106 protein-coding genes (2 of these 106 cut by a window edge) are annotated in these 115,343 nt (G+C 38.7%); 45 read left to right on the top strand and 61 right to left on the bottom strand.

What is annotated here, in order from left to right; all coding sequences use genetic code 11:
* The 28 genes from FN809_RS06900 to FN809_RS07035 form a co-directional block, all read right to left on the bottom strand.
* Window positions 1–843 carry the 5' portion of a glycosyltransferase family 8 protein gene (locus FN809_RS06900; RefSeq protein WP_142532774.1) on the bottom strand. It extends 111 nt beyond the left edge of the window, so only the first 843 of its 954 coding nucleotides appear in the window; the start codon lies at window positions 841–843; the stop codon falls past the left edge of the window.
* Between the two features lie 9 nt (window positions 844–852).
* Window positions 853–1,938, bottom strand: coding sequence for a glycosyltransferase (locus FN809_RS06905; RefSeq protein ID WP_142532775.1), 1,086 nt, complete (start codon window positions 1,936–1,938; stop codon window positions 853–855).
* A 9-nt stretch (window positions 1,939–1,947) separates the two neighbouring features.
* Entirely contained in the window at window positions 1,948–3,249 is a 1,302-nt protein-coding gene (locus FN809_RS06910; RefSeq protein WP_142532776.1) for an O-antigen translocase, read from the bottom strand.
* A gap of 8 nt (window positions 3,250–3,257) precedes the next feature.
* Entirely contained in the window at window positions 3,258–4,355 is a 1,098-nt protein-coding gene (locus FN809_RS06915) for a glycosyltransferase family protein (protein ID WP_142532777.1), read from the bottom strand.
* Between the two features lie 74 nt (window positions 4,356–4,429).
* Entirely contained in the window at window positions 4,430–5,950 is a 1,521-nt protein-coding gene (locus tag FN809_RS06920; RefSeq protein WP_246095507.1) for a sulfatase, read from the bottom strand.
* Between the two features lie 276 nt (window positions 5,951–6,226).
* Window positions 6,227–6,682 carry a hypothetical protein gene (locus FN809_RS06925; protein WP_142532779.1) on the bottom strand — a complete coding sequence of 152 codons (456 nt, stop codon included), beginning with the start codon at window positions 6,680–6,682 and terminating at the stop codon, window positions 6,227–6,229.
* 48 nt (window positions 6,683–6,730) lie between these two features.
* Window positions 6,731–7,654: a hypothetical protein gene (locus FN809_RS06930; RefSeq protein WP_142532780.1), complete on the bottom strand. Its 924-nt coding sequence runs from the start codon at window positions 7,652–7,654 to the stop codon at window positions 6,731–6,733.
* Window positions 7,655–7,711: 57 nt separating this feature from the next.
* Complete coding sequence (locus FN809_RS06935; RefSeq protein ID WP_185957487.1) at window positions 7,712–10,783, bottom strand: ATP-binding cassette domain-containing protein; 3,072 nt, start codon at window positions 10,781–10,783, stop codon at window positions 7,712–7,714.
* Between the two features lie 120 nt (window positions 10,784–10,903).
* Window positions 10,904–11,284 (bottom strand): DUF1987 domain-containing protein, encoded by a 381-nt coding sequence (locus tag FN809_RS06940; protein WP_142532781.1) that lies wholly within the window; start codon window positions 11,282–11,284, stop codon window positions 10,904–10,906.
* 26 nt (window positions 11,285–11,310) lie between these two features.
* Window positions 11,311–11,883, bottom strand: coding sequence for a SiaB family protein kinase (locus tag FN809_RS06945; protein WP_142532782.1), 573 nt, complete (start codon window positions 11,881–11,883; stop codon window positions 11,311–11,313).
* A gap of 27 nt (window positions 11,884–11,910) precedes the next feature.
* On the bottom strand, window positions 11,911–14,517 hold the full coding sequence (locus tag FN809_RS06950) for a PAS domain S-box protein (protein WP_142532783.1): 2,607 nt from the start codon (window positions 14,515–14,517) through the stop codon (window positions 11,911–11,913).
* A gap of 35 nt (window positions 14,518–14,552) precedes the next feature.
* On the bottom strand, window positions 14,553–15,323 hold the full coding sequence (locus FN809_RS06955) for a GAF domain-containing protein (protein WP_142532784.1): 771 nt from the start codon (window positions 15,321–15,323) through the stop codon (window positions 14,553–14,555).
* A gap of 10 nt (window positions 15,324–15,333) precedes the next feature.
* The gene (locus tag FN809_RS06960; RefSeq protein WP_142532785.1) at window positions 15,334–15,909 is read right to left on the bottom strand and encodes a chemotaxis protein CheB; all 576 of its coding nucleotides are present in this window, start codon (window positions 15,907–15,909) and stop codon (window positions 15,334–15,336) included.
* Window positions 15,910–15,921: 12 nt separating this feature from the next.
* Entirely contained in the window at window positions 15,922–16,728 is an 807-nt protein-coding gene (locus FN809_RS06965; protein WP_142532786.1) for a CheR family methyltransferase, read from the bottom strand.
* Between the two features lie 2 nt (window positions 16,729–16,730).
* Window positions 16,731–17,573, bottom strand: a complete 843-nt coding sequence (locus FN809_RS06970) for a CheR family methyltransferase (RefSeq protein ID WP_246095509.1) — start codon at window positions 17,571–17,573, stop codon at window positions 16,731–16,733.
* A gap of 135 nt (window positions 17,574–17,708) precedes the next feature.
* Entirely contained in the window at window positions 17,709–19,583 is a 1,875-nt protein-coding gene (locus FN809_RS06975) for a PAS domain S-box protein (RefSeq protein WP_246095511.1), read from the bottom strand.
* Between the two features lie 397 nt (window positions 19,584–19,980).
* Window positions 19,981–21,096, bottom strand: coding sequence for a protein-glutamate methylesterase/protein-glutamine glutaminase (locus FN809_RS06980; RefSeq protein WP_142533147.1), 1,116 nt, complete (start codon window positions 21,094–21,096; stop codon window positions 19,981–19,983).
* A 33-nt stretch (window positions 21,097–21,129) separates the two neighbouring features.
* Complete coding sequence (locus tag FN809_RS06985; protein WP_142532787.1) at window positions 21,130–21,597, bottom strand: chemotaxis protein CheD; 468 nt, start codon at window positions 21,595–21,597, stop codon at window positions 21,130–21,132.
* Between the two features lie 10 nt (window positions 21,598–21,607).
* Window positions 21,608–22,510, bottom strand: a complete 903-nt coding sequence (locus FN809_RS06990) for a sensor histidine kinase (protein WP_142532788.1) — start codon at window positions 22,508–22,510, stop codon at window positions 21,608–21,610.
* Window positions 22,511–22,528: 18 nt separating this feature from the next.
* Window positions 22,529–23,401, bottom strand: coding sequence for a CheR family methyltransferase (locus tag FN809_RS06995; RefSeq protein ID WP_246095515.1), 873 nt, complete (start codon window positions 23,399–23,401; stop codon window positions 22,529–22,531).
* A gap of 2 nt (window positions 23,402–23,403) precedes the next feature.
* Window positions 23,404–23,886 (bottom strand): chemotaxis protein CheW, encoded by a 483-nt coding sequence (locus tag FN809_RS07000; RefSeq protein ID WP_142532789.1) that lies wholly within the window; start codon window positions 23,884–23,886, stop codon window positions 23,404–23,406.
* A 4-nt stretch (window positions 23,887–23,890) separates the two neighbouring features.
* Window positions 23,891–24,346: a chemotaxis protein CheW gene (locus FN809_RS07005; protein WP_142532790.1), complete on the bottom strand. Its 456-nt coding sequence runs from the start codon at window positions 24,344–24,346 to the stop codon at window positions 23,891–23,893.
* A gap of 2 nt (window positions 24,347–24,348) precedes the next feature.
* On the bottom strand, window positions 24,349–26,391 hold the full coding sequence (locus FN809_RS07010) for a chemotaxis protein CheA (RefSeq protein ID WP_142532791.1): 2,043 nt from the start codon (window positions 26,389–26,391) through the stop codon (window positions 24,349–24,351).
* A gap of 11 nt (window positions 26,392–26,402) precedes the next feature.
* A complete protein-coding gene (locus FN809_RS07015; protein WP_142532792.1) occupies window positions 26,403–26,777 on the bottom strand; it encodes an Hpt domain-containing protein in 375 nt (124 codons plus the stop codon).
* The gene (locus tag FN809_RS07020) at window positions 26,774–27,139 is read right to left on the bottom strand and encodes a response regulator (protein WP_142532793.1); all 366 of its coding nucleotides are present in this window, start codon (window positions 27,137–27,139) and stop codon (window positions 26,774–26,776) included. The genes FN809_RS07015 and FN809_RS07020 overlap by 4 nt, the downstream gene beginning before the upstream one ends.
* Window positions 27,140–27,157: 18 nt before the next feature.
* Window positions 27,158–27,469 carry a hypothetical protein gene (locus FN809_RS07025; RefSeq protein WP_142532794.1) on the bottom strand — a complete coding sequence of 104 codons (312 nt, stop codon included), beginning with the start codon at window positions 27,467–27,469 and terminating at the stop codon, window positions 27,158–27,160.
* A 54-nt stretch (window positions 27,470–27,523) separates the two neighbouring features.
* On the bottom strand, window positions 27,524–29,227 hold the full coding sequence (locus FN809_RS07030; protein WP_142532795.1) for a methyl-accepting chemotaxis protein: 1,704 nt from the start codon (window positions 29,225–29,227) through the stop codon (window positions 27,524–27,526).
* Between the two features lie 223 nt (window positions 29,228–29,450).
* Window positions 29,451–29,966: a YfiR family protein gene (locus FN809_RS07035; protein WP_142532796.1), complete on the bottom strand. Its 516-nt coding sequence runs from the start codon at window positions 29,964–29,966 to the stop codon at window positions 29,451–29,453.
* A gap of 178 nt (window positions 29,967–30,144) precedes the next feature.
* Here FN809_RS07035 and FN809_RS07040 point away from each other — a divergent pair, with 178 nt between their 5' ends.
* The 7 genes from FN809_RS07040 (at window position 30,145) to FN809_RS07070 (ending at window position 39,956) form a co-directional block, all read left to right on the top strand.
* On the top strand, window positions 30,145–31,227 hold the full coding sequence (locus FN809_RS07040; RefSeq protein WP_142532797.1) for a RidA family protein: 1,083 nt from the start codon (window positions 30,145–30,147) through the stop codon (window positions 31,225–31,227).
* A gap of 58 nt (window positions 31,228–31,285) precedes the next feature.
* Window positions 31,286–33,709 (top strand): efflux RND transporter permease subunit, encoded by a 2,424-nt coding sequence (locus FN809_RS07045; protein WP_142532798.1) that lies wholly within the window; start codon window positions 31,286–31,288, stop codon window positions 33,707–33,709.
* A 5-nt stretch (window positions 33,710–33,714) separates the two neighbouring features.
* Window positions 33,715–34,689, top strand: a complete 975-nt coding sequence (locus FN809_RS07050; protein WP_142532799.1) for a polyprenyl synthetase family protein — start codon at window positions 33,715–33,717, stop codon at window positions 34,687–34,689.
* 23 nt (window positions 34,690–34,712) lie between these two features.
* A complete protein-coding gene (atpD, locus tag FN809_RS07055) occupies window positions 34,713–36,224 on the top strand; it encodes a F0F1 ATP synthase subunit beta (RefSeq protein WP_142532800.1) in 1,512 nt (503 codons plus the stop codon).
* A gap of 110 nt (window positions 36,225–36,334) precedes the next feature.
* A complete protein-coding gene (locus FN809_RS07060) occupies window positions 36,335–36,583 on the top strand; it encodes a FoF1 ATP synthase subunit delta/epsilon (protein ID WP_142532801.1) in 249 nt (82 codons plus the stop codon).
* A gap of 174 nt (window positions 36,584–36,757) precedes the next feature.
* A complete protein-coding gene (locus tag FN809_RS07065) occupies window positions 36,758–37,765 on the top strand; it encodes a glycosyltransferase family 9 protein (RefSeq protein WP_142532802.1) in 1,008 nt (335 codons plus the stop codon).
* A 76-nt stretch (window positions 37,766–37,841) separates the two neighbouring features.
* Window positions 37,842–39,956: a glycosyl transferase family 90 gene (locus tag FN809_RS07070; RefSeq protein ID WP_142532803.1), complete on the top strand. Its 2,115-nt coding sequence runs from the start codon at window positions 37,842–37,844 to the stop codon at window positions 39,954–39,956.
* Here the strand turns inward: FN809_RS07070 and FN809_RS07075 are convergent.
* The 9 genes from FN809_RS07075 to FN809_RS07115 all read right to left on the bottom strand — a co-directional run bounded on the left by FN809_RS07075 (window position 39,935) and on the right by FN809_RS07115 (window position 51,135).
* A complete protein-coding gene (locus tag FN809_RS07075) occupies window positions 39,935–41,113 on the bottom strand; it encodes a hypothetical protein (RefSeq protein WP_142532804.1) in 1,179 nt (392 codons plus the stop codon). The two genes, FN809_RS07070 and FN809_RS07075, sit on opposite strands and share 22 nt — an antisense overlap.
* Before the next feature lie 6 nt (window positions 41,114–41,119).
* A complete protein-coding gene (locus FN809_RS07080) occupies window positions 41,120–42,310 on the bottom strand; it encodes a hypothetical protein (RefSeq protein ID WP_142532805.1) in 1,191 nt (396 codons plus the stop codon).
* 110 nt (window positions 42,311–42,420) lie between these two features.
* Window positions 42,421–43,284, bottom strand: a complete 864-nt coding sequence (locus FN809_RS07085; protein WP_142532806.1) for an N-acetylneuraminate synthase family protein — start codon at window positions 43,282–43,284, stop codon at window positions 42,421–42,423.
* Window positions 43,285–43,345: 61 nt separating this feature from the next.
* Window positions 43,346–44,506, bottom strand: coding sequence for an acylneuraminate cytidylyltransferase (locus FN809_RS07090; RefSeq protein WP_142532807.1), 1,161 nt, complete (start codon window positions 44,504–44,506; stop codon window positions 43,346–43,348).
* A gap of 143 nt (window positions 44,507–44,649) precedes the next feature.
* A complete protein-coding gene (locus FN809_RS07095) occupies window positions 44,650–45,708 on the bottom strand; it encodes a hypothetical protein (RefSeq protein WP_142532808.1) in 1,059 nt (352 codons plus the stop codon).
* Between the two features lie 136 nt (window positions 45,709–45,844).
* Window positions 45,845–46,288, bottom strand: coding sequence for a hypothetical protein (locus tag FN809_RS07100; protein WP_142532809.1), 444 nt, complete (start codon window positions 46,286–46,288; stop codon window positions 45,845–45,847).
* A 276-nt stretch (window positions 46,289–46,564) separates the two neighbouring features.
* Entirely contained in the window at window positions 46,565–46,960 is a 396-nt protein-coding gene (locus tag FN809_RS07105) for a response regulator (RefSeq protein ID WP_142532810.1), read from the bottom strand.
* A 259-nt stretch (window positions 46,961–47,219) separates the two neighbouring features.
* A complete protein-coding gene (locus FN809_RS07110; protein ID WP_142532811.1) occupies window positions 47,220–48,578 on the bottom strand; it encodes a sigma-54-dependent transcriptional regulator in 1,359 nt (452 codons plus the stop codon).
* A gap of 118 nt (window positions 48,579–48,696) precedes the next feature.
* Entirely contained in the window at window positions 48,697–51,135 is a 2,439-nt protein-coding gene (locus tag FN809_RS07115) for an ATP-binding protein (protein WP_142532812.1), read from the bottom strand.
* A gap of 367 nt (window positions 51,136–51,502) precedes the next feature.
* Between FN809_RS07115 and FN809_RS07120 the strand changes: the two genes are divergently transcribed.
* From FN809_RS07120 to FN809_RS07135, 4 genes are all read left to right on the top strand, one after another.
* Window positions 51,503–51,706: a transglycosylase gene (locus tag FN809_RS07120; protein WP_142532813.1), complete on the top strand. Its 204-nt coding sequence runs from the start codon at window positions 51,503–51,505 to the stop codon at window positions 51,704–51,706.
* Window positions 51,707–51,940: 234 nt separating this feature from the next.
* On the top strand, window positions 51,941–53,491 hold the full coding sequence (locus FN809_RS07125; protein WP_142532814.1) for an AsmA family protein: 1,551 nt from the start codon (window positions 51,941–51,943) through the stop codon (window positions 53,489–53,491).
* A gap of 210 nt (window positions 53,492–53,701) precedes the next feature.
* On the top strand, window positions 53,702–53,887 hold the full coding sequence (locus FN809_RS07130; protein WP_142532815.1) for a CsbD family protein: 186 nt from the start codon (window positions 53,702–53,704) through the stop codon (window positions 53,885–53,887).
* Window positions 53,888–53,891: 4 nt separating this feature from the next.
* On the top strand, window positions 53,892–54,044 hold the full coding sequence (locus FN809_RS07135) for a lmo0937 family membrane protein (RefSeq protein WP_142532816.1): 153 nt from the start codon (window positions 53,892–53,894) through the stop codon (window positions 54,042–54,044).
* A gap of 252 nt (window positions 54,045–54,296) precedes the next feature.
* Here FN809_RS07135 and FN809_RS07140 read toward each other — a convergent pair whose 3' ends face one another.
* The 4 genes from FN809_RS07140 to FN809_RS07155 all read right to left on the bottom strand — a co-directional run bounded on the left by FN809_RS07140 (window position 54,297) and on the right by FN809_RS07155 (window position 58,570).
* Complete coding sequence (locus tag FN809_RS07140; protein ID WP_142532817.1) at window positions 54,297–55,223, bottom strand: YihY/virulence factor BrkB family protein; 927 nt, start codon at window positions 55,221–55,223, stop codon at window positions 54,297–54,299.
* Window positions 55,210–56,325 carry an AI-2E family transporter gene (locus FN809_RS07145; RefSeq protein ID WP_142532818.1) on the bottom strand — a complete coding sequence of 372 codons (1,116 nt, stop codon included), beginning with the start codon at window positions 56,323–56,325 and terminating at the stop codon, window positions 55,210–55,212. The genes FN809_RS07140 and FN809_RS07145 overlap by 14 nt, the downstream gene beginning before the upstream one ends.
* Window positions 56,326–56,378: 53 nt before the next feature.
* Window positions 56,379–57,452, bottom strand: a complete 1,074-nt coding sequence (locus tag FN809_RS07150) for a DUF748 domain-containing protein (protein WP_142532819.1) — start codon at window positions 57,450–57,452, stop codon at window positions 56,379–56,381.
* A gap of 209 nt (window positions 57,453–57,661) precedes the next feature.
* On the bottom strand, window positions 57,662–58,570 hold the full coding sequence (locus tag FN809_RS07155; protein ID WP_185957488.1) for a diacylglycerol/lipid kinase family protein: 909 nt from the start codon (window positions 58,568–58,570) through the stop codon (window positions 57,662–57,664).
* 71 nt (window positions 58,571–58,641) lie between these two features.
* Between FN809_RS07155 and FN809_RS07160 the strand changes: the two genes are divergently transcribed.
* The 3 genes from FN809_RS07160 (at window position 58,642) to FN809_RS07170 (ending at window position 65,585) form a co-directional block, all read left to right on the top strand.
* Window positions 58,642–59,760: an App1 family protein gene (locus FN809_RS07160; RefSeq protein WP_142532821.1), complete on the top strand. Its 1,119-nt coding sequence runs from the start codon at window positions 58,642–58,644 to the stop codon at window positions 59,758–59,760.
* Between the two features lie 110 nt (window positions 59,761–59,870).
* Window positions 59,871–61,700, top strand: a complete 1,830-nt coding sequence (locus tag FN809_RS07165) for a BamA/OMP85 family outer membrane protein (RefSeq protein WP_142532822.1) — start codon at window positions 59,871–59,873, stop codon at window positions 61,698–61,700.
* Window positions 61,701–61,703: 3 nt separating this feature from the next.
* Entirely contained in the window at window positions 61,704–65,585 is a 3,882-nt protein-coding gene (locus FN809_RS07170) for a translocation/assembly module TamB domain-containing protein (RefSeq protein ID WP_142532823.1), read from the top strand.
* Between the two features lie 446 nt (window positions 65,586–66,031).
* On the opposite strand, the gene FN809_RS07175 is transcribed toward FN809_RS07170, so the two are convergent.
* From FN809_RS07175 to FN809_RS07205, 7 genes are all read right to left on the bottom strand, one after another.
* Window positions 66,032–67,141 carry a Fic family protein gene (locus FN809_RS07175; RefSeq protein ID WP_142532824.1) on the bottom strand — a complete coding sequence of 370 codons (1,110 nt, stop codon included), beginning with the start codon at window positions 67,139–67,141 and terminating at the stop codon, window positions 66,032–66,034.
* Between the two features lie 207 nt (window positions 67,142–67,348).
* The gene (locus tag FN809_RS07180) at window positions 67,349–68,008 is read right to left on the bottom strand and encodes a hypothetical protein (RefSeq protein ID WP_142532825.1); all 660 of its coding nucleotides are present in this window, start codon (window positions 68,006–68,008) and stop codon (window positions 67,349–67,351) included.
* Between the two features lie 182 nt (window positions 68,009–68,190).
* The gene (locus FN809_RS07185; protein WP_142532826.1) at window positions 68,191–68,607 is read right to left on the bottom strand and encodes a type II toxin-antitoxin system VapC family toxin; all 417 of its coding nucleotides are present in this window, start codon (window positions 68,605–68,607) and stop codon (window positions 68,191–68,193) included.
* A complete protein-coding gene (locus FN809_RS07190; RefSeq protein WP_142532827.1) occupies window positions 68,604–68,855 on the bottom strand; it encodes a DUF6364 family protein in 252 nt (83 codons plus the stop codon). Before FN809_RS07190 ends, FN809_RS07185 begins: the two co-directional genes overlap by 4 nt.
* Before the next feature lie 329 nt (window positions 68,856–69,184).
* On the bottom strand, window positions 69,185–70,501 hold the full coding sequence (mgtE, locus tag FN809_RS07195; protein ID WP_142532828.1) for a magnesium transporter: 1,317 nt from the start codon (window positions 70,499–70,501) through the stop codon (window positions 69,185–69,187).
* 56 nt (window positions 70,502–70,557) lie between these two features.
* Window positions 70,558–71,364 (bottom strand): CBS domain-containing protein, encoded by an 807-nt coding sequence (locus tag FN809_RS07200; RefSeq protein ID WP_142532829.1) that lies wholly within the window; start codon window positions 71,362–71,364, stop codon window positions 70,558–70,560.
* Between the two features lie 3 nt (window positions 71,365–71,367).
* A complete protein-coding gene (locus FN809_RS07205; RefSeq protein ID WP_142532830.1) occupies window positions 71,368–72,159 on the bottom strand; it encodes a mechanosensitive ion channel family protein in 792 nt (263 codons plus the stop codon).
* A 340-nt stretch (window positions 72,160–72,499) separates the two neighbouring features.
* Between FN809_RS07205 and FN809_RS07210 the strand changes: the two genes are divergently transcribed.
* The 5 genes from FN809_RS07210 (at window position 72,500) to FN809_RS07230 (ending at window position 76,517) form a co-directional block, all read left to right on the top strand.
* Window positions 72,500–73,192, top strand: coding sequence for an OmpA family protein (locus FN809_RS07210; RefSeq protein ID WP_142532831.1), 693 nt, complete (start codon window positions 72,500–72,502; stop codon window positions 73,190–73,192).
* Between the two features lie 33 nt (window positions 73,193–73,225).
* Entirely contained in the window at window positions 73,226–73,852 is a 627-nt protein-coding gene (locus FN809_RS07215) for a porin family protein (protein WP_185957489.1), read from the top strand.
* A 21-nt stretch (window positions 73,853–73,873) separates the two neighbouring features.
* Window positions 73,874–74,041 (top strand): DUF1328 family protein, encoded by a 168-nt coding sequence (locus FN809_RS07220; protein WP_142532833.1) that lies wholly within the window; start codon window positions 73,874–73,876, stop codon window positions 74,039–74,041.
* Between the two features lie 189 nt (window positions 74,042–74,230).
* On the top strand, window positions 74,231–75,487 hold the full coding sequence (locus FN809_RS07225) for a peptidase U32 family protein (protein WP_142532834.1): 1,257 nt from the start codon (window positions 74,231–74,233) through the stop codon (window positions 75,485–75,487).
* Between the two features lie 256 nt (window positions 75,488–75,743).
* A complete protein-coding gene (locus FN809_RS07230) occupies window positions 75,744–76,517 on the top strand; it encodes a DUF2797 domain-containing protein (protein ID WP_246095517.1) in 774 nt (257 codons plus the stop codon).
* A gap of 10 nt (window positions 76,518–76,527) precedes the next feature.
* Here the strand turns inward: FN809_RS07230 and FN809_RS07235 are convergent, their stop codons facing one another.
* The 4 genes from FN809_RS07235 to hemW form a co-directional block, all read right to left on the bottom strand.
* Complete coding sequence (locus tag FN809_RS07235) at window positions 76,528–77,166, bottom strand: exonuclease/endonuclease/phosphatase family protein (protein ID WP_142532836.1); 639 nt, start codon at window positions 77,164–77,166, stop codon at window positions 76,528–76,530.
* Window positions 77,167–77,587: 421 nt separating this feature from the next.
* Window positions 77,588–78,454 (bottom strand): cation diffusion facilitator family transporter, encoded by an 867-nt coding sequence (locus FN809_RS07240; RefSeq protein WP_142532837.1) that lies wholly within the window; start codon window positions 78,452–78,454, stop codon window positions 77,588–77,590.
* A 4-nt stretch (window positions 78,455–78,458) separates the two neighbouring features.
* On the bottom strand, window positions 78,459–78,842 hold the full coding sequence (locus tag FN809_RS07245) for a rhodanese-like domain-containing protein (protein WP_142532838.1): 384 nt from the start codon (window positions 78,840–78,842) through the stop codon (window positions 78,459–78,461).
* A 12-nt stretch (window positions 78,843–78,854) separates the two neighbouring features.
* Window positions 78,855–79,979, bottom strand: a complete 1,125-nt coding sequence (gene hemW, locus FN809_RS07250) for a radical SAM family heme chaperone HemW (protein ID WP_142532839.1) — start codon at window positions 79,977–79,979, stop codon at window positions 78,855–78,857.
* Window positions 79,980–80,114: 135 nt separating this feature from the next.
* On the opposite strand from hemW, the gene FN809_RS07255 reads away from it, so the two are divergent.
* Window positions 80,115–80,564, top strand: a complete 450-nt coding sequence (locus FN809_RS07255; protein WP_394348163.1) for a VanZ family protein — start codon at window positions 80,115–80,117, stop codon at window positions 80,562–80,564.
* Here FN809_RS07255 and FN809_RS07260 read toward each other — a convergent pair.
* The gene (locus FN809_RS07260) at window positions 80,552–80,995 is read right to left on the bottom strand and encodes an RrF2 family transcriptional regulator (RefSeq protein WP_142532841.1); all 444 of its coding nucleotides are present in this window, start codon (window positions 80,993–80,995) and stop codon (window positions 80,552–80,554) included. The genes FN809_RS07255 and FN809_RS07260 overlap by 13 nt on opposite strands.
* A 115-nt stretch (window positions 80,996–81,110) precedes the next feature.
* Window positions 81,111–81,548: a ribose 5-phosphate isomerase B gene (gene rpiB / locus FN809_RS07265; protein ID WP_142532842.1), complete on the bottom strand. Its 438-nt coding sequence runs from the start codon at window positions 81,546–81,548 to the stop codon at window positions 81,111–81,113.
* A gap of 543 nt (window positions 81,549–82,091) precedes the next feature.
* Between rpiB and nadA the strand changes: the two genes are divergently transcribed.
* The 13 genes from nadA (at window position 82,092) to uvrC (ending at window position 96,581) form a co-directional block, all read left to right on the top strand.
* Window positions 82,092–83,087, top strand: coding sequence for a quinolinate synthase NadA (gene nadA, locus FN809_RS07270; protein ID WP_142532843.1), 996 nt, complete (start codon window positions 82,092–82,094; stop codon window positions 83,085–83,087).
* 52 nt (window positions 83,088–83,139) lie between these two features.
* A complete protein-coding gene (locus FN809_RS07275) occupies window positions 83,140–83,529 on the top strand; it encodes a response regulator (RefSeq protein WP_142532844.1) in 390 nt (129 codons plus the stop codon).
* 4 nt (window positions 83,530–83,533) lie between these two features.
* Window positions 83,534–84,559: a Holliday junction branch migration DNA helicase RuvB gene (ruvB, locus tag FN809_RS07280; protein WP_142532845.1), complete on the top strand. Its 1,026-nt coding sequence runs from the start codon at window positions 83,534–83,536 to the stop codon at window positions 84,557–84,559.
* Between the two features lie 10 nt (window positions 84,560–84,569).
* Entirely contained in the window at window positions 84,570–86,060 is a 1,491-nt protein-coding gene (locus FN809_RS07285) for an oligosaccharide flippase family protein (RefSeq protein WP_142532846.1), read from the top strand.
* 4 nt (window positions 86,061–86,064) lie between these two features.
* On the top strand, window positions 86,065–86,505 hold the full coding sequence (gene dut / locus FN809_RS07290; RefSeq protein ID WP_142532847.1) for a dUTP diphosphatase: 441 nt from the start codon (window positions 86,065–86,067) through the stop codon (window positions 86,503–86,505).
* A gap of 33 nt (window positions 86,506–86,538) precedes the next feature.
* On the top strand, window positions 86,539–88,284 hold the full coding sequence (locus FN809_RS07295) for a tetratricopeptide repeat protein (RefSeq protein ID WP_142532848.1): 1,746 nt from the start codon (window positions 86,539–86,541) through the stop codon (window positions 88,282–88,284).
* Window positions 88,271–89,104 carry a DUF4292 domain-containing protein gene (locus FN809_RS07300; RefSeq protein ID WP_142532849.1) on the top strand — a complete coding sequence of 278 codons (834 nt, stop codon included), beginning with the start codon at window positions 88,271–88,273 and terminating at the stop codon, window positions 89,102–89,104. Before FN809_RS07295 ends, FN809_RS07300 begins: the two co-directional genes overlap by 14 nt.
* Window positions 89,049–90,245, top strand: coding sequence for a murein hydrolase activator EnvC family protein (locus FN809_RS07305; RefSeq protein WP_142532850.1), 1,197 nt, complete (start codon window positions 89,049–89,051; stop codon window positions 90,243–90,245). The genes FN809_RS07300 and FN809_RS07305 overlap by 56 nt, the downstream gene beginning before the upstream one ends.
* Before the next feature lie 88 nt (window positions 90,246–90,333).
* Entirely contained in the window at window positions 90,334–90,738 is a 405-nt protein-coding gene (locus FN809_RS07310; protein ID WP_246095518.1) for an ATP-binding protein, read from the top strand.
* Complete coding sequence (ybeY, locus tag FN809_RS07315) at window positions 90,739–91,158, top strand: rRNA maturation RNase YbeY (protein ID WP_142532851.1); 420 nt, start codon at window positions 90,739–90,741, stop codon at window positions 91,156–91,158. It abuts the gene before it with no gap.
* Window positions 91,159–91,227: 69 nt separating this feature from the next.
* Window positions 91,228–93,105, top strand: coding sequence for a tRNA uridine-5-carboxymethylaminomethyl(34) synthesis enzyme MnmG (mnmG, locus tag FN809_RS07320; RefSeq protein ID WP_142532852.1), 1,878 nt, complete (start codon window positions 91,228–91,230; stop codon window positions 93,103–93,105).
* 36 nt (window positions 93,106–93,141) lie between these two features.
* Window positions 93,142–94,770 (top strand): adenine deaminase, encoded by a 1,629-nt coding sequence (ade, locus tag FN809_RS07325; protein ID WP_142532853.1) that lies wholly within the window; start codon window positions 93,142–93,144, stop codon window positions 94,768–94,770.
* On the top strand, window positions 94,767–96,581 hold the full coding sequence (gene uvrC, locus FN809_RS07330) for an excinuclease ABC subunit UvrC (RefSeq protein ID WP_142532854.1): 1,815 nt from the start codon (window positions 94,767–94,769) through the stop codon (window positions 96,579–96,581). The genes ade and uvrC overlap by 4 nt, the downstream gene beginning before the upstream one ends.
* 5 nt (window positions 96,582–96,586) lie before the next feature.
* Here uvrC and FN809_RS07335 read toward each other — a convergent pair whose 3' ends face one another.
* On the bottom strand, window positions 96,587–97,561 hold the full coding sequence (locus tag FN809_RS07335; protein WP_142532855.1) for a lipoate--protein ligase: 975 nt from the start codon (window positions 97,559–97,561) through the stop codon (window positions 96,587–96,589).
* Between the two features lie 289 nt (window positions 97,562–97,850).
* On the opposite strand from FN809_RS07335, the gene dtd reads away from it, so the two are divergent.
* From dtd to FN809_RS07350, 3 genes are all read left to right on the top strand, one after another.
* Window positions 97,851–98,300, top strand: coding sequence for a D-aminoacyl-tRNA deacylase (dtd, locus tag FN809_RS07340; RefSeq protein ID WP_142532856.1), 450 nt, complete (start codon window positions 97,851–97,853; stop codon window positions 98,298–98,300).
* A gap of 64 nt (window positions 98,301–98,364) precedes the next feature.
* Complete coding sequence (locus tag FN809_RS07345) at window positions 98,365–99,474, top strand: M4 family metallopeptidase (RefSeq protein ID WP_221929382.1); 1,110 nt, start codon at window positions 98,365–98,367, stop codon at window positions 99,472–99,474.
* Window positions 99,475–99,554: 80 nt separating this feature from the next.
* Entirely contained in the window at window positions 99,555–99,875 is a 321-nt protein-coding gene (locus FN809_RS07350; protein WP_142532857.1) for a protealysin inhibitor emfourin, read from the top strand.
* Here the strand turns inward: FN809_RS07350 and FN809_RS07355 are convergent.
* On the bottom strand, window positions 99,872–100,753 hold the full coding sequence (locus FN809_RS07355; RefSeq protein WP_142532858.1) for an NAD kinase: 882 nt from the start codon (window positions 100,751–100,753) through the stop codon (window positions 99,872–99,874). The genes FN809_RS07350 and FN809_RS07355 overlap by 4 nt on opposite strands.
* A 104-nt stretch (window positions 100,754–100,857) precedes the next feature.
* Here FN809_RS07355 and FN809_RS07360 point away from each other — a divergent pair, with 104 nt between their 5' ends.
* The 3 genes from FN809_RS07360 (at window position 100,858) to lysA (ending at window position 104,494) form a co-directional block, all read left to right on the top strand.
* Window positions 100,858–101,844, top strand: a complete 987-nt coding sequence (locus FN809_RS07360) for a type I phosphomannose isomerase catalytic subunit (RefSeq protein WP_142532859.1) — start codon at window positions 100,858–100,860, stop codon at window positions 101,842–101,844.
* Between the two features lie 168 nt (window positions 101,845–102,012).
* Complete coding sequence (locus tag FN809_RS07365) at window positions 102,013–103,323, top strand: aspartate kinase (protein WP_142532860.1); 1,311 nt, start codon at window positions 102,013–102,015, stop codon at window positions 103,321–103,323.
* Window positions 103,324–103,336: 13 nt separating this feature from the next.
* On the top strand, window positions 103,337–104,494 hold the full coding sequence (gene lysA / locus FN809_RS07370; protein WP_142532861.1) for a diaminopimelate decarboxylase: 1,158 nt from the start codon (window positions 103,337–103,339) through the stop codon (window positions 104,492–104,494).
* An 8-nt stretch (window positions 104,495–104,502) separates the two neighbouring features.
* Here the strand turns inward: lysA and FN809_RS07375 are convergent, their stop codons facing one another.
* Window positions 104,503–105,216, bottom strand: coding sequence for a tRNA threonylcarbamoyladenosine dehydratase (locus FN809_RS07375; RefSeq protein WP_142532862.1), 714 nt, complete (start codon window positions 105,214–105,216; stop codon window positions 104,503–104,505).
* Complete coding sequence (locus FN809_RS07380; RefSeq protein WP_142532863.1) at window positions 105,217–105,864, bottom strand: TatD family hydrolase; 648 nt, start codon at window positions 105,862–105,864, stop codon at window positions 105,217–105,219.
* A gap of 191 nt (window positions 105,865–106,055) precedes the next feature.
* Here FN809_RS07380 and FN809_RS07385 point away from each other — a divergent pair, with 191 nt between their 5' ends.
* The 4 genes from FN809_RS07385 (at window position 106,056) to FN809_RS07395 (ending at window position 110,166) form a co-directional block, all read left to right on the top strand.
* Window positions 106,056–107,267 (top strand): IS256 family transposase, encoded by a 1,212-nt coding sequence (locus tag FN809_RS07385; protein WP_142532864.1) that lies wholly within the window; start codon window positions 106,056–106,058, stop codon window positions 107,265–107,267.
* Between the two features lie 363 nt (window positions 107,268–107,630).
* Window positions 107,631–107,942 (top strand): hypothetical protein, encoded by a 312-nt coding sequence (locus tag FN809_RS07390; RefSeq protein ID WP_142532865.1) that lies wholly within the window; start codon window positions 107,631–107,633, stop codon window positions 107,940–107,942.
* 469 nt (window positions 107,943–108,411) lie between these two features.
* A complete protein-coding gene (locus tag FN809_RS17725; protein WP_185957490.1) occupies window positions 108,412–108,567 on the top strand; it encodes a hypothetical protein in 156 nt (51 codons plus the stop codon).
* Window positions 108,568–108,834: 267 nt separating this feature from the next.
* Window positions 108,835–110,166, top strand: a complete 1,332-nt coding sequence (locus FN809_RS07395) for a sigma-54-dependent transcriptional regulator (protein ID WP_142532866.1) — start codon at window positions 108,835–108,837, stop codon at window positions 110,164–110,166.
* A gap of 182 nt (window positions 110,167–110,348) precedes the next feature.
* Here FN809_RS07395 and FN809_RS07400 read toward each other — a convergent pair whose 3' ends face one another.
* Window positions 110,349–112,898, bottom strand: coding sequence for an ATP-binding protein (locus tag FN809_RS07400; RefSeq protein ID WP_142532867.1), 2,550 nt, complete (start codon window positions 112,896–112,898; stop codon window positions 110,349–110,351).
* A gap of 85 nt (window positions 112,899–112,983) precedes the next feature.
* The gene (locus FN809_RS07405; protein WP_142532868.1) at window positions 112,984–113,283 is read right to left on the bottom strand and encodes a Dabb family protein; all 300 of its coding nucleotides are present in this window, start codon (window positions 113,281–113,283) and stop codon (window positions 112,984–112,986) included.
* 57 nt (window positions 113,284–113,340) lie between these two features.
* Between FN809_RS07405 and udk the strand changes: the two genes are divergently transcribed.
* Complete coding sequence (gene udk / locus FN809_RS07410) at window positions 113,341–113,952, top strand: uridine kinase (RefSeq protein WP_142532869.1); 612 nt, start codon at window positions 113,341–113,343, stop codon at window positions 113,950–113,952.
* 11 nt (window positions 113,953–113,963) lie between these two features.
* Complete coding sequence (locus FN809_RS07415; RefSeq protein WP_142532870.1) at window positions 113,964–114,686, top strand: 3'-5' exonuclease; 723 nt, start codon at window positions 113,964–113,966, stop codon at window positions 114,684–114,686.
* Window positions 114,687–114,928: 242 nt separating this feature from the next.
* On the opposite strand, the gene FN809_RS07420 is transcribed toward FN809_RS07415, so the two are convergent.
* Window positions 114,929–115,343 carry the final stretch of an ATP-dependent 6-phosphofructokinase gene (locus tag FN809_RS07420; RefSeq protein WP_142532871.1) on the bottom strand. 608 nt of this gene lie beyond the right edge of the window, so 415 of the gene's 1,023 nt are visible here — the last part of the coding sequence; its start codon lies off the right edge, out of view; its stop codon occupies window positions 114,929–114,931.

Consider the following 115,343-nt stretch of genomic DNA (forward strand, 5'->3'; position numbering starts at 1 on the left):
ACCTATGTTAACCAAAAGTTCAAAATTCTCATAGTTTTGTTTATAAAAAGAGAAGTATTCGGCCTCGTCGTAAAAAATAGATTCTTTATAGCAATCCCACCAAGCATCACCAAATAATTTTGGCTTGCTCCATGGTTTGTTTAATGTATAATGAAAAACATGCGGTTTGGCAATATGAATATCCTGCATAATGCTGTTCAGGTTGTAATTATAACTTGCAGATAAAAATTTTATTTGTCCTTTAAATAGGATATTTAAGATATCCTGATCTTGATACAGAAGCTTCTTGCCGAGCAGTTGAGGTAGTTTTTTACGAAAAACACCATCGATGTTAATTTTATCGTTATTGAACAAAAGGATACCAGCATTCACATATTCGCCGGGCTCCAAGTTTAAACTTTTAATATACGCGCTCGCCATTTTCGTACATTTGTTAGGATACTCCTGCACCCCCGCAATAGACACCTTATTCATATTTATTTCTAACAAGCCGGATATATCGCTATTATAAATAATATCTACATCTGAGTATAAAACTATGGAGTAGTGTTTTAGCAGGTCCGGTATCAATAGGCGATAATAACTTTCAATGGACACGTTACGAACCTCGTACTCATTTTTAAAAGCATCGTAAACATTAATATAATGGATGGTACAATTATCAAAATGCTTTTCTAATTGGCTAATTTTGTTTTTTGAGTGACTGCTCAGACGATTACCTGCATGCAATATATGTATATCGAAAACTACTCCATCTCTGGCATTTTTTAACAACGAAGTAATACACACGCCTGCAGGAACCGTGTATTTGTCGTTAAAGCTGAATACGATAGGAATCCTCATGGCCACCTGTTATTTTTGTTTAATAGATTGAAGCAAGGCCGTCCACTGATGCACAATTTTATCGCCATGCAAATGGCTAACACTTTGTTTGGAATTTTTTTGGCAACGCGCGTACAACTCTTCATCGTAATACATCCGCTCCATGGCTCGTGCCAGTGCTACATGGTTATAGTTTTCAACCAGTAATCCGTTTACCTCGTTTTCGACAATTTCTTCCGTTCCCCTGCAATTTACTGACACTACCGGCACCCCAAGTGCCAGTGATTCAATAAGCGCCCTGGGGAAACCCTCAAAGTGACTGCATAAAACTAAAAATCGCGCATTAACTATTTGTGTGGCAATATCGTTAGTGAAAGGATATATTTTAACAAAATCAGCAATGCCATTTTCTTCAATTTTATACTGGAGCATAGCTTTGTCCTTACCTTCTCCAAAAATTTTTACTCTTACTTCGTTTCTTATACAACTTGCATTGTACGCACTCAGCAATAAACTTATATTTTTTACATCATCTTCCAGACGCCCTAAAAATAAAATGTATCCGTTATTCTCAGTTGCTGGAATTTGTTCGGGCACTGTTTCTTCTATGGGATTGTAAATGGTTTGTACATTGTTGGTTTTAAATTTAGTTCGTATTTGCATCTCAATACCCTTCGACACACTTATAATCCTGGCTGCTTTATTTATCATCAGCCTGGAAACCATTTTGATAGGCGGGAAATATATGCTCAAATCATTACTTCGTATAACATAAAAAAAGTCAATACCCCGATATAAATAGTACATATAAAAGAGCTCTCTGAACGAAAGCTGATGTGCCCTATTGTCAATAATATAATCAAAATTGTTCTCCTTAAGGTATTTTCGCAATTTGATAAAAGCACGTGCCTTGCTCCTTAAAGTATTACCTTTTATCAAACCAAAATTCAGGAGCTTTCCTGAATATGTATATTTTATATCGTCAGTCAAAGATACAATATGCACTATGTAACCTTTCTGTACAAGGATTTTTGAAAGTACCGCAGTAGATTTTTCTGCCCCCCCATTGGCCAGCGAAACAGTAAAAAGACACACTTTTTTTGTTTGGTACATCATTCAGTTTATTTATTTCAGGCTGTCTTTATTTAGCATCCTCCTATAAATTATTACTACAAATATAAAATATATAAACATGTTTATGGCGTAGGCCAAAGTGCTTCCTACGATGCCTATGCGGGGAATTATTAAATACGCATTTACAATGGCAATAACGGCTATTAAAACTTCGGCAAATATATATTGCTTAACCTGCTCTTTCATCATAATAGTTATGGCAAAAAACCAAGCCGTAACACGCAAAACATCGCCTATAGCTTGATACAAAAACAAATCCCGCATCCCTATAAATTCATATGTAAAAAGAATGGAGATTATGGAATCGCGCAGTAAATAGATAAGCAAACTGCCCAATGCAACAAGCGGAAGAATTTGCTTAAGGGAAAGTTGAATTACGGAATGCAAAGCCTTTACGCCCAAGGTTTTTGATATCTTGGGCAAAACGTATAAGCTCAGGGTTGTAATAATTATCGAGATATACGTATTGGATATCTTACCTATACCATCCCACCAACCTGCCTGGCTTAATGAACAATACTCAACCACCACATTTCGGGTGATAATTTGCTCCAATGGCGTTAAGCTTGAAGCCACAAGCAACATTAAACCAAAATTGATTAAGCGTTTGCTAATAACTTTTGAGTAAACCAAGCGCCTAAACGAAGGCAAATATTTATGTATGAAACAAAAAGTTATAGCACTTGTTGCCAGGCTCGCTATGTATAGCGACCACAAAGCGCCTTGCATTCTGTAAAAATATATGGCTGGCACTGCTATTAAAAAAGAGGTTATGCCATTTATAATATTCAGATAAATATATTTATTATATACCTGCAGACCGCTGCAAAAGGCGAGTAATAGGTTATTTATAGCCGTTGTAAATATTAGAACACCAGAAGCTCTTACAACAGCAGCATATTTAATATCGTAAAATAAGGTAAACGCGATTTTATTGCCGAATAAAAATAAAAACAGCGTGGGAATAGTTGTAAGTACAATCGTAATTATTAAAGCGTTATGCACAATGAGTTTTTGTTTTGCCTTTGAATAATCAAAATGGGCGGTAAGCTTGGTTACCCCGTGCATAATTCCACCGTTAGCCATGTTGGTGCCAAACTGGATAACATTATAAAACTGACTTAACAGCGCCATTCCGGATGCACCAAGAAAAACTGATATTATTTTTATACTTAAAAGTCCGGTGATTAATTTTACAAGTACCTGAAGCGAATTTTTGGCAGATACCTTTATTAATTCACTATTTATGTAGGAGTGAATTACCTTTTTAATAAGTAGTATTATCCGCCTCATTGTTATTCTTATATTTGCTGTGCCCAAAAGTCCAGATACCTTTTTGCTACTACCCGCGAATCGTGATGCTTAACAACATAAGCTCTGTTTTTAAGCGAAAGCTCTTTCAATTTGGCCTTGTTATCCAATAAACGTTCAAATACTTCCATCATAAACCTCTCGTCCACATTTAAATCGATGATGGGTTTGTTTTCTGTTTCGCCTATCAATCGATATATCTCTTCGTCGACCCCACTCGCCACAATTAAACCTTTTGATTGTGCAATAAGGCCGTTGAGTCCGGGTTCATAGGAATAAAGCTGATCGCATAGCACATGGGAGCTATTGAGCAATTTTTGGTATTCGCTGAATGGAACCGATTCTACTACCGTAAGTTCAACATCATTAGGATATTTTTGCTGCAAATCCTTAAGTACGCGATATATCACATCCGTACCTTTTTGCACTACCCGCCCTTTCATCATTCCCAAAAAGAACTTTATTTTTTTAGTGTCCTTTTGCAGGGTACTTACATAAGGATGCTGCTCAGTATCAATGGCCAGGGGGATAAAAGTTATTTTGTTTGGGTATTTATCTTTATAGGATAAGTAATATCCCACGCCCGAAGCTATGATTCCTTTGGCATGAGTTGCAACACGCTTATTCAATGCGATTTCCGAATTATCGTTGACTATGTTTTTCAATGTTCTGATATTCGGGTCGTCTTGCATGGCGGGTGTATGAAAAACCGAATACTTTAACTTGCCGCTAAGGTCATAATTAATATAATTAGCATCCATGCCATGCGCGCCTAAAAATATATTAGAATTAACGCGCTTAAGATAACTGAAAATTGTACTGTTAAAATTAGGTGTAGCACACAAAAACTTTGGGCAATTAAGTTGTACCACATCATAACCCGATAATTTAGGTAGTGCTTTTAACACCTTAGCCAAAAAATAATTGCGATGTTTGTCTGTGTTTCGCGACAAATCGATATCGCGTGGATAGTTTTTCCATAAATCACCGTCCGAAGCTACCGTAACATCCACTCCATGCTCGCGCAGGCCCCTTGCCAGGTTTTGATGCATGCCGCTAAATTCGCCTAATAAAAGTACTTTCATCATTTAATTAACTATTTATCTCATCTATTTAAAATCAGATTATTAACCTTGAAACTCTTTGATAATTGCTTGCTATATTACTTCCAGTTTGTTTCTTTAATGATTTCTGTGCTTTCATCGGGATATGGAACCATCTTATTTGTTGCTTTAAATAGGGGCAATTGGGCACCCACCTTTCTTAAATAGGCACTTAGTTCCTTGGCAAGCGCTTGGGTTATCAATGGGTTTTTAGCCGCTAAATTGATGTGCTCTCCAATGTCGTTATTGATATTGAATAGTTCGAAACTAGTATCGGTATAATAATAAATCAGCTTCCAATCGCCTTTGCGGATGGCACTGTAGGTACCTATTCCCGGGCCCGAAGGGCCCCAGTTGTTGGGATAGTGCCAAAACAAAGGCCTGCCCCCATCGTCCGCGCCATTATCTTTGAGCTTATCAACAAAGCTTAGTCCGTCGATGGGCTGACATTCGCCATCTAATTGTTGTACCCCGGCTATTTGCAGTATGGTGGGATAAAAATCTTCAATTATCAGGTATTCGTTGCACTGCGATTGAGGCTTCACCTTACCCGGCCATTTTACTATCATCGGCTCGCGTATGCCCCCTTCGTGTATTGACCCTTTTCCGCTCGATAGGGGGTAGTTATGCGTGTGTTTTTCGCCCCCACGCCCAAGTGCGCTCAATCCACCATTGTCCGACATAAACAGAATTACGGTATTATCTGATATACCTTTCGCTTCTATATAGTTCATAATATCACCCAGGCTTTTATCCATCCCTTCAATTAACGAGGCATATTTGGCTTCGATAGGGTGCAACCCGGCATCCAAATATTTTTGTTCAAATCGTTTATCGCCCATAATAGGGGTGTGCACTGCATAATGCGCCATGTATAAAAAGAAAGGTTTATCCTCCTCAACAGCTTGTTCAAGCGCCCTTATGGCCTTTTGAGTGAGTGCTTCTGTTAAAAAAACCTCCCTTCCGTGAAACTCCTCCAAACCAGGCACATCCCATACTGAAGATTTATTTTTTGCATAGTTATGAATGCCCAAATAACTGGCCGGAGCACCTGCGGCATGGCCGGCAATATTAACGGTAAAACCAATATTGGTAGGGTCAGAAGCCTTTGTGCCTGTGGCGCCAAAGTGTGCCTTGCCACAATGAATGGTAGTGTAGCCGTTCAACTGCAACACTTTTGGTAGTGGTTGTGAAGTGTAAACCGCATTTTCAAGATCCTTGTCGACACCGATGCCGTTTACGTTCCATTGTGGAATACGCAGGCCTTGGGGTGGATTTACCTGCATAGTATTTTTGTGTAAAGTCCAGTTGGTTACGCGGTGGCGCGCAGCATTCATGCCCGTCATTAAGCTAACACGGGTAGGCGAGCAAACAGCGCATGCATACGCTTGGGTAAATTTCATGCCCTGCTCTGCCAAACGTTCCATGTTAGGAGTATGGTAGCGCTTGTTAAAATGGGTTTTCTCGGTCCAAAAAGGTACCGATGTGTCCTGCCATCCCATGTCGTCCACCATAAACAATATAATATTCGGTTTATTCTGCTTTCCGTTGGTACATGCTGTTCCAATTAAAAAGCCCATGACGAGGCTTATAAATATTGTTTTTCTATACCACATATTGTTTTGTCTTTTTTTACAAACCCTAAACGTAAGTTCAAATGTATAACGTTACCGTGTGTATTATATTTTGTGGGCTAAGTGCTAATCCAGGGTAAACATATTACAAAAACATTTTAATATACGCCAGGCTGCCCAAGTGCCCCCACCAAAGGTAGCACCCTTCTTTTGTTAACGATAAGCGACAAACAAAAAAAGCGCTGCCGGGGCAACGCTTTTTTTGTTTTGTTGATATTATTTTTAAAACTTCATTTCGCCTTCGGTATATTGCTTTACCAACGACATAACGGCCTTAGAGCAGCCCTCTGCCCCACCCTGATATGAGAAAACCAGACTATACACTTTTGATTTTTGGCAAATAAATTCAAAGGCTTCATACATTTTTCCACCTTCGTAGTTGCTTACTAACATTTTATCACCATCATACAGCTGCATGATCACTTTTTCGGAGTTACCGGCTCCATCAGTAGTGTTAAACTTGTAATGGCTTCTGCTGTTTAGTATAACACTAAACTTAACATAGCCGGTTTTGGTGTCTTTTTTAACGTTCGTAAGGTCTATGTTAAAGTCTTTAATATATTGAGCATCGCCCATTTCTTTCAGGGCTTTTTTCAGTAAATCATCGCCACACTGAGCATCGGTTGTTGTGTAAACAACAGAAAGCATGAGCAGGGCTAATATTAATATTTTTTTCATGTGTGTAAATTTTAAATTCAATTTTTCCGTTCAGGCTATATACACTATTTACAAAACAATAAAATCGCGTAAACTGGTAATCTCGGCAATAATATTATCGATCTGCTCCGGAGTAATTTCAACGTGGCTTATTTCGTCTTGCACGATTATAAGCGTACCGTTACGTTCTATCCTTTTAGGCTCGCCAAACTCGGTGGTAATTTTAACATCCGCATAAGCCTGTTTAAGCTGTTCCATGCGTGTAACCATTTCGGCAAAGTTTTTATCGTGGCTATAGTTTTCCAGAATAATCAGCAATATGTCAATAATATCCTTTTGCTCGCCTAAGCGGTTAATTAAATCCGGATTTTTGGTTTCTTTAATTACGTTACTTGCGATATAAAGACCCTCTACCCATGCGCCCGTAACAATAAGGGTACTCACATGGCTTCGGTTTTGGCTGCGTAAGTAGGCATCCATTTTGTTAAAACTGTTTACCGATACTTCCATCAACGAGTCGAGGTTACTGCTGTTACTGGCCATTTTTTTAAGGGCTGCAAAGTCAAAAAACTGACCTACCTTGATTCCCTCGGCCAATTCTTTTACCGACAACAGGTAGGATACTACGATAGTACTTTTATCGAAGGTATTGATGTATCCCAAATCGGCACTGAACACACCTAGGTTGAGTGCTCTTTTAAAGCTGGTGTTATAATCACCTACTTTATCGGGTTTATTGAGCATTTTTTGCGAAAAGTCGGCACCTGATTTTTTAATAAGCGATGCCATCTCTACCGGAGAGGAGATATTTTGTATCACATCGCCGATAATATCTTCGGATAGTTGTAAAGGGGTGTTTTCATTAAGTGCAGAATCCGACAACGAAAAATCGCTATTGTTACCTGTTTTATCTTTACCCCCATTTCCCGAGCACGCCGAAAAAAATAAGATTACACCAAATATAGCTGTTGTATTAACTAGTTTTTTTAACATATTGTTGGTCATTTAAAAATTTAGACTGTTGATTTATACTTGAATCCCATTAAAAGGTTACTTTTTACGCTGTTTTAATTCGCCAAAATACTTAAATGACTTTCGTAGCAAGTCAAAATATAGCACAGCATAAAGCAACAAGGTAAATATCCACACCACCGTAATATTAAAGCCTAAAGTTTCGAAATATTTTCCGGCAAAAAACTTTTTAGGTGCAAAAAAATGGGTGCGAAATTGAAGTGCATGCTCGGGTTCGGGCATTTGGTATATGGGATCCACGTTTTGAATGAGCTTATCTCCCTCGCGCAGTATTTTGTTTTTCTCGAACACTTTACGCACTATATCCGAGATGCTTTCGTTAAAATATTTATTTTTTACATCGGTAAATCGTTCTTTGCCATATTTATCCATTGCCAGATTTATCATCCGCTCTTTTTTAGTGGTAGCCTCAACAAAGTTACGGCTATAGTGCTCTTTAAGCTTACTGATGTGTTGCGCAACGGAGGCTGCCACTTCATTGTTAAATCCGTTTACACTTAAATTATCCGTTGCACTAAACGATATATCCTTAACTCTTTTATTTTCTTTTAAAAGTTCATTTTTTAGCAAGGCCAAATCTTGCTCAAATTCCTTACTCTCTTGCGGAGAAGCATTGCCATTAATATAGTTCATGCAGTTATCCAGTACATCCTGCAGCTCCTGGAAGTAATAAACACCTTTAAAATCACTGGCACTTTCCTGCTGTTCCACATCAAAAAACAACTTTTTAAATTTGTTATTTTTATACTGCTCAACAATTAGTCCTTCGTAAATCCATCGCGAAGGCATTAGCTCCGCTATCCAGGGCACCTTATCGGCACTTGCAATATCGCGGTTTAATTTATCAAAGGTAAACATGGCACCCCCCAATACCATTTGCGGTATCATTACCAAGGGTATAAGGATGTAGATAGTTACGATGGAATTAAACGAAGCCGACAAAATGAGCCCCAGAATATTGGCAAAAGCTGCAACAGAAAATAAGGCCAACCAAAAGTCGAAATACATACCCTTAATTCCCAGTACGGTATTGGCCACACCCACAAAAAGCGCCATTTGAACAGCCGATATGGTAAAGAGGATTAGTATTTTAGACACCAAATAACTGGAACGTGATAAGTTAAGGAACGATTCGCGCTTAAGTATTTTGGCGTCTTTGAAAATTTCTTCGGCACTTACAATAAGGCCAAAAAAAAGCGCCACCACGATACCCATAAAAACATAGGGTGGTATGTTTTCGTTGTCTCGGAAGATATAGGTATTCGAATCCGGATCAACAATATATCTTATTAAAAACGCCAGAATAAAACCCAGCACAGGTGCTTCCAATAAATTAAGCAATATATACTGCTTGTTAGCTACTTTGGCATAAAAATCACGCAATGTATAAATCTGAAACTGCTTTATCCATTTGGGTATGTTCAACGATTTTGGAGGTTCTGTATCGACCTCTGTTACACGGGGTATTTCGATGTTTTGCTTATAATATTCGTTCCAAACCTCGGGCTTGGTTTTTCGGCTATTGGTATAGTTACCATATTCGTCCAATACATTGGCATCTATAATATTAAATACCATTTCGGGATTCAGGTTGCCACATTGCGGACATTCGCCCTGGTCACTGTTTATCTGTTCGTCTAACTGTTTAAAATAGATAAGCGACTCACCAGGATTACCATAATAAACAGGATAACCACCGGTATCCAGGATAAACATTTTATCGAACATCTTATAGATGTCGGACGAGGGCTGATGAATAACCACAAATATTAACTTGCCCTTTAGTGTGAGCTCACGGAGTAGGTTCATCACGTTTTCCGAATCGCGCGAGGACAGGCCGGATGTAGGCTCATCAACAAACAATATAGCGGGTTCACGTATGAGTTCTAAGGCAATATTTAATCGCTTGCGCTGGCCACCGCTTATCATTTTATTTAAAGGGGAGCCTACCTTTAGGTTACGACGTTCAAAAAGACCAAGGCTTTGCAGGGTGTCATTAACCATGCCGTTAATCTCATCTTCGCCTTTATCTTTAAAGCAAAGTCTGGCGTTGTAATAAAGGTTTTCGAATACGGTTAGTTCTTCTATCAGAAGGTCGTCCTGCGGTATTAGCCCTATAACGCCTTCGAGCTGATCTTTTTCTGTATGCAGATTGGTACCATTGATGCGCACCTCACCTGTGCTTGGTTTTTCGATACCTGAAAGCACATTAAGCAGCGTAGTTTTACCGGCACCGCTGGCACCCATTATACCAACCAGTCGGCCATGCTCCTCAGCCAAGTTGACATCGCGCAAACCAATGCCCCCATTTTTAAAAGTGAATCCGAGTTCATCAACAATATAGGATATTTTTGCCATTGAAGCATCGCTCATAAAGCGGCTTACCACATCTGTATAGTAGATAGGTGCTCCCACCGGAAACTTAAGAAAGCTACCCTTGGGGAAAAGGTATATTCTTCGTTGATTTAGTGTAAGTCCGTTTAAAAATATTTCTTGGGCACCGGTATATCGTAAAAAATAGAGATCGGCACTTTTTACCCGTAAAATAAGGACACTACCGTCGAGTCTGCCGGTTCGAATATGCTGCCTCTGTTGGCCCTTTTCCTCATTGGAGTCGATAACCATGAGGTTTTCGAAGTCGAGCTGATCGAGATTATTGTTTACTACAAAAGCTTCAATGTTCTTTTTTTCGTCCTGTGGTAAACGGAATACATCCGCGGCCGTGTTAATAATGGCCATTCGCTGATCGGTAAATCGTCTGTCGGCATTTATCAGCTCGTACATCCTCACCAACACAACAACTTTTTGTTCTTTGTTGAGCTGCTTATTAATTTTTTTACAAATACCCAATATTCTTACCGAATCCTTCATGGAAGTAAGTTTTACCTTACCCTCATCTTTATCGGCTTTTCCCTTTTTATCTTCGGCATGTTTCTGGAACAGGACAAAATATTCTTCTGCAGCCTCTGCACTTAGCTGAGCCTTCAAAAAGCTTTTTACATATTCTATCTCCGTGTCCCTTGCACCACCATCCTGCTTGGCTATAAGGCCAAACAGCTGCATAAGGGCTTTTAATATTTCTTCACTCATTTGTAAGTAGTATCAAAATATAAGTAATGAGTATTTAGATATGAGCAGTTTTTTGACTTTGAACACAGGCTTGTTTACTGCTTACTTCATTCGCATGATCCCATTTGATTCTAACCAATCTTAATCGGTATACGCTTCGTACTCAAAAGGTATTTCTACAATATCAGCATACTCTTCGCCTGCTTCCAGCATATCCTCTTCTTCTTCGTGGTAGTGCCAAATAATTTTCACTTGCTTTCCGCTTTCCACTATTTCTTCGAACTTTAAAAGAATGTCCAGAATAATTTTTGAAGAGGCTGTATTAAAATACTCCAGTTTAAAATCGAAATTTGTTTCTTCATTAGGATCTTCGGCATACCCATCTATCCAATCCATAATAGGCTGATAAAAAAGGTTTACATCTTCGGGAAGCGAGCGTCCGGAGAGCTCAAATTTACCGTTGTTTTTGTCGAGAATCACGTTAGGAGTATCGTCTGTTCCTTGAATGTTGATAACTTCCATAGTTACTTATTTTGTATATTTGGTATTTATTTTCGTTTAATAGTAGAGGTTAATATAAAGAACGAGACCTGGTCGTTCAGTGTTTTAAACTGGTATCCCAGTGTACTGCCTGTTTTTTTGGCAATATCGATAAGCCCCAGCCCGGCACCTCCTTTATCGGAGAATTTACCTTCGCGCATTTGGTTTTTATATAGTTCAGACAGGCCCTTTTTATCCAATGAGTTAACCTGTTCAAGATTCTTTGTAAGGCCTTCCACTTTGTCGTTTTTAATTACATTACCTGTAATTATATTATAACTGTCGTCGCCTTTACTAACCATCACTATTCCTCGTCGTTCCTCCCCTTCTTCGTCGCCCAAAGAGTCGGCATGTTTGCTGATATTTTGCAAACACTCTACCATTACATTAAAAACTTTTCGCTGCACTGCATTTGACTCTTCGCTTTTAGCGAGGTTTTTTTCAGTAAGCGAAGTAAACGTTTTGGTAATTTCCTGGGTCACCTCTCCCTCATAAACCAAACTAATTTCATTGGTTTTCATTGTTTGATACAGCTGGTAGGCAAAATCCAGGAAGCTATGGCTATCAATAGTATTTCCCATCTTTTAAAAAATTATTTTTAAATACATTTACAATTCTATTCCTATTAATAATACGTCATCCACTTGCTTTTCGTTACCCATCCATCGGTAAAAATCTTCCGAAAAATGTTTTTCGAAATGGGCTATGGTAAGTCCTTCTCTTTCTGTCAGGGCTTCTCTGATACGTTTAGATTGATATTTACGTCGTTTTTCTCCACCTATCTGATCCGGTAATCCATCGGAAAAGATAAATATTTTATCCCCACTCTGATAGGGTATTACGTGATTCTCAAAATCTTTTTCGACCTTTTTCAATAGCGGTTTACCACCAATGCCCTTGCGGGTTCCTTTATATTCAATTAATTCTCCGTTACGAAGTAAATATAATGGGTTGTGGGCACCCGCAAACTGAATAATCTTTTTTTCTTTATCTATTTTACACAGAGCCAAGTCCATACCATCGCGGCCATTGTTACCTTCCTCGTATTGCTTTAGTGTGTTACGAACGCCTTCGTGCAACATATCCAGAATTTTAGCGGCCCCAAAGTTATTATCGAGGTTTACAATGTTGTTTAGCAAAAAATAGCCAATAAACGACAACAAAGCACCCGGAACACCATGTCCTGTGCAGTCTACGGCTGCCACATAAAAAGTTTCATCTTTTTTAACAAACCACGGAAAATCTCCACTAACCACATCTTTAGGACGGTAAAATATAAAGGAACGCGAAAAATGACGCTGAAGAAAAGAAGTGTCTGGCAATATGGATGTTTGTATCCTTTGTGCGTAGTTTATACTGTCGGATATTTTTTTATTCTTCTCCTTAATTTCCTGTTCAATCTTTTTTATCTCCGTCATATCGTGGGCTACAAACAGCACGGACTCCAGCTGCTTGTCGTCGTCAAATTCGGGAATAGCCTTGATTTGCATTATCCTTTCGCCTTCGGGACTTGTCATTTCCACCTCATCAATAATCTGCTCTTGACTACTTTTAATTTCTACAAGGACCTCATTCACAAATTCCAGAAAACGCTGGTCTATTTCTAAGTCGTCAATTCTTTTTTTGGTAAGTTCTCCCTTGTCAATCCCTATAAAATTAGACACCACAGGATTGGCATATAACAATTTACCCGTGGTGTTGATGCGTAAAATCATATCCGGCGAATTTTCCGAAAGCGATTGCATCTTACTTTTCATGCGTTGTTCTTTCTCTACTCGGAATCGTTCGGTTATATCCTGGGTATTAAATATGATACCGCGGATAGCCGGGTCGTGCAACAGGTTTTTCCCTTTGGTTTCAAGGTAAAGCCTCTCACCCGATTTTTTCAGATAGGCATACTGTGCTTCACTTTCGCCACCCGGGGTTTGCAATAGGTAATTAAATAAGTTGTTGATGGCCTTATATCCTTTGGGCGTCATCAGCTCAGGATCCATACCCTGGATGTCCTCATCATCTTTGTAGCCCAGGATACGCTTTGCCGATGGACTTTCAAACACCAGGTTTTGATTAGCATCGTAAATCGAAATAAATTCCGAAGCATTGGTAAGTAATGCAACCAATCGCTTATGTCCATTTTCTACCTCCTGCACCTTTGTTTCCAGCAATTCGTTAGACTGCTCCAGTTCTTCCTGGGCAATCATCATTTCCTGTGCATTCTGCTTAAGCTTCTCCTGATTTTGCTGTAAAGTAAGCGTCATCTTTTGCGACTCTTGCAGCAGTACTTCGGTTTTTGCATTTATTTTTTGGGCATAAATTGTACGACCTATCATACTACCCAGCTCTTCTATAAAGCTAGTTTTATATTCCGGTAATCTGTTATGCAAAAAAGCTACCTCTATAATTCCCTGCAATTCTTCCTCTTGCAGCAGTGGTAATATAACCAGGCTTTTGGGTTTGGCATCATTTATTAATCCGGAGGTTACCGTAAAGTAATCGTCAGGAATTTCGGTACGGTATATCATGGCTTTTTCAAAAGCCACCTGCCCTACCAAACCACAACCTATGTTGTATTCCTGGTTTACATAGCGCCTTCGGTTAAAAGCGTACGTGGCTTTATTTATCAATTTATCGTTATCCAAAAGATAAAAAGCACCTTGAACACCATCGGTATAGTTTATTATGGCTTTTACGATTTGTATTGAGAGTTCATCTATATTACGATAGGTGCGCAACACCTCATTTATTAACTCTTTACCTTTGGTTATCCACTTTAATTCTTCTTCTCTTTTATTAGTACCTTTTAAATCACGTGCCAGTTGTAAGAGAGATGAATCGCTGTATTCGAGCTTCTCTATTTTATCGTACTCACGGTTTCTAATTAATTCTGCCACCTTAACATTACTCTGCAGCTGTAACTTTAATTCATCACTCCTTTGTTTTTCTCTTTTCTTAATTTTACGAATATAATTAAGGGTTACTGTTGCACCCATCCATACACAGGCTATAAGTCCATCTACAAACCAAACCAGCGCGTTGCTATGGATTTGCAAGATTGTTGCCATAGAAAACGGTAGTTTATTCAAATCTGCAAAACCTGCCCACGACAGCAAGTAAACCAGCATCAGGAGTAGGACCAGAAAAAAACGTTCCTGCTCTTCTATCCATGATAAGTTGAGATATTCCTTTGTATATTTTTTTATTATTTTGGCAGGCATTATTTCATTTTTATTATTGAAACTACCATTCTACATTAAAGTTCCACTATACTTGCAATGCTTTTATTCAGTTGAGGCCAATGCTTGTTCAGATGCATATTGGCAAAACCGGCTACTTCTATTAAGCCTATACAGTTATTGTTTTTTACAATAGGTAACAAATAAATATTACAGGGCTTGGATAATCCCGATCCCGATTCTATAGAGAAATAATCCTGGGGTACATCATCTATGCGCCTGGCTGTTTTATCTGCCACTGCTTGCCCATTTAGTCCCTCTCCACAACTAAAATCGCCGGGATGAAAATCACTACTGAGCCCGTAGCTGCCTTTTACGGTAAATTTATCAGAAGGTTTGTCATAAAAGTAACAAATACCCAAACCAAGCTCATAAACGGTGGATATTTCAATTAATAGCCCATTAGCTAAATCGTTTAAATCAGTACAATTGCTTAGTTTATTGATGATTTGGGTGGCTATGCTGTTTATATCTTCGTTATCGCTCATTTTGTTTTTGTGTTGGTTGCTTAACTCTGCAATTGTGCTCTGCAAACGTTCAATTTCCTGTTTATGCTGGCTGCCGGCTTTTTTTGTTTGTATTTCTGTTTCTTCTTTTTGTGCCATCGTTTCTTTTAACAGCCTGTCGGCCACATAAACCAGTGATAAAAACAATGCAAAAGAAATAAATTCGAACACAAAATATTTGGGCATCAACTGCGCATGGCCAATGAAAAAATACTTTGCTAGCGCAAATAAAAAAGCTCCACCGGCCAAATAATATATTTTGCCAATTGTATTTTTGCTCATAGATGAAAAACTAAAGATTATTTAAAAAATCAATTATCCCCTGGGGCGATAAAATCTGATCAGGAGTAAACAATTGCAATACCGCTTTGGGCATTGTTTCCATATCGCAGGTTGCAGGATCCTGCACAATAGTATAGCCATTTTTGTCATATACCTGTTTCATCCCTGCGGCACCATCTTTATTGGCACCGGTGAGCATTATACCCACCATTTTATCGCGAAACACGGTAGCAGCCGACGAAAATGTATAATCAATAGAAGGCCGCGAATGGTTCAAAACATCTTCTGTTGACAAGCTTATAGAAGCATCAATTTCGATAAACATATGATAGTTGGAAGGAGCCAGATATACATTGCCCGGCTCGATACGATCCTTATCAAACGGTTCAATAACGGGCAGCTTAGATTTTATTTGCAATCCCTCTAGTAAGCCTGTGCGTAAATGCTTTAGTCTATGCATACTAATGATAATGGGATATTTAAAATCCGCTTGAATATGAGACAGTATTTTTGACACAACTGAAAAGCTTCCGGCGGATCCGCCAATTACAACCGCTTTGCATGATGATATTTTTTTTTGGTGCATGCTTACCTAGTTTTACATTACGCGATATATTTGTTCTTCCTTATCGTATAAACTAAAACACCGCTCATTTACCTTGCTTATTTTTTCCTTTATACCCAAAACCAAATATGCTCCTTTTCCTAAACATTGATGCAGATATTTTTCGGCTGCACATTGCCTCGTACCATTATAATAAATCATCCGATTTCGAAAAAAAGCTATACTAATATTAGCTGCCGGAATCTGGTTAAAATAATTACCGTGCAAAAATTCTACGTTTTTTAATAAACGCATATCTATTCCTAAAAAACCATCTTTGTCGGTAAAGTAATCTTCGAAATTACTATCCAACTCCAGGCGCCTAAAGTTCTTTTTGTCAATCTCTATCTTTTTACTTTTTATTTTTCCACTCTTTATTTCGTTTATTCGTTGAATACTGCTAACGTTGCAAAATATCTTAGCTTTAGGTATCAGTTTTTCCTCTTCTAAAATAACAAGCAGCGAAAACAGTTCATGCGCCGATACTAAATCCGGAAACCAGAAGGATAAATTATCGCTCATGGCAGGCAGTAGTTTTACGCGTAGTGTACGCCAAAAAGACGGACCTCGAAACATTTCGCTGTCATTTACCGGAAATGTATAGCAAAAATCATCAATTACTTCACCCGATTTTATTTGCTGAATAAAAACATCTGTTTTTTTAATATTTAACGTACTGTAAACAAAGGCAAACCTACGCCTTAGAAATGAAAAAGCATAATTACTATAATCCACGTTAAGCCGGTTCGATAGTGCTGCAGTAATTTCCCTTATATCTTTAATGCTGGGACTAATAGACATGATTACTTCTCTGATAAGTGAAAAATATTGCTTTTGGTATATACCATACCATGTTTTACAAAACGCGTTTTAATAAAACCATGTAAGGCTTCGTGCGAACCTAAAATGAGTACACCTCCATCGTGCAGTTTATCAAAAAACTTTCGTAAAATTTTAAGTTGCAGGTCGGGGTTGAAATAAATTAATACGTTACGGCAAAAAATAATATCGAACTTGTGATAAAAAGGAATCTCCTGTGCGACCAAATCGTGTTTTTCAAATTTTGGAATACGGGAAATAAAATCCCTTACTCTAATGGTATCCAATTCTTTATCTACATCAAAATAATGTTCAAAAGGTTTGGCTTTAGGCTTTATTTTGCGCATTAACTGATCGTACACCTCTATATATTTGGCATTAAACTGAAAGGTATACGCTGCATCTTTGGCCATTTTAAGCACACGGTTATTAATATCGGTAGCCACTACATTTGCTTTGCTTAGCAATTGCATTTCATTTAACAAAATAAGGTTTGAATACACCTCTTGCCCTGTAGAACAACCGGCATGCCAAATATTTATCTTTTGCTTTGATTTTAACCTTGGCATCACCTCGGTATACAGATATTCCCATATCTCCTGATTACGGAACAGCTCGGTAGTGTTTACTGTAATATCGTTTACCAATTGTTCTACAAAAGCCACATCTTGTTTCGCTTTTGTAAGCAGACCTTTGAGGCTCAAACCATTTTCTGTTTGAATTTTATCAATTCGTCTTTGTATAGAGTTGTCGGAATAATCGCAAAAATCATAGGGTGTATTCCTGCTTAACTCCTGTAAAAAATCTTTATGTGAAATATCAGTCACTCAGTTAATTTTAAAATATTGTAGTGCACTTTATTTTTTTTGTTCACCTAAAGCGGCGTGCACAATGTTAATACTTATCCTAAATATTGTTTTTATCGGGTTCGGACAAGCTAATCACAAGTCCTGTTATTGTAGTTAAAACAACTCTACCTCAACATTTTGAATAAAAGCGGTAAACGACCAATCCTCTCCTACTTGTGCCTCGGAAAGAAGGAAGAGTACCGGAATATCATCTCCAAATTTATTTTTGATAGGCACCTCTTTTCGTTCGCCGACTATTTTAGCTTCGCCACTTGTAATGTACGCTTTAACAAAAGGATCCTTTTCCATCGTTTCGGGCGAGAACAGCATAGATATATGATTCCCGAGCACTTCGTTTCGGGTATAGCCCCAAAGCTTTTCGGCTGCTTCGTTAAAGAACTCCAGTATACCTTCTTTGTTAATAGTTATTATGGCATCGAGTGCACCTTCAAGTGTTTTCTCATTTCGTATTTTTACGGCTTCTATTTCTTTAAACTGTTCTTTCATTTCGTCACGCGCCTGTTCCAACAGTTTACCCAACTCCTCCTTGGAGCTCTTCATCTGCTCTTCCATGTACACTTGCTCGGTAATATCGTTTTCCAAACTTAGTATTTTAACTATATCGCCCTGGTTATCCATCACCGGGGTGTAGGTTGTCAGTAAAAATATTTCATCACCAAGTTTAGTTCTGCGTCTCACTCTACCTTTAAAATTTTGCCCTTTCTTTAGATCCTGCAATATTTTAGTCAGCTCATCGCTCTCATCGTTAAAGAAGAATATCTTCAGATTTTGGCCTTCTATCTCCGAAGCCTGATATTTAAATGTTTCCAGAAAAAGTTGATTGACTGAGATGAGTGTACCGTCGGTTTCGAACTCACAACTGATGGCGGAATTATCGATGGCTTCTAAAATACCTTTGCGTTCTACCTCGCGTCGATCTGATTCCTCCTGTGTGGCCTGCATTTCTTCGAGGTTTTGCCTTAGCTCTTCCTCCTGCTGCGACATTTTTTCGGCTTGTATTTGTGTTTCGTGCAGCAGCTTGGTAGTTTGTATGTTTATCTGTACGGTTGAAATAGTAGTGGCAATACTTTCGGCCGTTTTTTCCACAAATTCAATTTCGTAGGGTTCAAACTCATTAAAGGAGGCCAGCTCAATAACACCATATATTTCGTTATTTACCTTTAATGGCACAATTAGGATGGCCTTGGGGTTGGCCTGCCCCAATCCCGAGGTAATAGTAATGTATTCATTGGGTACATCCGTAATATAAATGGTTTGCTTTTCGATGGCACAACGACCAATGAGGCCTTCATCGAACTGTATTTGCTTGTTGGCAAACTTTTTTCTATCGAAAGCGATACAGGCTGTCAAATCAAAGTACTTATCACCGTGCGTATTGTTGAGCAAGAAAAAGCCACCCTGATTGATTTTTAAATAATTAACCATGTAGCTTATTATATTATAGGACAGTTCTTCCAGGTTATCGTTATTTTTACGCAGTATTTCAGCAAACTGAGCCAAACCCTGCGTTACCCAGTTTCTTTGCTCCTCTTGAATTTTTCCCTGCTCTTGCTTATTTCTGTTTTTAATCAGATAGTCGCGCAATTTTAAAAGCGACTTGCTAAGAAGGTCCTTTTTTAACGAATCCAAATTAACATTATCAAGGTTACCCTGTCTGAGGTTATTGATAAACTTTAAAACCATATCGCCTCTGCGGGCTTGCGCTTTAATATATTTATTTTGTTTTCGGACAGTATGAACGAAGCGCTGGGCTAAAAAATAACCTGCAACACCAGTCATAGCGGGCAACATTATTAACACCCACATGCCGGGAAACAAATAAAACATATCGGCAATAGTTCTATTGGATTGCATAAACACGTGCGAATTTAAGTTAGTTAAAACCACAACAAGTAAAACCACTAATCCGAACAGGGTACCTCCAAAAGTATATTTTCCTGTAATACGCGACAATTGTATCTTTTTCACAACGTTTATATTAAAATAATTGTATTGAAACAGTTTTTCTCAACAAGTCTGATATGAATAATTATTGCTTAGCTGTTCTCATCTTAATAAAATTGAAAAACCCTATTATTTGGCACAGCTGCGCTCGCATGCTATTACTGATTATTACCAGTTTTTTAATGCACCGTATACTCCAATACGATAGAACCCTGAAAAGGGTTCATCTTTTTAAGGGTTAATTATTCAAAAGGTAAGATTTAATGGTTATGTTAGGACGGGAGTATAGATTTGGCCATTGTACAGTTTCATTTAACCCGCTATCCCTATGGCCCTTGCAGTGTCCAATCAGATAGTAGGCGCTCGTACATTTAAGCTTTATAGAGCAGTATCTCCAAACAGGCTTAATACCTGCTGCCTGTTACTTTTTTTTCAACATGTAAGGAGCTATTTCGCTTAGCGCCATAATCTTATCCACGGCACCTAACTTAGCCGCTTCTTTTGGCATTCCGTACACCACCGAGCTGGCTTCGTCCTGTGCAATAGTATGAGCACCCACTTCCTTTAACTCCAACAAACCTTTTGCCCCGTCGTTTCCCATTCCTGTAAGGAGTATGCCTGTTGCATTAGAACCGGCATAGCGCGACGCGCTACGAAAAAGCACATCTACCGAGGGGCGGTGTCTATTTACCAATGGCCCTTCTTTAACTTCTACAAAATATTCACGGCCCACTCTTTTAAGGAGCATATGATAATTACCCGGAGCTATTAACACCCTGCCCTGATACAGCTTGTCGCCATTTTCAGCTTCCTTTACTTCGAGTTCGCATATATTGTTGAGGCTGTTGGCAAACGATTTTGTAAATCCTTCGGGCATATGTTGTACAATGGCAATACCTGGCATTTTATCCGGCAGGTTCTGTAAAAATTGACGTATAGCTTCGGTGCCTCCGGTTGAAGCTCCCAGCACTATAATTTTTTCTGTTTGACCTATGCGGTCAGAAGCCGATGCTTTATCTAAAATAACGTCGGCGGAGTATTTTGGCCTAACGCCCATAAACTTGCGCTGCCGATCGTTTGTTACCCCCTGCTCCGTACCAGGAGAAGTAGGGCCATAGCTTTTCTTGCGCAAAAGCTTAACCTGGGAAGCTGCCTTAACGGCATCACAAATCAATATTTTTGATTCGTTGATAAATTTGGCCGCATTCATGGCTGGCTTGCCAATTATTTCTGATGCACCGTACTCTAGGGCCTTCATAGCCACTTCGGTACCTTCAGTAGTTAAAGAGGATATGATGACTACCGGAATGGGGTGCTGCGACATGATTTTTCGTAGAAAGGTCAAACCGTCCATGCGCGGCATTTCGATATCCAGGGTGATAACATCCGGAACCTCTTTCATAATTTTTTTTACCGCTATAATAGGATCTGCTGCGGTATCCATCACCTCTATTTCCGGATCTGATTCTAAAATGGACGATAGACTCTGCCTTACCACTGCCGAATCATCGACAACTAATACCCGTATTTTTTTCATCCTCATAGAACAAGAATATAAAGTAGCTTTTACTTAGTGCTTTTTATCTAATAATTTATGCCTCACCTCACCTGTATCCGTAAAAAATATTATTTTTCGACCTCTGCTACCACCAGTACTAGAGGCTACCACGGGAATTTTTCTTTCGTCCAGCATCAGGTGGGCGATTCGGATATTTCTTTCGCCAATCATTGTTTTAGCATTACCCGTATGCATAATCTCGCCCCCACCAAATATTTTTGCCTGTAGGTTTTCGCTCTTCGACCCCAAAAAAAGCAATCTATCGATTAATTTATCAATGGCTATGTTGCCATATTTAGGGGATGCCAGATCATTTCCGTTCCAGGTGGGCAACATAAAATGATTTATCCCCCCGATTTTTAATTTGGAGTCCCACAGACATACCGCCACGCAAGAACCCAGGATGGTTTTAACAAGGTGAGGCTCCTTGCTTACAAAAAGTGAAGAAGGATATAGAAAATGTTGTAAATAATGGTTCATTTATTTATCCTTAAAAAATATCATCCTCCTCGTCAAAGAAAATATCGTTTCCTTCGCCACTAAAACCGTCTACAATGTTTTTTGATTCGGGCACGCTAACGGTAAATGTAGAGCCCTCCCCTTTTACACTTTCAATTTCAATTTTACCACTTAGCACGTCCAACAATGCTTTTGTTATAGACAGTCCCAGTCCGTGGCCTCTGTTTATTGAATTGATGCCTGTATCTAACCTTTTAAAACGCTGAAAAATGGTTTGCTGATTTTTTTCGGAGATACCGGTACCAAAATCCTGAACCGACAACTTTAACACATCGTCATCGTCTAACCACACCGACAAAATAATTTTGCTATCCTTATAACTATATTTTAAGGCATTGTTGATTAAGTTGCTAAGAATTAATTTTAGTTTCTCGGAATCGGTTTTAAAGTAAAAGTTTTTACCAAAGCCATGTTCAATATTAAACTGAATATCGAAAGAGATACCCATTTTACGTGAAATAATGTTGAAAGAATCCATCACGTTTTGCAGCAAAGTTCTGATGTTAACCTTGGCTACATTGGGCGCTATTTCACCTGCCTCTATTTTTGCTGCCACAAAAATATTTTTTAGCTGAAAATCGAGGTTAAAAGCCTCAGAGTGAATCAGGGCTACCATTGAAACCACTTTTTTCCAATCCTGTTTCTCAACAGACAAAATGGCTTTTGACAAACCTAAAATTGAAGTAAAGGGGTTTACTATTTCGTTTGAAATATTGGATATGAAATGACTTTTAAGTGCTTCCGAATCCTTCAATTTTTTTGAAACATTTTGCAACTCCGATGTCAGATTGCGTATTTCTTTTTCGCTCGTTTTACCGAACTCAAGCCGCTGCCTTAGTTCTTTGAGTAGTTGTCTGTCTGATAAATTAGTCATTATTGTAGTTTTGTGCGATTATACTTTTCTAAAAATAGTTGGTTTAACATGTTGTAAGGGAACCTGCATGCCCGTAAGGGACTCCGAATGGCCAATAAAAAAAACACCACCTGGTTTTAAATAAGCACTTAATTTATTTATCACATTCTCCTGTGTTGACCGATCAAAATAAATTAATACGTTACGGCAAAATATCACATCATACCTTTCGTTTATCATTGAATAACTCGGATCCATAAGGTTTAAATATTTTAAACTCAAGTTATGCTTTAATGCGGGCATTACCTTAGCCGTTTGGTTTTCCTTATCCTTACTTTTGAGTAAATACTTTTTTTTAAGCTCCAAAGGTACTACATCTACTTTATCAATAGCATAAACCCCTTTTGCGGCTTTCCTAAGTACGTTATGCGATATATCGGTACCCAGTATTTTGTACGTAAACGAGGGTTCCCCCAATTTGTATTCGTTTAATATCATGGCTATGGTATAAAGCTCCTCGCCACTGGAACAGCCCGCACTCCAAATTTTAAAAGGTTCTTTTTGCCCACTTTTTGTATAATCAGGCAATACCTTTGTTTTTAAAAAATCAAAATGTATGGGCTCTCTGAAGAAATCGGTTTTATTGGTTGTAACTACATTTAAAAAATTAAATATTTCCTCCCGATGCCCTTCTTTACTGAACAGGTAATCCTTATACTCACCGTACGATTTCATACCTAAGTGCTTAATCCTTTTAAGCAAACGTCCCTGCAACATAATGCGTTTAACGGGTGGCATTTTAATACCAAACTCGCCATATATAAATTGGCTAAAAGCGGCAAAGTCCTGCTCCGAGAGCTGTGCTTTAAAGCATTCCAACTCTTGCGGATTTGCATTTATGTTAGTATACACCGTCACTGGGTTTTAATTTTTTTTAAAATGTTGCTTAAGGTGATTACTTCATTTTTACTAAACACGCTATCTGAGTTTAAAATCAGATAAAAATCTTCTTCGCGTTTGAATGTAGCTCTAATATAATCAGGGCTGTAATCCGTATCTATAGGTTTAAAATCCTCCTCTTCGGCTTCAAAAACATCCGTTACTGCATCCGTTAAAACTCCTACTCTAAAAGCCTTGTCGCCATTACGCTGCACATCGATAACAATGATACACGTTTGGGCACTTATTTTAATGGGATCCATCCCGAATTTTATGCCGGTATCGATAACCGGTATCACTTCATTGCGATGATCGATTACCCCACTCATAAATGAAATATCGCCCGGCACATTGCGGGGCGCCCTGTATTCGCATATTTCGTGTACCTTGCTTGCGTGCAAGGCAAAGATTTCGTTGCCTACTTTAAACGACAAATAAGAGATGTTGTTATCTTCCATGTCCTTAGTTTTTACTATCTATTTGTGAAACAACATGTAAAAGATCGATTAAGTGCACCAGCTCTCCTTTTTCCTCCACTGCACCTACGAAGGACTCTATCAGCCCCATTTTATTTTGATATACCGATGGCATAATATTTTCGGTTTTCACTTCAAACACTTCTTTTACTATATCTACCACAATACCAAACTGTGATTCTATTTTATCTTCGGGCGAAACAATGATAATGGCAGTATCCTGTGTTGTTTCCTGTTCATCCAAATTCATCATTCTGCGCATATCTGTTACCGGGATAATGATACCATGTAAGTTGATAACACCCAAAATAAAATCTCTGCTATTAGGCACTTTAGTTATATTATCCTCAAAGGCCAATATATTACGAACCATCAGACTGTCGAAAGCAAAAGTTTGCTTTTGCAGACCAAACGAAACCAGTGTTTTAAATTCACCTTTCATAATTATTTGTGTAATTTTTGATTACCATGTGAATGGATGAGTCTGTTGGTATCAATAACCATAGAAATGGTGCCATCGCCCATGATAGAAGCTCCCGAAATCACCTCCTGATCCTTGAGCATTCTTCCCAAAGGTTTCACCACGGTTTGATACTCACCAATGACCTTATCCACAATTAAACCAAAACTTTTATCTTCGAATTTAACCTGAATAATATGTTCTTTTTGATCACTTGTGCCCTCGTTAAAAATATCGCGCAACGCAATGATTGGCAAATGTTCTTGTCCGAGCTTAATCACCCCATTAAATACAGTATTCTTATAATCTGTGGGTAAAGGAACTATTTTTTCTATTGCCGAAATAGGGATCACATACTGCGAACCGGCCACCGTTACCAACAGACCATCTATTATAGATAATGTTAAGGGTAGGGTAAGTGTTATGGTTGTGCCTGTGTCAATTTCCGAGTCGATGGATACCTCGCCTCTTATTTCGCCAATTTTTCGGTTCACCACGTCCATTCCAACACCCCTACCCGATAAATCTGATACCTCTTCCTTGGTTGAGAAGCCACTTTGAAACACGAGGTCTAGTATTTCTTTTTTACTTAACTCGGCTCCCTCGTCCACCAAGCCTCTGTTAATGGCTTTTTCAAGTATTAAATTCGTATCGATTCCTTTGCCATCGTCTATAATTTTAATAATTACATTGGCTCCTTCGTAATACGCCTTAAAGATAATGTTGCCTTTGGGATTTTTACCTTTTTTTATGCGCTCCTCGGGCATTTCGATAGCATGATCCACACAGTTACGTATCATGTGTAACAAGGGATCGGTAAGGTGTTCAATAATATTTTTATCCAGTTCTATATCTCCACCTTCAATTATAAAGTCTATTTCTTTATTTAATTCCTTTGAAAGATCTCTTACCAGACGCTGGAAACGCATTAAATCGCTTTGTAATGGTATCAGACTTATTTCAAAGGCGTTATCGCGCAATTGACGGGTTAACTTTTCAATGCTTTCTGACAAACCCATTATCCCGGGCTCCCCTTTGGTTTCGGCGTAAAGATTAAGCTGAGCCTGAATGGTTACCAGCTCACTAACCAGATTTACCAACTCATCTATTTTAGTGGAAGCCACTCTAATGCTGGATATTTTGTGCTCTTTTAATTGCGCCGTCTTTTTTTCGGTTTTTGGTTTTTGTTGAACACCTGTCCAGGATATGCTTTTTAACAATTCGGCATCGAGTAGTTTTTCTCCTTGTTTGCATTGTTCGATAACGGATAAAAAGCTGGGGTGGTTTAAAATATTTCCCTTAAATATTTCGGTAATTGTTAAATCACACTCATCCTCTACAAAAATAAAAACGTCTTGTATCTCATTAAGATCCTCCGCAGTATTTAATACGATATTCCAATTAAGGTAACACTCCTGAACATTTAAATCAGATATTTCGGGCACATTACGCTGATCGTATAAAACCACGGCGTTTCCCAAGGCATGCAAATCGTCGAGTAAAAAAAGAGGATTGGTACCGTTTTGAAGAATATTTAAGTGTGGCTTAAAATGAATCAGATAAGTTCGGGAATCATCTGTGGGCTGCGCTGAAACATCCTCATCAGCAAAGCTTTCGGTCGTTTGTTTAGTGGGATTGGCACTATTTTTATCCGTAACAAAACCTTGAATTTTTCGGGTTAGTGCAGCCAATTCCTGTTTTTCAGTTTCATCGCTGATATCGCCTACATTTAAAAAATGCTTTATCTGATCAACTGCGTTAAAGGTTTCAGAAATAATATCGTCTGTAAGTACTAACCTACCGTTTCTTATTTCATCATAAACTGTTTCCAGGTGGTGGGTAAACTCACTTAAATCGTTATAACCAAACATAGCACCACCACCTTTGAGCGTGTGCATGGCTCTGAATATGCGTTCAATTATTTCTTTGTCGGACGTATCCTTTTCTAAAAGCAACAGAGCCTCTTCCAGATCCTGCACATTATCGAGAGACTCTTCAACAAATTTAACCCTAAACTTATCAATCATGTGCCTACATTTTAATTAACCAATGACTCAAAAAAGTTGAATGAACATGGTGTACTTTTTGAGTCAAGGTTATCTTCTTGGTTAACAGCCAGTATAGCCTTAATGGCTGTAATAAGCTGAATGGTATTCAATTTTATTTCGTGAGAAAAAGAGAGTTCTCTTTGGCGTAAGGCTATATAAACCCGTTCCGCAGGATACACGATCTCACTAAGCCCCTTAATGCCGAGCATGGGTGCCGTACCCTTTATCTGATGCAAAACCATAAAAACATCTTCTACTAGATCCTCGGTTTTACAGCCCTCACTATAGTTACTTAAACATTTTTCAATTTCGCAAAGACTTTGAAGCGTATCGGCAATAAATTTTTCTTTTATTACCTGTATCATCGTAATACACGGGATATTGCGCTCAATAGTTTAGCCGGCACAAATGGTTTGATTATCCATCCTGTAGCACCTGCTTGTTTAGCTTCCATTTTTTTTGCTGCCTGCGATTCTGTGGTCAAAAATAAAATAGGAATATGCTTGTAAGCTTCTATTTCGCGCACTTTACGGATTAAACCCAAACCGTCCAGGTTGGGCATGTGCAAATCCGTAATAATAATATCCAGATGGCGACCATCTAAAAATCGAAGCGCATCTTCACCGTCAATCCCCACTAATACTTCGTACCCTTCGTTTTCCAAAGTAAAATTAACTACTTCCCTAATGCTTTCTGAGTCGTCAACAATAAGTACTGTTTTAGCCATAATTTAGTTGTATTTGTTCTATAGTTTTAAGAGGTTATTAAAACCCGCGTTTGCAATTAAACTTAATGCCTCGTCGTGTAATTTACCTTCTACGTTAATGTGTATTCCATTTTTATTATAGGCTTTTTTTATGGCTACAATAAGCTGGATAAAGGTAATATCTATACCATCGGGGTAATTTACACTAATACTCAGAGGTTTTGTGAGATTGATCGATTCAATAAATTCTTCTTTGATCGCGTCAATATGGTTTATAATTAGCTGGCCCGAAAAAGTTATTTTTTGCAGATCATTATCCTGTTTTATATCGATTGAAAACGGTTTACTCATGTTTACTGTAATTTAATGGTATAAATAACTAAGCCGAATTATTAATTTTATGTCTTAATATTTTTCGTAATTATCCATATCCATTTCCATTTCCAAATCTATCAAATTACCTTTAGGCTGGTTATCTTTGGCTTTTTGAGGAGTTGATTCTTTGGCGCGTTCCGTTTGTTTTATCCTATTATCATTTGCCGTATTTTCCTTAGCAACGGAATGTATCTCCTCCATTTCGCCTATCATAAAAAAGCTCACCGCCTTTTTTAGTTTATCGGCCAGCACCGCCAACTGTTCAGCACTTTGAGTAAGCTCATCGGAGGAGGAAGCATTTTCCTGAGTAATGAGGTTAAGTTGCTGCATAGCCATATTAATTTGTTCAGCTCCGGTTTTTTGCTCCAGACTGGCCGCAGAAATCTCTTTTATCAGCTGTGTTGTTGTTTCAATGTCGGGTACCAACAAACGTGCTTTTTCCCCTGATTCCTGCGACACTTTTAAGCCACCATTAACCAGGTTATGTATTTCGTCGGCGGCCAGTTTGCTTCTTTCGGCCAGTTTACGCACCTCGGCCGCAACTACCGAAAAGCCGCGTCCGTGCTCTCCTGCTCTGGCCGCCTCAACGGCTGCGTTCAGTGCCAATATATTCGTTTGGAAGGCAATGTCGCCAATGATGGTAATTTTACCGGCCACACTCTTCATGGCTTCGGCCGCTTCCGTAGACAACTTATCCGCTACTTTTACATCCTTAGCCGTTTCTACCGTAATTTTTTCGGTCTGCACAGCGTTATCTGTATTCTGATCGATATTCGCCACCATCTCTTCTATGGATGTAGAAACCTCTTCGGCCGAGGCCGCCTGGTCGGCAGATCCTTTGCTAAGCTGAACGGAACTGTTTTTTACATTTTGTCCACTCGAAACCAAGTCATTCGCATTTTCCTTGATAGAAATAACAATGTTTTTTATGTTAGAAGCCATAGCTTTCAAGGCCTCGGCCATCTTACCTATTTCATCGTCCTGATCCACATCCAATTGAGCCATCAAATTACCCTTACCAATTGCTTGGGTAAACACCACAGCTTTGTTTAAAGGTTTAATAATACTATTGTAAAGCCAATAAGCAATAGCAGAGGCTATTGAAACCAGTAATACTATCATAAAGATGACAAAACCGCCAAACCACCTGAACGATTCATCCATTTCTTTTAACGCCGCTGTATTCAAATTACCGAACTTATGCTCCAATATCTCTAACTCTTTGATAATAGCATTACTCTTTTCCATTATCTCACCATCTTCTCCCACCATAGGTTCCACGTCAAAAATAATCATCACATCGTCGTAGGCCTCAAAAGTGTTCAAGCTACTCATTACATACTGGTGCCGCTGGAAAAGTGAGTCCGTTTTAAGTTTAATGGCATCAAAAGTTGCCTGATCCGCTTTGTCCCAGTTTGTTTTGTTAGCATCTAGTTCCTTGATAACGCTGGGGTAATCATTAGCATGTAAGTTTTCAAGGGTTAACTTATCGGCTGTACCGGGCTGCCTGTCAATAAACACCCAGCTCTTAATAAGTGCTCTCGAATTAATTATCATATCCTTGAACAACTGAATATTCTGTTGTGAAGGGCTGTAAACCTGGGTTATTTCATCACTTAAGCTACGGCTATTGTTTAAAGTAATATAAGTGGCAACACCATTAATCATAATTGCCACAAGAATAATACCGATACCGGCCATCAGCTTTTGCGCTATATTCAATTTTAATTTCATCTCATTGTTGTTATTTGTTCCTTAGTAATCCTGCTGTATAGTTAAAACTCTCCTATATTTATTCTCTGGATGTGTAAAATAAATTTGCATAATTTGAAATTTGACAGCTACTTCTACCAACTGCATATTATGCTAATAAAGGAAAGCAATTCACATCGTTTATTTTAAAATGTTATTTTTCTGATGCTAAACTTCAGATAGCCTCGTTGAAACTTATTGTGATTTACTTTTGGATAGCGGCAGTCATTTCTGATAGTTTTGAACTGATGCTGAGGCCATATTTTTGAGCGTTGGCATTATCAATTTCAAATTTTAAGGTCTGGTCGCGCACTACAAAATTAATTACAGCTCCGTGTTTGGTAGCTCCTTCACTTTCCGTTACTACTAAAGCGGTTTTTCCAATTTTGGAAAGCAGGGTTTCGGCGTGTCGCGAAAAATTAATACTTGACGATACATACAAAACCTGACAGTTACTCACGTCGTCAACCGATTTAAAACTTTTAATAACCACATTCTGGTGTCCAAATTTTTTCCCACTCGATTGCGATGCCAACAACTCGGCTATTTTGTCATGCCTTAATACGCCAATTACAAAATCGCCTGTTTTTGCATCTTCGGGCCATCCTATATATCTAATAAAGTTTAAGGTAAATACCGATTTGTATTTTTCTACCTGGCCAAAGCCAACCTTTGGCACAATCAGGATAAAAATTAATAATAACAGTACGTGCTTTTTCATCGTTTTATATCTTAAAAATAATTTGTGTTTACCCCCTTGTTACGCGCACTTATACCAATAGGTTACTAAAATTGTTTATAAATTTGTTGAAAACCACCGGATGCCAAAAAATTCAGCCCTCAAATGTGGCCTTAATCAATAATAAAGATAAATTTGTGCTAAATTTTTTTTTAAAAGAATGAGAGTTGTAAAAATAAAGGAAGCAGGCAAGGGTAATACTTTTGAAATCAGGGTTCAAACGACGCTTGAAGCCATAATAAATGAAAACAAGAACAAGCAAATTGTTAAGCTGGATGTAACTGTAAATAGTGTGCACAGCAAAAATTTTACGGATGAGTACGACTATGTGCAAGAGACCATTAAAAAAGTTTTTAAAAACAAGGTTCCGGCTTATTCGATACTATTTAGTCCAATTTGCGATGACAGCGAATTTACCATGCAATATCAAATTTATGATATGGATGTTAAGATACAGTATAAAACCTTGCTCAAACATCCGTATGTAACTGCTGAAAGCGAAAATGGTATCGAAATATTCTCTGGGGGAATATCATTTCAAGAAGATTCGCTGCTTTTTTCGGCACAACGCTGTTTCGATCTTTCGGAGCAAATATTAATGGCCGAAGACATGAACTTCGGTCATATCCATCAACAGTGGAATTATATCCCCACTCCCCACCCAAACACAGATACTCCGGTTGAGGCCCAAGATGGATTACAATTATTTAACGAAGTACAGAATTTTTATTACGAACCACCATTGTTTGTAAATGGAAAACCTCTTGCCAGAAACAGATATAATTACAACGCTACCCTACTAATTGATTTTATAGCTTTTGCTGTAAATAACGATGTAGTTACAACTAAAGAAATACCGAAAGCAGCTATGGATTGGGTCAACGACCATCCCGGTTTAAACAGCAAGCAGGTTGTAGATGGTAAAAACGAACTATGGTTTACCAGCAGCCCCGGCAATAAGCTGGCGGCAGATAATGAAGCAATAGGTAAATCGAATAAAGATATTGAACAGCAAACCCTTCAAAGTCTAAAAAGTATTGTATCACTCAAAGATAGCAGCCACACTCACCTGCACACCAAAGGTGAGTTCAGTTATTTAAAAGTAACCGTAGATCAGAGAGAAGATTATACAAAGGTTGAAGAGTTGATTAAGAGTTCACTCCCCGGTATAAATGTTTTTTTTGTAAATGGTATTTCTCATCAAAGCGATGTGCTGGTTGAACTTGAAGGCCTTATAATTTGATAACAAAAAAACCTTTAAAGCGTTATCTTCTTACTTATTTTAAACATTGTAACACAATATGTGGATTTTTATTGCACGCACTATATTAAAAAACAGAATACTGTTTTTAAGTATCTTATTTATTATTACTGCCTTTTTTGCTTACAAAGGCACAGGTGTTGAAATGTCGTACCAGTATGCTCCATTGCTACCCGAAGACGACCCTACTTATTTAGAATATGAAGCCTTTGAAAAGGTTTTTAGCAACGAGGGCAACTTAATGGTGATAGGGGTAAAAGACAAAAACTTCTTTCAACTGGAACACTTTAAATACTGGAATCAACTAAGGGCTGATGTAAATTCAATAGAAGGGGTGAGCTCGGTTTTTTCGGTATCAGAATCTTTTGATCTTGTAAAAAATACGGAACTTAAACAGTTTGATCTCAAACCCTTGTTCAATGAGGAGATCAACGCTCAACACGAACTGGACTCCATCAAAAACAGATTTTACGAACTACCTTTTTACAAAGGAAACATTTACAATAAAAATAAGGATGCCTACTTGATGGCCATTACGCTGGAACCTGAAATACTGCAAAGTCCGGAAAGAGTGGCGCTGATAAATGAAATAGTAAAAGCCGGCGAAAATTACACCCGCAACACGAAAATAGACCTGCATTATTCGGGCTTGCCCTATATTAGGGTAACCACTGCCGAGATGATAAAAAAAGAACTGAACATGTTTATTTTTTTAGCATTAGGCATAACCGCTGTTATTATGTTTCTGTTTTTCCGATCCTTTAAAGTGGTCATGTTTTCGATGCTGGTAGTGGGCATGGCAGTTATTTGGGTAGTGGGTACGCAAGCGCTTTTGGGTTTTAAAATTACCATATTAACTGGCATGATACCGCCTCTTATTATTGTAATAGGTATTCCCAACTCCGTTTTTCTGCTCAATAAATACCATCAGGAATTTAAACAACACGGTAACAAAATAAAAGCCCTGCAACGCGTAATATGTAAAATTGGTAATGCCACCTTTTTAACTAACCTTACAACAGCCAGTGGATTTGCCACTTTTATATTTACCAGCAGCCGTATTTTGGTAGAGTTTGGCATTATAGCCGCTATCAACATTATCGGTGTTTTTATTTTATCCATATTGCTTATCCCCATTATTTTCAGTTTTTTATCCGTACCTCAGGATCGGCATCTAAACCACTTGAATAACAAAACGGTAAACAAGATGGTAGATAAGCTGGTACACATAACCCTTAATCACAGACGTTCGGTTTACATAACCACAGGACTGGTACTGATACTGGGCGCCATTGGCATAGCGAATATAAAAACAACGGGTTACATGCTCGACGATATTCCGCATCACGATCCGCTGTACTTAGATTTAGTGTTTTTTGAAGATAACTTTGACGGCCTGATGCCGTTGGAGATAATGATAGATAGCAAAAAAGCCAATACGGCATTAAGAACTTCCAATTTAAAAAAGTTGGATCAATTGCATCAAAAGCTGTCCGCGCATCCTGATATCTCCGGTGCTATCGCCTTATCCGAAGTGGTTAAGTTTGCACGCCAGGCGTTTTATAATGGCAACCCAAAGTATTATAGTATCCCCAGCAAGCAGGAACGTAATTTTTTGCTTTCGTATGTATCAAAGGGGAGCGGACAACAGTCGAGTGTCATCAACTCATTTTTGGATTCGCTCAAGCAAAAAACCAGAATGAGTTTTAGGATAAAAGATATAGGTACCACTAAAATGACCGACCTCAATACAACGGTACAAGAAAATATAAACGAAATATTTCCTGAGGACAAATATCAAACTACCGTTACAGGTGCCAGCGTATTGTTTTTTAAAGGCACAAAATACCTTATACGTAATCTCTTCACCAGCCTGTTTTTAGCCATTCTACTGATTGCCTCTTTTATGGCCTGGATGTTTTCGTCGAAACGGATGGTGCTGGTTTCGCTGATACCTAACGTAATACCGCTTATCTCTACTGCCGCCCTTATGGGATATTTTGGTATTCCCATTAAACCATCCACCATACTGGTATTTAGTATTGCCTTCGGAATTTCCGTTGATGATACAATACATTACCTGGCCAAATACCGCCAGGAGCTAAGCGAAACCAACTGGAGTATAAAAGCTGCCACAGTACTGGCGCTCAAAGAAACCGGTGTGAGCATGATATACACGTCCATTATCTTGTTTTTTGGTTTTGGTATTTTTGGTTTTTCAAGCTTTGGCGGTACGGTAGCTTTGGGCATTCTGGTGGCGGTAACTTTACTCATCGCGCTACTATCCAATTTAATACTGTTGCCCTCCTTGTTGTTATCCTTAGAAAAAATTATTACCAACAAATCGTTTAAAGAACCGTTATTACAAATATACAACGAAGACGAGGACATAGAGATTGCGGACTTAAGAATAAAAAACAGCGAAACAAAACGAATAAGCCCTAACTCACAAACCGAAGAATAATATTTATGCACAACATTAAACACATTCAAGAGCTGGTAAACAGCGAGTTAAACAGCATCAATTTTAATGGTGAACCAAAACAGCTCTATGCCCCCATTGCCTATACTTTGGCCCAGGGCGGTAAACGGATTAGACCTGTGCTGTGTTTGATGGCCGCACAATTGTTTGGTAAAGATATTACAACGGTGTTATACCCGGCTTTGGGATTAGAGATATTTCATAACTTTACCCTTTTGCACGATGACATTATGGACAATGCTCAAGTGCGCAGGAATAAGCCCACGGTGCATGAAAAATGGAATGCCAATGCCGCCATCCTATCGGGCGACGCTATGATGATAAAAGCCCATCAGTTTATTTGCCGCTGTGATGAAAAAAAACTGCCTCAGGCCATTGCACTTTTTAACAGCGTGGCGCTGGGGGTTTGCGAAGGGCAACAATACGATATGGAATTCGAAACACGTAGCGATGTAAGCGTTGATGAATACCTGGAAATGATACGCCTTAAAACCGCCCTTTTGTTAGCCGGCAGTTTAAAGTTAGGTGCCATTTTGGCCAATGCACCCCACCAAGATGCCGAACTTATTTATCAATTCGGTATAAACATTGGCATGGCTTTTCAATTGCAGGATGATTATTTGGACAGTTTTGGTAATCAACAGACTTTCGGAAAAAAAATAGGGGGTGACATCATAGCCAACAAAAAAACTTTTTTACTACTCACTGCTTTACGAAAAGCCGAAAACCAAGAAAAAAGTAACCTAAACAAATGGGTTACCGTAAAACATTTCGATTGTGAGCAGAAAATAACAGCGGTGAAAAAAATTTACCAAAAACTATCTGTCGATACCGAATCAAAAATTAAAATGCAAGCCTATTACGATACTGCCATAAGTTGTTTGACCAAAGTTGATGGTCAGCAGGTGGTTAAAAACGAATTAATGGATTATGCAAGTCAATTAATGCAACGAATTAAGTAGCAATCATAAAATAAAAATACCATATGGCACAAATAGAAGGTAAAATAATTCAAGTAGTGGGTCCTGTTATAGATGTTAGCTTTGAACTGAACCAACAGGAACTTCCCAATATTTTAGACGCATTAGAGATCACCCGGGACAATGGGGAAAAAATTACCATAGAGTGTCAGCAACATATCGGTGAGCACACCATTCGTTGTATTTCGATGGACGCTACAGACGGTTTAATGCGTGGCATGACCGTTGTGCCTACCGGGCAACCCATTATAATGCCACCGGCCAACCTGGTTAAAGGAAGGCTGCTTAATGTTACCGGAAAAGCCATTGACGGTATAGGCGAAATTGTAAAAGATAAAGGCACCCCCATTCATCGCGATCCGCCCAAATTCGAAGATCTTTCTACCGATACTGAAATCCTTTTTACCGGTATAAAGGTAATCGACTTGATTGAGCCGTATGCCAAAGGCGGTAAAATTGGTTTGTTTGGTGGTGCCGGCGTGGGTAAAACAGTGCTCATACAGGAACTAATAAACAACATTGCCATGGGATACGACGGCTTATCCGTATTTGCCGGCGTAGGTGAGCGAACCCGTGAAGGAAACGATTTGTTGCGCGAAATGATTGAAGCGGGTATCGTGGATTATGGCGAGGAGTTTAAAAAGAGCATGGAAGAAGGCAGCTGGGATCTTTCAAAGGTTGATAAAAAAGCCCTGGACAAGTCGCAATTGACCATGGTTTTTGGCCAAATGAACGAGCCTCCCGGGGCACGTGCGCGTGTGGCCCTCTCAGGATTAAGTATTGCCGAAAGCTTTAGGGACGGTGATGGAACCGGAACCGGTCGCGACATTCTTTTGTTTGTAGATAATATATTCCGGTTTACACAGGCCGGTTCCGAGGTGTCGGCACTTTTGGGACGGATGCCCTCTGCGGTAGGCTACCAGCCAACACTTTCTTCCGAAATGGGTGAATTGCAAGAGCGAATCACCTCAACAAAAAATGGTTCCATTACATCAGTACAGGCCGTTTATGTACCAGCTGATGACCTTACAGACCCTGCACCGGCCACCACATTTTCGCACTTAGATGCCACTACTGTACTTAGCCGTAAAATTGCCGAGCAAGGTATCTATCCGGCTGTGGATCCGCTGGATTCAACATCCAGAATATTATCCCCCGATATAGTTGGAGATGAGCATTACCAAACAGCACAACGTGTAAAGGAAATTCTACAGCGATATACCGAACTTCAAGATATTATTGCTATTCTGGGCATGGAAGAACTGTCGGAGGAAGATAAGCTGGTGGTGCACCGGGCACGTCGTGTGCAGCGCTTCCTGTCGCAACCTTTCCACGTAGCCGAGCAGTTTACCGGATTAAAAGGGGTAATTGTTAGCATAGAGGATACCATCAAAGGCTTTAACATGATTATTGATGGCGAGGTAGATCAATATCCCGAAGCAGCTTTTAACCTGGTAGGTACCATTGAACAGGCTATTGAAAAAGGGGAGAAATTACTGGCCAGTGTCAAGAAGTAGGCCTATAGTAGAAGGGGTACAGCAGAGAACGAAGACAACAGAGTACGGAGAGTGGAAAGGAAGAGCAGAGAGCGAAAAGAAAAGGAAATAAATAGAAATAAACTATTTTTATGGACTTACACTTAAAAATAATAACACCCGAAAAAACATTATACTCGGCCGATGTGGGTTTTATACAGTTGCCGGGAGTAGATGGAAGCTTTACGGTATTAAAAGGTCATGCCCCCATTGTATCTATCTTAACAAAAGGAAAAGTTAGGGTGATAGGTAAAGATGGTAAAGAAAGTTTTTTTGAATGTAGCGAGGGTGTTTTTGAGTGTAATAACAACAGTGCTACCGTTTTAATGGGCAGGGAGTAAGCGTGGAGCGTGGAGCTGGGTGCGTGGTGCTGAGTGCTTGCTGATAGGGTCAAGGAGCATAAAAAAGCGGAGAGCGTAAAGTTTGGAAAAATTCATAGCGGTGAACGGGGAGCATAAACAAAAAATGACTTCGACGTACAATTATTTTGATCGGAATACTAAACAAGCGAATTTTTGGAAAAAATATTAATCATCAGGCTAAGCTCCATCGGCGATATTATTCAGTGTATGTCGGTAACTGCCGGTTTTAAAAACCATTATGCGGATTGCGAAGTGCACTGGATAGTGCGTAAAGATTTGGCTTCACTACTAAGAATAGATCCCCGGATTGACCGCCTTATCGAGTTCGACCGCGAAGACGGCATGGGCGGGCTCATAAAACTGGCCCTGGCCTTAAAAAAAGAAGGTTATACCCGCGTTTACGATGCACACAGCAACATACGATCCAACGTACTTAAAACCATTATTTGCCCCTTTGGCATAGGCAGCCAACTCATCACACGCCGTAAAGAGAGACTAAAGCGTATGCTGCTTTTCAACTTTCAGATAAATCTGCTACCCAATCCTTTCCGGGCATTCGAATCGTTCCGAAAACCCCTCAACAAATGGGACATTACCAATTTTTATACGCCACACAACAACTGGGTGTTTCCTGAAAAAACAGAGGAGAAGTGCCAGGATCTGCTTAAAGGGCAATCAAGCAAGTCCATTACCCTGGTGCCATCGGCTGCCTGGGAACTCAAAAGGTGGCCTGTTGCGTATTGGAAAAAACTGATCGCCCTTCTGCCCGATTTCCATTTTACCATACTGGCGGGACCCGATGATCACTTTTGCCAGGACATTGCCGACAGCGCACCCGACAGGGTACTTAACCTGGCGGGCAAAACTTCGCTGTTAGAGAGCTTTTGTGTTACTTCGCTATCAAAATACGTGATAAGCGGCGATACGGGTTTTTTACATGCCGCCGACCTCTTCGACCTGCCGGGATGTGCTATCATGGGACCTACGGCATTTGGTTTTCCTACGGGCGAAAAAATGAAGGTTTTTAATTTAGGATTGCCCTGCCAGCCATGCAGCAAACATGGCAACACCAAATGCAAATTAAAAGAAATTAAAAAATGCCTGGTAGATATTACTCCGGAACAGATTGCAGCAGAAGTAAAAAGGAGCTTTCCGAAATAAACAATTTAGTAAACATACTTCACTAAATTACCGCAATAATGCTATTTTTGCATTTCAGCAAAACAAGGCAAATTATATGACCATATTATTTATTAACTCCATTGGCAAAAACAAATGGGGCGGTGGCGAAAAATGGATTGTTAATACCGCACATGGTTTACAGCAACTTGGTCATAAGGTAATTGTGGGAGGCAGACGAAACGCTGTGTTAATAAAAGCTGCACAGGAAAAAGGTATCGACACAACCAGAATAAACTATTGCAACGACTTTAGCCTGTTTAGTTCCTTGCAGCTCACCCAATACATCAATAAACACCGCGTATCGGTAATCGTGGCCAGCCTGAACCGCGATGTACGTGTGGCGGGTTTTGCCGCCATGTTATCCAAACACAAGCCCAGGGTAATTGGCCGTCAGGGCGTACAGCTCATCACCAAAAAATGGAAATATAAATTTACTTTTAAAAATTTTTCACATGGTATTTTAACCAACTCCCTTTCGCTTAAAAAAATATACGACAGCTATAATTGGTGGGACGATACCTTTGTTAAGGTGATATACAACGGCATAGCGGAAACGCAACCTTGCCTAAAACCGTTCAACTACGCCAGCATATGCGAGTTAACTCCTCAAACTAAAGTGATATTAAGTGCTGGTCGCTTGGATAAACAAAAGGGCTTTGGATACCTGGTAAAGGCTGCAAAAATTGCCAAAGAAAAAAACGAGGACTTCAAATTCTTTATCGCCGGAACCGGTAAGCAATTTAAATACCTGAGCAAACTAATAGCCGACAACGAACTAAAAAACCATGTATTCCTGCTCGGTTTTGTCGAAGATATCCATAGCTTGTTTAAAGGTGCTGATGTTTTTGTATTACCCTCCTTATACGAGGGAATGCCCAATGTACTTTTAGAGTCGATGCTGGAAATGGTACCGGTAGTTACAACCCCGGTAAATGGTGCGGCAGAGCTTGTTGAAGAATCGAAAACCGGATTCTTTATCCCTACCAAAGATGCCAACGCCATATACGAAAAAATAAAATTTGTACTCAACAACCCACAAATTACCCAACAAATAGCCGCTCAGGCCAAGGAAACTGTATTAGAAAAATTTAGTCTGGATAAATCTGTACAGCTTGTTGACGCATATCTGCTGGAAATACTGAAGGAACGGGATACCGCCTCCATATCCATGCAACTCCGGTGGTTTGAGAAAGTGATATCGAAACTACGTACCTTTGGGCACAAAAATTTTAAACCTGCCTATTATTTAAAAAATTATTTAAAGTTAAAGCTTTTACCTCCGTTCAATAAAAACGGTATTCATCGCATTATAAAAAGTAAAAACTTATATAGCCCCGAATATTTAAGCTCCCGCGTTAACTATTACAACAAATTAAACAGCACAATTATCTTTGATGATTCGATAAAATCTTTAAAAGAGTTTGTTTTTACGGGTGAGGAAAAAACCTACTATTTCGACACTTGGCGATATACACGTTTATTTGACCCCAATCATAAATTGGCATACAAATTTGGAGATGTAACCACCGTTCCGGCCAATCCTTCAATAGTAAAAAGCCGACCCATATTGGGTAATAATAAGAACTCGATATTACTGAACCTTAATTATATACGCCATTTTATATTTGTAAAAGACCGGTACGCATATCTCGCTAAAAAAAACCTACTGGTATGGCGTGGTAACGTTTGGACCTACCAACCACACCGTATAGATTTTTTCCAGAAGCACTTTGAAAACCCGTTGTGCAACATAGGACATGTTAACAAAGCCGATTTTGATAGCACTTGGCTCACTGATAAACTGACCATCGACGAACAATTAAAGTATAAGTTTATCTTATCCATCGAAGGTAACGACGTAGCCACCAATTTAAAGTGGATTATGTCATCAAACTCCATAGCCGTAATGCCAACACCTAAATACGAAACCTGGTTTATGGAGGGCACCCTAAAGCCCGACTACCATTATATACATATCAAAGACGATTATTCCGATTTAAACGAAAAACTGAACTTTTATATCCGTTATCCCGAAAAAGCGGAAGAGATACGCATAAATGCAAATAAATATGTAAGTCAGTTCAAAAACAAAAAGCGGGAAAAATTAATTTCTGTTTTGGTGCTGGAAAAGTATTTTGAGAAAACAGGTCATCTACCCAGTGTACGATAAATATATAATATTTGATCCCTAAATGTTTCATCATTTGCTTTAGGGTGCTTAATAAATTTCTCTAAAAATTCGTTATACTTCTCTTCATCAACAAAGTTTAATTGATTGCTAATTAACTCCCCATCCACATTACTCATATTAATCGTTTCTTTATCGAAAAAAGTAGAAAACATCGTAATACCGGTTGACACATTGCTTTGATTAAACAAATCGGAATGAAGCAAAAGAAAAGGTTTTTTAAAAATAACCGCAAAATTTATTGCAGTGGAGAAATGTAACAAAACAACTTTTGACTTTTGAATTAATTCTGCCGTTTTATTAAAATATAAATCAAATTCCGATTTAAAATCTTCGGTGTGCACATCTTGTCTTCTGGGGTGCGAAGCAATTATAACTTTTAAACCAGTTCGCTTTTTAAAGTCTGATAAAAATTGATTTATCTCGGTATAATATTGCTCTGCCGTGAAATTATACACGATACGATGGGTTTTGAAATCGGGATGATGAACAAAATACTGATCGATAAACACTGCGTAATCCTCATCAATTTTTACCGTATTTTCAACCTCCATGGCCACTTTATAATCCGGAGATAACGCATGTTTTACAGAAGTACTTTTTCCTATTAGCTTTTCAAAGATAGACTTCCCTTTTATTCTCGAAGAGATAATCATTTGAGCTGATTTTAGGTAAAACAGCGATGCATAGAAATAATAAATCTCTTTGGGCTTGCCTATTATTTTTTTTGTATTGAGTTTCTTAAAAAACTTGATATAGCTATGCCTTAGATCTTTTAATTTGTTTGTGGAATAGATGGACGGGAAAGAAATTTGTTCAATTATTACATAGGGCATTTTACTTTTAAAAATTATGTAATACATCCAGGCACTACTGGTAATGTACGGCACCCGCGAAATAATGACCGAACCGTTCAGGTTATGGTGAATAAAATCCCGAAACTCTTTTCTAGATGAGAATTTAACAACGTACTGCTCTAGCTCGGGAGGTAATTTTGATTCAATTTCTTGTCTTTTTAAGAATCTGGTCAAATCCAAAAACCTTACATTAAACCCTTTCTCAACCAGAAACTCAAACTCGTTCCTGATGAAAAATTCCTTGTTAAACGGAAAACGATCGATAAAAAAAATATTTTTCATAACTCCTCAATCCAACTTCGTATCTATCCTTGCTAAAGCAAATTCAATTTGATGTTTAAAGGTTTCATTTTCGGCATTTGGGTGCTTGATGTACAAATCCAGAAACGCTTTGTACTTTGATTCATCAATATCATAAATCTTTTCGTCCAAGCTGTTCAGCACGTTTTCATAATCAGACATATTAACAGCTTCCTTATTAAAATACTTTGAAAACCTCATCACTTCCTCACTGACATTGCTATTTTTAAAAAGTGAAGAATTCAACAACATAAAAGGCTTTTTAAATATAACTGCATAATTTATGGCCGTGGAAAAATGAATTAGCGCTATTGTACTATTCTTTACAAGTTCTGCAGTTTTGTTGTAATAAATCTCAAATTCCGGATCAAAATCCTTTGCTTGTTCCTCGCTACGTCGTGGATGGGAAGCTATTACCATTTTAAGTCCGGTGTGCGCCGAAAAATCATTTAAGAATTTATTAAGCTCGCCATAATACTCCTCGGCCGAGAAAAAATGTACGATATGGTTTGTTTTAAAATCGGGATGATGCACAAAATACTGATCTACAAAAACTGCATAGGGTTCATTAACTGTTATTTCATCGCCAACAGCCATGGCGGCATTGTAATCGAGTGATGCAGTATATTTTATAATTGTTTTAGGACCCCTCAAGGTTCGTTTTTCAGAACTTAACTTAGGCTTTGACGTAATGATTACCTCCGCTGGGTAAAGTTTTGTTTTAGCCAGCCAATACATCAATAATTCCGCAGGTTTCTTATAAATTTTCTCGTACCTAAAACGTTTGCCAATTTTAAGCAGGCTAACCTTGCTTACTTGTTTGCCTGTTGTCCTTATCCGTGGCAACACAGAATGCTCAAACAGAATATAGGGTAGCTTAGCTTTAAAAACAGCTACATACATCCAGGCACTATTCGACAGCAAACCCACATCCGTAACAATAACAGAACCTTCTTTATTATCCATTAAAAAATTCCCAAACTCTTTTTTACTTTCAAATGGGATAATATGCTCCTGCAAAGTCTCGGGATATTTTACGCCTATATTCTTCTTTTTTAAAAGATTGGAAATATCCAAATACTTTACATTATAGCCTTTGTCTATAAAGTATTCAAACTCATCCCTGATAAAAGCCTCCTTGCTAAACGGAAAACGATGAATAAAAAATATGTTACGCATTTAAAGTATATATGATGAATGGGGCAGCGTTTACCTGGGCAATCCAAAACAAGGTATGCCTCCAATATTTACAAACTCATCCTGTTTGGTTTAGGTTTGTCCAAGTTAGGTTATTTGCGGTACTTCAACTTATCGCGCTGAGCCATTTCTATATCCAAAATATCTTTTTCCTTATAGGTCAAAGCCTTGCTTACCGCTTTTAAATCTCTGCATAACCTGCGCAATCCATCGGGCTCGAGCGATGCGGAATGATCGGTTCCTTTCCATGTTCTGTCCAAGGTATAATGACGTTCAATATAAGTGGCACCCAAAGTATAAGCGGCAATGTCAACCGCTATTCCCAAGTGGTGGCCAGAGAAACCGATTTCTTTTACAAGATGGCCGTATTTTTCTTTCAGGTTATTGATTTCTAATAAAGCAATATCTTCAAACGGTACCGGATAACCAGAAGTACAACTATAAATTACTAAGTCCTTATTTCTATCGAATTTTTGGAAAAAAGTAACGATTTCATCGATTTCCTGCTTTGTGGTCATACCTGTAGAAACATGGATTTCGCCCTTGTAATTCAGTGCCAACCACTCGAGCATAGCAAAGTTATTATTACAGGCAGAGGGAATCTTGAGTAGCTTTGGTTCAATAGATGCCATCTCTTTGGCGGATGTCAAGTCCCAAACCGAGGTGGAATACTCAATACCAATTTGGTCGCAATATGCTTTCAACTCCCTGTGTTGCTCAATATCAAATTCAAGATACTCCCTATGCTCGCCATAAGTTTGTCCGTATGAGTGCATGGGGTTTGGGTGAGGTGCATTGTATTGTTCTTCTGTCAGCAACTCCTTGTTGCTCCGCTTCTGAAATTTGACAATATCGGCCTTACAAAACACTTTTGCCATTTGAACTAACTCCTTGGCAATGTCCATGTCGCCCTTGTGGTTACATCCAATTTCTGCAATTACTTTTGGTTCCTTCATCCTGTTATTTTTATTTTTTGTATATCAATATACCTTAAAAAAATAGTACATTAACAATCATTTATACTCTGTTGTTAAAGCGAATCAAAAAATCCACCAATTCCCTTATGGCCCCCTTACCGCCACTGTGCTCTAGTTTAATGTCGGCAATGTTTGCAACTTCCCTGGTTGCATCATTTGGGCAAGAGCCCCAACCCACTGACAAAATATTGGCCATATCGTTGATGTCGTCGCCCAAATAAGCCAATTGATTACGCCGTACGCCCAGCTGGGGTAGCATATTATTTATAAGGGCATACTTGTCTTTAACGCCCAAATAGCATCTGTCAATATTCAGCTTTTCCATCCGCTTTTTTACCAGCATACTGTTCTCCGAAGTCATAATGATGGGCTCAATTCCATTTTCGCGCAGAATTTGCAATCCCATCCCATCTACAAAGCTAAATGTTTTTGAAAACTCCCCATCTTTGGTGTAATCCACGGTTGCATCCGTAAACACCCCATCGACATCCATTACCAGGTACTTGATGGCGGCAACAGGCGTTTTATTTTTTAAAAGTCTCTTTTTTAATAATTGCTCTACCATAATCAAATCTTCCGGACTATCTATCTCTATCAACGTATCTTCCTCCATTTCAATTAGCTGAACCTGACCTCCGAGCCTATTCTTTGTTTTCTGGAAGCTTTTTTTTGTGCAGCCATAAACCGCACCATTTTCTATTATCAAACCTTCAAAATCTTGTCGGCGCGGTCGATTCATGTAATCATAATTTAAGCTTCTCCCTCTGCTGTTCCAAATAAAGCGATGGGTCTTTACTGCCGACAAAACGGAATCGACGCCCTCTGTTTTTAATGTGCTGATGGCCCTATTGATATCAACGTATGTGGTTAGCGGCGATGTGGCTTGCAATAAAAAATAATGATCAAAACCGTAGGACAATTTTTCGGCCAATTCTATCATCCCCAACTCGGTGGAAGCGGTGTCTGAAGCACTCTCGGCACTGCGTTCCACCACCGTTATTTTATTGGTCCAGGTATATTCGGCTTCTATAAACGATTGTATTATTTTATCATCCGTAAAAACATATACGTGATCCAAATTACTTTGAATGGCCTCTGTCAATACCCAACAAAATAAGGGACGCCCTAATATTTTTGTTCTGTTTTTATTTACAATTCCCTTTGAACCAGCTCGCAATGGGATTATAGCAATGTTGTTCATCTTTTTATTTGTTAACGGTTTGTACTACCAAATTATTTGCCGGCAAAGGAAAGAATTTAGCTATAAATAAGAAAATATTAGGGCAATACGAATATGGAGAAGTATGCCATTTGGTTTTTATCGCAGCATTCCACCTCAATTTATCATTTTTCTATTTTACCCAAAACAAAATCCAAATATTTTTTACTCAACTTTTCAAAGCTCCACTTTGACCCCTCCCCTTTTTTTGCCGCATCAGGCGTTTTAAGCGAATTAAGTTCCGTTACCAAATCATCTTTTATTGTATAAAAAACAGCATTCGATTTAAAATCGTTGAACCGGGCGAAAAACGCATCCATTATCATGGGTTTATCGTATCCCAGGGCCAGGTTAAAGGTTCCGGATATTTTATTTTGATATTCTATCTGTGTTTGATGATTGGTATGAATGAGCGGTAGTAGATAATCGGCCATCGAAAGGTAGGTGTGAAACGTATCCTTATCGATAAAGGCGTCCCAAAAGATACAATTATTGTTTTTGTCGTGCTGTTCAAAATCTTTGCGGATATCTTGGCCGTGATCGCGCATAAATATACTTTGTCCTAAAAATATTAATTTAATATTGGGGTTTAAATCTCCCTTAACAAAGGAGTTTAACAAAGTAGCGTAGTCTCTTCGGAAGTTTTGCATTTTACCGGGAATAAGCACCCATATTTCGTTTTCCCCTTTTTCCATATCCAGCATTTTATATTGCTGATAATAAATGGTGTATAAGGAACTGACCGGAACGGGACTTTGATGGTATGTTTCTATTCCTGGGAGCAAATAATCATTGAGCACAAAGTAAGCGCTCATATATTTATTTAAGCGCCTGGTAAGTTTCGAGGCAAAGTTGCTTCTATCGTGCATCAAACCAAAGTATTTTCGCTTGCGGCTGGCCACCCGCAACAGATTTAAAACAGATGGATGATGCACACTATTAAAAACGCATCTTTCAACGGCATTCTTGCGTAGAAAATTCAGAATTTTTACATATCCAACTCCCCATTGCTTGCTTCTAACAAAAAGCACATCGTCAATTAAATCCCAATAATCAATTCTATCTTTTAGCCTATAGTTGCATACTAAAAACACCTTGTTGTTGGTATTCGATTTTATATACGCTACTTGCGAATAGATACACTCGTCGTGAAAATTATTGAACTCGATTAAGGCTACGTTCATACATAAAATTTGTGCTAAAATACAATAATTAACCGTTATTGGCTGTTTCGCCTTCCAAAATTAAAAAAGGCAGATGAATTATCACCTGCCTCGCTCGTAAATATTTACTACACAACTAACACAAATCTTTACTTTTTTATTTCATTTCGAGGTTCTCTTTCATTTTCTTTATTTCACCTTTTATTTTGTTGTACCCCTCTTTAATATCATCACCGGCCTCTTCCATGCTGTCGCCGGATTTATCGACCCAATTTTCAAATTTATCGCGTAGCTTTCGGCTTTGATCCTCGATATTATCCACCGCATCTTTCATTTTTTTATCTGCCTTGTCACCCGTTTTTTTTATTTCGTCGTTGATATCTTCCATCGAGTCTTCAAATTGATCCCATGCATCTTCTACCTTGTCCTTGAAGTTGGGATCGTCTTCTGAAATATCATCCAGTTTATCACCTAATTTATCCAATTCGGTTTTGGCTTTCTCCAAAGGGGTTTTCTTTTCCTTGTTTTCGCAGCCATAAAAAGCAGCCATCATTAATAGGGCAGCCAATGATATTGTTATGATGCTTAGTTTTGATTTCATATTTACTTTTGTTTATAAGTTTAACAATTGTGTTGTTGTTTTAATCAAGTCTAAAAAAATGCCAAAAACCCTCCATCTTGCCTATAAAACACATAATGTACTGTTAGAGTAGCAAATACCGTTACTTTATAATTATAGTTCGAAAACACTGAAGATAATCGACAGGTAAAATTTTGTGCATGGATTTACTCATCCTGTGTATTTTTGCAGACTTGTATAGGGCTTGTGCCAAAATAGCTTCGTTATAAACTGACAACTTAGTTTATTACAAGCCACTTAGTGTTTGATTAACAGTTCTAAAAAGTCGATGGATAGGGGTTTTTGGATGAAGGCACTAACACAGGGATATTGCATTACCTTATCGCGGTCGGTCTTTTTTTTGGACGATGTGCACACAAAAATCTCTACTTCACTTTGCTTTTCGTTGAGTTGCTGAAAACGCTTTAAAAACTCGAATCCATTCATTTGAGGCATATAAAGGTCAAGCACTATGTATTGGGGTAGGTCGGCCTTTGGCTTCGATTGAATATAACTTAATCCATCGCTGGCATCGCTAAAAGGTATAAGGTAATCCGCCAAATTTTTACGTTCTAACATGGCACTATACGTATTCACCAAATTTTCATCATCGTCTATAAGCAGTATTTTTTTATATTGGTCTTTCGCTTCCATCCTCCGTTCATTTATAATTCCGCTATTATAAATACCAACATCCGTTCCAAAACATTTCAGATACAGCTGTAAGTTCCAAGTCCGGATAATAATAATTTATTGCTTATCTTCTCTCTTTCCCTGCCTAACTTGTTCTGAATTGGATTAAATACTAGCTGCCAGGATCACAAAAGCTGCACCGTGTTCACCAGAATTCTATGCGTTCTTTGTGCCTTTGTGGCTATTTTTTAATGTGGAGTAATTACTGCGGAGTAATTGCTTACATATCGATATCGTACAATTTAATTTTGTTATACAGTGTTTTACGGTTAATATTTAACATTTCGGCGGCTTTGGATTTATTGTAACCTGCCTCCTGTATAGTTTTTATAATTAGTTGTTTTTCTATTTCGTACGATGCATTTTTTAAAATGGAACTGGATTCAACCTCAGCTGTTCCGCTGGAATTAGTGGCGGAAGGTTCGGGATATACAATTTCGTGCGGCAGTACTTCTTTTTCTATGGTGTGGCCGTTGCTCATTAGTACCGCACGTTTGACAACGTTTTTCAGTTCGCGCAGGTTTCCGCACCAGGGATATTTAACTATTATCTCTTCCACATCGGGCGAAAATCCGGATACCCGGGTATTTAAATCAATATTGGCCTTTTTTAAAAAATGTGATGCGAAAAGAAGTATATCCTGTTTTCTGTTACGCAGCGCCGGCAGCTTAATATTGAATTCATTTAAACGATGGAACAGATCCTCTCTGAACTTGTTTTCCTGCAGCTCCGATTTTAAATTTTCATTGGTGGCCGTTATAATGCGTATATCGATGTTTTGTGCCTTTTTATCCCCCACTTTTGATACTACCCGTTCTTGAATTACACGCAGCAATTTTAATTGTATATCGTAGCTTAAGTTCCCTATTTCGTCTAAAAACAAGGTGCCACCATGTGCTCTTTGAAAAACGCCCTCCTTATCGTTTATGGCACCGGTAAACGACCCTTTGATGTGACCAAAAAGCTCACTGTTGGCCAATTCTTTGGGTATTGCACCACAATCAATGGCCACAAAGGGTTTGTTACTTCGCTCACTATTTTGATGAATATAACGCGCAATATACTCCTTACCTGTACCGGTTTCGCCTTCAATAATAACCGACATATTGGTGGGCGCCACCCTGTTGGCCTGTGTTATCACCTGCTTTATTTGAGGACTTTCGCCTACTATAAAATCATTGTCGGATGCGTTGTTGCTGTTTCCGGTTTGTACAGGAGTTGGTTGCGAAAAAAGCTTTTCAATTAAATTGAGCAATTCCTCCTGCTGTATAGGTTTGGTAATGTAATCCGTTGCGCCCATTTTCATTAATTGCACGGCAACCTTTACATCGGCATATGCCGTAATAATAATTACAGGGGTACTTGATTTTTGTGCTTTTATCTTTTTTAGGAGTTCCAATCCACTGGTATCGGGTAAGCGGAAATCACAAAGTACCAGGTCGAAATGATGTTTTTTTAGTAAATCGCTTGCACTTTTACCCGAAAAGGCTGTGTGCACGATGTAATTGTTTTTTACGAGATACTTTTTCAGTATTTCACAAATAAAGGTATCGTCATCAATCAGTAATATCTGTTTCATATTCTGTTCAACTTTTTTACAAGAGGGTAAACTCTCAAAAAGGTTTATTTTATCTTAAGCGGCTTTTTGCATAGGTAACCAAAAGTAAAAATACATGGGTGTTTCGGGTTATAAACTTTTATTTTATTGCCGCTTTGGCTTGTTCTATCGTTTTATAAATATCGCCCAGAGCCTGTTGTACGATGTCTGATAAATTTTCGTGTTCCTTGTTACTGAGGGTTATATCCTCTATTAGCTCAAAATTAGATGCTATTTTGTTCATTCCAAAATATTTAAACGACGGAATAGCTTTGTGCACACTTTCTCCAATTGTTTCCCATTCGCCGGTATCCAAGTTATCATGAATACATTGAGCCAGAGAATCAGCATTTTTAATAAAATTAGCTATCATCTTATTAAAAAACGTCCTGTCTCCTTCGGCGGTTTTAAGCAATTCTGAGGTATCAAAAAAATCGTAATTACAGTTTTCGGCCACTTCATCCGTTTGAATAGCTATTGTTTTTGGCATCGGTAAATCAATAGACAGCGCATTGCACAATTTATTGTAAAGCTCCGTTTCGCCAAAAGGTTTTATTAAATAATCGTCAAAGCCTACTTTCAGGTTTTTTTTAATATCGCTTGTTATGGCATTAGCCGTAATGCAAAGTGTGGGTGTTTTGTGATTAAGCTCTTCTGCATTGCTCCGCATTTTTTTAATTACCTGCACACCCGTTTTTTTGGGCATGTTGATATCAAGCAAAACAACATCGAATCTTTTCTTTTGCAAGGCTGTAAGGGCTTCCTGACCATCTTTTACCTGAACACAATAGGCCCCCCAACTTTTTAAAATTGTACTACCCAGCAATAGGCTGTGTTCATCGTCATCGGCCAATAATATTGTTTTATTTTTAAGGTGTTTATCCTGTAGCTCAAATTTTTTTCCCTTATCAGCCTTTGGTTTAGTCGATGCTTTTTTAAAAGGAATGACTAATTTAAAGTCGGAGCCCACGTTTAATTTACTTTGTACCGAAATAGTGGCATCAAGCAATTCGCAGAGCTTTTTACTTATGCCTAAACCTAAGCCTGCCCCCCCCCTTAAGTTTTGCGTTCGCTTGGTGCCTTGTTCAAACACGTCGAAAATATGCGGCAAATCCTTTTTGGCAATACCTCTGCCTGTATCGGATACAGTAAAAGATAGTGCAAGCGATTTTTTTGAATCGCTCACCAAGTTGCAAAATAATTTAACGCTTCCTTTATCCGTATATTTAATAGCATTTATCAGCAGGTTCATTAAAATCTGCCGCAACCTGTGGGGATCACCGATCAATGTATCGGGTAAGCCTTGTTCTTTGTCAACGATAAAATCCAGGCTTTTTCCTTTTGCCTCAATGCTGCATATCTCATAAATATCCTGGATCAACTCAGATAGCGAAAATGGTATTTTTTCGATATATACGCGCCCCATCCCCAGCTTAAATAAAAAAACAATTTCGGTAACCAAATAAAGCAATTGGTCCGATGCTTTTTCTATTAAGCTTAAATGGTGTTGTTGCTCCGTATTTAGTTTTGTTTTTTTTAGTTGCTCAGTAAAACCCACAATGGCGTTAAGCGGGGTGCGAATTTCGTGGCTCATATTGGCAATAAAAATAGATTTTGCCTTGTTGGCGTTTTGTGCATCTATTTTGGCTTGCTTTAAACGTTCTTCTAATTCCTTATCCTGCGTCACGTTTTGCACTATCAGTATACCAGCAACAGTATTATTATTTCGGTCTTTTATGGGTTTGGCAACCAAAAAATACAACTCATTTTTAAATCGTACTTCACCCTCGCTAGCTTCTCCATTAATGGCTTTATGATAAAAAGGAAAAAGACTGCGTTGCGATTTTTTATCTACTACTTCAAACAGGGTTTTGCCTATCATTTCATTGTTCGATAAATTAAATCGTTCCTTTTCTTTGCCACCTACCATAATGTAACAGAAGTTTTTATCAAAAAGGTATACGTCCATTCCAGGCAGATTGTCGAGCATAATACGCTGATAGTTGGCCAATTCCTGTTCTCTGTTATTTTTAAAGGTTAAAAAAATAACCACACGGTTAGCCCCAAAATTACTGGCCTTGGCATCTATCTCAAATTGGCAACTGCTTTGCACGCAATCCGGTGTTGTAAAATATAAATCTACTACTTGGTTTGTCAGTATACGCTTTGCCTTATTAACAGCCGATTGCAATATCTGTCTATCTGCTATACTCATCAGGTCATCCATACCAAACTTGAAGTTGTTGCTGTTGGGTGCACCCGGGAAATAATACGAAGGACCCGAAAAACGATGAATAACAAGTTGTGCATCGCAGATAATAATAGCGTCGTAACTTACTTTTTGATTTTCGACATGCGTATTTGTTTCGCAACCCGCATTGTTAAGCTTAGAGAGCCGGACCTTTTCGGACTGATTAAAAAGCCAACTTTCCAGGTATTCCAATTCTTCAACGCTCCTGTTATCTGCACTTAGGTACGCATCAATTTTGGCCGATACTGCATTAAGCTGTTGTGTAAATTCATTGTATGTATGGCTCATCAAGTAATAATATAAACCTGTATGTAAAACGTATTATGGCAAAAAGTGAGCAAAGCAAACCCCACGCTGTATAAATAGTAGGCACAAATACAAGATTGTAATTTTTAATAAAAACGTTTTTTCTTTTGCTTAGTTGTAAAGATATAAAAAATTACTTTGAAAAAGGCGCTCGTGCACAGGCAGTCCGGGGAAGTGTACTTAAACATTGAACCCCATTCGGGATTATATGGCACGTATCCTACCCTACCGAAGCATATTTATTTTCTAAGAATTGGCACGATTTTATCACTTTCAGCTTACTTATATTCACATTATATCTGTTAATCATTGAACCGTGAGCATGTGGTTCAACTAATTTTTTTAACTTATGAAAGCAATTGGAATAATAGTAATGATTTTAGGAATTGTAGGAATTGTATTTTTTGGCCTTCAGGCTATCAACGATTCCGAATCGTTTAAGCTGTTTGGATTAGACGTTGCGGTGAGCAAAGCCAATTGGACACCCTTGATTGTAAGTGCAGTGGTAACGGTTATTGGTGTATTTATGAGCACCCGAAGAATTAAGAGTTAAGCATTTGCACAATACCATAATTATCACAAAAAGCTAATAAGCTTTAGGAGAAATAGTGAAATTTAAGTAATTGGTATCTAAGCTACCCGGGAGGTATAGCTGTTTATTAAAAAATAAGCGAGACCTCTGTTAAGCCAATTATAGCGTGTGAAAAATACGTGTATTTTTCTGGTATGAAGAGGTCGCTTTGTTAAGCGACAATCCCTTAAAATGCACCCCCATAATTTTAAAATTATGAAAAACATAAAATTTAATTTGAAAACAGTTATGGGTATTCTCGTAGCTGTTTTTTTTATTCTTGTTTGCGCATCGTTCATTTTATCCACCTATTTAGAACGTAAGGTAAAACAATTGGATGTACCGGGTTTTACCTTAAACGTGAAAACAGTGAAGATAAAACTGCTTAAACAGCAAGTCAGCTTAAATGAAATTGAACTAAGGGATTCGTTAAGGCTGTTAAACCTTAACATTAAACGGATTGAAATAAGGGACATTCATTTTTTCGCCTTACTTTTTAAGGGAAATATTGGTATTGATAACTTAATTTTACAAAAACCACATATCCGGATTGATACGGCATTGTTTAAAAGCAATTTAAAAGGCTCATCATACACTGATAACAGAACCATAGATATTGCCTCATTAAAAATACGCAATGCCACTCTGCTTCTGGTATCGTCCGACACATTAATGGCCGATACGCTTTACTACACCGGTTTTAATATCAATATTAATAAGCTCAAACAAAACGGACAGCCCAACACGTTCAGCTACCAATCTACTTCGTTCAACCGTTTGCAGTTTTCGTTGCAGAATGGGGTTTTTAATTTTGGCAAGGGCCTGTACGCCATCAAATACAATAACCTGGCTTACGATTCGGATAAAATGAAATTGAACGTGGACGAACTGAACCTGCTATCGTTGTACTCCAAATATGAGATGGGTCGTACTACAGGTTTCGAAACCGATTGGTTTGATTTTACTTTTAAAGACCTGGAACTAAACACAATTCGTTTAAAAAGCTTACTGAGTAATACAGCACTTGTTTTTTCTGAAGGCCGAATAGGTAATTTTCAGGGAGAAGCATTTAAAGACAAGCGCCTGCCTCTTCCACAAAAACCGGACAACAAATTGCCTATGACCATGCTCAATGCCCTGCCCATAGGACTGCACTGCGATTCTTTTTTTATTGACCAAGCCCATATCATTTATTCCGAGCGTGTAGATGCGTCGGATAAGGCGGGAACCATTTATTTTAAAGATCTTAGTGCACGGATAAACCATGCCAGCACTATCGACAGCCTAATAACAAAGCCTACCACTATGCAGGCACAAGCCAGGGTAATGGGTGAAGCTTTATTGCAAGCAGACTTTAACTTCCCAAACAAAGAATACCCCAAACCATATCGTGCAAAGGGACAAATGGGTTCAATGCCCGTTAGGTCTTTTAATCCCATCATAAAACAAAATGCCTTTGTAGAGGCCAATCAAGGAAACATTAAAAATATGGCTTTCGACTTTACCTACAACAACGATAGTTCCGGAGGAAGCTTGGTGTTTGAATACGACGATTTAAAAATTTCAATACTGGATAAAGATGATTTCAGCAAAAAGGGCGTGACCTCGTTCATTGTAAATTCCTTTGCGGTACACAACGAAAATTTAAAAAACAGTAAGGAATTTCGCGAAGGCACTATTGCTTTTGAAAGGAATAAAAAAAGATCCATTTTTAATTATTGGTGGAAGTCCGTTTTATCGGGGCTTAAAACCATTGCTATTTTTTAACACCCCCTTTATGTGAGTAAAAGAATACACACAATAGCTTAAGCAATATACAAACACAAGCACCTATCATCACGTATCACATTCAAAAACAGATACATACATTAGCCGTCCTTTTTGGCACAGTTTTGATACGATAATTAGAAAGCACATTTAGCCGTGTTATGAATTGTACCGCAAGAATATTAATTATTCACTTAAAATATAACAATTATGGACAAGTTACAGATTAAAGGAAATTGGAATGAAATGAAAGGTAAAATCAAACAGAAGTATGGAGACTTAACCGATGATGATTTAACTTATGTAGAAGGAAAAGAAGATGAACTCCTCGGCCGCTTACAGAAAAAAACCGGTAAGGCTCGTCAGGAATTAGTGGATGAAATAAATAAACTATAGGAGGATGAGATCCTTACTTTATTTAATCGCCGTAATTCTTATCCTAGGCTGGCTTCTTGGATTTTTTGTATTTTCCGTGGGCTATCTTATCCATGTTTTACTAGTGTTTGCAGTAATTTCAATACTGATATCCATTATACGTGGAAGAAGACTATGACAAGATAATTATAAACGGATTCTTGCGAATCCGTTTTTTTATTGCTTGTAATTTTTTACCACATAAGTAACCCGATCTGCACCATTTTACTTAGTACCCGTTGAACATACGTTGTGCCCTTTGTGCTTAGGTTTTAAAGCACTTAATTCACAACAAAAACATCACTACCTATCTATTTGACAAATAACGAGTGCTGCCTACCGATTATACTACTCTGTATAAATAAGTGAACGCGCAGATGCGTAAAACGACTTATGATTTTTTAAGGGTGTTAATTTCAAACGGAACAGCAAAGTTTAATGGCTTAATATTATGCTTGTAAAACCGGCTATACTGATTAGATAATTCAACACCAAAATAAAAAATAAGTGAGGCGTAAAATATCCAAATCAAAATGGCGATAAAAGCACCGGCGGTTCCGTAAACCGCCCCCATGTTGCTGCTACCAATAAACAATCCTATTAAAAATTTACCCAGTGTAAACAATATGGCCGTTAAAAATGCCCCAAACCAAGCGGCACTCCACTTTACCTTTACATCGGGCAAAAATCGATAAATAAATGCAAATACACAGGTGATAATAGCCAGGGTTAAAACTACGTTAGTCAATTGAGCCAGCACAATAAATTTTGGACTAAAATAGGTGGCCAAAAAATCTTTTAAAAAGGCAATGGAAGCATCCAGAATTAAGGATACCAATAGTATAAATCCAAGACTTAGAATCATGCCAAAGGACAAAACTCTATCTTTTAGCAACTTAAAAATATTTGTTTTAAGATCCGATTTTACCTGAACACGCCATATGTAGTTTATGGAATTTTGGAGCGAACTAAAAAGTGTGGTGGCCGAAACCAGAAAAAAACTAACGCCCAATATAGTTCCAAAAGTACTGTTTTCGGTTATCTGATAGTTCTCAATGGCATCTTTTAGCAAAGCCGTACTATTGGAACCTATCAATACATTGAGCTCCTCAAAAAGCTTCTGGCGTATGGATGCCTCACCTGTTAGGTAGCCAAAAACCGAAATAATAATAATGATGATGGGCACAATGGAAAAAATAGCAAAATAAGCTGTGGTTCCGGCCAAATCCATGGGCCGGTTGGAGCCAAAGTTTAATGCCGATTTTTTAATTATACTAAACGCATTGTTAACGCTATCTTTCAGCTTACTTTTTTTCATATCCAATAAATTTACGCATACTCTTCCAAATGGGTTTTATTTTAATGCTATGCTTTTCTACCCCATGCGTTCCTATTAAATAAGCAAAGGGTTTTAAATCATCTACATTGTGCATTATAATTTTTACAATAGCCAGCATGGGTACAGCTATAAGCATACCTCCCATACCCCATATAAGATTACCTAACAACAAACTAATGATGATAGCCAATGGGTTAAGTTTAATGTTGTTGGAAACAATGTTTGGTGTAATAAGGTTATTCTCGAGAAATTGTACTGCGCTAAATAAAATGATAATCTTGAGTACCGTAGAGAAAGGGTCAGGTTCAGAAAGCAACACATACAAAACAGGAAGTGAGCCACCTATAAAAGTACCAAAATAAGGTATTATATTTAGTACCGCTGCTATAATTCCAAAAATTATCGCATAGCGTACTCCAATTATCAATAAGCCTGACACATTTAAAACAGCCAAAATTAATACTACAATAAACAGTCCTGCCATGTATCTGGCGGTTACCGTGGATATCTGGCGCAGTACATGTACTGCTTTGGTCTTGTGCTTTCGCCCTACCAACCTGAATATAAAATAGGCCACCTTGGTGCGATAATAAAGCATAAAAAACACAAAAACAGGCAGCACAAACAGCTGAAACAATGTGGTGGTGGTAGCTGAAAATAAGGTACCTGCCTTATTTTCTACAAAGGATAACAAATTATCAGAAACCTGTGACAAGTAGTGATCCATTGTGCTGGTATTAACACCCAGTTTATCTGCCAAAAATCCCTGCACATCATCGGCTTTGGTATCCAGCTGTTGTTTTATCTCCGAAAAATCGACACTTGTGTTGGATACCTGTACAGCAACAAATACCGAAATGCCACCCACTACTATAACCGTAACAAACAGAACCAAAATAATAGCAATAATGCGATGTACACCGTTGCGTTCCAGTTTAGATACTAAAGGATACAGCAGGTACATAATAAAAACACTAATAACAAATGGAACCAGCACGTTCTTGGCTAAAATAGCGATAACCAATACGATGGAAAGAATAAATAAACTGAGTGCAGTTTTCAGAAGAATGTCGTTTTTCATACCTGTATTATAAACTTTTATAATGGTTGTAACTATTATGGTTAATCTAGCATTTATTTATCGTCCTGAAAGAAATCGATAGAATGGTCTACATTTTTTTTAAACGCTTGTATAAAAGCATTTTTAAACACATTCCATACGGTGGGCCATATTTTAATATCCGCTTGATTCAAATTCCCCTTGATGGGTACCCTGGTGGCAAACCTGTCCTTGGGCTGGTTTTCTAGCACTTCGGCAGTAAAACCTACCACGCTTTCCCATATTTTTTGAAAAAAACCGCCCTCTTCCTTGTCCCAATCAATAATTTTTAAATTTTCGATAATGGGTTTTACATAGCCTTTCATATTTCCGTCTTTCGCTACCAATTCGGCATACAAACTAAATGTACCTCTTTCTACATCGGTATTGGTGTAGGCTTTAATAAAATTATTGAGTGCGGTTAAATCAACCCGTTCAAACTTCAAATCGATGTCGAAATCGGGTACCACCTTTACAATATTTAAACGGCTGTTTATATTTAACTTACCACCACCCAACGAAATAGCCTTGGCAGTGAGCGTTGCGGGCAGTTCTTGTTTACTATCGGTAACACTGCTTAAATTGGTAGCTCGTATATGCAGTGAATCTAATTTAATATCTACTACCGGTTGCCTGGTAAAATCTTTAAATGCCACCGTCCCACCTTGTATCTCAAAACGGTTAATTTTTAGTGGAATCAGCTCGTCCAGTACTTTTGTCCAGTCCTCCTCCGACCCGTCCTGACTCACCTTTTTATCTCCTTCACCCTCGGGGCTCTCGGCAATGGCAAAATTAACGATGGGCTCATTTAATATAACTTCACCTACAATGGAACTGTTAAACAAAGCTTTCCAATGTACCGACAAATCAATTTCTCTTATGTCGATAAAAGGAATGGGTATGCTATCGCCGGTTTGCTTAATATTGAGCTTATGAATAATGTAAGCACCTCTGTACAAATGTAAATCCACATCGTCCACGCTACCTGTAAATCCTTCCAAATCGCTTAATGTTTTGTTTACATAATATTTTACCGCAAACGGGAGTGCTACCCTAAGCCCTATTAAGAGCACTATAACCACTAATACAATTTTCCAATTTTTGCTCATATCACAAGTGTATAGTTTGTTTCGCTGTTTGTATATAAAAGTACCCCAAGATGTATAAGCCAAAACCAACCAGGTTTTTGACTTGTTCAAAATTGCCAGTGCAATGTATTAAAGTAAATTTTCATTCAAGGCTTTTATAACAAAGCTTAATTGTATCATATACAATACATTGTAAATCTTACTCACAAAGGTACGGACTAAAGCCGCAACTATGTATTATCCGTTAGCGCATATTGTGGCACCATCACCTGCACGGCCTTTTCTATAATTTCTGCCTCCACTTCCTTAATACTTCCAATAACTTCGCCATCAATCTGCACAACCTGATTTTTATTTGTTTTTAAAATGGCCTTTTTACAGCTGTACACCTCAATATAGTCAAGTTGGTCAATTGATTTGGTAAAAAAAGGAATAATCATGCGCAACAGATGACCTATTGAGTGGGCGCGTATTAAAACAACTTCAAAAACTCCATCCCCCGGCTTGCCCTTAGGGTTGATGTTTGCGCCTGTACCGTATTGCGACGCATTGGCCAAAACAATCATATAAGCCGATTTCGATATTTCTCTTCCATCTAAAATGAGGCTGAATTTTATCGGTTTAGCATCCATCAACTCAGCAATCAAATGTTTACCATAGCCCCAAAATCCTCGTACTGTGTCCTTCTGAAAACGCTGCACCACTTTAGCATTAACACCAATATCGCTCAAATGCAGGGATATATAATTCTTATTTATCCGGATAACATCTATAGGTTTTGGGCTCCCATGGATGATGGTTTGTAATGCTTTTTTAATTGGGGCAGGGATGCAAAGTTCCATCGCCAGTCCATTGGCCGAACCGGAGGGTAAAACACCCATTCTTATAGAGGAATTAAGCAGTAGTTGCCCCACCATGTTGCAGGTTCCGTCGCCTCCTGCTGCAACTACTATATCCGGTGTGTGGGTTTTAATGAGTTCACTGATTTTAATCGAATCGTTAGTGCCTGTGGTGCGATAAATATGGAACCAAAAATTTTCGCTGTCGGCAAAACAACGAATTTCTTCTTCGAGCAAGCTTTTGTCCAGGTCGCCGGATATGGGGTTGATAACAAATATGATTTTTTGTTTTTGTTGCATTGGTTTATTTGGCATGTGTTATGTATCTTTTCAATGTTTCCACCCGAAAGCTACAATAAAGAAGCCGATATATGCAGAAACAATCCAATGAATTAGAATTTTTAAAACAAAAAAAGAGAAGCTTACCCGGACGATTAAAAGTTATACTTAAACATCGCTTAGGCTGGCTTGGTGTTCCAAAAGTCATTATTTATCGTGGCTTTTGCAGTGAAGGAAAAGCTATGGTGAGCGGTTGCCTTACTGAGGACAAAGGACTGGCCAAACCCGATAAACAGAACTCCACATGGCAAAATATACTTTCTATGATAAAGCGGTATTCGAGTGATCAAATTCCCGGCGCCAAGGTTCGTATAGAGCTTGCCAACACAGCGCAAGAAACGCTTAGCAACGATAATGGTCTTTTTTCGTGTACCTTAAGCAAGGCAGCACTGCCAGCACTGCCACAAAGCCAATGGGTAGCTTGCAAGGCGGTGATGCCAAACAACGCATCAACTGAACCCAAGGCGGTATCGGGTTGGGGCGAGGTGCTTATTCCTGGAACGGATGTAGATTTTGGCGTGATATCTGATATTGATGATACCATTTTGGTAAGCCATTCCACACAGTTTTTACGCAAGCTAAGGCTCATGCTGTTGCGTAACGCGCTCACCCGAAAGCCTTTTCCGGGCGTTGATGCCTTTTATCGCGCCTTAAGCAAAGGAGTGAGCGGCGGTAAATGCAATCCTTTTTTTTATATTTCGAGCAGCGAGTGGGCTCTCTACGATTTGTTGGTCGATTTTTGTGCGCACCATAAATTGCCCAAAGGAGTTTTTTTGCTGCGTGAATTTAAAGCGGGTCTGCTAAAACTATGGAAGTCGGGTGGCGGAACCCACGAACATAAATTTGAAAAAATAGACCTCCTTTTTAAAACCTACCCAAATATTAACTTTGTACTTATTGGCGACAACGGTCAACACGACACGGATATTTATACCCGAATTGCCCGCAAGTACCCCAAAAGAGTGATAACCATTTATATTCGCACAGTAAAAAAGGTAAAAAACCGGAAAATGAAAAAAATAAGCGAAGAGCTGTGGAAAGAAAAAATACCCATCCTGTTTACACCAACCACCCTTGAAGCAGCCCATCATGCGGCAGACAATGGTCTGATATCACCGGCTTCGGTAACTGATATTGCCGCTGAGGTATAAAAGGCTGTATGCACTAAACAGGGGTAAAAATAAGAAGTCGTGGCCTAAACAAAACACAAACTGTCCGGTTTACAAGCATTATTGATAGTTGCTTTAATAAATAATCTGCTATGCACTTTCGTTATTTACATCTATTCATTTCGTTGCTTATCCTGAGCGTTTCGGCATTAAATGCGCAGGACAATTTTGAGGTACGCCAAATAAAGTTTAAAGGCAACAAAACACTCGAAAAAGATTATTTATTAGAGAACATGGCACTTAAAGAGGTATCCTACCTTGAAAAGGTGCTGCTGAAAAAAGAACCATTTCTTTTTAACAGAGAACTGGTTAATCTGGATATGCTGCGTTTACAAAGGATTTATCAAAGCGAAGGTTTTATTAGGGTTAAATCATCGATAGACAGTTTAATTGTAAACGATAAAAAAAAGATTTTAAAACTTCAAATTGATGTTGAAGAAGGACGAGCCGTTATCGTTGACAGCGTAGGTATAAGCTATGGCCCTAATACCCCGGAGATAAATACCGACTCAATTCATCAGATCATATTTAAAAATATTGCCCTTAAAAAAGGGGAGCGTTTCAGAGACAAAGAGATCAACAACGATATACAAATTATCCAGGATGCTTATATGAACATGGGATATGCCTACGTGGAGGTGGATTATGATTTAAATTTACGACCGGATACTTTTGCAACGGATATATTTTACAGCGTACAAACCGGCCCGTTATGTTACGTGGGCAAAACGATAATAGAAGGCAACCAACACGCAAGTGATGCCCTTATCCGAAAACAACTTAAATATGAAAAAGGAGATGTGTACGATAAATCGGAGCTTTCGGACGCACGCCAAAACTTGTATCATCTGCAATTATTTCGGGTAGTGAGCGTATTACCCCTAAAAAATGACAGCGCACCCCACAGCAGCATACCTATTAAAATTTACATTGAGGAGGCACCACGCCTTTCATCGCGCTTTGGCGCAGGTTATGGAACCGAAGATAAAATACGAGGCTTTATCGACATTAACTACCGGGGCTTTTTAGGTGGAGCCCGGCGACTTAACTTCTATGCCAAACATTCGGCCTTGGAACCCTATCATGTTAGTATACGATGGATACAGCCTCAGCTTTTCGGTACCAAAAGCAGCTTAACCATCCACCCCTTTCTCAACCGAAAAAATGAACCTGGGTACAACACACGTACCTATGGTGTTAACGTTCCGGTTTCGTATCGTTTTAACCGTAATTTAACGAGTACGTTGAGTTATTACCTCGAAAATGTGCAACAACGCGTTGAAGAAGGCGACCTGGAATTGCCCGACCCCACAAAAAAGAATTTCCCCTACAACAAATCAGGTATTCTTACCAGCATCGGCTTTAATAGTTCAACGCCTAAGTTTTCGCCCGATAAAGGCATGCAGGTATCCTTAGGGTTTAAGCTCAACGGTTTTTTATTTGGGGGTGATTTTAATTATACCCGCTTGTGGGCCGATGTGCGCACCTACCAAAAAGTAGGTGATGTGGTGTTGGCTCTTAGGGGTATGGCGGGTGGCATACAATCTACGGATGCCCATGGCTTTATTCCGGTAGAAGACAGGTTTTATTCCGGAGGTAGCAATTCTATCCGCGGTTGGGCACGTGCCCAGTTAGGACCCAAGCGCGAAAGTGGCACCCCATTAGGTGGTAACAGTATTTTTGAAGCCAATGCAGAGGCCCGTTATCACCTCTTTTGGCGCTTGAGCACCGTAGTATTTATTGAAGGTGGCAAGGTGTGGAATAAGCCATACGAGTACAAATTAGGGGATTTAAGCTATGCCGTTGGAACCGGCTTGCGCATTGACACGCCCATAGGTCCCGTGCGCTTTGATGTGGGTTTTCCGGTTTGGAACGAAAAGAAAAGTGCCCAATTTTTTATCAGCGTAGGACAAGCATTTTAAAAAATGAAGAAAATTCTCACATATAGCGTCCGTATAATAGGGTGGTTTTTACTTGCCCTTGTTGCCCTATTGGTATTGGCATTGCTGCTGATTCAAACCGGCCCGGTAAAGAAAAAACTGGCTGGTATAGCTTCCGAACAAGCTTCGTCGTTTGTACAAGGTGCGGTGCATATCAATGCCATCGAAGGCAATTTTTTTGGCAATATCCGGTTAAAAGGTGTACTGCTTACCGATGTAAATAATGATACACTGGCTCATATCACACAAATTGATGTCGGTTATAATTTACTGCCATTGCTGCATAGCGAATTGCGTGTTCATCATTTCCATATTCATAAACCTTTGGTTTTTCTCAAACAAATGAAGGATTCCACGTGGAACGTTCAGCATATTGTTAAACCATCTGATACACAGGGAGCAGATACCACCGCGTCATCGGGTTCATTGGCTCTATATCTGTCTCAGTTTAAGCTGAGCGAAGGTAGCGTGCACATCCAGTCGCCCGACACCATCCTCCCGCAACGGATAGAGGATTTAAACACGGAGCTTTCCCTAAGCTACACTCCCGAGGAACAGGAGGTACAATTGAAACATTTCTCCTTTGTAAGTCAGCACCCGCAAGTAACATTGCAAAAGCTTAGTCTGCAATTCAATAGAAACGAACAAAGAATTGTACTCGGAGATTTATATCTGAAAACGGCTCGCAATAAACTACAAGGAAAAGCACAATACAACGAGCAGCCGGATACCGCTGCCACAGCACAGCTCAACAGCGACCCCTTAAAACTGCAAGAGTTTGAGTTTTTCCTTCCGGGACTACAAATCCCTGCCACACCGGTATTTTCGTTCGATGCTTCGTTAAAGAATGATTCCCTGGAAGCTACCGTGCAGATGGAAGATAAAGGCGAGCGAATAAATATCAAGCTGCAAGCATCCCAGCTCATCGCTTTTATCCAAGATCAAAACGAGGTAAGCTTGGGGTATAAATTAAACGCTTCGTTTAAAAACATAGATGTAGCCCATTGGACGGGTGATAAAGCGCTAAACCATTTATTAAACGGTACTTTGCTGCTTGACGGTACAGGAACAAAACCGGAAACGGCACGCGTTAAAGTGGATGGCGATTTTAATAATGTTTTGGTTCAAGGCAAAAAAGTAGATAAACTTTATTTTACCTTTCAGCTGAATCAAGGTAATTTAAATGGGATAGCGCAAGGTGAAGGGGCTTTTGGCGCTTTTAAGTTACAGCCTCAAATACGCAACCTAAACAAAACGCCCGGCTACGATTTTGAGCTGTCCGTTAACAACCTCGATTTGGCTCAACTTACAGGTAACGACAGTTTACAATCGAACATCAACCTAAAAGCCATGGTCCATGGAAAAGGATTTGAGCCAAAAACAATGCAGGCCGATGCCGAATTGGTATTTTCACCATCGCATGTCTACCAACTTAAGTTGGACACCTTGTTGGCCAGGGTGGGATACCATAACGAAAATATAACCATAGATACGCTAAATCTGTTTACCCAACATGTTGAGCTAAATGCCAAGGGCAATTACAGCCTGGCATCATATTCCGACATTTCCTTATGGGCTGATTTTAGCAGCCTCGAGGAGCTTGCCCCCTTTATGCCGGGCATTCAGGTACAATCGCAAGGAAGCATAAAAGCGCATGCACAAGGTAGGCTCGACTCACTACACCTGCAAACCGAAGTAACACTGGACAAAACCACCTACGACAGTATTTACGTAGCTATAATGCGCTTGGATGCCAATGCCTTATTAACAAAATCGGATACAAGCCTCAACGCACATTTGTTTGCTGGGGATTTAAATGCCGGCAATTTAAGCGTGGATTCCGTAAGTGTTAAGGTGGACGCCATTTCTGATTCGTTGCGTGTAAATGCCCGCATGACGGCCAAAGATGCCAGCACACAGTTAGAGGCCACAATTAATCCGGGAAAGGCACTAAAGGTTATTTTGCACGGCTGGGAGATTGATTTTAAAAATCAACATTTTACCTTACAACAAGCCCCTGCTGTTATTCAAATAGACTCGATGGATTATCGCATCAACAATTTTAAGTTGGCCTCGGGGGTTTCGGACAGTGCGCAGTATATTGTAGCCAATGGCCACATAAGTCGCAACGGACAGCAAGATTTTAAATTGAAGGTGGCCAATGTAGATGTAGGCGAAATACTCAATTCCATTGATTCCGAAATACAAGCTTCGGGATCCATTAATACGGATGTAGAAATAAATGGATCGGCAACAGCCCCCCTATTGCAAGGAGATGTAAAATGGAACGATGCCGTACTGAGCGATTACCGATTTACCGATGTGAACGCAAGCATTAACTACAAACAAAACAGGCTAAAAGCGGAAGCCCTCATTGTGCCGCAGGATAGTGGTCGAATAGCCATGTCGGGGGTATTCCCCGTTCAGCTTGCATTAGATAGTATGCGTTTTAATTACGATACCAAAGATTCTGTTAACGCCGAACTACGCATCGAAAAATTCCCCTTAAGCGTTTTGAAAACCTTTGATGTAGCCGAACAAATCAAAGGCCAACTGAATGGCCGGATAGATGTAAAGGGAACACCTGAATCGCCTGACCTGAAAGGTGCGGTAAAATTAAAGGATGCCCTGGTTAAAATTCCTGAATACGGTATCGACTATCGAAACATTGAATTTACCATAAATTTTTTGCGCGACAAAATAAACCTGGATACCCTGATTATTCAAAGCAACGACGGAAACGTGACCGGTACCGGTGAGATGCGTTTTAACTCCGACTTTTACAAGGGCGATGTAAGCAACTCCACCATGTCACTTCTCTTCGACCGTTTTAATCCTGTAGATCACCAACAGTTTAACATGGAACTTACAGGCAAAGCAAGTATCGGCGGAAAAAAAGGCGATGTGGTTTTCGACGGTGACCTCACCATCCCCGAGGCCAGGATTTATTTACCGGCCGTAATGGCGATGATGCAAAAAGGAGGTGGCCCCGAAATACCAAAACCCATTTTGGTGCGGGAGATGGAAAAAATGGCTCTTTCGATGGATACCATGGTAGCACAACAGATTGATAGCACCAAAGTGGACAGTGTAAACTTTGATTACTTTAACTACGTTACCGGCACCGTAAAGCTTAACATCCCAAAAAACACATGGGTAAAAAATGAAGATATGCGCATTGAGCTTTCCGGTAACCTTGAAATGATTAAACATGCCGATTTTTTTGAGCTTTTCGGATCGGTTGAGATTGTGCGTGGGCAGTACGATTTGTTAGGTAAAACATTTGTAATAAAGGAAGGTGCCGTCAGCTTCCAGGGTGGCGAAGAATTAACACCCCACATGAATATAAAAGCATCCTACTCTTTCCGAAACAGCCAAAAAGTGGAACAAGAAATAACCGTTTCTGTTGGCGGAACAAGCGAAGAGCCTACGGTTGACTTTACGCTGGACGGTAGTTCCATTAGCGAAGGTGATGCCCTATCGTATATCCTTTTTGGAAAGGCCATGAACGAGCTAACTTTGAATCAACAGGAAAACGTGGGTGGCAAAACCGACTTGGCAACCAAAGCAGCAGCTTCAGTACTCTCATCGCAACTAAGCAATTTTTTGGGCGACAAGTTGGATGTAGATTATATTGAAGTAAAAAGCGATGGCACTTTCGATAACGCCACCGTGGTTGTAGGCAAATACATAACCAACGATTTGTTTGTGAGCTACGAACAGCGTTTTGGCGAAACAGTCGAAAATGATATGTCGAAGTACGAAGTGAAATTGGAATATGAACTCTTCCGCTTCCTGTTTTTTCAGCTTAACAACTCAACAAAAGACAGTGGCTTCGATGTGATTTTTAAAGTGGATGCGGAGTAAAACCAAAGTAGTATTTTTAGGATAAATTCTGGCAACTTCAAAATCAGAATCACAACGTTAACAACATAAGCCAATCTCCAACAGCAGGCAACTCCTCACAACTTTTAGCAGTGAACCTAAGATTTCCTGTAATCTCAGCTTCAAATTTTCCCTTCTCGTTCTTTACGCTATATATTTTCTTATGCTCATCTATTGTTCGTCCAATTTCTACATCTTAAGATAATTTTATTTTATTAATTTTCGAAAGTGTCATTATATCCTAAATCTACTATTGTCATGATATTTTCTGTTTTGCTGGGTGTCTTCTTGTATTAAGCACAACGTTCGGTACAAGAATAGTAGCCGATTGCGTGGTGCTTTCCTGATTAGCCGCTATGCAGTTTGAGCAGGCTTGAAACCTTGAAATTTAGCAATACCCCTGCCATTACTTATACAAAATGTTGTAGCTAGTGCATTCTCCATTCTTCTGTCAGTTCGTAATTTGTGCTTCTACCGCCTGATTCTTCTTGTTTTAGAATTCCTTTTTCAATCAAATCTTTTATATCTCTAAGTGCTGTATCCGCCGAACATTTGGTAATCTTAGCCCATTTAGATGATTTCAATTTACCATCAAACCCATCAAATAGCTTATTTAAAATTAATCTTTGTCTGCTATTTAATATAGTCTCTTTATTTTTATCCCAAAAGTCAGTTTTTCGAAGCACACGTTTTAATGTTTCTTCTGTGTTCTCCAAGGCGCGAAACAAACAATTTAAAAACCAGTCCAACCAATCTGTTATGTCTCCAGAGCTATGCTGAACTTTTTGCAATATCTCATAATATGTCTTTTTCTCAATTAGAATCTGGTTTGATAAACTATAAAATCTCTGAGGACTTTCCTCCGAACGAGCAAGCAACATGTCTGATATTGCTCTTGCAATTCGTCCGTTTCCATCATCAAATGGATGGATTATTATAAACCAAAAATGTGCAATTGCCGCTTTTAAAACGCCATCAATATTACTTTCTTTTTCAATCCAATCTAAAAACACATCCATTTCTTTTTTAACTATTTCTGCTGGTGGTGCCTGAAAATGTATTTTTTCTTTTCCCATCGGACCTGATACGACTTGCGTTTCACCATCACGATAACATCCTGTATCAATCCGATGCATGCCACTCCAACCAGTCGGAAATAAAGATGCATGCCAGCCAAAAATTCGTTCATGGTCAAGAGTCATATTATACCTTTGCGTTGCATGAAGCATCATTTCTACAACACCTTCCACGCTCCTGTCAACATGAACAATACCCGCATAATCCAATCCAAGTCTCTTGGCTATTGAAGAACGAACTTGTTCTTGATTTAGAAATTCACCTTCTATCTCGGAAGATTTTAAAACATCAAGGGTCAAAGTCGATAAAATTGTTTCCTCTTTTATTGAAAATCCAAGTGCACTCATTTGTCCGAAAATCTTTCCTTGCAGATGACGGACTTTCCCTAAAGTCACAACAATTTTCTTGTCATCCCAAGTAAACTCAGGCCATTTATCATACTCGTAGATATATTTTGGCATAAATTTTTAGCATTTTGCGGTAAATATACGAATTATTTCCCGCATATTTAATGGAATTAACTTCCTTTATCTCCGTACGGCTCTCTTTCTTGGCATTAGCTACAACGGTTGGTACAAGAATAGTAGCCGATTGCGGACCGCGAAAATTTCAAGGTGCAGAAAGGCCAAGGCGGGCTACAAACCCTGAATTTACTACTATTTAGGCTATTATTTTTGTACATTGTTATGGGCTGTATTTTCTTTCCCCTTTTTATTCATCCACCATTTCATAGTTAATCCCCAACCAAGTCCGCAAATCAGCCATAATGGTATTCCAATCAAAAAATTTTTCTGAGTAATCTCCTCACCTTTAATTAATGGGAGTATAACTTGCATTGTAATAAACATAAATAGTCCAAAGAAAAGGCCTGATTTTAACCAATTCTTTGTTGTATTTTTCTTTTCAATAATTTCAAGATTCAAGTTTTTATATCTGTCAGGTTGTTTGTCTAACCACTGCTGTTTTATTGATTGTTTAAACCATCCCCAAATAGGAAAAGTAATTGTCAATATAATTAATGCAGTCAGATTTCTCTGTACTGGTATTATTTCCTTACAATTGTCACAGTAAAAACCAAACCAGTTTTTAAACGCGGTCTTGTTTTGAGCAGAATATTTTAATCCTGAATGCAGTTCTCCACAGTGAGGACATGGAACTAAAGAACGTTGATAAAAAGTTTTTTTTCCGTCTCGCTCGATTAACATTACTTTTGGAATTGTCTGTCCCAAAATTAATTCATTAATTACCAGTCCTGGATTTATAATCCAATGCAATATCACAGGACTTTTCCAGTTCCAAACCTTATATTTTTGCTTGTCGTAGTTCATTTCGGTTGGTTTTTTAATTGTGCCCAACGGTTGGTACAAGAATGTGCCCAACGTTCAGTATCAGAATAGTAGCCAAATGCGGACTACAAACTTTTCAAGCTAAAGAAAAGCCAAAGCGGGCTACAACCCTTGAATTTTCCGCTGCCTCGGCTATTATTTTTGTACATTGTTGGCAACTGGCCTTAATCAAGTGTTTCAATAAATTGTTTAGCTGTCATTGTCGGCAACTTTGAATTTTTAAAATCTCTTAAATTCCTTGTAATGATCAATTCCTGTATGTTCTCAATTGCCGTGAAATATTGAAGTCCATCTTCGAAATCTGAGAAAGTCTCATCATTCAAAGCTAATCCGACAATTTTATCATCCAATGGTAATATTTTAACAATCAATCTAAGTTTTCTTAATATTGATTTGGCTTTATTAGAATCCATTTGACGCAATAATACATAACTGGTATTAGCGATTGTCAAAGATGATATTGTTAATTCAATTCGCTTTTTGTCCGCCAGTGAAAATAAGGTTGCAGCTTCTTCAAAAAATGGCTCTCTCCGTGATAATAAATCAATCACAATGTTTGTATCGACGAATAGCTTTTTCATTTATATTTTTCCTCTAAATAATCACGATACTCATTTTTGTAATCAAAGTCAGTAGGCAATTCAATCACACCACTTAAACTCTCAACGAGTGGAGTAATTGAATACTTTTTCTCCTCTTCTTTTTGCTTAGTAACGCTATCAAGATAAGATTCAATCATTTTTGAAAGGCTAATCTTATGACTGCGAGCATAAGTTTTAGCTCTCTCGATAACATTTTCATTTAATCTCAACGTTAATTTAGCGTCCATAATCTTCAAATTAAATTACGTACAAATATAATTAATTAATACGTCACAAGCAAGACTTATGTTCTCCAGCTTGTTGCCAACTTTTAAATAACCTCACCTCACTTGCCTTTATTTCGACTTTGCATGCGGTTATTTTAATACTTAAATATAGTACATTACGGCAGAACTATAATACATAAAAGTAGTATTTTTTAATCGTGCAGCAAATGGGCTATCCATCATATTCGGGCACATTTCGGAAAATTTACCGGATAAACGTTTTTATTCAAAAAAAGCCCATGGGAGCCCTGCGAAAATGCGAAACAGGTTATGTTAGCGTTAGTTGGTTTTTAAGAGGCTATACCCAGCACCGACATCAGCACGGTGGCCAAGCCCAAAAAGCTAAAAAAGCCGGTAATATCCGTAACGGTGGTTAATAGGATGGATGAGGATGTGGCGGGATCCTGCCCTATGGCCTTTAACGCCATGGGAATGCCGGCACCCGAAAAACCGGCTACCATCATCGACAATACCATTGAAATAGCAATAACAATGGCTATACCGGCCGATGACGACCAAAAAAATACGATGGTACCGGTAGTCAATGCCACAGCAACACCGTTGATAAAACCCACAAACAGTTCTTTCCGAGCCACAACAAACCACTGCGATATCCTGATTTCCCGTAGTGCTAAGCCGCGCATGGTAACGGCCAAAGCCTGTGAACCGGTATTTCCGGATTGGCCGGCTACAACCGGCAGGAAGATGGCTAAAATAGTTATTTGTGCAATGGTATCTTCAAACACCCCTACTACCATAGAGGCTATAAAGGCAGTTGCCAGGTTAACCTGTAACCACGGTAGCCTTTTTTTTACGGCATACGAAACCTTCGAGAGGGCTCTCTCTTCGCGGCCCGCACCAAACATGGCCTGCACATTTTCTGTAGATTCCATTTTTACCGCACTCATCAGAGCATCGTTTTTAATGATTCCCAACAATTTGTTATTAATGTCGGTAACGGGCACTTGCAGCAGATTTTCCTTTTCCATAATTTCCAGGGCATCCTCGCGATCGTCCATTGCATTTACCCGTGGTGCGTCGATATATAGATGACGCAAGGTATCGCCAGGCTGCGAAATAGCAATGGTTTGTATGGGTATTTTACCCAGCAGATACCCATCATCATCAATGATGTATATGCTTCGTATCCTATCGTCGCCAAGTTTGCGGATCCGATCCAGTACGTCCTGAACCACATTATCGGGATGGAATACAATTACCCCGGTTTCCATGATGTAACCTGCCGTATCCGGTCCGTAGGTCAAAAAATCTTCTATTTCGCGCGCCTTAACCGGGGGCAGCCATTTCAGTCTTTTTTTAACATCCTCTTTATTTAATCGCGAGAGTAAACGTGCGGCCAAAGGGGTATCTACTTTTGTAAACACCTTTTTAAATAATTTTTGGTCCATGGTTTTGGCGGCCACTGCCGCTATTTCCGGGTTCATCTTACAAAAAACCGGAACGATTGTATCTACGGGCATTATTTCCAGGTAATGCAATATTTTATCCGTAGGAAATGAATTCATGACCCTTGCCGCTTCCATTGGGAAATGCAGAAAATATTCTTTAACGAGATGCTTTTTTATCGCAGCTGTATTATTGTCCATACCTTAAATTTTATGTAGTCGTTGCAATACCGGAAAAGCCACATTCACTCCTATCACTATTTACCGATAACATGCAGAAAACCCGACAAACCAATGCTGTATAGCTCTCCCAGCGAATTACTTGTTTCTATTATTTGTTGGGTCAATTCCATTTGGGGATCCCTTGTGTTTTTATCTACCGTTTTAAAATCCAACATACCCACCAGTTTGCCATTGCTATCGATTACAGGAACCGATCTGTATTGCTGCCATACAGTATTTTTGCTTAAGGATTCTATGTCGGTATCTGCAGAAAAGCAAGGACTATCGGTTTTAATTATGGCTGCTATTTTAGTACTACTATCCGCAAATAAAAGTTCGTGTAACATCACTATCCCCACATAATTATCGTGTTCGTCCACAACGCATACAAAGGTGCTCACCCCTTTTTTTACTTGCTTTATAAGCCGTAGCGCTTCCTCTGCCCTGCGGTGTTTTTTTAGGGCAAATACAATAGGATTCATAAACGATGCAACCGTATCTTCTTTGACCTTTAACTTTTGGCGTATCAGGCTTGCTTTTGGGGGGGCAATGGCATCCATTATTTTATTCGCCAATTGTGGATCGCACCTTCGTAATATAGATTCGGCGGGTGTAATCTCCATTTTATCGAATAAAGCAATGGCTAAATCTAAATTCATCCGTTCTATACTTTTCGCAGCTAAATAGCGATTCATTATACTCAAAACCGAAAGGCTTAGCTCATGGGGTAATTCTGCCAGAACAACCGCTTTTTCGTCATCCTTTAATCTTTCTATATCTCGCACCGCCTCTTTAGGATGCGAGCATACATACTGTTCCAATAAAACTTTATCTGTATCCATTGTTTACTGCTTTTTTATCAAAACCGATTGCATTTCGTTGAATGACTTTGCCGGTATAAAAAACTGCCCGGTATCGGTATCTACTTTAACTACGGTGGCATCAATTCTCGCTATTACTCCTTCTACATCGCCTATGCGAATGGAATCGCCCTCTTTAAAAATTTTACGTACATAAAAAGAAGCCAAAATATTACTCACCGAAGTTTTGGCACCCAATCCAAAAGCAAAAGCCGCCGCAAAAAACACAGCAGCCATGGTAATATTCATCATCTGTATAAGAAAAGTGACCTCGATACCCAACTGGTCAATGGCTATAATGATGGCAGAAAAGATAATGAGGTATTGCGTAATTTTTCCGAGGCTGTTACCATATCTAAAACCAATTTGAGTAGCAATGGTAGCTATGGTTTTTGCAATGAACTTACCAAAAACCATCGCAACAAATACGATTACTGTGGCAGCAAGTATATTGGGTGTATAAATAAATATGGTTTCTAATCCTTGTGTAAAAACAGTTAAACCAAGTAAATCGGTTATTAAAATAAATGTAGCCAGCATAATAAACCAGAAAAAACCCATACCAATGTAAGGAGCGGACTGCTCAATATTTATTTGCTCAAATTTTTGATTGATTATCCGGTTTGTATAGCGTACCAAACGAACTATCAAATACTTAACTACCCTTGCAAATAAGTACCCTAAAATAAGCACAAATAAGGCCAGTAGAAGCTCTGGAAGAAGTTCCATTAACTGATTTTTTAAAGATATGGCCGTTTTATATAATTCGTCTATCATAATTCATGATTTTAAAAAATAAATATCATTGCACAAACCACAATATACTGCTTTAAGATAGCATTGCGTAGTTTATAAATAAGAAATCGACCTTTGGTGCCCTCTTCATAAATTTTATGAAGAGGCAGGTTATATTACAAATGCTTTACTTGTTGTGTATCGCCCACCTCAACATGTAGAAAAACTTAATCAAAAAAAGCATCCATTCATTATACTGCCTCAATCTTAAACAATTGCATAACAGACTGATTATCTATGGTTTTAGTCTAACAATAAGCGGGCATTTACGATGTGGCACGTTTATTACCTTTTTAGGGTTGTAAATGCAAAACAGAAAACAATGAAAGCAAAGAAATTAGCAAAGAAACTCGCTTCACTTTTGATGATATGGTTGATAGTAATTTTAGGAGGCTGCAACTCAACCAAAACACTTAAAGGTGGAGCCGTAGGAGCAGGTGCCGGAGGTGCCATAGGCGGAGTCATAGGTTCGGGATCGGACAATACCGCTAAAGGCGTAATTTTTGGTGCCATGATAGGAGGTGCCGCCGGAGCACTTATAGGCAAGTACATGGACATGCAAACCGAAGAACTTCAAAAAGATCTGGAAGGCGCCGAAGTAGAGCGAATAGGAGAAGGGATTAAAATCACCTTTGATTCAGGCATTTTGTTCGGTTTCGATTCATCGCAACTCACCGAACCTTCGAAAAAAAACATAGAAGAATTAGCCAAGGTGCTTAACAAGTACGACGACACGGAGATTCTTATTGAAGGCCATACCGATAGCAAAGGAGCCGAGGGATACAATCAAAAGTTATCGGAAGAACGAGCCAAATCCGTAGTTGACCAACTTACAGATCGCAACGTAGCCAACAAAAGATTCACCATAGTGGGTCATGGCGAAGCGATGCCGATAGCCGATAATGCCACCGAAGAGGGCAGAAGACTGAACCGGCGGGTAGAAGTGGCTATTTATGCCAATAAAAAATTAAAGAAAGCAGCCGAAAAAGGAGATATAGGTGAAATAGAAAAATAAACACGCACTTTAAAAAATTAAAATCAAATGATTATGAAAAAAGCATTTATATATTTTACTGTGGCAAGTCTTTTCATGGTAAGCAGCATTAAAGCACAGGAGTCTTCAGTTGGTGTAAAAGGAGGGGTCAATTTATCAACCCTCAGCATCGACGATAATAACGATAAAAACATGAAAATTGGATTTAATGTTGGGGTATACAACAAGATATCTCTTACCGAATCATTTGCCATACAGCCCGAACTTCTATATTCGCGGCAGGGTATTAAAGTGGAATATGACGGAGTTGCCGATGGTGAAACAAAATTCAATTTAAATTATATCAATGTTCCCGTTAAATTAGTATTCAATTTATCCGAAGATTTTGAATTTCAATTGGGTCCATATGTAGGTTATTTAATTAATGCCAATCTTAAAACAGATGCCGATATATTTGGCGAATTTGAAGTGAATTCGGAGGACGATGTTGATCGAAAAAATTTTAAATCGCTTGATTATGGTCTTACGGCCGGCCTGGGCTTTGATTTAGATCCGTTAATTATTGGTTTAAACTATAACCTGGGTCTTTGTCAGGTAGCTAAAGACGATGAGTTCTCGTACGATATGCTGGGTGATGCCAAAAACAGGGTAATCCAGATATCTGTTGGTCTTAAATTTTAATTCATCTTAAAACTTACTGTTATGTTACGTTTAGCAATCACATTTTTTATTATTGCCATTATAGCCGCTATATTTGGCTTTGGAGGTATTGCAGCCGGAGCCGTTGAAATTGCAAAAATTATATTTTTCATTTTTGTGGTCTTACTTCTGATATCTCTTATAGCCGGTGGTGTAAGAGGATGGAAATAAATCCTTTAAAACATTACCTATCCTAAACTACCCTTTAGCCTCACATTTTTCTTATATTAAGCCTATTGCGCTTATTCATTCCGCAGTTTCCCCAACTAGTGTACAATCGTATAAATGATTCAGGGCGCTGCGGATTTTTATTTTTACTAAAATAAGTACCTTTGCGCCCTATTGATTTTTACATAAAAGATGAAGCGAGAAGAATTTGAAATAATGGCACCTGTTGGTTCTTACGAATCACTTCGCGCGGCCATTCAGGGAGGAGCCAATTCTGTTTATTTTGGCATTGAGGGATTAAACATGCGTTCCCGATCGAGCAACAACTTTACCGTTGACGATTTGCATCAAATAGTGAAGATAGCCAAACAACATAATGTTAAAACCTATCTTACCGTAAACACGGTGCTCTATGATCAGGATCTTAACCTGATGCGAAAAATTATATTGGCGGCCAAAGAAGCACTCATATCGGCTGTAATAGCCTCTGATGTTTCGGCCATTTCCTTTGCCCGAGAAATTGGCATTGAGGTGCACCTGAGCACCCAACTCAACATATCCAATATTGAAGCGCTAAAGTTTTATGCCCGGTTTGCCGATGTGGTGGTGCTGGCCCGGGAGCTGGATATGGATCAGGTGGCACAGATATACCATCAAATTCAATTGCAACAGATAAAAGGGCCCAACGGAAATCTTATTCAAATAGAAATGTTTTGTCATGGAGCCTTGTGCATGGCAGTTTCGGGTAAATGCTACCTGAGCCTGCATAACACCCAATCATCGGCCAACCGCGGTGCTTGCCTGCAAACATGCCGACGCAGCTATATCGTTACCGACAAGGAAACCGGACAGGAATTGGAAGTGGACAACGAATATATCATGTCGCCCAAGGATTTAAAGACCATTCATTTTTTAAACAAGATGGTAGATGCTGGTGTACGCGTTTTTAAAATAGAAGGACGTGCCAGAGGACCCGAGTATGTGCACACCGTAGTTAAAGCCTACAACGCGGCTTTAAATGCTATTTTAGATGGTAGCTATGGCCCGAAAAAAATAGAAGATTGGAACAAAGAACTGGCTACCGTTTTTAACCGTGGTTTTTGGGATGGCTATTATCTGGGTCAAAAACTGGGAGAATGGAGTCACAACTATGGCAACAGAGCCACAAAAAGAAAGATGTACATTGGTAAAGGTACCAACTATTTCCCTAAGATAGGTGTAGCCGAATTTACGATGGAAACTCAAAGCTTAAAAGTAGGCGACGAAATATTAATTACCGGTCCAACAACAGGCGTAATAAAAATGACCGTTCCTGAAATAAGGGTAGATTTGCAAAAAGTGGAAGAAACCGTTAAAGGAGATTCTTTCTCGATACCCGTACCCCAAAAAGTACGCCGATCGGATAAATTGTATAAGATGGTGAGTGCACATGCAGCACTGAATCAGTAAACGCTAATCGAGTAGTAGGCTACCGGTGGTCAGAATTAATTAACCCCCATCCCCGAACCTTTGGCACGGTAATTCCCCGCCTTTTCAGTTTAGGGGGAAGAACTTACATGACGTTTATAATCAACTTATGCCGTTTTTCTTATCTTGGAGGCAGTAGTAGGTATGGGGCTTAATAAAGTACTAAAAGCCAAAACCAAATAAGAACGCTTAATACTAAACTCAATAAATAATGAAATATCAGGGCAATATAAAAAAGATGACATGTGACTTAAGCGATACCGTGGAATACGTTTTACCCATTGGCGGGGAGCGCGTATCCATCAACCAATTTATCGACAAAAAAGTAAGTTTCAATTATTTACATCAAATAAACTGTATTGCATGTGGTAAAAAAACCAATAAATCTTTTGGTCAGGGCTTTTGTTACACCTGTTTTACCCAAGCTCCGGAAGCCAGTGAATGTGTGTTACAACCGGATAAATGCCAGGCACATTTGGGCATATCGCGCGATGCCGAATGGGCTAAACAGCATTGCCTGGTACCACATGTGGTATATCTGGCCGTATCGTCGAATATTAAAATAGGAATCACCCGAAAAACACAAGTACCAACACGGTGGATAGACCAGGGCGCCTCCTTTGCCATCATTGTTGCAGAAACACCCAATAGACATATTGCCGGTACAATAGAAAAGTTTTTGATGCAACATTATACCGATAAAACAAGTTGGCAGGGTATGCTAAAAGGTAATGTAATGGAAACAGACCTGCTGGCCGAAAAAGAAAAGGCCTGCCAATATTTACCTGCCGAACTAAAACAGTATTGCACTGCCGACAATAAAATCACCGAAATCAATTTTCCCGTAAACCAATTTCCGGCTAAAGTAAAAAGCGCAACATTTGATAAAACAGACAAGGTAGCAGGCACGCTTACCGGTATAAAAGGACAATATCTAATATTGGATAATACGAATGTTCTGAATATACGTCGTCACAACGGCTATCTGATAGAAATGGATGTCACCGACTGAAAAAACCAGGTTATTCCGGGATGATTGCTCCGCTTGTATTTTTACCTATTTTTCCGGTGCTAAAGGAAAACCGAACCACTAACTTGTTTATCAAGGAATCGTTGGCTGCACCCGCATCAAAGCTTACAATTTTTAAAAAATCGTTTACTAAAAATTCCATATTTTTATTTGTTGTTTTTACATCGCTCAATGCGTAAACACCTTTCCAATCGTCGGTTAAAAGCTTTTTAACGGTAACATTGCTATCTTTAAAATCGCCCATTAAAATAACCGGTACGCCGGCAGATATTTCATCTATCCTTTTTAATAAATCAAAAGCTATTTGTTTGGAGTGATAGGATGGTATAGTATCCTGAAGCTGAAGTCGAAAAAAATAGAAAATATGTCCGGAGTGCTTATTTTTTAACTGATACCACGTAAGCATATTTTTATTTTCCTGCAATGTTTTATTTCTGTAGATATAGTAAGAAGAGGCTAAAAAGTCGAAAGATTTTTTTTTAATGGCTATTGGCGAAAATTTAATCTGAGTGTCCTCTTTTAAAGTGTTTACAGGCATAAACTGATACCCTTCCGATTCAATATGTTTAAGGCACGAATCTGTAAATTCTGTTTCTTCAAAGCTTATTAAGTCCGGTTTCACCTTACTCATGTAAAATTGTAATGTATCAAAATAAGGCTGATAAAAGTCAATAGGATTGCTGGTATAGGCGCAATGAAACCGAATAGCAGAAAAAGATACCCCCTTGTTAGCTCTATGGCAGGAGGACAAACCTAAAAAAATTAAAACATATATAGTAACAAATAGCCTCATTATAAATAGTTTGTATTAAATATACAAGGTATTTATTTACAATGCGTTAATTTTATATATTATAAGGAATATATTTGATAACAAACTTATAATCGTTGACTATCAACATAAAAATATAAAAGAAAGCAGGTATTTCCAGGCTGAACCATTCGTAAATTGTGGTAGATATGAATAAAGGTCAGCGTAGGTACCACCGTAGGCATTCATCCCTTACTCCAATGTAGCAGCTACCCAAAATCCTTACCAACATAGCAGAAATTTAATCTATCGAATCGATATGAATGGTAACCCCAATGCTATACTTTTCTTTTACCTTATTTTCGTATTGGGTGGCTAAATCATGTGCTTCGCTTAAACTCATGGTACCCGGCAGGGAAATGTGGAAGGTTAATTCGGAATGATGTCCGTATCTATGAATTAAAAAATGGTGTGCATCCAAATTACGAGTAAAGGTTTTAAAGCCTATTTCGCGGATACTTTCTTTTAAGTTTTCATCAATTTTTTCGCCCAGAAATAAGGACAGCGCTTCCTTTAAAATTTTATAGGTGGTGTAAAAAATCAAGCCCGAAACAACCAGTCCTAATGCACCGTCAATCCACCAAAAATACTTTCCTAAATATATACCTATTAAAATGATTATACTCGAAATAGCATCGCTTCTGTGATGCCATCCATCGGCAATTAAGGCTTTCGATTCCATTTTTTTACCACTACGGATAGAGTATTGCGCCATACCTTCTTTAACCACTATGGAAATAAGTGTAACTATTATGGCCCATTTTCCATAATCAACGGACTGGTGCGAAATGAGTTTTAAAATGGACTCGTAAGTAAAATTAGCCGCTACAATGGCCAATAAAATACCCACAAAAATGGTCGCAATAAGTTCGGCTCTGCCATGACCAAATGGGTGATCTTCGTCGGCGGGCTTTAAGGAAATTTTTATGCCAATCATAACGGCAAACGAGGATATAGAATCCGTTAAGGTGTGCCATGCATCGGCAACCAGTGCCACCGAATTATATAAAATACCTACCCAAAACTTAACGGCAAACAGCACTATGTTTAAAAATATAGATAGCCATGAAAGTATCAATCCAATATTTGTATTTTTTATTGATTTCATGGCCTTATTTTATTGACGAGGTATCCACCGGATAACCATTTTGTATCCATTCGCGAAATCCTCCCTTGAGTTGGTATACATTTTTATATCCCAAGGAACGTAACCATACGGCACATTCCTTAGTTCTTTTTCCTTTTTCGCAATATAAAAAAACGGGCGATTTTTTATTTATATCAATAAGCATCTTTTTAAATGTTTCCTTGTTTCCGCCCCAATGCGCATCTGTTATCCTATTTTCCTGGTATTCATCGTGTAACCTGATATCCACAATATATATGCTGCCGTCGGAGGTAATTCTATTGTAAAAATCATCGCATTCAATCAACTTTTCTTTTTGCGAAAAACAATGCACAGGAACCAGCAACAATACCAATACTATCCACCTCATATTATCCTTATTTTAAACCACAAAAAAATCCGATATAATTTGATCTGTCAAAATTTTTTTATCCTTGCACACTTTTAAGCGACCATTTTGTGTAAATACATTTTTCAACATTATATTTTTTTGCATCTTTTCATTAAATAGCTGTACCATTTTTTTATCCATACTGTGTAAATCTCTTATTTCAGCACCATTTTTAGTACGTAAACCTAACATTATCTTTTCGTTATAAACATCAATATCCGATAAAATTTCTTGTTCGTAAAAAACCTCTCCCCTTTTTATATTATTTATATATTTTTTTAAATCGGATATATTCCACCGGCGGGTACGTGCGGCAAAAGAGTGAGCCGATGGCCCTAAACCTACATAACTATAACCGCTCCAATAGCTTGCATTATGTTTGGATTGATAACCCGGTAGGCAAAAATTTGAAATCTCGTAATCATCGAAACCGGCTTTCGTAACAGCTTTTATCAGAACATTGTATTGCTCAATACTCTGTTTATCCTCCACCTCACGAAAGATATTTTGTTTTAATTTTTTATAAAAAGCAGTTCCGGGTTCGAAAGTAAGATGATAGGCCGAAATGTGTTGAACTTTTAGCGATATAGCCTTATCAATGGATTTTTTCCACTCTGCCAGGGTCATATCCGGTATACCGTAAATTAAATCGATACTTATATTTTCGAAGCCGGCTTTTTTACTCATTTCTACGGCATTGAAAGCCTCCGAGCTGCTATGGCGTCGATTCATAAAGGATAAAATACGATCGTTAAAACTTTGTATTCCGATACTCAAGCGGTTAAATCCTATACGTTTTAAGTCATCTAAAAAAGGCAGGTTTATATCGTCGGGGTTCACTTCAATGGTAAACTCGAGCAATTCTGCAATATCACATACCTCTTTTAGGCTGGCAATAATATTTTCAAAATCCTTTATATGCAGTACGCTTGGCGTTCCTCCACCAAAGTAAACGGTTTGTATAGGTTCCCTTTGCAGTTCCTCCTTGCGTATCCTTATCTCGTCACATAATGCTACTACAAACTCCTTTTTATCGCTTAAGCCAACAAGGCTGTAAAAATCGCAATATCCACACTTTTGCATGCAAAAAGGAATATGTATATAAATTCCGGCCATTCTAACAATATTTTATTATCAACTCCATCCTAACAAATTAGCGCGGAATTATTCATGTATAACTGTAAAAAATGAAAATAAAACAACTGTAACGTTTCACGTGAAACATTTGTTTTCCAGTATTTTGTTCTAATTTTGTACCTGTTTTCGTATTTTAATGCAATTGAATTTATTTATATGTTCCTTTTAAAAAATTATTGGCGTTCTGTTTTATTATTTATAATTATTGTTTTTTTAAGCACTATAAACACAAATAATCTGGTTACTGAGGAGGTGCAGTTTTTTAAGCATTTTGATAAATTTGCCCACTTTGCCATGTATTTTTCATTAAGCTTTGTGTTTTTTATCGAAAACCATAAAAGTTCGCGACCCATACGAAAACGTTGGATTATATTGGATACTATTATTTTAGGAATATTACTTGAGTTTATCCAATTTTTGTTTACCAATTACAGAACCGGCAATTTTTATGATGCCGTTTTTAATACCATTGGTGTTTTAAGCGGAAGTGCACTGTATTTTTTACTACGAAATCATCGTTTAGTTTATAAGCTCATGCTATTTAAAAGTGATTACAATAAATAGTAATCTTCTTTGTTCTCCACGCGGTCAGCTATATTTCCAATGGTTTCTTCTTTAAACAGTTGGTACATTTGTTTGCGCACATCCTTAAACTGATCGTGTACCGGGCAGGGTCGCTTATTTTCGTGCGCCGTTTTACAACTCTTCATGCCAATTAAGCAATTATCGAAGGTATCCGTGCCATCAATAATTTTTACAATATCCAATAAAGTTATTTCATGAGCATCCTTGGCCAGTGCAAAACCACCATGCGGCCCTTTGTTAGAAAGCAACATTTTTTGCTTGGCCAGGGTTTGGAGTATCTTACCTAAAAACGGGGTAGGTATATCCAAATCTTTTGAAATTTGTTTAATACCTATTTTTTTTCCATCCTCCTGGTTCAATGCCAGGTAAATAACCGAACGCACTGCGTATTTACATGTATTTGATAGCATAATAAAAGATTTACAAATGCTAAAATACACAAATATGGGTAAACTCAAACAGAATAAGCCGAGCGAATGAAAAATATTTATTCTATAAGCAGAACGGTATTTAAGCCACAGTAAGTCAGCAAGGTATTTTTTCTATTCTTCGCTGGTGTCTGCCTCCCTCAAAATCCGTATTTAAAAAAATATCCACTATTTCCTTGGCGTCATCATTCGAAATAAACCGTGCAGGAAGCGAACAAATATTGGCATTGTTATGCGATCGGGCCAATTCCGATATCTCCTTGTTCCAGCATAATGCGGCTCGGATACCTGCATGTTTGTTCACCGTCATGTTTATACCATTACCGCTGCCGCATACCGATATACCCCATTGTACTTCGCTATTTTCAACGGCTGTAGCCAAAGGATGGGCATAATCAGGATAATCGCTACTTTGCACCGAATAGGTTCCAAAATCTTTACAATCGATACCTTTATCCAACAAATAAGTTTTTAATATTTCCTTAAGTTCAAAACCCGCGTGATCTGCAGCTAAACCAATCGTATTTACTTTCATCCTTTTTTTGCCAAAGATAAAACAAACTGTTTATATTGCTTAAGCATCCAATAAAATACTTATACCAATAGTTTATTTCACACATAAACAACTTAAATAATTGCCTTATTACTAATAAGAAATAAGTTGTGCATAACTATCAAATTACATGTTGATAAAATGTTAACAGCAGCTGAAAACAAATAAAAAATAAACTTGTTTTTTTATTGAAAATACTACATGCAAGCTCTTTTTTAGATTACACAATTAATTTAAAGGGAATTAATAGAATGTTCTGAACAGCATTTTAACAACAAACATATGTAATCAACCGATAATCTTATTAAATTTGTGCGCTATTAACAACTTGTTAATAACACAACTTAATATTTTGATTTTTAAGAACTAAGTGTCTTTTAAAATTGTTGATTAACTATGAATAAGGAAAGCCTGATTGTTTATTAGAGACTATACAAGTGTTTTACTGTATTTTTATAAACCATACTAACAGGCTATTACTATATTTATATATTTTTAGAAATCTCTCTTTATTTATTTATAATAATGGAACTAAAAGAAAAGTGGATAAAAAAGGGTTTTGTAGATGAACCGATCATTGATAAAGAAAATTTGGAGAATGCGTTTTTAAAGCTTAAAAAGGAAAAAAACGCAGTGTTGATGGCGCATTTTTATCAGGAATCCAATATTCAGGATATTGCCGATTTTGTTGGCGACAGTTTGGCCTTGGCACAATTTGCCGCTAAAACGGATGCGGATATCATTATGGTGGCCGGTGTTCATTTTATGGGGGAAAGTGCAAAAATATTATCCCCACAGAAAACTGTTATCGTACCCGATTTAAATGCCGGGTGCAGCCTGGCCGATAGCTGTCCTCCGCTTGAGTTTAAAAAATTTATTGACCAATATCCCGATCATAAAGTAATTACCTACGTTAATACGTCGGCCGAAATAAAGGCCTTATCGGATATGGTGGTAACCAGTACCAACGCCAAAGCTATTGTGGATAGTTTTTCACCGGATGAAAAGTTGATATTTGGTCCGGACAAAAATTTGGGTAATTATATCAATAGTATCACCGGACGCGAAATGGTGTTGTGGGATGGGGCATGCCACGTGCACGAAAAATTTTCGCTCGAAAAGATATTAGAATTAAAAAAGGAGAATCCCGATGCCGAGATTATAGCCCATCCCGAATGTAAAAAGCCTCTGCTTATGGTTGCGGATCATGTTGGCTCTACGGCTTCTCTTTTAAAGTATACTTATACCAGTGATAAAAAAACGTTTATCGTGGCTACTGAATCGGGCATAATACATCAAATGAAACTAAAAAGCCCAAAAAAGTTGTTCATTCCGGCTCCACCAAATGATTCTACCTGTGCGTGTAACGATTGTGAGTTTATGCGCTTAAATACAATGGAAAAGATATACAATGCCTTGAAGCATGAATGGCCCAGTATAGAGGTACCCGAAGAGGTGCGGGTACAAGCGGTTAAACCAATTGAAAAAATGTTGAAACTCTCGGCTCAATTGGGATTATAATTATATTTTAATACCATTTTTAGAACAAAATGGAACTACTGAAAATTATTAAATGAAAAATTCTGATGCGCTGGTTATATTGTTGGTAGAGGATAATATTCTTAATCAAAGACTGATTAATCTGCATTTGAAAAAATTTGGTTACAATATTGAAATAGCCAACAATGGGAAAGAGGCCGTGGAAATGGCTAAGGAAAAGAGGTACGATTTAATAATAATGGATTTGATGATGCCTGTAATGGATGGTTTAGAAGCTACTCGCGAAATCAGAAAGTACGAAGAGAATATGAACTATTCAACACCTATTATTGGATTAACGGCAAATACCTTTGACGGGGATAGGGATAAATGTTTGAGTCACGGTATGGATGAGTACATGACAAAACCTTTTGAACTGGATTTGTTTATATATCTGTTAAAAAAAATGGGTATTACCCAATAATGTGATGGAAGATAATTTTGATATACGTGAGGAAAGCTACAAAAACATCGAAAATGAGGTTGACAATAAATTACGTCCCTTAAATTTTAACGATTTTAAAGGCCAGGACGGTATTGTAGATAATATAAAAGTATTTGTACAAGCCGCCTCAATGCGTAACGAAGCATTGGATCACGTACTATTGCATGGCCCCCCCGGACTGGGAAAAACTACCTTATCCAATATTATCGCTAACGAGTTAGGGGTGGGATTTAAACTCACCAGTGGGCCTGTATTGGATAAGCCGGGCGATCTGGCGGGTATTCTTTCTAATCTCGAAAGTAATGATGTGCTGTTTATTGACGAAATTCATCGTTTAAGCCCGGTTGTAGAGGAGTATCTTTACTCGGCTATGGAGGATTATAGAATAGATATTTTAATTGATAAAGGCCCCGGAGCACGCAGCATTCAAATTGAATTAAATCCATTTACGCTTATTGGTGCCACAACGCGTAGCGGACTACTTACCAGTCCGTTGCGGGCTCGATTCGGAATCAACTGCCATCTGGAATACTACGATAATGGGGTACTGGCCGGTATTGTTAAACGCTCGTCGCGAATACTAGATACAGCAATTAGTGAGGAAGCCTGTGCCGAAATATCGAGAAGAAGTAGAGGAACACCGCGAATTGCCAATGCCCTGCTAAGACGTGTACGGGATTTTGCTCAGGTTAAAGGGAACGGACAAATTGATTTGGAAATATCCAAATTCTCCTTAAAAGCCTTGAATATCGATCAGTATGGACTCGACGAAATGGATCATAAAATATTAAACACTTTAATTGATAAGTTTCAGGGTGGACCGGTTGGTTTAAGTACCATCGGAACAGCCATTGGTGAGGATAGCGGAACTATTGAAGAGGTATATGAACCCTTTTTAATTAAAGAAGGGTTTATTAAGCGAACGCCTCGTGGTCGTATGGCCACAGCATTGGCTTATAGTCATTTAGGTAAAGATTCATTCAATCAGCAGCAATACTCGCTGTTTTAAATCATTTAATTTGGGTAAATTTAAGTCCTTGGCGAGCGATACACTTGTGTACGGCGGAAGTACTATTTTGGTTAGGCTGCTCAACTGGCTATTAATGCCTTACTATATCCGCACAATGAGTGAGGTACAGTATGGTATTGTTACTCAGGTTTATGGGTATATTGCTATTTTATTGGTAGTATTAACCTATGGTTTCGAAACAAGTTTTTTTAGGTTCTCCAATACTAAAAATCACAAAAACGTTTTTACCACGGCGCTTACAAGTATAGGATCTACAAGCCTATTGTTTGTTGTTTTTGTATACTTGTATAAAGATGGTTTGGTACAATTTTTTGGTAAGGGTTTTTCCTCTCCACTCGTATTAATGATTGCTTTAATTGTAGCGGTTGATGCCGTTTCGGCAATTATATTTGCAAAACTTCGATACCAGGGCAAAAGTATACGGTTTGGGCTGCTTAAACTAGTTAATGTTACCCTATTGATTAGCCTGAATCTGTATTTTCTCTATTGGTGTCCTATGCACTTGGAATCCGAATACTGTGTTGTATTTAACGGACTAAATATAGCCGATAATCAGGCCTTTTACGTGTTGCTGTCTAATTTGGCAGCTTCCGGTATCGTATTACTAATTATAAGTAGCGATGTTTTTAATAAATTGGGTACATTGGATTTCCGATTGTTATTGCAAATGTATAAATACTCCTATCCTATTCTGATTGTAGGTATAACGGGAATGATTAATATTCAAATTGATAAAATACTTATTCCAAAACTTATTGGCGGTGAGGAAGGACTACGGCAATTGGCTATTTATGGCGCTAATTTTAAAATTGGGGTTTTAATGGCCATGTTTACTCAGTCATTTCGTCTTGCTTTCGAACCATTTTTTTTCAAAGATCGCCGCGAAACGGCCAATGAAGCTTTATATAACGATATATTAAAATATTTTGTTTTGTTTGGGTTGTTGATATTCCTGGGAGTTACTTTTTTTATGGACATCATAAATATTGTTTTAACAGCGGAATACGAAACCGGTAATATCGTTATACCAATTGTACTTGTTTCGCAATTACTAAGTGGCGTTTATTTTACGTTATCTGTTTGGTATAAAATTACCGATAAAACAATTTATGGGGCTTATATGGGTATTGTGGGAAGTATTATTACCATCGGCTTAAACATACTATTAATACCCCTTTTAGGGTATGTAGGAGCGGCTATTGCGGGCTTAGTTTGTTTCTTGGTAATGGTTTTCCTCAGTATATACTGGGGAAACAAAAACTGGGCGCTGCGATACAAATGGCGTAGCCTACTTACTTATAGCGCTATAGCAGGTGTAATGTATTTTTTGGCCATTTTTATTACACCCTACCTTAGTGCCAAAGTGGTGGCCATAAACAGTACAGGCTTTTATATATTGAAGTATATCGTGCGTTTATCGCTAATAATTGTATTTTTATGGCTTGTTTATTATAAAGAATTCAAAAAGAAACTTACATAGCGGTATGTCTGTACAAATTAAAATTATTAATAAAAGTAATAATCCTATTCCTGCACATGCTACAGAATTGTCGGCAGGGGTTGATCTGAGAGCGGATTTATCGCAGGATATTATTTTAAAACCATTAGAAAGGGCATTAATACCCACCGGATTATATATTCAACTTCCGGAGGGTTTCGAGGCACAGATACGTCCCAGGAGCGGTTTGGCATTTAAACACGGTATTTCCGTAGTGAATAGCCCGGGTACTATTGATGCAGACTACAGAGGCGAAATTAAGGTTATTCTGGTTAATCTTTCCAATGAAGATTACAGGGTAAAAACTGGAGAACGCATTTGCCAGATGGTAGTTGCAAAACATGAGCGCATAAACTTTGAAGTAGTGGAAACACTACAGGATACGCAGCGGGGGGATGGCGGTTTTGGCCATACAGGAAATATATAAATTACAGGGCAGGGATTAAATACGGTATATTAAATGAAGAATTTGTTATTAACATTACTCATTATAGTTGCTTTATGTGGATGCAATAGCCAAAAAAATGTTGTAAGCAAAAAGAGTAAGGAGACAAGAATAGTTAGTGTATTAACCGAAGAAAATAAAAGAAAATTCGATTATTTCTTTTTTGAAGGGCAAAGGGTAAAGATGAAGGGAGAGCTAAACAAAGCAAAAAATTATTTTGTGGAATGTTTAAAGATTGATTCCTTAAGCGCTACTTGTTTTTATGAATTGGCTAATATAGCCATAGCCGAACAAAATTACCCTGCGGCGCAGCAGCTACTCAGTAATTCCGTGCGCCTCGCCCCCGATAACAAGTGGTATCAAATTCTTCTTGGCGATTTGTATCAACAAAATAAAGATTACGAAAGCGCGATAGCTGTTTATGAAGGGTTAACTAAGCGTTTTCCCGAAAGTGATGAATATAATTATGTGTTGGCACAATTATATTATACCAATAAACAGTTTAACAAAGCAATTGATGCCTACAACCGTCTCGAAAAAAGTATCGGTATTAATGAAGTTATCTCTATCGAAAAGGAGAAAATTTACTTAGAAATGGGTAAGCAGGGCTTGGCGCATAAGGAAATAGAAAAACTGATTGAAGAGAACCCTTTTGAACCTAGATATTACGGTTTTATGGGCGATCTTTACCTGTATAACAAAGAGTACAATAAAGCGGAGCAAAGCTATCGAAGAATTTTATCCATCGATCCGGCTAATGGTTTGGGTTATTTTTCTATTGCCAACGTTAAATTACAGCAGAAGGATACACTCGCTTTTTTTAATAATTTTGCGCAGGGTTTAGAAGATAAGGAACTCGAGATAGAAGTAAAAATTCAAAGATTACTGCCTATACTGATGGGTAAGCAGTTTACAACTTATAAGGATACTGCTGCTATCCAAGCGCTGTTTGCCCGACTTACCAGGATTCATTCCGACGACGCCCGAAGCTACCTTTATTATGCCAATTATTTACAAAATAACAATAATAAAGCAAAAGCCTTGGAGCAATATAAAAAGGCGTTGACGCACGATCCCGATAATCGGGGTGTTTGGCAGGATATGTTTTTTCTGGAAATAGATTTGGGTAAATTTGACATGTTGTATGCGGATGCTTCTGAGGCCTTAATTTTGTTTCCGGATGAGCCTTTATTTTCGCTGTTTTATGCCATGGGGGCAATACAAAAGGAAGATTATGATAAGGCCAAAAATGCCTTATTAAAGGGCTTGCAGTATGTTGATAAGAATCCGGCGTTAAAAGGGCAAATGTATGCATATTTGGGTGATGTACAACATAGTTTAGGAAATAAGGAAGAGGCTTTTGATAACTACGAAAAGGCCTTAAAAATAGACGAAAATAACGTGGTAGTGTTAAACAATTATAGCTACTACTTGTCCCTGGAAAGTAAGGATTTGGAAAAGGCCGAAAAGATGATTTCTAAATCAATAGCTTTGGAACCGGGTAATGCAACCTACTTAGACACCTATGCGTGGGTTTTGTTTAAACGTGGCCGTTATTTTGAAGCTAAGTATATTATTGAAAGGGCAATAGATAATGGAGGAAATGAGAGCGAAGTAATTGTGGAGCACTATGGAGATATTTTATATAAAAATAATGATATTGAAGGTGCCGTAAAGCAATGGAAAAAATCGATTGAAATGGGTAATACTTCGCCTTTAATTCCTAAAAAAATTGAGTTAAAAAAGTATGTGGAGGAATAATATAGGGCTTTTATTTTTAATTACGATAGCATTATTTTCGTGTAAAAGCAGCGAAATGCTAACGGGTGGAGCAGCCACTAGTATCACGGATGCACGGCTTCGAAATCAGTTAATTTTGAACGAATTAGCGTACAATAAGTTATATTTAAAAAAGATTCAATTTACGCTAAATGAGGGGGATAATAAAAAAAGCTTTCGGGGAAGCTTTGTCGTGCAACGAGACAGCCAAATTGTTGTGTCAATCTTTGCACTGATGGGAATAGAATTGGTTAGGGCGCGACTAACACCTACGGAGGTGATTATTCTGGATAAACACAGCAAAGTTGCTACGAAAAGTAATTATGCGTATTTTAATAAAAAATTTGGTGTTGAACTTGATTTCTATACTATACAGGCGATAATTAGTAACAGTATTTTCGTGTATCCGTCGGTAGAGGATAAGTACGATGAATTAAAAAAGTACAAGCATTATATCGATAAAAATAGCTATGTTTTTAAATCATTAAAGGAGAACAGATTGGATAGGTTGATGGGTAGGGGGAAACAGGATTTTATACTACACGAAATGTATATATATCCCGATTTGTTTAGAATTTTTAATGTGTATATTAATGACTTTAGCAAGCAACAATCAATAGACATCCGTTATTCTAAATTTAAGAATTTTGGAACAACCCAATTTCCCGAACAGATTAAATTTACCGCTATACAATCGGATAAAAAGTTTATGGTAGATTTAAACATTAATTACTTGGAGATAAACGATGGAGGCAGCTTACATTTTAAAATACCATCAGCATATAAAATTAAAAGTTTATAAAATTGCGCTGGGGTTAATTTTTATATGTGCTGTGCTGGGAGCACAAACTCAGGATATAGAATCACTTAAAAATAAAAGGCAGCAATACGAACAGGAAATTAGTAATGCTAAAAAATTGCTGGTAAAGAAGGGCAATACGCGTCAAAGTTTTCTGGAAGAGTTAGCGGTAGTCAATGCACAAATTAAGGCGCAAAATAAGGTGATTGCTTCTTTTAAAGAACAGATTGATATTTCTAATGAGGTGATTAAAAAGAATAAGGCTTCAATTGAAACTTTAACAAAGGAGCTAAAAGCCTTAAAGGAATCGTATCATAAATTAATAGTTGAAACAAATAAGCAAGTCAATTCAAATTATAATGAATTTATGATTGTATTTAGTGCCAAGTCCTTCTCGGAGGCGTACCGTAGATTTAATTTAATGAAACAGTATGCCTCGTATCGTAAAAAGCAAGGGCTGGTGTTAATGGATACCAAAACGGAACTCGACAGTATTGTGGTTGAAAACGAGAAGGTATTACAACGCAATAGAATGGCCTATGAATCCTTACTGAAAGAGATAGAAGATTTAAAAAATACCGTAAGCAAAAAATCTTTGTATGTACAAAATCTTAAAAAGGATGAGAAATGGTTAAAACGGGAAATAGCAAAAAAAGAGAAAGCAAGTAAAGAGTTAGAGTTGGTTATTGAAAGGGCAATTGCCAAGGCATCCAAGGAAACGAATTATGCGTTTTCTAATTTTTTAAGTGCAAAGGGAAATTTAATATGGCCGGTGGATAATGGGGTAGTAACAAGTCAGTTTGGTGAACATAATCACGCGGTTTTAAAGGGCGTAAAAGTGAAGAACAATGGGATAGATATTACAGCAGCTAAAGAAAGTACCGTTAAAAGTGTATATGAGGGTACTGTAAGCCGCGTGATTGCTATCCCGGGGTACAATAAAGCGGTTATTGTTAGGCATGGTAAATTTTTAACGGTATACGCTAATTTGGCTACCGTAAATGTAAAATCAGGGCAACTCGTAAAAAGCAAGCAAAGTATTGGCCAAGTTTTTGCCGGGAGCAAGGATAAGAATGGTATATTACATTTTGAAATCTGGGAAGAGAATAAAAAAACCAACCCACTCGAGTGGTTAAAAAAATAGGACGAATAGTTTTAGAAATTTTTTTTACATTTGGGTAACTATTTTATTTATTAATAGTATAAGCAGTAGGTAAAATACTTCAAAACATATGGATTTAGCAGCAGAAAAAATAGTAATTAATTCCGATATAAAAAATATCAGTTTAGTTGAAAAGCTAATCGACGATATCTCCGAACAGTATGATATACATGCTGATGTTTATGGTAAGTTGCTGTTGGCTGTAGTTGAGGGGGTGAATAACGCCATTGTACACGGTAATAAATTGGATGCTAATAAAAATGTACAACTGGAATATAAAATTTCTGATAAAGAATTGCAGTTTATTATTACCGATGAGGGAAGCGGTTTTGATTTTACTTCTGTACCGGATCCTACTTTACCCGAAAATGTGGAAAAAACGCATGGTAGGGGTGTATTTTTAATGAACCACTTGGCCGACAAAATTAATTTTGAAAACGACGGAAGTAAAGTTCAGCTCACATTTTTATTATAAGTGATCAATTACAGTTTTGAAGATATTAAGGATATTAAGTTAAATAAAGACTTAATTGATAGATGGATTATTCAGCTTTTAGCGAATGATGGGTGGGTCGCAAAAGAAATATCCTTTATTTTTTGTTCTGACGCGTACATTTTAAAAATTAATAAGGCTTACCTGCAGCATAATTACTACACCGATATTATTACCTTCGATTATTGTATTGACAGTTATATTAGTGGCGATATTTTTATTAGTCTCGATACTGTAAGGAATAACGCTGATGATTATAATACTACTTTTAAACAAGAGTTATACCGAGTAATAATACACGGAATACTTCATTTAATGGGCTTCAAAGATAAAACTCCTCAACAAGCAGCAATAATGCGACAAAAGGAAGAGGAAGCCTTGGCACTGCTTAAAACAATTTAATTAATTTTGCGTTTTTTGTTAGGGTAGGGTTTTCGAACTTTACTTTATAATTTCCTAATTTAAATTTATATGGAGTTTAACTACGATATAATTGTGGTTGGGGCAGGGCATGCGGGTTGCGAAGCCGCGGCAGCGGCTGCCAACCTGGGTTCACGTACATTGTTAATTACAATGGATATGAATAAAATTGCACAAATGAGCTGTAATCCGGCAATTGGTGGAATTGCTAAAGGTCAGATAGTACGCGAAATTGATGCATTGGGAGGCTTTACTGGTATTGTAACCGATCGGTCTTCCATCCAGTTCCGTTTACTAAACCGATCTAAGGGTCCTGCCATGTGGAGTCCCAGAGCGCAATGCGATAGAATGATATTTTCGGCACAGTGGCGTAGCATATTGGAACAAACAGAAAACTTGTTTTTTTGGCAGGATACCGTCGTGGATATTAATTTTGATGGTAACCAGGTTACATCAGTTGTTACACAACTCGGCGTGGAATTCAAATGTAAGGCCTTAATACTTACAAACGGAACATTCTTAAACGGCTTAATGCATGTAGGCAAGGTACAGATGGAGGGGGGTAGGATTAGCGAACCAAGTTCCTATGGTTTAACCAAAAAAATGATGGAAATGGGTTTCACTACCGATAGAATGAAAACAGGTACGCCTGCTCGTATTGACGGAAGAACCATTGATTTTAGTAAATGCGAAAAGCAGGAGGGAGACGATACCTTTTATAAGTTTTCTTTTCTCCCGCACGAGAAATCCACTTTAAAGCAAAAAAGCTGCTGGCTTACGTATACCAACGAAAATGTGCATGATGAACTCCGGCATGGATTACATCAATCTCCTTTATACGACGGAACTATACAAAGCCTTGGGCCGAGGTACTGTCCCAGCATCGAAACTAAAATTGTAACCTTTGCCGATAAGGAGGCACATCAATTACATCTTGAGCCGGAAGGGGAAACTACTATTGAGTATTATCTGAATGGCTTTAGCAGCTCCTTACCAATGGAAGTACAAGTAAAGGCCTTGGAAAAAATACCGGGACTTGAAAAGGCGAAGATGTTCAGACCGGGCTATGCAATCGAGTATGATTTTTTTGCTCCTACACAATTGCATCATACTTTGCAAACTAAGTTCGTATCTAATTTATATTTTGCCGGACAAATTAATGGTACCACAGGATATGAGGAGGCGGGGGCACAAGGTATTATAGCGGGCATAAATGCACATCAGCAATTAAATGATAAAGCCGATTTTGTGCTGCGGAGAGATGAAGCTTACATTGGAGTTTTAATCGATGATTTGGTTACCAAAGGTGTAGATGAGCCTTATCGGATGTTTACCTCACGTGCTGAGTTCAGAATTTTACTTCGACAGGATGATGCCGATATCCGATTAACACAAAAAAGTTTTGATATAGGTTTGGCTAAAGAGGATCGGTTAGATTTGCTAAAGGAGAAAATCCATTATAAAGAAGAGCTAATTGGTTTTTTAGAATCATTTAGCATTAAACCAAAATATATAAACGATTATCTCCAAAGTGTGGGATCCTCAGGTTTAAAGCAATCAGTAAAACTTAAAGATGTGCTTTTACGACCACAAGTTAATCTCTCCGGTTTGATAGCGGTAATTGAACCTTTAAAAAAACATTGTGATGCAATTCCGGCATTGCGCAGACAGGAGATTATGGAATGTGCCGAAATCTCTATCAAGTACAAAGGATATATTAATCGTGAAAAGCTAATGGCGGATAAAATGACACGACTGGAAGAATTAAATATAGAAGGACGATTTGATTATGCCAGTATATATTCATTATCTACTGAGGCGCGACAAAAATTGAAAAAAGTAGAACCAAAAACAATAGGGCAGGCCAGTCGAATTTCCGGCGTAAGCCCTAGCGATATAAATGTGCTACTGGTATTAATGGGTAGATAAAAACACTGTTCCACGTGGAACAAAAACAAAAATAATATGCGTATTCAAGGAAAGATAGTTGATATCGTCAACAATAAAATTTACAACGGAATACTTGTTATTGACTCTGGAAAGATTAAAAAAATTGAGCATGCTGATAAAGAGTTTACCAATTATATTCTGCCGGGTTTGGTAGATAGCCATGTACATATCGAAAGTTCGATGCTTACACCCAGTCAGTTTTCCAAGCTTGTTGTTCCACGTGGAACGGTTGCGGTTGTGACGGATCCTCACGAAATTGCCAATGTTATGGGAGTGGATGGAGTGGATTATATGATTGAGGATGCCAGGCATACCCCGCTTAAATGCTTTTTTGGAGCGCCTTCTTGTGTTCCGGCAACGGCTTTCGAAACCAGCGGGGGGCTTATTAATGCGGAGGAGGTAGATAACTTACTTCAAAGAGAAGATATTTGGTTCCTTTCCGAAATGATGAATTTTCCGGGTGTAATTAACAGGGATAACGAGGTGTGGCGAAAGATTAAATCGGCACACAAGGCCGGGAAAAGAATTGATGGTCATGCCCCGGGGGTAGTAGGTGAGGAGTTAAAAAAATATGCCGCGGCTGGAATAAGCAGCGACCATGAGTGTATGACGGTTCAGGAAGCCTTGGATAAGATAAAGAATGGTATAACGGTTCAGATTAGAGAGGGGAGTGCAGCTAAAAATTTTGAGGCATTGTGGCCACTGTTCAATACACAGCCCGATGATATCATGTTGTGTACCGATGATTCGCATCCCGACGAGATAATAAACAAAGGGCATATTGATAAAATTATCCGCCTCGGATTGGCTAAAGGAATCGACCTGTTTAAGCTTTTAAGAGCAGCTATATTAAAACCAATTGTGCATTATAATTTACCGGTGGGGATGTTACGAGAAGGCGATCCTGCCGATTTTATTGTTGTGGATACCCTCACAAATTTTAAAGTGCTGGAAACATATATAGACGGTGTAAAGGTATTTGGCGAGGAAAAATTAATGTTTGACGTGCCCTTATCAGCGCCCATTAACAATTTTAATATTAAGCCAATTAATGCAGATCTTATAAAAGTACCTTATAAATCAGGAAAAAAAATTAGAGTTATTGAGGCGGCGGAAGGGGATCTTTTTACAAAGGAGAAGCATTATGCTCCTACAAATACGGATGGTTATATCGCATCGAATACAAAGGACGATGTGCTCAAAATTGTTGTTTTAAACAGATATAAACAATCACCACCGGTGCTGGGTTTTATAAATAATATCGGCTTGAAAGAGGGTGCTATTGCGTGTAGTGTGGCTCACGACAGTCATAATTTGATTGCAGTAGGAGTAAGGGATGAGGATATAGTTAAGGCCTTAAATCAAATAATTACGCACAAAGGGGGTATTGCGTATTCAGCCGGAACGGATGCGGATTGTTTGCCGCTTGAGGTTGCCGGGTTAATGACGGCTAAAGCAGGGGATGAAGTGGCCAGGACATATCAGAAATTAAATAAAAAGGCACAGCAGATGGGATCTCGCTTACAGGCTCCATTTATGACACTCTCGTTTATGAGCTTATTGGTTATCCCTCAACTTAAAATTGGGGATAAAGGGTTGTTTGATGTCGATACCTTTTCATTCACAAATTTGTATGTGGAATGAAAAAATCGATTAATCCCAACTGGGCCTACCTGAAAGATAAAATAGCAGTTTTACCGGACGATCCAGGGGTTTACCAATATTACAACAAAGACGGTAAAATCATATATGTAGGTAAAGCAAAAAACTTAAAAAAACGCGTTTCTTCTTACTTTGTTGGTAAGCCGGATAATGGTAAAACAGCTCTCTTAGTACGTAATATTGCTAACATAGAGCATATAGTGGTACATACGGAGGAAGATGCCTTGCTGCTCGAAAATAACCTCATAAAAAAATACCAACCGCGCTATAATGTTCTGCTCAAGGACGATAAATCCTTTCCCTGGATCGTGGTTAAAAATGAACATTTTCCTCGTGTTTTTGCCACTCGAAATGTAATTAAGGATGGAAGTATTTATTATGGGCCTTATACTTCGGTGGCTATGGTGCGTACCTTACTCGATTTGTTTAAGTCAACCTACCCCTTACGAAACTGTAAACTAAATCTGGCTCCGCATAAAATAGCGGAAGGCAAATACAAGGTTTGTCTGGAATATCATCTGGGTAATTGTAAGGGGCCGTGTGTTGGCCTGTATGATGAGGATTCGTACCTAAAGAACATTGATGCAATAAAAAATATATTAAAGGGAAATATTCACGCTGTTATCCGCCATTTAAAGGAAGTAATGCATACGTATGCTGCCGATTTTAAGTTTGAGGAAGCAGAGGAAATAAAACAAAAGTTAAAGCAGTTAAATTCCTATCAAAGTAAATCAGCTGTGGTAAGTTCCAGCATAAATAATGTGGATGTATATTCCATTATTGATGATGAAAATTCGGCCTATGTTAATTTTTTAAAGGTGGCAAATGGTGCAATTATACAGGCACATACCATTGAGTTTAAAAAGAAATTAAATGAATCCTTACCGGAATTACTCTCCCTGGCCATTGGAGAAATACGCGAAAGGTTACATAGTACGGCACGTGAAGTTATTGTTCCGCTTAAGCCGGATACGGAATTTGAATCGGTAAAATTTGTAATACCAAAAATGGGGGAGAAGAAGAAGTTGTTGGAACTCTCAGAACGCAATGTAAAATATTATCGCCTGGAAAAATTAAAACAACAATCTATCCGTAATAAAGAAACACGTGAAGACAGAATTTTAAGCACCATGCAAAAGGATCTCCAGTTAAAGGCTAAACCCAGACATATCGAGTGCTTCGACAATTCAAATATTCAAGGCAACTATCCGGTGGCTGCTTGTGTGGTGTTTAAAAATGCCAAACCCAGTAAAAAAGATTACAGACATTTTAATATTAAAACAGTTGTGGGACCCGATGATTTCGCCAGTATGGAGGAAATATTGGAACGTAGGTATGCTCGTTTAATTAACGAAGGCGACTCCTTACCTAATTTAATTATCATCGATGGTGGCAAAGGACAATTGAGTGCGGCGGTTAAAATATTAAGGAAACTCAATATTGAGGATGAGGTGGCCGTGATAGGTATAGCCAAAAGACTGGAAGAAATATTTTTTCCCAACGATCCGGTGCCCTTGTATCTCGACAAAAATTCTGAGACTTTAAAGATTATTCAATACGCCCGTAACGAAGCACATCGTTTTGGCATCACTTTCCATCGCAACCAGCGTTCTAAAGACTTTGTAAAATCAGAGTTAAATGCCATTAAAGGAATTGGAGAAAAAACTTCTAATGCACTGCTAGAAGAGTTTAAGTCCGTTGAACAAATAAAAAAACTGGCGGTAAACGATATGGAAAACTTAATCGGAAAAGCCAAGGCACGGATAGTGTGGGATTATTTCCACGCTACCTGAATAATTTAAAACAGTGCCAGCAAGAACTCCTCTTGGCTTAATTCATCCCAATCATTAAACACATCGTTGGTGTTTTCTTTTATTGCATCTCTTTGGTGTAAGCAATTGGTAATGCTTTGTTGCAAATCGTTTAGCTTATCTTTATGCCTGGCATTGGAATTAATTTTAACTTCTACAATCTGCCCTTTAATTACTTTCAATCGTATCTCATAGCGACGACCTGATGTGGCTTTTATGCGCTTTTTAAATTCATATTTAGGACTATATCCGTAATTCCATTCCCAGGTACTGAACTTTGTTTTTACTAAATCATCTATTAGGGTATAATCATTATTGTTTAACTCGTAAGGTTCACAGTTATTATGGCTAATGATGTATTCCGACAATTGTGAAATAAAATTTTCAACGCTAATTTTCTGGTTCAGATGCTCCTGTATGTTGCTTACTTTACTTCGGATCGATTTCACCGCTTTGTCTTTGAATTTAATCGGATCGTTTTTTAATGCACTGGTCAGGGTGCTTAACTGACTGTTGAATAATAGCGTACCGTGATGCATCACCCGCGACTTAAATACATGACAAGCATTACCACTAATTTTACTTCCTTCGATAAGTATATCGTGTCGGCCACCCAATTTAGCATTTACATCTATGCTATTTAAAAAATTTACGATAGGGGTCATATATTTGTCAAAATTAACAAGTTCGCCTTTGGCACCGGAAGTGATAAAACAATAGTTTATATTACCCGGATCATGAAAAACTGTTCCACCGCCTGATAATCTTCTTAGCACGGGAATATTGTTCTCGGTAACTATTTTGTAATTTATTTCGGCAAGGGCGTTTTGATGTTTTCCAATTATAATACTTTTCGAATTGATGTAAAGAAAAACGATGTCGTCCGTGAAATTTTTAAGTAATACTTCTTCGGTGGCTAAATTGGTGTAAGGGTCGGTATTTTTACTAAGTATAATTTTCATGTAGCTGTACCTAATGTATGAATGATATAAATATTAGATTGTAGATGCCTTAAAAGTTAAATATAATGTTTAAATAAACATCATAAGTATAAGTTATCGTGTATATTATAAGTGAATTAATTTAAAATATTAGGATTACAAAAAATCCTTGATCTGTACAATTTTTTGCAAAATATCTTATTTTTACGTAAATCAACAAGTATAATTTAATTATAGTATCAGAAAGTATGTTTTTGCGTAGATTAAGGCCTACTCAAAAAATTAAAAATAAATAAATTTATGATCGATTATGAAAGTTGTGGTTCAAAGAGTTATTGAGGCATCGGTTAAAATTACTAATACAACAACAGCATCCATCAAAAATGGTTTGGTGGTTTTAGTAGGCATAAGCCAAAGTGATGAGCAGGACGACATAGAATGGCTTTGTAAAAAGATTGTGAATCTTCGAATTTTTGATGACGAAGAAGGTAAAATGAATCGTTCCTTGTTGGATGTAAATGGAGAAATGATAGTGGTAAGTCAGTTTACCTTGCAGGCCAATACAAAAAAGGGCAATCGTCCTTCCTATATTCAAGCTGCTCAACCTGAGCTGGCCCTTCCTCTTTACCAATCGTTTGTTAAGCAAATGGAACAGATGCTTAACAAGCCGGTTAAAACAGGTGAATTTGGCGCTCATATGCAGGTGTCACTCACTAACGATGGACCGGTTACCATAATCATTGATTCTTCAAAAAAATGAAATATTGCCTCTATCGTTATTATTGTGTAACTTATACATTTACAAACGTTAAAATTAACAAGTTATGTGCAATAATCTATTTCATCCTGTTTTCTGTGCCATTCCGCCGTACATGCTCGAGAGAATTATTGAATCCGGAACGGTTGAACAAAAAGAAAAAGCCAAGCATACCATAGCGCTGGCCGGTCAAATGCGGGGTCAGCGTCAGTCCATTGCCGATGTTACCTTAAAATCGCAGGCTACAGCGGGTGCAAAAAATCGTTTGATTTACGATGCCCAAAATACCAATGTGCTGCCCGGTGAGTTGGCCCGAAAAGAAGGAGATTCCACAACAGGGGATGCACAGGTGGATGAGGCCTACGAAGGTGCAGGGCATACTTACGATTTGTACGAGCTGGTGTATGGCCGTACGTCTATCGACGATAAAGGAATGGATTTAATATCAACGGTACGCTATTTAAAGGGCTACGATAATGCTTTCTGGAACGGAGCACAAATGGTGTATGGCGAGGGTGATGAAGATTTACCCGAGGCCGATAGATTGTTTAACCGCTTTACAATAGCCATAGATATTATTGGACATGAATTAACACATGGTGTAACTCAATACGAAGCCAATTTGGTTTACAAGGATCAAGCGGGTGCACTGAACGAATCCTTTTCGGATGTATTTGGATCCTTGGTAAAGCAACGCCTTAACAATCAAAAAGCCAATGAAGCGGATTGGATTATTGGTGAGGGACTTTTTACAGCTAATGTAAATGGTGTAGGCATACGTTCCATGAAAAACCCGGGTACTGCCTATAACGATCCCGTGATAGGCAAAGACCCGCAACCAGGACACATGAACGACTTTGTGGTAACCACACGCGATAGGGGTGGGGTACATATCAATTCGGGCATACCCAACAAAGCCTTTTATCTTGCGGCAACAAAAATGGGGGGCTATGCCTGGGAAAAAGCCGGCCTCATATGGTACAATACTTTAAAAGATAAATTGACAGCGGATGCTAACTTTGAACATGCCGCAAACATGACCTACGAAGTGGCGGTGCAATTGTACGGCGAAGACAGCATGGAACAAAAAGCCGTAAAAGAGGCATGGGAAGAAGTGGGCTTACCTATAAAATTAGAAGAACGCAAAGGTTGTGGTACAAGGATATTTGGCGATTAGAATGGCAATAAAATAACCGTACGTAACAACAAGCATTACCCAATAGAGACTTAATTAACGAATCACAAAAAAAATTTACAATGATGAACCAGCCTTATACAATATTTTTCGAACGCAGCGGAGGTTTCACCGGAATACCTTTAAGTGTTCAGGTATCCAGTGTTGAGTTGGCCAAAAAGGATAGGGATAGACTGGACAAGCTAATGGTAGAATCAGATATCTGCAACCTGAAAAATATTAAAAATGAAAATAGTGCTATTCGCGATCAGTTTGACTATTTAATTCGTGTTAAATGCGACACGGTAGAAAAGCAGTTTAGCTTTTCCGATAACACCGTGCCTACCGATTTTTTGCCCTTAATAAATTATTTACTCCAGCTGGCCCTTTGGAAAAAAAGCTAATAATTGCGTTTATCGGCACCCCACATTAGCTTGTTGCGGAGGGTAGAGTTAAAATTGATGCCCGGCAGATCAATTACGTTGACACAAAAATCGGCTTTACGTATGTTAAGTTCATAGCCCTGATCAACAATACGACTGCGCGAATCGAGGGTGACCAGAAACTTGTCAGCCCTTCCTTCCACCTTTAGTGTTATATTCATATCGTTAGGGACCACTATAGGGCGTACCGTAAGATTGTGGGACGAAATCGGACTGATAATCAAACTTTTTGATTTGGGATGAATTATTGGTCCACCCACACTGAGCGAGTAGGCGGTAGAACCCACCGCTGTGGCCACAATAAGTCCGTCGGCAAAATAGGAGTTTAAAAACTCGTTATCGATGTAAGTATGTATGCTAATCATCGAAGCTGTATCGCGCCTATGCACCGCCAGTTCGTTGAGTGCAAAATTCATATCACCAAACGGATTGTTGGGTGTATTTACTTGAAGCAGATCAAGGGAGCTATAGGTGTAATCGCCTTTAAAGATACTGTCGATGGCACTGTCGATGGATTCTTTAGCTATATCGGCCAAAAAACCCAGTCTGCCGCTGTTGATGCCTACAATGGGTATGCCGGAGTCGCGCACAAAAGTTACCGCTTTTAACATGGTGCCATCGCCTCCGATACTAATGAAAAGGTCAATATCTACCAGCTCTTCCGACGATTCAAAAAAACCATTCACCTGGGGTTTAACGTCAATATGCCCCATTAAGTAATCGTAAAATGGCTTGTAGATGATGATTTCTGTATCGTGCTGATTCAATTTCCTGAACAGGTTGCTGCAGCTGCTTCTAAAAGATACGGAAAACTGTTTCCCAAAAATGGCTATCCTCATGGTACTTTATATCATTTGTTGCCACAAATGTACTTACACTATGTAAGCTACGCAAATACGATATTTTTTTGTTAATTTGTAGTTTTTAATTTATATGCGAAATTATGAGTACACCATTGTATCCAATAAAATTTACACCCATATTAAAAGATAAAATATGGGGTGGCGAGAAGCTTAAAAATGTATTGAATAAAAAAAGCGAGCTGAATAATATAGGTGAATCCTGGGAGTTGTCGGGCGTAGAGGGAGATGTATCTGTTGTAGCAAATGGTTTTTTGGCCGGTAACAGCCTGCAAGAAATTATTGAAATATATATGGACGAATTAGTTGGCGAACCGGTTTACAAGCGCTTTGGTAACGAGTTTCCGCTTTTGTTTAAATTTATTGATGCCAACGATCACCTTTCTATTCAGGTACATCCCGACGATGCCCTTTCGAAAGAACGCCACAATGCCTATGGCAAAACCGAGATGTGGTATGTGTTGCAAGCCGAACCCAATAGTCAGCTTATTTCCGGTTTTGTAAAAGAAACCAATAAGGAGGAATATCTGGAGGCACTGAACAATGGAAAAATCATGTCCTTGTTAAAATCGCACCAGGTAGCTGAGGGCGATACCTTCTTTATCCCTGCAGGGGATGTGCATGCCATTGGAGCGGGTGTACTGTTGGCCGAGATTCAGCAGACTTCAGATGTTACCTACCGTATTTACGATTACGACCGTACGGATAGCGCCGGAAACACGCGCGAGCTGCATACCGACCTGGCTCTTGATGCCATTGATTACAAGGACACCAACGAAAAAGTAAGCTACCCCGAAGATAAAAATAAAGCCGTAAACCTGGCCACTTGCCAATTCTTTGAAACCAATATACTCGATCTGAATAAAACATATGTACGCGATGTTTATGTGCTTAACTCGTTTGTGGTGTATATGTGTGTAGGCGGAAGCGCTACAATAACTTGTGGAAATGCAGAAAAGGAAACGATAGCAAAAGGCGAAACCATACTGATTCCGGCAGCTATTGATACGGTTACTATTGAACCCAAAGGTGAGGTGAAATTATTGGAGGTGTACGTTAATCAAAAATAAATCACATAGTTCCTATTCTATAGCCCGATTTAACACATCGGGCTTTTTTTGTTGTAAAACACAACTTCTATCATATTTTAAAAAGAATGTTTTAATTTTGTCTGCTATAAATTGGGCTGTTTAATTGTAGTATGCTATTATTGAGGGTCTCTGATATTTAACATTACGATGAAAGTATTAAAATTTGGCGGTACCTCGGTGGGTACGGCCGCCAGAATAAAAGAAGTAGCCAACCTGGTATGCAATGGTGAGCAAAATATTGTTGTGTTGTCGGCCATGTCGGGTACCACCAATTGTTTGGTGGATATTGCCAACTGCCTGTATAAAAAGGATAACGAGGGAGCCAATGCGCTCATTAACCGTTTAGAGCATAAATACAATCAGGAGATTGAGGCTCTCTACAGTTCAGATGAGTTCAGGAGAAAGGGCAGGGAGCTTATTGAATCTCATTTTAACTATATACGCTCTTTTACCATCGATATGTTTACGGCCTATGAGGAGAAAGCTATTCTTGCACAAGGCGAGCTGATTTCCACCGCTATGTTTCATTATTTTTTAGCCGAAAAAGGAGAGAATTCTGTGCTATTTAACGCACTGGATTTTATGCGCATAAATAAACAGAACGAACCCGACCTGGATTATATAAAAGATAACTGTAGCAAAGCATTTAAGCAAAATTCGGACTATGCTATTTATGTGGTGCAGGGCTATATTTGCCGTAATGCCTTTGGCGAAGTAGACAATTTACAGCGCGGTGGCAGTGACTATACCGCCAGCCTTATAGGTGCCGCCATTGGTGCCACCGAAATACAAATATGGACCGATATTGACGGGATGCACAATAACGATCCGCGTTTTGTTGAAAACACCCGTTCTATTGCCAAGCTATCCTTCGACGAGGCAGCCGAGCTGGCTTACTTTGGTGCTAAAATACTGCACCCAACCAGCGTTTTACCCGCTAAACTGGCTAATATCCCGGTAAGGCTGTTAAACACCATGAAACCGGATGCGCCGGGCACTTTAATTTCACACTATCAGGAAAAAAATAAAATTGAGGCCGTTGCGGCCAAAGACAATATCACGGCCATTAAAATAAAGTCGGGACGTATGTTATTGGCCTATGGTTTTTTGCGTAAGGTATTTGAAATATTTGAGACCTACAAAACACCCATTGACATGATTACCACTTCAGAGGTGGGGGTATCCGTAACAATAGACGATAGCCGCCATTTAAACAACATTGTGGACGATCTTAAAAAATTTGGCCTGGTGGAGGTGGATACCAAGCAGGTTATTATATGCGTGGTGGGCGATTTGGTAGCCGATAACGCGGGCTATGCCAGTAAAATATTGGGTGCACTTAAGGATATACCTATACGGATGATTTCGTACGGCGGAAGCAACCAAAATGTGTCGTTGTTAATTAGTGAAAAGTATAAAAAAGAAGCCCTTAACCTTCTGAGTAAGCACCTGTTTTAATTTATTTGTGTACATGTACAATACATTTCCTATTGAAAAATTAAATAAGGTGGAAACGCCTTTTTACTATTATAACATGCGCTTGTTGGATAATACCTTAAAAGTAATCAAGCAAGAAGCGGACAAGTACGATTACCATATCCATTATGCTGTAAAGGCCAATGCCAACAAACGTATTTTGGAACGTGTAAATGCCTTTGGTTTTGGCGCCGATTGTGTGAGTGGTAACGAAGTGTCGGCCTCGCTGGCCGCCGGTTTCCCCAATAGCAAGGTTGTTTTTGCCGGAGTGGGCAAAGCAGATAAAGAAATTATTACCGGCCTGGAAAACGATATTGCCTGCTTTAACGTGGAGAGTATCCCCGAACTGGAGGTAATTGACGAAATAGCGGCAAGGATGAAGAAAACGGCACGCGTGGCACTACGTATCAACCCAAACGTAAAAGCCAATACACACAAATACATCACTACGGGACTCGAAGAAAATAAATTTGGTATTTACCTATGGGATCTGGAAAAGGTGTTGGATAAAGTAAAACAGCTTGACAACATTAAGTTTGTGGGTATTCATTTTCATATCGGTTCGCAAATAAACGATCTGGATTCGTACAAAATGCTTTGTACCCGTATTAACGAACTACAAGAGCTTTTTGTAAAACGACGCAACATCCCTACCATTATAAATGTAGGGGGCGGACTGGGTATCGATTACGAAAATCCGGATGAAAATCCGATGCCTGATTTTGAAGCTTTCTTTAAAATATTTGATGACTTTTTGGAGTTGAAGAAGGGACAAGAAGTACACTTTGAGTTGGGCCGATCGGTAGTGGGGCAATGCGGAACCTTAATGAGTAAAGTGCTCTACGTTAAAGAAGGTATAAATACCGATTTTGCCATTATTGATGCGGGTATGAGCGACTTGATACGCCCTGCCCTGTACCAGGCTTACCATAAAATCGAGAACCTGACTTCAGAACACGAAGAGAATAAATACGATGTGGTAGGGCCTATCTGCGAATCGTCGGATTGTTTTGGTAAGGCGGTAAGCTTGCCCGCGACGGTCAGGGGCGATTTAATAGCTATTCGATCGGCTGGTGCCTACGGCGAAGTGATGGCCAATCAATACAACCTGCGACCATTGCCAATAGCTATTTATTCCGACGAGATGGAGTAGATGAATAATTACCTCCCCGTTAAATCCCTGATTACCTTACTGGCAGCCCAACAGCCAAAAAGAGCCGGCATAAACGAAATGGTTCCTACCGTTGTTTTTTTGTTACGCTCTCCTTCCGTTTTTACAATATATTCCCTGGGTACAATTTCTGAGGAGTAAATAACGGGTACCCCCTTGCGTATGCCGTGTTGATACAGTCGTTTGCGCACCATACGAGCCAGGTTACAATACTTTGTGTTGGAGATATCCGTGAAGGCTATCTTTGAAGGGTCAAACTTACCACCTGCCCCCATCGACGAAATAATAGGGATATCTCGCTCTAAGGCTTCACAAATAAGCGCTACTTTGGGCGACAATGTGTCGATGGCATCCAACACATAATCAAAACCTTCTGCTAGCAAATCGCTAAAGGCATTTTCATCTATAAACTGAGCAATAGTCGTCAATTGCAGTTGGGGGTTAATGTCTAAAAGTCTCATTTTCACCACCTCAGCTTTTAGTTGACCCAAGGTGCTGTAAAGTGCTGGCAACTGACGGTTCCGGTTGCTGTTGTTCACTGTATCGCCATCCACAATAGTCATTTTGCCAATACCGGCTCGTGCTATTTGTTCGGCGGCATAGGAGCCTACACCACCCAAACCTACCACCAAAACTTTTTTATATTTTAACTCCTCAAGTTGTGCCTTGCCCAGAAGCAGCTCTGTTCTTTCTAACCAATCCATCTATCCAAAAACCCGTTTAAAATTTACTTCTATTTTTTTCTTTAAAACATCTAATTCTATATCCAATAGCTTGGCCGCTTGTGCATATATTTTTTTTATCCCGATAGGTTCATCGTCTGTTTCGAGTAACACAAAGCTTAAGTCAATCTGGCTTAATATTTTTTTAAGCTTATCCGGATGAGTTAATAAATTTTTCCCAAAAGAAATAAAAATATCTTTCCCCGTCAACTGTTCGGCCGTTTGAACAGCACCATGGAATCCATGAATAATCCACCTTTGCCTTGGCCTTAACTGTTTTTTTAATGCTAGTATGTGATGATGTGTTTTAACCGAGTGAATAATCAAAGGCAGTCCGTATTGTTCCGATAAGGCTATCTGTTGCTTAAAAACGCGTTTTTGCATATCTATATCGGCTGTGTTTGTATCTAATCCACACTCCCCAATGGCTGCAATCTTTTGCTGCTGGCAAAGTTGTTCTATCCTCTCTAAATTATGCTGTATTTTGCTTGACTCTATATGCCAGGGATGTATTCCGCACGAAAGTAAACGGGAATGATTCACGTTACTTAAATTAGCATTTGGATAGCAATTAAGCACCGAAATATCAGCATCGGATGTTGAGGAGTGTGTATGGCTGTCGATATACATAAAGCAAAAATAACAAAAAACGGATTTGATGGCTTGGTGAGTGTTGTTTTTATAACGAATGAGTTGGGTGGATTGCGAATAGAGAACTCCTACTAAATCCGCCGAAAAGAAAAGATTATGTGCAGCTAAATTGCATCGATTCCATCCTCGAGTCTGTAAATTAAACTCTGTCTAAATCTTAAATTTGCGACATGGAAAAAATAGATTTAGAAGGAATGGAGCAGAAGGCTCTGGAACAGTTCAAGAGTGGTCAGTCGTTATTTGGAAAAGATGGAGCCTTTGCACCGCTGTTAAAAAACTTCATAGAAAAAGCCTTGGAGGCAGAAATGGAAGCTCACCTTGACGAGCATCAACGGGTGTCAGGCAACAAGCGTAACGGGAAAGGCAAGAAGACCATCAAGAGTTCTGCCGGTAGCTTCGATATTGAAACCCCTCAGGACAGGCACAGTAGCTTTGAACCGGAGTTGGTGAAGAAACGCCAGACTATTTTAGCGGACAGCCTTGAGCAAAAGATAATTGGCCTGTATGGATTAGGAATGAGTTATCGTAGTATTTCGGAGCATATCAAAGAAATGTATGACACTGATATCTCCCATACGGTTTTAACCCAAATAACGGATAAAATTATACCTGATGTAAAGGAATGGCAGAGCCGCCCTCTTGAGGCCGTATACACCATTGTATGGCTGGATGCCATGCACATTAAGGTCAAAGAGAACGGTAAGGTAACCACCAAGGCTTTGTACAACAACATATTGGGCATTGATACTAACGGGCAAAAACAAATACTCGGGGTTTACTTTTCAGAAAGCGAGGGTGCTAATTTCTGGCTTCAAGTCTTAACCGATTTAAATAACCGGGGCGTGGAAGACATTCTAATCGCCAGTATCGACAACCTAAAAGGCTTTGCCGAAGCCATACAGAGCGTTTTCCCTCGAACAGAGGTCCAAAGCTGCATTGTCCATCAGATACGGAATTCGTTGAAGTATATAGCCTCAAAAGAGCAGAAAGAGTTTTTAAGAGAACTGAAGTTGGTGTATAAAGCAGACACTAAGGAGAAAGCAAAGATAGAACTTGAAAAACTGGCAGAAAAATGGCAATCGAAATATCCTGTGGTTATAGCTTCCTGGCAGAACAATTGGAGCAAACTGTCCACCTACTTCCAATATACGGCACCTATCAGGAAGCTGATTTACACGACAAACCCTATCGAGGCTTACCACCGCCAGGTTAGGAAAGTCACCAAAACAAAAGGGGCATTTGCCAATGAGATGGCTGTTTTGAAGCTTGTGTACCTAAGCACTAAAAAGATTGAAAAGAAATGGTCTAAAACCCAAAATTGGGGCTTGATAATTCAGCAGTTGGCCATCAAGTTCGAAGATAGAGTAAAGCTTAAACTATAGCACCAATAACTAAAAGCGAAGATAAGTCGCTCTCAAAACCCGTCAAGGGTATATAAATGGCTTCGTGCCTCAGCCACCCTTGACAGAACCTGATCGCTACCTGAATAAGCTTTTAGAAATTGGTTCAACGAAAAAATATGAGTTAATTTGAAAACGTAAAATAAACATCGGACAGAGTTCAGTTTACACTCCCCAAAAATATTAAAAACGGTGTCCTTATTTTCTCGTCCAACTCTTGTATTAACTTAACCTGCTCAATCAATCCTTTATCTTCAATAATTTCATACGTTCCACACCTACCAAAACAACAACAAAAATCACCGTCTGCAAAAAGTAACCCACCCCAGCGGCGATATGCCGGGCATGGCCGATTACGTTGAAAGACCAGGAACATATAATTACGATGCCAATGGCAACATGACGTACGACCCGGCCAAAGAAGGAAAGTTAACCTACAATTACCTGAATCTCCCCGAAGGTGGACACGGATATGTAAATAAAACACCACGGCTGTTAGCGCGGTTTTGTAAACCTCCGCTAAGGCGGAGCGGGCTGTGCAATAAGCAGCAAGAGCATAAAAACAACAAGCGGCACATCGTAAAAAGTGTGGCGCTTGATGTTTATGTACATTTTACTTTCGCTCTTCCCATTTTTCAGGGTTCAGGTAAGTGTTAATCACACCCAGAACCACAACTGTTTCAGAATCCTCTTCCACGATAAAATGAATCATGTAGGGAATTTTTTAACAGGTAAATAATGTACATCATCGTTTAATTGTAAGTCATTATAAAATAATCTACCGGGTTATCGAAGAATATATTTACATCACAGATATTGTTGACTCAAGGCAAGACCCCGAAAAAATGAAAGGATAAGCAAAAAAACCGCCCCAGCGTAAATTAAATCTTCCGTCTATCCCCACACATTTTAATAAAACCTCCCCATAGTGGGGACACAAAGTGTAGAGAAATTACTACACTTTATACCTGGCCTGTATCTTATTAGCAAATACAAAAACCATGTGAAAAAAGTTAAATACTTGGCTATGTGGATGATGCGTGTTGTATGATGTTGTTGTATACTAACATGGCATAGTTTTCACTATTAACTTATCCAACAACAAGTAATTAAAACAGGATTTAGGATGGATCAATCGTTCATAAATAGATTTGCCGCAATAGTAATTACCTCCTTGGTATTGGTAATAGGATTGGTGCTGCTTAAAACAGCAAGCCTTGCAGATGTTACCACACCATACGCCGGGGAGCATAGCGTTACTATTTATGAAGATATGAGATAAAATATTTTTTGCATTACGGCGGGTACCGGTATCAATCAATACAACACACACAACACACAACATTACGATACCCCTAACTCTAGACTATTGTTACCATATATAGTTAAATGTAGTTCTAGGCTAAAAAGCGGATCAAAACGTTGATTCGCTTTTTTTTATGCCTTTTTTTATTGAGCATTGTGTTGTTTTAAAAAACAATGTCAAGGAATTTTCGTTATCATCACAAAGAAATTTTTTTATTTATAAGAGCTTTTGTAATTTATGCGAATGGCTAAGATACTGATTATAGACGACGACACTTCCTTTGGGTTGATGATAGAAGGCTTTTTAAAACGAAAAGGCTTTGATACTGTTTTTGTCAGCAGTTTTAACAACGCGCTACATAGTGTAAGAAAAACAAAGTTCGATCTGGTTTTAACTGATTATCGGTTAGATAGTGGTACCGGCTTAGATTTGATTCCCGTAATAAAAAAGCACCATCAAAAAACACCTGTGGTTTTAATTACAGCGTACTCCGATATACGGGTGGCTGTTAGTGCCATAAAACTGGGGGCTTTTGAATATATTACCAAGCCCGTGAACCCCGATGAACTGCTGCACGTGATTAATCGGGGTATCGAAAAAACAAATAAGGTAAGCGATACACCTAAGCCTCCGGTAGCGCGTAGCAATTATATAAAAGGCATAAGCCGATTTGCCGAACAGGTGGATCAGCAGGTAGAACTAATAGCCACCACCGACCTCTCGGTATTGGTTTTGGGCGAAAGTGGGGTAGGTAAGGAATTTGTAGCGCAACGCATTCACGAATTAAGTAACAGAAGTGCCATGCCCTTTGTTGCTGTCGATTGTGGTGCTTTACACACCGATATTGCCGGCAGCGAGCTTTTTGGCCATCGTAAAGGATCGTTCACCGGTGCAATGGACGACAAAGAAGGGCATTTTGAAGCTGTAAAAGACGGTACCATTTTTTTGGACGAAATAGGTAACCTGAGCTATGATGTGCAGGTGAAATTGCTTCGAGCCATTCAAGAACGGAAAGGGCGCCGTATGGGCAGTAATGAGGAATATGCCATCAACTGTAGAATTATTGCGGCCACCAACGAAGATTTACGCAGCTCCTCCTTAAGTGGAAAGTTTCGCGAAGACCTGTACCACAGGCTCAACGAGTTTTCCATTAACATACTGCCCTTGCGCGAACGTAAGGAGGACATACCGCTTTACAGCAAAAGGTTTTTACAATTGGCTACCCGGGAGTTTAAAAAGGAGCATATTTTTTTGAGCAGCGAGGTGGAAGATATATTTTTTAGCTACGAGTGGCCCGGTAATTTACGCGAGTTACGCAATGTGATACGCCGGGCCGTATTGCTGGCCAAAGGCGATACTATAACCCTTGCCGAGTTACCACCCGAAATACAAATGCCTTCCAAAATTCCTCAGGCACCTGTTCAATTACGCGATGTTAAAGAAAAATCAGAAAAAGATACCATCATTGAAATATTGGAACAAAATAAGTACAACAAAGCCAAAACAGCCCGGATACTTGGCATTGATCGAAAAACGCTGTACAACAAAATATATAAGTATGGCATTGATGCCTAGATGTATCCGAAGAACTCTCTGGTAAGTAAAAATCCGTAATCGTACGGAAGTCAGAAATTACCAGCACCTTATTCTCTACCGTTTGGCCTGTTATAGCGATTGATAATGGGCCGGGGTATAGCCGTATTCATTCTTTTGGTTTTTTATTTCCATTGCGGTGGGTTTAAATCCTCCATGTATAACTATTCGGCCGATACCCTCATTATTTCCGTTCTTATGCCTTCCCAGTATTCCATCAGCTTGTTTGCGGTAGTTTTAAGCTCTTTAATGCTGGCTTTTTTATCTTTTGCATTCTCCAGCTCAACCAGCATTTCAATACCGTGGTTTATCTTAAATTGGCGAAATCCGGTAAGCAGCTTGTGGGCTCGCTCCGAAATAATAAGATGGAAATTGCTTTCGGATTTAAGGGCTTCCCTTATGTCCTTTAGGCCGGAATCCGTATTGTTGATAAAGGTAGTTATCACCGAATTTAAAAAATCGGTGTCGTTTCCTGTAAAGGACTTAATCCCTTCCAGGCAAAATAACTTGCCAGATGCCTTGGGTTCTTCATTTGTGTTTTCCATCTCTGTGGGTTCTTCCGATAGGATATCAATATTAAAAATACTTGCCAGCTTTTCTAAAATTTGCTTCTGGGTAAACGGTTTGCCCATTACCCATGTGTTTTCTTGCTTATGGGCTTCCTTTAAATCAGAGTTAACCAGGTCGGCAGTTAAAAACAATACCGGAGTAGCTAACTTTTTATCTTCGCGTATAATTTTAAGTAATTGCAGTCCATCTACTTTTGGCATATGCAAATCTATCATAAACAAATCGTAGGCACTTTGCTTAATAGCTTGTATGGCCGATTCTGGCGAGGACAATACGTCTAAACGCAACACTTTATCATGTAAAATACCATCAATCAGCTGACAAATCATCTCGTCGTCGTCAACGGCCATTATATTTTTGTCTTTAAAAATGTAGCCTACCTGCTGTTTAGGGTTTATAAAAGCAGGCTCACATTTTTTATAGGGTATCTCAAAATAAAAGGTGCTTCCTTCGCCTGGTTTGCTCTCAAGGTAAATATTACCCCCCATCGCTTCGATAATTTGCCGACTGATAAAAAGCCCCAACCCTGTGCCTGAATATTTACGCGACAAGCTCAGGTTAATTTGATTAAACATTTTAAAAACTGTTTTCTGTTTTTCGCGGGGGATACCGATACCTGTATCCTTTACACTAAACAACAGTTGGCTGTTTTTTATTTGTACGGCAAAATCCATGGAGCCTTCTTGCGTAAATTTGAGTGCGTTACCTATTAAGTTGATAAGCACCTGTTTTAAGCGCAATGTATCCGATTCAAAAAACTGCAACTTAGGGTCAACCGTGTACGAAAATGCCAAAGCGGCTTTTTTTGCTTTAAGTTCAAACAGTTGATAAACCTCCTCCATTAACAGTTTAGCATCCACTCTATCTTTATAAAAAGCAATATTACCCGACTCCAACATGGAGGAATCGAGCACGTTGTTTATTAGCCCGTTTAAATGCTCTGCCGACAGCAAAATCTTTTCGGATACGGCCAGCTCGTCGTTGTGGTTTTGAAGCATGTCCGACAATTGTTCCGAAAAACCGATAATGGATGTCAGTGGTGTTCTTATTTCGTGGCTCATCTGTGCCACAAACTGCTCTTTCACCTTTAACAGCCTATCTACCCTATCTTTGGCACGGATAATATCACTTTTAAGGCGCATGCTTTTCGAAATATCCCTACTTATCCATAAAATAAAAAATAACATTAAAGCCACCGCCGTTGCCACCAGCAGCAAAATCCTATCTATCATGTCGCTTCGCAGTGCCTCCAGCTCTTGTCGCTTGCGTTCGTTACGGTTAATGGTAATATTGTGCAGGTTAGTGATGATCGTTTTAATTTGATCGGTTAGTAGACGATCCAGCTGTATAATGTCATTTTCGTGCTTTTGTACTTTAACATTCAAACGCTGCTCTTGTTGTTCGACCTGCTCAATACGTGTTTTTATTTCTTCTATATTTTCGTTGGGCCTAAGTTCAGTCATTACGGTGGAATCTACCTTTCGGTTTAGTACGGTTTCCAGTTCCACCGGTGGCTCATTTTTCTTTTTACCCGAACCGAAAAGATCGCCCATACGCTTAAAAAAACCTCTTTTTTCTTCCTCAGGTTTTTGGAGAAACAACACAGTATCTTCCAAAACAACGTTGGCTCGGGATGTATCTACCTGCAAACTCGAATAGGTGTATTGCTTTATCTCGTAGTTTACAGAGTCGGGTATGGCTGCCAGTATGGTTTTGGCCGATTCAGCATTCAGACGCATAATATTAATTTGCGATAAACGATCCATCAGCTCCTTTTTTTGAAGATAAAGGCTTTTGATTTCCCGGATTCCATCTTGCGAAATTTTATCGGGGAAAAGCAGGTTAAGGTAGTTCATCACGGCAAGTACCGAATCGTGGTGCTGCATATATTGCTCGTAGTATTCTTTTTTGCCGGTAATACCGTAAACGCGACTCAATCCTTCGGTTTCAATAATTTCAAAAACCAGTTGGTTGAGGTAGGTAAACTCGTGCTCGTGACCAAATTCTTCGTTCTGAACCTGAATAACAGACATCACCGAAAAGTAGGTAATTGTAAATATAACCACTGTAATGGCCACAATTATAACAAAACCTACGGCTACTTTGGTTTGTATCCACTTTTCGGGAACTATCTTTTTTGTCATGATGCCGGTTTAAGCCTTACAATTTACATTATTTTTTTGCGACAAGGCTATGCTACGGAACTATATTTTGCACAAAATATGCGGTTTAAATCAAATAATCTACACATGCACGGCTTTGCATAACAGCGCGCAGTATGGCTCCACATGCCACATGGTCCGGATGCTTGGCATATATTTCCAAATCGTCCATTGTTTCCACTTCTACACTTAATGCAATGTCGTAATCTTCGTCGGGGTTTACATTTATACCCACTTCAAGGGATTTTATTACTTTTATGGTGGCAGGTAAAGCTTCCAGGCTTTTTTTTATCTCATTCAGTTTTGCGGTTTTTGCGGCTTCTGTTGCAAATGCTTTTAGTTTGAACAGGACAAGGTGCTTAATCATCGTTTTTTTTATTTAAGTTTATATTCGTTTACAAAGATAAAAACAATACATAAATATATGCTGATAATCGGTATTGCAGGTGGCACCGGATCAGGTAAGACGACGGTGGTGCGGAAAATAATTGAACAATTGCCCAATGGTGAGGTAACGGTATTGCCTCAGGATTCCTATTACCGCGACAGCAGCCACATACCTTTGGAGGAAAGGCAAAAAATTAATTTTGACCATCCGGATAGCCTGGAATTTGAGCTGCTTGTTGCACATCTTAAAACACTAAAAAATAAAAACCCTATCGAGTTACCTACCTATTCCTATGTGAGCTGTACCCGCGGTGAGGAAACCATACGCGTGTACCCTACCGAGGTAGTGATAGTAGAAGGCATCCTGATATTGGGTCATCAGGGACTTCGCGAACTAATGGACTTGCGCATTTATGTAGATGCCGATGCCGACGATCGTCTTTCCAGGGTTATATCGCGCGATATCATTGAACGGGGGCGTAATGTTTCGCAGGTGCTCGATAGGTACAAAAATACGGTTAAACCCAGCCATCTGCAGTTTATTGAACCCACAAAACGTTATGCCAACCTGATAGTGCCGCAAGGGGGCAACAATGTGGTGGCCATCAACCTGTTAAAACAGTACATCGAAAAATATTTACATCCTTAAAAGCTACTGTCATGTTAGATCATTTAAAACCCGAAAACATTCTTTTTATTGATATAGAAACTGTACCACAACACGAAAATTATGAGCAGGTGGCGCCTGAACTTCAACAGCTTTGGGATAAAAAGGCCGACTACTTTTTAAAAGAGGACGAAACACCGGCCGACATTTACCACCGGGCAGGTATTTATGCCGAGTTTGGTAAGATCGTTTGTATTTCGGCCGGGGTGGTTTTTTACGTTAAGGGCGAAATGCACTTTAAGGTGAAGAGCTTTGCCAACCACGACGAAAAAGTTTTGCTGCACGAGTTTTCCAACATGCTGGATAATTTTATGGATAGAAATCCCGAACGCAACCTGTGCGGACACAATGCCAGGGAGTTTGACTTTCCTTACATCGCACGACGCATCCTTATTAACGGTTTGCGGCTCCCACAGTCGTTAAATATAGCCGGGAAAAAACCCTGGGAGGTAAAATTCTTGGATACGCTGGATCTGTGGAAGTTTGGCGATTACAAGCATTACACCTCTTTAAATCTGCTCACAACCATATTTAATATTCCCTCGCCCAAGGACGATATTGATGGTAGCCAGGTGGCAGGGGTATATTATAACGAAAAGGATTTGGATCGGATAGCGATGTACTGCGAAAAGGATGTGTTGGCTACGGCTCAGTTGCTTTTACGTTTTATGGGCAAGCCATTGATAGAACAGGAGTATTTTGAAAGGGTAATATAGCCCATTGCTTTAATGGGCTATATTTTGATTTATTTCAGGTTGAAAATAATATTTTCAAATTTGACATTTGTTACCCGTCGAAAATAACCTTCCTTGTTTTTTTTGTAAAAGCTTCTACGACAACTGTGTATATGAAAAACTATCGCAGTTTGCCCGTTCGGCGAGGGCTCCTGAAATTTTGCTGTGTGGCAATGCCAGGAGGCAGGCGGTGGTTGCCGTGGCCAGCCCATCGTTTGTAACTATCATTTGCATTTATCGCCAAAGCACACGCCCATATTTCGGGCTTCTTCTACCAGTGGGTTGTCTTTTTCTACCAACTTTGTTTTGCCCCCCACCTCTTCCAGTGGAATGGAGCTTATTTTGTTATCTGTTAAGCAAACCATATTACCGAATTGCTTACTGTGGATAAGCTCAGCGGCGTAGGCACCCAGGCGGGTGGCTAAAATTCTGTCGCCCGCAGTAGGTGTGCCACCGCGTTGGGTATAGCCCAGGATAGTTTCACGGGTTTCCAGGCCAGTACGCTCCAATATCTGTTTACCAATATATTCTGCAGCACCTTTCTTTTTAGGTGTTTTTATTCCTTCTCCCACCACCACAATAGAGTAGGGTTTGCCTTTTTCGGCTCTGCTCATAACCGCGTTAGCTACTACCTTCATG

The sequence above is a fragment of the Saccharicrinis carchari genome, from assembly GCF_900182605.1.
Taxonomy (GTDB): domain Bacteria; phylum Bacteroidota; class Bacteroidia; order Bacteroidales; family Marinilabiliaceae; genus Saccharicrinis; species Saccharicrinis carchari.

What these genes read in the sequence shown, in the direction of transcription:
- FN809_RS07225 (WP_142532834.1), top strand. Translation starts at nt 74,231, where the DNA reads ATGAAGCGAGAAGAATTTGAAATAATGGCACCTGTTGGTTCTTACGAA.
- FN809_RS07025 (WP_142532794.1), bottom strand. Translation starts at nt 27,469, where the DNA reads ATGAGTAAACCGTTTTCAATCGATATAAAACAGGATAATGATCTGCAA.
- FN809_RS07165 (WP_142532822.1), top strand. Translation starts at nt 59,871, where the DNA reads ATGCACTTTCGTTATTTACATCTATTCATTTCGTTGCTTATCCTGAGC.
- FN809_RS07235 (WP_142532836.1), bottom strand. Translation starts at nt 77,166, where the DNA reads ATGAGTAAGGTGAAACCGGACTTAATAAGCTTTGAAGAAACAGAATTT.
- lysA (WP_142532861.1), top strand. Translation starts at nt 103,337, where the DNA reads ATGTACAATACATTTCCTATTGAAAAATTAAATAAGGTGGAAACGCCT.
- nadA (WP_142532843.1), top strand. Translation starts at nt 82,092, where the DNA reads ATGGAACTAAAAGAAAAGTGGATAAAAAAGGGTTTTGTAGATGAACCG.
- FN809_RS07035 (WP_142532796.1), bottom strand. Translation starts at nt 29,966, where the DNA reads ATGAAAAAGCACGTACTGTTATTATTAATTTTTATCCTGATTGTGCCA.
- FN809_RS06955 (WP_142532784.1), bottom strand. Translation starts at nt 15,323, where the DNA reads ATGAGCAAAAATACAATTGGCAAAATATATTATTTGGCCGGTGGAGCT.
- FN809_RS06990 (WP_142532788.1), bottom strand. Translation starts at nt 22,510, where the DNA reads ATGACTAATTTATCAGACAGACAACTACTCAAAGAACTAAGGCAGCGG.
- FN809_RS07310 (WP_246095518.1), top strand. Translation starts at nt 90,334, where the DNA reads ATGGATTTAGCAGCAGAAAAAATAGTAATTAATTCCGATATAAAAAAT.
- FN809_RS17725 (WP_185957490.1), top strand. Translation starts at nt 108,412, where the DNA reads ATGGATCAATCGTTCATAAATAGATTTGCCGCAATAGTAATTACCTCC.
- FN809_RS07220 (WP_142532833.1), top strand. Translation starts at nt 73,874, where the DNA reads ATGTTACGTTTAGCAATCACATTTTTTATTATTGCCATTATAGCCGCT.
- FN809_RS07070 (WP_142532803.1), top strand. Translation starts at nt 37,842, where the DNA reads ATGACCATATTATTTATTAACTCCATTGGCAAAAACAAATGGGGCGGT.
- FN809_RS07180 (WP_142532825.1), bottom strand. Translation starts at nt 68,008, where the DNA reads ATGAACTACGACAAGCAAAAATATAAGGTTTGGAACTGGAAAAGTCCT.
- FN809_RS07390 (WP_142532865.1), top strand. Translation starts at nt 107,631, where the DNA reads ATGGCCGATTACGTTGAAAGACCAGGAACATATAATTACGATGCCAAT.
- FN809_RS07350 (WP_142532857.1), top strand. Translation starts at nt 99,555, where the DNA reads ATGATGAACCAGCCTTATACAATATTTTTCGAACGCAGCGGAGGTTTC.
- FN809_RS07345 (WP_221929382.1), top strand. Translation starts at nt 98,365, where the DNA reads ATGTGCAATAATCTATTTCATCCTGTTTTCTGTGCCATTCCGCCGTAC.
- dtd (WP_142532856.1), top strand. Translation starts at nt 97,851, where the DNA reads ATGAAAGTTGTGGTTCAAAGAGTTATTGAGGCATCGGTTAAAATTACT.
- FN809_RS07375 (WP_142532862.1), bottom strand. Translation starts at nt 105,216, where the DNA reads ATGGATTGGTTAGAAAGAACAGAGCTGCTTCTGGGCAAGGCACAACTT.
- FN809_RS07385 (WP_142532864.1), top strand. Translation starts at nt 106,056, where the DNA reads ATGGAAAAAATAGATTTAGAAGGAATGGAGCAGAAGGCTCTGGAACAG.
- FN809_RS07085 (WP_142532806.1), bottom strand. Translation starts at nt 43,284, where the DNA reads ATGAAGGAACCAAAAGTAATTGCAGAAATTGGATGTAACCACAAGGGC.
- FN809_RS07305 (WP_142532850.1), top strand. Translation starts at nt 89,049, where the DNA reads ATGGAGGCAGCTTACATTTTAAAATACCATCAGCATATAAAATTAAAA.
- FN809_RS07400 (WP_142532867.1), bottom strand. Translation starts at nt 112,898, where the DNA reads ATGACAAAAAAGATAGTTCCCGAAAAGTGGATACAAACCAAAGTAGCC.
- FN809_RS06960 (WP_142532785.1), bottom strand. Translation starts at nt 15,909, where the DNA reads ATGCACCAAAAAAAAATATCATCATGCAAAGCGGTTGTAATTGGCGGA.
- FN809_RS07010 (WP_142532791.1), bottom strand. Translation starts at nt 26,391, where the DNA reads ATGATTGATAAGTTTAGGGTTAAATTTGTTGAAGAGTCTCTCGATAAT.
- FN809_RS07360 (WP_142532859.1), top strand. Translation starts at nt 100,858, where the DNA reads ATGAGTACACCATTGTATCCAATAAAATTTACACCCATATTAAAAGAT.
- FN809_RS06945 (WP_142532782.1), bottom strand. Translation starts at nt 11,883, where the DNA reads ATGGGAAATACTATTGATAGCCATAGCTTCCTGGATTTTGCCTACCAG.
- FN809_RS07395 (WP_142532866.1), top strand. Translation starts at nt 108,835, where the DNA reads ATGGCTAAGATACTGATTATAGACGACGACACTTCCTTTGGGTTGATG.
- FN809_RS07245 (WP_142532838.1), bottom strand. Translation starts at nt 78,842, where the DNA reads ATGAGGTGGATAGTATTGGTATTGTTGCTGGTTCCTGTGCATTGTTTT.
- FN809_RS07240 (WP_142532837.1), bottom strand. Translation starts at nt 78,454, where the DNA reads ATGAAATCAATAAAAAATACAAATATTGGATTGATACTTTCATGGCTA.
- FN809_RS06935 (WP_185957487.1), bottom strand. Translation starts at nt 10,783, where the DNA reads ATGAGTGAAGAAATATTAAAAGCCCTTATGCAGCTGTTTGGCCTTATA.
- hemW (WP_142532839.1), bottom strand. Translation starts at nt 79,979, where the DNA reads ATGGCCGGAATTTATATACATATTCCTTTTTGCATGCAAAAGTGTGGA.
- FN809_RS07130 (WP_142532815.1), top strand. Translation starts at nt 53,702, where the DNA reads ATGGACAAGTTACAGATTAAAGGAAATTGGAATGAAATGAAAGGTAAA.
- FN809_RS07050 (WP_142532799.1), top strand. Translation starts at nt 33,715, where the DNA reads ATGCACAACATTAAACACATTCAAGAGCTGGTAAACAGCGAGTTAAAC.
- FN809_RS06980 (WP_142533147.1), bottom strand. Translation starts at nt 21,096, where the DNA reads ATGAAAAAAATACGGGTATTAGTTGTCGATGATTCGGCAGTGGTAAGG.
- FN809_RS07040 (WP_142532797.1), top strand. Translation starts at nt 30,145, where the DNA reads ATGAGAGTTGTAAAAATAAAGGAAGCAGGCAAGGGTAATACTTTTGAA.
- mnmG (WP_142532852.1), top strand. Translation starts at nt 91,228, where the DNA reads ATGGAGTTTAACTACGATATAATTGTGGTTGGGGCAGGGCATGCGGGT.
- FN809_RS07260 (WP_142532841.1), bottom strand. Translation starts at nt 80,995, where the DNA reads ATGCTATCAAATACATGTAAATACGCAGTGCGTTCGGTTATTTACCTG.
- FN809_RS07160 (WP_142532821.1), top strand. Translation starts at nt 58,642, where the DNA reads ATGCAGAAACAATCCAATGAATTAGAATTTTTAAAACAAAAAAAGAGA.
- FN809_RS07015 (WP_142532792.1), bottom strand. Translation starts at nt 26,777, where the DNA reads ATGATACAGGTAATAAAAGAAAAATTTATTGCCGATACGCTTCAAAGT.
- FN809_RS07095 (WP_142532808.1), bottom strand. Translation starts at nt 45,708, where the DNA reads ATGAACGTAGCCTTAATCGAGTTCAATAATTTTCACGACGAGTGTATC.
- FN809_RS07170 (WP_142532823.1), top strand. Translation starts at nt 61,704, where the DNA reads ATGAAGAAAATTCTCACATATAGCGTCCGTATAATAGGGTGGTTTTTA.
- FN809_RS06925 (WP_142532779.1), bottom strand. Translation starts at nt 6,682, where the DNA reads ATGAAAAAAATATTAATATTAGCCCTGCTCATGCTTTCTGTTGTTTAC.
- dut (WP_142532847.1), top strand. Translation starts at nt 86,065, where the DNA reads ATGTCTGTACAAATTAAAATTATTAATAAAAGTAATAATCCTATTCCT.
- FN809_RS07135 (WP_142532816.1), top strand. Translation starts at nt 53,892, where the DNA reads ATGAGATCCTTACTTTATTTAATCGCCGTAATTCTTATCCTAGGCTGG.
- FN809_RS07230 (WP_246095517.1), top strand. Translation starts at nt 75,744, where the DNA reads ATGACATGTGACTTAAGCGATACCGTGGAATACGTTTTACCCATTGGC.
- FN809_RS07075 (WP_142532804.1), bottom strand. Translation starts at nt 41,113, where the DNA reads ATGAAAAATATTTTTTTTATCGATCGTTTTCCGTTTAACAAGGAATTT.
- FN809_RS07200 (WP_142532829.1), bottom strand. Translation starts at nt 71,364, where the DNA reads ATGGATACAGATAAAGTTTTATTGGAACAGTATGTATGCTCGCATCCT.
- ade (WP_142532853.1), top strand. Translation starts at nt 93,142, where the DNA reads ATGCGTATTCAAGGAAAGATAGTTGATATCGTCAACAATAAAATTTAC.
- FN809_RS07150 (WP_142532819.1), bottom strand. Translation starts at nt 57,452, where the DNA reads ATGAGCAAAAATTGGAAAATTGTATTAGTGGTTATAGTGCTCTTAATA.
- FN809_RS07120 (WP_142532813.1), top strand. Translation starts at nt 51,503, where the DNA reads ATGAAAGCAATTGGAATAATAGTAATGATTTTAGGAATTGTAGGAATT.
- uvrC (WP_142532854.1), top strand. Translation starts at nt 94,767, where the DNA reads ATGAAAAAATCGATTAATCCCAACTGGGCCTACCTGAAAGATAAAATA.
- FN809_RS07020 (WP_142532793.1), bottom strand. Translation starts at nt 27,139, where the DNA reads ATGGCTAAAACAGTACTTATTGTTGACGACTCAGAAAGCATTAGGGAA.
- FN809_RS07415 (WP_142532870.1), top strand. Translation starts at nt 113,964, where the DNA reads ATGTTAGATCATTTAAAACCCGAAAACATTCTTTTTATTGATATAGAA.
- FN809_RS07405 (WP_142532868.1), bottom strand. Translation starts at nt 113,283, where the DNA reads ATGATTAAGCACCTTGTCCTGTTCAAACTAAAAGCATTTGCAACAGAA.
- FN809_RS07380 (WP_142532863.1), bottom strand. Translation starts at nt 105,864, where the DNA reads ATGTATATCGACAGCCATACACACTCCTCAACATCCGATGCTGATATT.
- FN809_RS06910 (WP_142532776.1), bottom strand. Translation starts at nt 3,249, where the DNA reads ATGAGGCGGATAATACTACTTATTAAAAAGGTAATTCACTCCTACATA.
- FN809_RS07205 (WP_142532830.1), bottom strand. Translation starts at nt 72,159, where the DNA reads ATGATAGACGAATTATATAAAACGGCCATATCTTTAAAAAATCAGTTA.
- FN809_RS06915 (WP_142532777.1), bottom strand. Translation starts at nt 4,355, where the DNA reads ATGATGAAAGTACTTTTATTAGGCGAATTTAGCGGCATGCATCAAAAC.
- rpiB (WP_142532842.1), bottom strand. Translation starts at nt 81,548, where the DNA reads ATGAAAGTAAATACGATTGGTTTAGCTGCAGATCACGCGGGTTTTGAA.
- atpD (WP_142532800.1), top strand. Translation starts at nt 34,713, where the DNA reads ATGGCACAAATAGAAGGTAAAATAATTCAAGTAGTGGGTCCTGTTATA.
- FN809_RS06905 (WP_142532775.1), bottom strand. Translation starts at nt 1,938, where the DNA reads ATGATGTACCAAACAAAAAAAGTGTGTCTTTTTACTGTTTCGCTGGCC.
- FN809_RS07110 (WP_142532811.1), bottom strand. Translation starts at nt 48,578, where the DNA reads ATGAAACAGATATTACTGATTGATGACGATACCTTTATTTGTGAAATA.
- FN809_RS07000 (WP_142532789.1), bottom strand. Translation starts at nt 23,886, where the DNA reads ATGGAAGATAACAACATCTCTTATTTGTCGTTTAAAGTAGGCAACGAA.
- FN809_RS07175 (WP_142532824.1), bottom strand. Translation starts at nt 67,141, where the DNA reads ATGCCAAAATATATCTACGAGTATGATAAATGGCCTGAGTTTACTTGG.
- FN809_RS07105 (WP_142532810.1), bottom strand. Translation starts at nt 46,960, where the DNA reads ATGGAAGCGAAAGACCAATATAAAAAAATACTGCTTATAGACGATGAT.
- FN809_RS07185 (WP_142532826.1), bottom strand. Translation starts at nt 68,607, where the DNA reads ATGAAAAAGCTATTCGTCGATACAAACATTGTGATTGATTTATTATCA.
- FN809_RS06950 (WP_142532783.1), bottom strand. Translation starts at nt 14,517, where the DNA reads ATGCCTGCCAAAATAATAAAAAAATATACAAAGGAATATCTCAACTTA.
- FN809_RS06920 (WP_246095507.1), bottom strand. Translation starts at nt 5,950, where the DNA reads ATGGGCTTTTTAATTGGAACAGCATGTACCAACGGAAAGCAGAATAAA.
- FN809_RS07335 (WP_142532855.1), bottom strand. Translation starts at nt 97,561, where the DNA reads ATGAAAATTATACTTAGTAAAAATACCGACCCTTACACCAATTTAGCC.
- FN809_RS07155 (WP_185957488.1), bottom strand. Translation starts at nt 58,570, where the DNA reads ATGCAACAAAAACAAAAAATCATATTTGTTATCAACCCCATATCCGGC.
- udk (WP_142532869.1), top strand. Translation starts at nt 113,341, where the DNA reads ATGCTGATAATCGGTATTGCAGGTGGCACCGGATCAGGTAAGACGACG.
- FN809_RS07190 (WP_142532827.1), bottom strand. Translation starts at nt 68,855, where the DNA reads ATGGACGCTAAATTAACGTTGAGATTAAATGAAAATGTTATCGAGAGA.
- FN809_RS07295 (WP_142532848.1), top strand. Translation starts at nt 86,539, where the DNA reads ATGAAGAATTTGTTATTAACATTACTCATTATAGTTGCTTTATGTGGA.
- FN809_RS07140 (WP_142532817.1), bottom strand. Translation starts at nt 55,223, where the DNA reads ATGAAAAAAAGTAAGCTGAAAGATAGCGTTAACAATGCGTTTAGTATA.
- FN809_RS07005 (WP_142532790.1), bottom strand. Translation starts at nt 24,346, where the DNA reads ATGAAAGGTGAATTTAAAACACTGGTTTCGTTTGGTCTGCAAAAGCAA.
- FN809_RS07060 (WP_142532801.1), top strand. Translation starts at nt 36,335, where the DNA reads ATGGACTTACACTTAAAAATAATAACACCCGAAAAAACATTATACTCG.
- FN809_RS07080 (WP_142532805.1), bottom strand. Translation starts at nt 42,310, where the DNA reads ATGCGTAACATATTTTTTATTCATCGTTTTCCGTTTAGCAAGGAGGCT.
- FN809_RS06985 (WP_142532787.1), bottom strand. Translation starts at nt 21,597, where the DNA reads ATGAACCATTATTTACAACATTTTCTATATCCTTCTTCACTTTTTGTA.
- FN809_RS07300 (WP_142532849.1), top strand. Translation starts at nt 88,271, where the DNA reads ATGTGGAGGAATAATATAGGGCTTTTATTTTTAATTACGATAGCATTA.
- mgtE (WP_142532828.1), bottom strand. Translation starts at nt 70,501, where the DNA reads ATGGACAATAATACAGCTGCGATAAAAAAGCATCTCGTTAAAGAATAT.
- FN809_RS07365 (WP_142532860.1), top strand. Translation starts at nt 102,013, where the DNA reads ATGAAAGTATTAAAATTTGGCGGTACCTCGGTGGGTACGGCCGCCAGA.
- FN809_RS07115 (WP_142532812.1), bottom strand. Translation starts at nt 51,135, where the DNA reads ATGAGCCATACATACAATGAATTTACACAACAGCTTAATGCAGTATCG.
- FN809_RS07090 (WP_142532807.1), bottom strand. Translation starts at nt 44,506, where the DNA reads ATGAACAACATTGCTATAATCCCATTGCGAGCTGGTTCAAAGGGAATT.
- FN809_RS07100 (WP_142532809.1), bottom strand. Translation starts at nt 46,288, where the DNA reads ATGAAATCAAAACTAAGCATCATAACAATATCATTGGCTGCCCTATTA.
- FN809_RS07145 (WP_142532818.1), bottom strand. Translation starts at nt 56,325, where the DNA reads ATGAAAAACGACATTCTTCTGAAAACTGCACTCAGTTTATTTATTCTT.
- FN809_RS07045 (WP_142532798.1), top strand. Translation starts at nt 31,286, where the DNA reads ATGTGGATTTTTATTGCACGCACTATATTAAAAAACAGAATACTGTTT.
- ruvB (WP_142532845.1), top strand. Translation starts at nt 83,534, where the DNA reads ATGGAAGATAATTTTGATATACGTGAGGAAAGCTACAAAAACATCGAA.
- FN809_RS06930 (WP_142532780.1), bottom strand. Translation starts at nt 7,654, where the DNA reads ATGTTAAAAAAACTAGTTAATACAACAGCTATATTTGGTGTAATCTTA.
- FN809_RS06940 (WP_142532781.1), bottom strand. Translation starts at nt 11,284, where the DNA reads ATGGAAGTTATCAACATTCAAGGAACAGACGATACTCCTAACGTGATT.
- FN809_RS07125 (WP_142532814.1), top strand. Translation starts at nt 51,941, where the DNA reads ATGAAAAACATAAAATTTAATTTGAAAACAGTTATGGGTATTCTCGTA.
- FN809_RS07355 (WP_142532858.1), bottom strand. Translation starts at nt 100,753, where the DNA reads ATGAGGATAGCCATTTTTGGGAAACAGTTTTCCGTATCTTTTAGAAGC.
- FN809_RS07275 (WP_142532844.1), top strand. Translation starts at nt 83,140, where the DNA reads ATGAAAAATTCTGATGCGCTGGTTATATTGTTGGTAGAGGATAATATT.
- FN809_RS07030 (WP_142532795.1), bottom strand. Translation starts at nt 29,227, where the DNA reads ATGAAATTAAAATTGAATATAGCGCAAAAGCTGATGGCCGGTATCGGT.
- FN809_RS06965 (WP_142532786.1), bottom strand. Translation starts at nt 16,728, where the DNA reads ATGTCTATTAGTCCCAGCATTAAAGATATAAGGGAAATTACTGCAGCA.
- FN809_RS07215 (WP_185957489.1), top strand. Translation starts at nt 73,226, where the DNA reads ATGAAAAAAGCATTTATATATTTTACTGTGGCAAGTCTTTTCATGGTA.
- FN809_RS07210 (WP_142532831.1), top strand. Translation starts at nt 72,500, where the DNA reads ATGAAAGCAAAGAAATTAGCAAAGAAACTCGCTTCACTTTTGATGATA.